Genomic DNA, 83541 nt, shown 5'->3' on the forward strand with positions numbered 1-83541 from the left:
GGCTCGATACCGTGCAGATGCAACGCGCGCTCGGCGCGGGTGACGGCGCGGCCCCTTCCGATGAATGACACCATGAACGACCCTACGCCGTCCCCTCTTCCCGCCGCGCACGACCCGCTGGCCGGTCAGCCGCACCAGATCGTCGAACGCGACGGCATCCGCTACACCCTGCTCGGCACCGCGCACGTCTCGCGCAGCAGCGTGGACGCCGTGCGCGCGGCGGTCGCCAGTGGCGCCTACGACAGCGTGGCGGTCGAACTCGACGCCGGCCGTCTGCAATCGCTCACGGATCCCGACGCGCTGGCAAAGCTGGATCTCATCAAGGTGCTGCGCGAAGGCAAGACCCACCTGTTTGCCGCCAACCTGGCCCTGGCCGCGTACCAGCGCCGGCTGGCGGAACAACTGGACGTGGAACCCGGCGCCGAACTCAAGGCCGGCGCGCTAGACGCGCGCGAACGCGGGCTGCCGGTGCACCTGATCGATCGCGAGGTCGGCCTGACCTTCAAGCGCGCCCTGCATCGCCTGAGCTGGTGGGGCCGCGCCAAGATCAGCGCCGGCATCCTGGCCGGCATGTTCGCCGACGAGGAAGTCGGCGATGCCGAAATCGAGAAGCTGAAACAGGGTGACATGCTCGAATCGAGCTTCGGCGAATTCGCCCAGGACAATCCGGCGCTGTACGAAACCGTCATCGCCGAGCGGGATCGCTACATGGCCACGCGCCTGCGCCAGGCCGGCGGCCAACAGACCAAGGGCGACAAGCCGCACGAAATGCTGGCGGTGGTCGGCGCGGGCCATCTGCACGGACTGGCCCGGCACCTGCGCGAGGACAACGATGAACCGGCCGCCACGCTCGCCGAGCTGGAGCACATTCCCGAAAAGAGCAGCATTCCCTGGTTCACCATTCTGCTGACCACGTTCGTGCTGGGTGGCTTCGCCTGGGGTTTCTATCGGGGTGGCGTCGACGTCGGTTCGGATCTCATCGTGCAATGGGTGCTCGCGACCGGTGCCCTCGGCGCATTGGGCTGCGCCATCGCCGGGGGGCATCCCCTGAGCATCGCCGCCGCGTTCGTCGCCTCCCCGCTCACCCCGCTGCATCCGGCGCTGGCGTCCGGCACCGTGAGCGCCCTGGTCGAGGCGAGCCTGCGCAAACCGACCTATGCGGATTTCATGGCGCTGCGCGACGATGTGCAGACCCTGCGCGGCTGGTGGCGCAACCGGGTGGCGCGGGTGCTGCTCAACTTCTTCCTGACCAGCCTGGGAACGGCCATCGGCGTGTGGACCGGCGGGCTGCGCATGCTGGGCAAGCTGTTCGGCTGATCCGGCTGCCGATTGTCCGCTCCGGATCCGCTCGATCGATTACGGCAACAGGTGCGGCACTGGACGGCCGACGCCGCCCTGCGCGCGCCGGATCAATGGCGTCGGCGTGGTGATGTGCTGGATCGCCTGGAAGCCTCCGGTTTCCAGGCAGAGGCTGGGCTGTCCCGACAGACAGGCGCGCTGCGCGAAGAACTGGAAGCAATCCATCGCGATTTCTGCGCGATGCTGCGTGGCGCCATCCGCCAGGGCCGGGGCGCGGAAGCGCTCACCGCGCTGACGGCAGGCCAAGGCGACGCACCCGATGGCGATGGCTATGACGCATTGGACGCGCTGTTGGCCGAGGTGCTCGCGCCGGATGCGCCCTCGACGGACATCGGCGGGCTGCTTCCGGACATGGTGTTCTACCAGCCCACGCCGGCGCGCCACTTGCTGGCGCTGCTGCGCCGGCTGGATTTGCGCGAATCCGATGTCCTGATCGATCTCGGTTCGGGCCTGGGCCATCTCCCGCTGCTGACCGCCATCCTCACGCCCGCGCAGGCCGTCGGCATCGAAATCGAGCCCGCCTACGTCGCCAGCGCGCGGCGCAGTGCCGACGCGCTGGCGCTTGAGCACGTCCGCTTCGTCGCCGGCGACGCCCGCACCATCGATCTATCCGCCGCGAGCGTGTATTACCTCTATTCGCCGTTCTCCGGCGCGATGCTGGCCGGGATGCTGGCGATCCTGGAACGCCAGGCGCGCATGCGGCCACTGCGCATCGCCACGCTCGGTCCCTGCACCATCGAAACCGCGACGGCGCCGTGGCTGCGCACCGGCGATGCCATAAGACCGGACGCTCCCGTACTGTTCCACAGTCGTTGACCGCGGTTTCTGGGGCGTCTATGTGATCCACGTTGCCCGCTCAAATGGTAATGACTATCATTTGCGATTATCGTGAGAACTGCCGACGACATGGATGGCTTCACCCGCGTTTTCGTCCGCGAGCGCCAGCGCATCGTTCATCTGGTGCGCCGCATCGTCGGCTGCGACAGCACGGCCGAGGACATCGTGCAGGACACCTACCTGCGGCTGAAGGATCGCCACCTGGGTGAAGCGGATCTCAGCCTGGTGTTCCGCACCGCGCAGAACCTGGCGCTGGATCATCTGCGATCCCGGCGCGTGCGCCACGAGCACGCACGCCAGGCCAGCCACGATACCGACGTTTCCTCCGCATCCCCGGAACAGATGGCGGACAGCCGCGCGCGTCTGGAAGGACTGCTGCAAACCCTGCGCGGACTGCCGCCGCGCACGCGCCGGGTGTTCCTCATGCAACGCATCGATGGCTGGACCTACCCGCAAATCGGCCAGGCGCTCGGCGTATCGACCAGCACGGTCGAAAAGGAGATGATGCTGGCCATGCATCGCTGCCGCGATTTCCTGCGCCGGCAGGCACAGGCCGAGTCAACCGCGGTCGCCGGTGAACGTTACAGGTTGACCTGATCCACATACTGGCCACCGCTCCCAGGCACCCATGTCGGCACCCCACGAGAGCCCAACTCCTTCCCCCTCCGACCAGGCCATTGCCTGGCACGTGCGCCTGCATTCGGGTGTGCCGATGGAGGAGGCCGAGCAGGAACGATTCCTGGCATGGCTGGGTGAACCCGCACACCAGACCGCGTGGGAAGAGACGCTGCAGTTGTCCGAGCAACTGGAACAGCCCGCGCACGTACTCGCGAGCGAGTTTAGTCATATTACTTCCACGCCCCCGTCCCGCGCCGGGCAACCCACGTGGATGGCGGTCGCGGCGTTGTTGCTGTGTTGCGTGGTGATCTACTGCCTGTTGCGTTGAGACGGCGTTCTGCCCGTTGAGTGATTCCCATTGCTGGCGCGTTGTACGTGCGTACCCCACCCGGGGCGAACACCACGCCATTTCAGGAATCACATCATGTCCCCCACCCCCGTTCCCACGCTTCCTTTCCGCCATCCCCTGGCACAGGCCATCACCCTGGCGTGCGCGCTGCTGCCTGGACTCGCCCGCGCGCAGGCCGCCTCGGACGGACCGACGACGCTGGAAGCGATCGAAGTCCACGGTGAAAAGGAAAACAAGAACTCCTATACGGTCCGCGAAACCGGCAGCGCGACCAAGTTGAATCTGTCCCTGCGCGAAACCCCGCAGTCGGTCACCGTCATCACCCGCCAGCGCCTGGACGACCTGGGACTGTTCAGCCTGTCCGGCGTGATGCAGCAGGTCACCGGCGTGTTCGTCCAGTACACCGACAGCGAGCGCGTCAGCTACAACGCGCGCGGCTACGCCATCAACAACATCCAGGTCGACGGCATGCTCAATACCGGCGGCTACGTCAAGGCCGACGGTGATTCGGCCGTGTACGAACGCATCGAAGTGGTTCGTGGCGCCACCGGCCTGACCACGGGCGCGGGAGATCCGTCCGGCACCATCAACCTGATCCGCAAGCGGCCGACCTCCGAATTCGCGATGACCACGGGGCTGACGATCGGGCGCTGGAGCAACCACCGCTTCGAGACCGACATCAGTGGCCCGCTGGGCTGGGATGGTCGGCTGCGTGGCCGCCTGGTCGCCGCCAAGCAGCAGAGCGACTCCTGGCGCGACTTCTACCGGCTCGACAAGAACGTGCTGTACGGCGTGATCGAAGCCGATCTGACGCCGCGCACGCTGCTGACCGCGGGCTACGACTACCAGTCGCCGAAAACCCAGGGCGCCACCTGGGGCACACTGCCCTACTGGATGGCCGACGGCAGTCTGGCGCGATTGCCGCGCAACACCAATCTGTCGGCCAAATGGAGTTCGTGGCCACGCGAGGATCGCCAGGCTTTCGCCCGCCTGGAACAGTCCTTCGCCAATGGCTGGCTGGCCAGACTGGCCTATACCCGTGCCGACAGCGACACCGACGGCTACATGTTCTACGGCGGCGAAGGCTTTCCGCGCGCCGACGGCAGCGGGATCCAGGTGTGGACTTCGCGCTTCCTGGGAAGCACCCGCAGCGATGCCTGGGAGTTCAACGCCGGCGGTCCGTTCCGCCTGTTCGGCCGCGAGCACACCCTGCTGGCTGGCTACAGCACCCTGAGCCAGCGCTCTTACGAACCCTATACGCAAACCCTGCCGCCGGCCGGCTATGCCAGCTGGGCCGACTACAGTCGGATTCCGGACTGGCGCAACTGGGACGGCAACGTGCCCCGGTTCGGCAGTATCCGCCATGGCCACAACGCCTACAGCTCCCGAACCCGGCAGAGCGCCGGTTTCATCGCCGCGCACCTGAATTTCACCGACGCCCTGAAGGCGGTGGTTGGTGCGCGCTACAGCACCTGGGAAACCGCCAACGAGGAACGCTACAACACGGCCGGCACGCTCGAGGCCCGGGGTGGCTACAAAGTCGAAGATGTATTCACCCCCTACGCCGGCGTGCTCTTCGATCTCAATGACAAGCTGACCGCCTATGCCAGCTATACGAGCATCTTCAAGCCACAGGAATATCGCGATCGCAACGACCGCTATCTGGATCCGATCGAGGGCAACAGCTACGAGCTGGGCCTGAAGGGCGAGTTCTTCGATGGCGGCCTCAACGCGAGCGCGGCGGTGTTCCGCAGCGAACAGGACAACCTGGCGGAAATCGATGATACGGTCCCTCCACGGATCATCAACGGCTCGCCGGCCTACGCCTACAAGTCCACCGGCAAGGGCAACCAGGTGCGGGGCTGGGAACTGGAAGTGCAAGGCCAGGTCACCGAGAACTGGAACATCGCCGGCGGCTTCACCCACGCCAAGGCCGAGAACGCGGCCGGCGTTCGCATCAACACCATGCAGCCGGTGGATCTGTTCCGCCTCAATACCTACTACCGCCTGCCTGGCCGCTGGAACCGTCTGAGCATCGGCGGCGGCGTCACCTGGCAAGGCAAGCTCACCGGTACCGGCAACCGGCCGACGGGCGCGTACGACCCGGCCACCGGCGCCCCGCTCACCCGGCGCGCACCGATGGAACAGGACGCCGTCCATCTGCTCAATCTGGCGGCCAGCTATCGCTTCAGCGACAACATCACTGCCAGCCTCAACATCAACAACCTGCTGGACAAGGACTATTACAGCCGGATGGGGTTCTACAACGGCGTGCATTGGGGAGAACCACGCAACGTCACCCTGAACCTGCGCATCCGTCTCTGACCCCGGCATCGGCCACCCGCGCCCGGCAATCCTTGAGGGATGCGGTGGCCTGGCACGTTATAGCGGAATGGACACCGCGCCCGATGGCGTCGGCCGCCGCCAGGGAAGGCGGCTCCCGGGCGGGTGGCGAAGCCGCCTGCCCATTCCTGTCGCAAGCCCGGATGCGTTCGTGAAAGTTCTTTTCTCCCCCCGTCCCCAACGCCTTGCCGGTGTGCTCCGGCATCCGCGCGCCGGCATCGCCTCGCGCAGCCTCGCGGCCATCCTCGGCGGCTATGCGCTGGCCGCCACTACCTCGTCCTTCCTCGCCCTGGCGCTGCCGATGGATCGCGCCCAGGCCGTGCTGACCGGCATGCTGGTCGCGATCGTCGTCTGCGCCTGCGCCGCGCTGTGGGCGTTCGCGGTACGCACCGCCCTGCGCGCCTGGATCGGCATCGCCCTGCCTGCGCTGCTGATGGGCGTGGGCACGGCCTGGCTGGGACCTGCGGCATGAAGCAGGGTTTCCGCCAGTCGATGGCCTGGCTGCACACCTGGACAGGCTTGCTGGTCGGCTGGCTGCTGCTGCTGATTTTCATGGCCGGTACCGCCAGCTATTACCGCGAGGAAATCAGCCGCTGGATGCGTCCGGAGGTACCCAGCACCCTCGCGCGGGGGCCGGAAGCCGCCGAGCGTGCGCTTCAATACCTTCAACGGTACGCGGCGCGGGCCGAAAGCTGGACCGTTACCCTGCCCGACGACCGTAACGGCACCCTGCGGATGTTCTGGCGCAATCCCGAATCCGCCACTTCGCCGGACGAGGGGAAGCGCCGTGGCCGGCGGGGCGGACGCTTCGGCGACGCCACCGTCAACCCCGATACCGGCGAGGCGATTGCCGCCCGCGAAACCCGCGGCGGCGATTTCTTCTACCGCCTGCATTTCGACCTGCACTACATCCCGGTGGTGTGGGCGCGCTACCTGGTCGGCTTCTGCGCGATGTTCATGCTGGTGGCGATCATCACCGGCGTGATCACCCACAAGAAGATCTTCAAGGACTTCTTCACGTTCCGCCCCGGCAAGGGCCAGCGCTCGTGGCTGGATTTCCACAACGTCAGCGCGGTGATGGCGCTGCCATACCACGCGATGATCACCTATACCGGCATCGTCACCCTGATGTTCATGTACCTGCCCTGGGGCGTGAAGGCGGCCTATCCGGCCGACGAGGATGCCTTCTTCAGCGCCGCGTTCGCCCGGTTCGGCGAACCGCGCGACGCCGCGGGGACATCCGCGCCAGGCACACCGGACATCCTGCGTGTGCTCGATGCCTCGCGCCGGTATTGGCAGGGCGGCGAGCCCGGCGGCTTCACCGTTCACCATCCCGGCGATGCGAATGCCGTGGTCGACGTGTTCCAGCGCACCGGCAAGCGCCTGTCGATCGACACGCCCTCGTTGCGTTTCGACGGCGCCACCGGCGCCCTGCTCGATGCCAGCCCCGGTCCGGGTGGTGCCACCCGCACCCGCGGCGTGATGTATGGCCTGCATCTGGCACGCTTCGCCGATCCCCTGCTGCGCCTGCTGTTCTTCCTGTCCGGCCTCGCCGGCTGCCTGATGGTCGCCAGCGGCGTGATCCTGTGGGCCATCAAGGAACGCCCCAAACACCTGAAGACAGGGCGCATCGGTTTCGGCCTGCGGCTGGTGGATGCGCTCAACATCGGCGCGGTCGCCGGCCTGCCGATCGCGTTCGCGGCCTATTTCTGGGGCAACCGGTTGCTGCCGTTGGCGATCGCCGAGCGCGCGTCCGCGGAGGCGAACGTGTTTTTCGCGGCATGGGCGGTCGCGCTGCTGGCCGCTTTCGCCTGGCCCAGGCGCGCCATGTGGGCCTGGCAGCTCTACGTCGCCGCACTGCTGTTCCTGCTGCTGCCGCTGGTCAACGCATTGACCACTTCGACGCACCTCGGTGTCTCGCTCATGCGGCATGACTGGGTGATGGCCGGTTTTGATCTCGCCATGCTTGCGCTGGGTGCCGGCCTGGCCTGTGCCGGCCGCCGCATGCAGCGCTGGCAACCGCCGGCAAGCGCGGCGGCGCGGCGACGGCAGGCCGCCAATGTCGCCAATACGGGGCCGGCGGGAGCGAACGCATGAGCGTGCTCGTGTTCCTGCTGCTGACGGCTCTGGCCTATGCGGGTTTCGCGGCGCTGTGCCTGTCGATGGAAAAACACCAGATGGATCTGCACGGCGCCGCACGGGCCGGTACCGGCCGGATGCGCCAGTGGCGCTGGCTCGGCGGGAGCCTGCTCGCGCTGGCCCTGCTGGTGGCCGGCCAGGCCGAGGACTGGGCGCGCGGTCCGGTGATCTGGTTGGGCGCGATGACCGCAGCCGGTCTCTTGCTTGCGCTGGGCGTCCTGCCTTACCGGCCGCGCTGGCTGGCGGGTCTTGCCTGGACGCTCGCCGGTCTGGTGGCGCTGGCCGCCCTGCACAGGTGGCTGGCGTGAGCGCGGCCGCTTCGTTTCTTCCCCCGCCGGAGTCGTTTGATGAGCCTGCACGCGATTGAGCGCGTCACCCATGTCCACCACTGGAACGACAGCCTGTTCTCGTTCCGCACCACGCGTGATCCGGGCCTGCGCTTCGAGAGCGGCCATTTCGTGATGATCGGGCTCGAAGTCGACGGCCGTCCGCTGATGCGGGCCTACAGCATCGCCAGCCCGCACTGGGAAGAACATCTCGAATTCTTCAGCATCAAGGTCCAGGACGGGCAGCTGACGTCCCGGCTCCAGCATCTTCAGGTCGGCGATCCGGTGCTGGTCAGCCGCAAGCCCACCGGCACGCTGGTCCTGCACGACCTGCATCCCGGACGGCATCTGTATTTGCTCGGCACCGGCACCGGCCTGGCCCCGTTCATGAGCATCATCCAGGATCCGGAAACCTACGAGCGCTACGAGAAGGTCATCGTCGCGCATGGCGTGCGGCACATCAGTGATCTGGCCTACTCGGCCTTCATCGAGCGGGATCTGCCGGCGCACCCGTTCCTCGGCGCGCAGATCCGGCAGAAGCTGCTCTACCACCCGACCGTGACCCGCGACGCCTTTCGCAACACCGGCCGGCTCACCGCGCAGCTCGCCGATGGCCGCCTGGCGGATGCAAGCGGATTGCCGCCGCTGCATCCGGCCCGCGATCGCTTCATGATCTGCGGCAGCCCGTCAATGCTCGCCGAGATCCGCGCCCTGCTGGACCAGCGGGGCTTCCAGGTTTCGCCCCGGACCGGCCATCCCGGGGACTACGTGTTCGAACGCGCCTTCGTGGAGAAGTAACACCCGTCGTTGCATGTCCTCCTGGCGGAAGGAGGATGAGGAAGGAAAAAAGAAGGCCGGCTTTGGGCCGGCCTTCCTGGTCAGGCACGCCTGTCCGCGTTACTCCGTATGCAATGCGGTGAGGCTGGCCGCCGCCGGCGCATCGCCCTTGCCACGCGCACGCCGGAGGGCCCGGACCGTACCGCTGCGCAGATCGTCGAGGATCGCGTAGATGGTCGGCAGGAACAGCAGGCTGACCACGGTGGAGAACGCCAGCCCGCCGGCGATGGCGCGCGCCATCGGGAAGTACGGCGGGCCATCACCCGCCAACTGGGTATTGCTGATCGCAATCGGCACCATTGCCAGGATCGCCGTGCCCATCGTCATCATGATCGGGCGCAGGCGTTCGCGGCTGCCTTCCACCAGCGCCTCGGTGCGGGACATGCCGCGCCGTCGCAGGTTGTTGATGTGCTCGATCATCACGATGCCGTTGTTCACCACCACGCCCATCAGCACCAGGATGCCGATGAAGGCCATGATGTTGAATTCGGTGCCGGTCAGCCAGAACAGCCAGAACACGCCCAGCACCGAGAACAGCACGCCACTCATGATCGCCGACGGGAACAGCAGCGACTCGAACACCGCCGCCATCACCACGTAGATCATGATCAGGGCAATCAGCAGGTTGAACATCATCTGCTGCATGGCTTCCTGATCCTCCTGGAAACCACCGCCATCGAAGCTGTAGCTGTAACCCGCCGGATACGCCAGCGGCTTGAGGGTATCCTCCATCGCCTTGCGCGCTTCCGGCATCGACACCTTGTCGGCCAGGTTGGCCTGGATGGTCAGCGTGGTCTGGCGATTGGAACGCTGGACCTCGTTGGCCGACGGCTTGATGGCCACGTCGACCATCGCCAGCAGCGGCACGGTGCGGCCATCCGGTGCGCGCACGGTGAACGATTCCAGATCCTCGGAACCATAATGTTCGGCGCCGGAGAAGCGAACCCACACCGGCACCTCGTTCTCGCCACGGCGGAATTCGCGCAGCGGCGCGCCGCGCAGGGCCAGTTCGACGAAGCGCCCCACTTCCTGGGCGCTGAAGCCGAACGCCAGCGCACGCTCGCGATCCACGCGCACCGCCAGTTCGCTGTTGCGGTCGCCGCTGTTCACGCGCACGTCGGTCAATTCCTTGCGCTTGGCCAGGATCGGCACGACTTCGTTGGCCAGCTCGGTCAGGGTCTGGGTGGAATCACCCACCAGTTGCACCGACACGCTCTGCGCCTGCTGGCCGCCACCGCCACCCGGTCCGCCCTGGTCGCCGATGCCGACGTTGGCACGCGCCGACTTCGGCAGGTCCTTGCGGATGGCATCGACCAGTTGCTTGCTCTCGGTGATGTCCTTGGTGTCCAGCTTGATGTTGGTGCCACCCCAGCCCTGTTCGCTGAAGAACGAATAGATCTGGGTGATCTTGAAGCGCTTGCGGTTGGCTTCCAGGTAGGCCTCGATCTTGCCGACTTCCTGCGACATCTGCTCCTTGGTGTAGGCGCCCTTCCACTGGTAGAAGATTCGCGTCTCGCCGGCATCCTCGCCGCCGAACATGTTGGTCTTCATCTGGGTCATCGGCAGCACGCTGGCCGCGATGATCAGCAGGATGCCCAGCACGCTCCAGCCGCGATGGGCCAGTGTCCAGCGCAGCAGGCCGGCGTAGCGGCGCTGCATGCGCGGAATCAGCCCGTCGGGCTTGCTCACCGCCGGCGGCGTCTTCAGCCGCGCGGAGATCATCGGGATCAGGCTCACCGCGACCAGCCAGGACGCCAGCAGCGACACCGAGATGGTGATGGCGATCTGGGACAGGAAGATGCTCAGCATGTTGCGTTCGCCGAACATCGTCGGCACGAACACGATGCAGTGGCACAACGTACCCGCCGACAGCGCGATGGCGACGTGGCGGGTGCCGACGATCGAGGCCAGCACCGGCTGGCCCGGCATCCGCTCGCGTTCCTGGTAGATGCTCTCCACCACCACCACCGCGTTGTCCACCAGCATGCCCACGGCCAGCAGCAGCCCCATCATGCTGAGGATGTTGAGGGTGACGCCGGCGAAGTACATGAAGCCCAGGGTCATCACGAAGCAGATCGGAATCGCCAGGGTCACCATCAGCGTCGACGGCCAATGGCGCAGGAAGAAGAACAGCACCGCGATAGAAAGCACCAGGCCGATGCCGCCGGCTTCGGCCAGGCTCAGCAGCGAGGAGGTGACGTTGTCGCCCTGGTTGTCCATCACCAGGACCTGCACGTCGTTCAGTGCCGGGCTTTCGCGAATCGCCTCCACTTCCTTCAGCGCCGCGCTGGAGACTTCCACCAGGTTGGCGTTGCGCTCCTTGAAGATGTCCAGGCCCACCGCCGCGCGCCCGTCCAGGCGGCGCCCGTAGTCCATCCGCGCCGGCTTCAGCCGCACCTCGGCGATGTCGCCCAGGCGCAGGCCGCTGTTGTTCAGCACCAGCGAGCGCAGTTGTTCGAGATCGGCCAGTTCGCCCACCGGCTGCACGCGCAGGCGGCGGCCTCCGTCGGTGATCTGCCCGGCCGAGACCGAGAAATTGACGGCTTGGAGGCGGGTGGTCAGCTCGTTGAGGCTCAGGTTGTGCGCGGTCAGGCGATCCGGCTCGATCGCGATTTCCACCTCGTTGGCCGGCGCGCCGGACACCTCGACCCGCGCCACGCCGGGAATCCGTTCCAGCCGGCGCTTGAATTCGCGGTCGATCATGTCGTACGCGCCGGTCAGGTCGGTGGCACTGGCCAGGCGCACCCGCAGGACCGGTTCGTCGGTGGTCGAGAACTTGAAAACGAAGTAGCGCTGCAGGTCGTCCGGCAAGTCGTCACGGATGGCGTCGATGCGCTCGCGCGCCTCCGAGGCGGCGATGGCCACGTCGCGGTTCCAGTCCGAGAACTGGATGAAGATGTTGGCCCCATCCGAGCGCGCGGAGCTGTCCATCCGCTTGATGCCGGTCATGGTCGAGAGCGTTTCCTCGACCGGCCGCAGCACCGTGCGCTCGACCTCTTCCGGGGTCGAGCCGGTGTACGGCAGCTGCACCATGATGAACGGCGGCGACACGTCCGGGAACGCTTCCAGCGGCAGCCGGATCGCCGCGATCATGCCGATCACGAACAACGACACGAAGAACATGATCGTCGTGACCGGCCGCTTGATGCTGAACTCGGCGACGCTCATGCGTGCTCCGCCGCGGCCGTGCCGCCCTCACCCGCACCATCAATGCCTTCGGCCGAGGCGCGATTGCGGCGCCCGCGCTCCAGGTAGTAGTCATCGGCGCGGCGGTCCAGCAGGTTGTAGACCACCGGGATGACCAGCAGGGTCAGCAGGGTCGACACCAGCAGGCCGCCGATCACGGTGATCGCCATCGGCGAACGCACTTCCGCGCCCGGACTGCCGAACAGCGGCGCGACGGCCAGGGGCAGGAAGCCGAACAGCGTGCACAGCGTGGTCATCACGATCGGGCGCAGGCGCGAGCGCGCACCCTCGATCAGGGCCTCGCGCTTGGCCACGCCGGCCTCGCGCAACTGATTCACCTTGTCGATCAGGATGATCGCGTTCTTCACCACCAGGCCGACCAGCAGGATCAAACCGATGAACACCACCACCGACACCGGCGAGCGCGTCATCAGCAGCGCCAGCACCGCGCCGACCAGGGCCAGCGGGATGGTGAACAGGATGACGAACGGATGCAGCAGCGACTCGAACTGCGAGGCCATCACCAGGTAGACCAGGAACACCGCCAGGGCGAACGCGAACAGCAGCGAGCGCACCGACTCGGCGAGTTCCTCGCCCTGTCCGCCGATGTGCATGCCGATGGCCGCGCCCAGCGGTTCCTTGGCGACCATGTCGCGCACCTCGGCGACGGCGCCGCCCAGGTCGATGTCGCGCAGGTTGGCCGAGACGATCGCCACCCGGATCTGGTCGGTGCGATGAATCTCGCTGGGACCGGTGGTGGACACCACGTCGGCGACCGCGTCCAGGGTCACCGGCCGGCTGCTGCCGGGATTGACGATCAGACGGCGGATGCTCTCCACGCTGGCGCGGTCGGTTTCCTGCGCGCGCACCAGCACGTCGATCTTGCGATCGCGGAAGCTGTAGCGCGTGGCCACTTCACCGCGGACCTTCTTCACCACCACGTCGGCAATCTGGCGGGTAGTCAGGCCCAGCGCACCGGCGCGCTCCTGATCGAAGCGGATCTGGATCTCCGGGAAGCCCTCCTCCACCGTCGACTTGACGTCGGCGTAGTGCGGATTGTTGCGCAGCATCGCCGCCAGCTTGCGGCCGGCCTGCTCGATCGAGGCCAGATCCTGTCCGCGCAGCTCCACCTCCAGCGGGGTGGAGAAACTGAACAGTTCGGGACGGGCGAAGTCCACCTGCACGCCGGCGTGCGACTGCATGGTCGCGCGCAGGCGCTCGGTCTCGGCGGCCTCGATCTTCTCGCTGCCGCCACCGGCCATCACCACCGTCAGCTTGCCGATGTTCTCGCCGCTCTCGGTCGGGCTGGCATCCAGCCGGGTACCGCTGCCGCTGACGCCATACAGCGATTGCACGCCGTCATCCTTGGAGTGCTTCTGCTGCAACTCGCGGACCAGCGCGTCGGTGTCCTTCAACGGCGTGCCAGGCGGCAGCTTGACCGTCATTTCGAAGCGATCCTGGGCCAGCTGCGGAATCAGGTCCGCGCCCAGCATCGGCACCGTCAGCAGGGTCAGGCCGAATGCCGCGCCGGCGAAGCCCAGCACCAGCCAGGGTCGTGCCAGCGAAGCCGGCAGCAGGCGCAGATAGGCACGCTCGGCGCCGTTGTACGGCATCATCACCAGGTCGCTGAGCTTGCGCATGATCGGACCGACCACCGCGGCCATGCCGCGCCACGCCTTCACCACGAACCAGGCGATGCCGAAGAACACGGAGCGGAACGCCAGCCCGATCAGATGGCCGACGAAGGCGAACGGACGCTGCCAGGCCGAGGTCGGCTGCCAGCGCGGATGCGGTGCTTCCTCCGGGAACGCCAACGGCGGGCGGCCCTTGAGCGAGCTCAGCATCGGAATCAGGGTCATCGCCACCACCAGCGAAATCGCGATGGCGATCGCCACGGTCAGTGCCTGATCGCGGAACAACTGGCCGGCGATGCCTTCCACGAACACCAGCGGCAGGAACACCGCCACCGTGGTCAGGGTCGACGCCACCACCGCCATGCTCACTTCGCGGGTGCCGGCGATCGCCGCCTGCAATATGCCCAGTCCGCGCTCGCGCGCCTTGGCGATGCTCTCCAGCACCACGATGGAATCGTCCACGACCAGGCCGGTCGCCAGCGCCAAACCGCCCAGCGACATCACATTCAGGCTCAAGCCTAGCTGGCCCATGAAGAAGAACGTGGTGATGATCGACACCGGCAGCGACAGGCTGATGACGAACGTGCTCCAGCCATCGCGCAGGAACATGAAGATGATCAGGATCGCCAGGATGCCGCCGATGACCGCGTCCTTCTTGACGTCGGCAATCGCTTGCTCGATGAACAGCGACTGGTCCTCGATGGTGGTCAGCTCGACGTCCGGTGGAATCTGGCTCTTGAGCTCTTCCAGCTTCTTCTTGACCGCGTCGGCGGTGGACACGGTGTTGGCGTCGCCTTCCTTGTAGATGGCCAGCTCCACCGCTTCCTTGCCGGCCAGGCGGATGATCGCCTCGCGCTCCTTGTAGCCCTGGCGGACATCCGCGACGTCCTTCAGCCGCACCGCCATACCGCCGGCGATGGCGCTTGTATCGCTCGAAGACGCGCTCTGCACCGAAGCCGCCGCGGCCATCGCCGCCGCCGAACCGGTGGACGCGGCGATCGCCGCCATCTGCGCGGCCGCCGATTGCGCGGCGCTGCTGCCGCCGTTGGTCTGCGCGGTGATCAGCATCTCGCGGATTTCGTTGACCGTGGCGAACTGGTTGACCGTGCGCACCAGGTAACGCTGCGAACCCTCTTCCAGGCGACCGCCGGAGATATTGATGTTCTCCTGTTGCAGGCGCTGGATGACGTTGTCGATGGGCAGGTTCAACTGGGCCAGCTTCTGCTGGTCGATGTCGACCTGGATTTCGTCTTCCAGGCCGCCGCCGACCTTGACCGCGGCCACACCCTCGACGGGCTCGAGCTTCTTCTTCAGATCGTCGTCGGCGTAGCGGCGCAGCTCGGTGAGCAGGCGCACCGCGTCGGCATCATTGGCCGGCGCGTTCTTGTTGGACAGCGCCAGGCGGACGATCGGCTCGGTGGAGGGATTGAAGCGCAGCAGCACCGGGGCCTTGGCCTCCAGCGGCAGTTGCAGTACTTCCATCTTGTCGCGGACTTCCAGGCTGGCCTGGTCCATGTCCGTGCCCCAGGCGAATTCCAGCACCACGTCGCTCTGACCGGTGCGCGAGACCGACTTGAGCTTGCGCAGGTTCTTGACCACGCCCAGCGCTTCCTCGACCGGCTCGGAAATCAGGGTCTCGATTTCCGACGGCGCCGCACCGGTGTATTCGGTGCGCACGGTCAGGGTCGGATAGCTTAGATCCGGCAGCAGGTTGACCTTCAGGCTGCCGAGGGCGATGACGCCGAACAGCAGCATGGTGACCGTGATCATCGCGATGGTCACCCGGCGGCGGGTGGAGAACTCCACCAGGCCGCTGCCCAGCCGCCCTTGCGGCTGGGAATCGTGGGGATCCGGATGGCCGCTCATTGCTTGCTACCAGCCTCGACGGCCTCATCCTTCGCCGCTACCGCCTTCGGAGCGGGATCACCGATCACCTGCACGGCACTGCCATCGCGCAGGGCCACCTTGCCTGCGGTGACCACGCGATCGCCCGGCTTCAGGCCTTCGCGCACTTCCAGCCATTCGCCATCGGCGTAGCCCAGCTTCACCGGCACCCGCGCGGCCTTGCCGTCACGGACCACGAACACCGCCGGGTCGCCATCGTCCAGCAGCGCGATGCGTGGCACCACCAGTGCGTCGGCGCGTTGGTCGTAATCGATGCGGATGCGGCTGAACATGCCCGGCTGCAGGGTCGCGTCGGCGAACGCGCAGACCACCCGGAAGGTGCCGCTGCCGGCATCCACCACATTGGCCACGCGATCGACCACGCCCTGGAAGGTCTTGCCCGGCAGCGCGTCGGCCTGCAGCAGAACCGGCAGGCCGGCCTTGAGCGTCGCCAGTTCGCGCTCGGGCACGTTGAGCGTGGCTTCCAGCTTCGAGTTGTCGACGATGCGGAAGATCGGCGTGTTGATCTGGACGAAGTTGCCGGTCTTGATCGAGCGCGAGGCGATCACGCCGGAAATCGGCGCCACTACCGTCGTATAGGACAGCTCCAGCTTGGCCAGGTTGTACTGCGCGCGCGCGTTCTCCAGATCGAACTTGATCTGGTCCACGTCGTTGGCGCTGATCATCTGCTGATCCACCAACTGGCGGGCGCGGTGGTAGTTGTTCTCCAGCTTGCGCATCTGCGCCTCGGCCTGGGCCACGGCCAGGCGCGCGCGATCCGGATCCAGCCGCACCAGCGCCTGCCCGGCCTTGATCTGCTGGCCTTCCTCGACCATCACCGCCAGCGCCACGCCGGAGGTCTTGGCGACCACCTGCGACTCGGCGCGCGGTTCCAGGGTGGTGGTGCCGGTGTAGCTGGCGGCCACGGCGCGGCGGCTGGCCGTCACCGCTTCCACCGGCACCGCGTCGGCGGCCTTGGCCTCGGCCCCGTTCTTGGCCTGGGCTTCGGGCGCGGGGCCGCCGCCCTTGCAGGCGGACAGGACCAGCATGCCGCACAGGACGGGCAGCAGGGCCAGGCGCAGGTGGGAGCGGCCGGATTGGGGGTGGGCTCGGGACATGGGGTGGACCGTGGTGGTGTTGTTTAGGTGTTGTATGAAGGTATATCACCCATTCAGCCGGAATCATGCGCCGAAGGTCATGGTGACCAGCATCCGTAATGGCCGCTTTTGCAGCGTCGATGCGTGCGGAGCGACCTGGATCCGGTTGCCGCCAAGGGTGCATCGACCATGCGGCACCGGCGTGACCGTCCGGCGGATGGCGGCATTCGTGACGTTAACGTTATACTTCGCGAAGCCAAGCGCTGCGGTTGGACGCGGCGCGCGCAAATGAGAGTCCCGGATTAACGACATGATGCGACCGCTTCCGCTCGCCGCTTGCCTTGCCTTGGCCGCCGCCCTGCCGATGGCCGCCCTGACCGCCCAGACCCCCACCAGCGAAGCCGCGCCCGCGCCGGCCCCTGCTGCTGCGGCTCCGGCGGCTGCTCCCGCCGCCCCTGCCGCCACGCCGATCACCGGCAACGCCGACAAGGGCCGCACCCTGACGTACACCTGCCAGGGCTGCCACGGCATCACCGGCTACAAGAATGCCTACCCGAACTACCACGTGCCGCGCATCGGCGGCCAGTCGGCGGAATATCTGGTCAATGCGCTGACCGAATACAAGAAGGGGGCCCGCAAGCACCCGACCATGCAGGCGCAGTCCGAAAGCTTCTCGGATCAGGACATCGCCGACATCGCCGCCTTCCTTTCCACCGTCAAGTAATCCGCCATGCCCAACGCCAAGCACGCCCAGCGTCTAGCCATCGCCCTGCTCGCCGCCCTCGCCCTGGCGGCATGCTCCAAGGTGGAAACCAACGAGACCGCCGCCGCCGATCCCGGCCACGCCAGTGGCGAGCACGGTTCCAGTTCCTCCGCCGGCCTGCCGGACGGCCGCATCGCCGCAGGCGAGCAATTGGCCAACGCCAAGGGCAAGGCCACCGGCCAGAGCTGCATCGACTGTCACGGCGCCGACGGCAATGCCCCGATCGACGGCACCTACCCGAAGCTGGGTGGCCAGTACGCCGACTACATCGCGCATGCGCTGCAGGCCTACCGCGCCGGCGATCGCCAGCACGCGCTGATGTCGCCGCAGGCCGCCGGCCTGAGCGACCAGGACATCTCGGATCTGGCCGCCTACTTCGGCTCGCGCGAGTCCAAGCTGCGCGACCTGCACGGCGTGCACTGAAACCGCGACAGGCAGACATCCTCGTCGGAGACGGAGCCGCAAGGCTCCGTTTCTTTTTGTGCCGATGACATCCGCAATGGCCGGGTCCACCCCCATCGACCCTGGATTCGAGCCGTATGCCGCATGCCATGCGGGCCTTGCATCATCGTGATGCCATTGCTGGACGGTTGGCCGGAAGACGCCAGCTGTTTTCCCCCAACTCTTGTATCGCGCCACCGAACGGCCACACCCGTGGCGCCCGGCGTCAGGAATCGGTGGGAATGGGCGTGCGCTTGGTCGGGATTTCCGGTGGCGGACGCGCCGAAGCCGGTTGTTCGTTGAGATTGGGGTCGAACAGGCCGCAGCCGCCGCCCAGTTGCAGCACGGACACCACGCAGCGGATTTTCTTGCGGGTTCCGGGAATCGGAATAACCGCTTCGCGGATGTTGCGCCGGACCCATTCGGCCAACAGCGACTCGTTCGGCACCCAGTACTTGTCGAAGCTTGTCGGTTCGTAGTCGTAGGGCGGACGTTGGAGCCAGGTGCCGGAGCTGTCGATCTTCTCGCGCGTCCACTGGTCATTGCCGCCGCCGGGCGCGCCGCGTTCGCTGGCGGTCGCCGGACCCTCGCCGGCACCGGCGCCGGTCGGCACCCGCACGCTGCCATCGGCGTTGAACAGGCCCGGCTTCTGTCCGGCATTGGCGCCGCTGTCGCCAGCGACGTTGCGCCGCGAAGCTCCCCAGTCGTCGCCGCGCTGCGGTGTGGCCCAGCCGCCGCTGCGATCGGCCTGCGCCGGTCCCGATCGCGTCGCCCCGGGCTGCAGGCCTTTCGACGCCGAAGGCGTGGCCGCCTGCGGACCTGTGCCGGTATCGCGGGCGGTGGCCGGGGCCGGCGTGCTCGCGGCACTGGCATTGCCCTGCGTCGTGGCCGGGCGCGGCGCCGGAATCTCGCGTTCGCGCACGCCCGGGGCCGGCTGTTGCAGATCGCGTACCGGCGCCACCCGCGTGGGTACCTGCGCCGTGCGCACCTGTGGCAACGGCGCGGCGATCTCGCGCTCCTGCACCTGCGGCACCGGTCGGTTGATTTGCGGTGCGGCGATGCCGCGCTGCGTGTCCACGCGCGGTACCGCCGGGGTTTCCAGCACGGTGACCTCGCGCTGCGGCACGCTCAGTTCGCGCGGGGTGATCGTGGGCGCGGTCACCGCATCGCGACGCAGATTGGGCGGCGGCAATACGTATTCGGTGGTCGGCGCCGGCACTTCGGTGACCTGCACCGGCTGCGGTGCCTGCGGTGCCGGCTCGGCGATTTCGCGTTCGCGCACCTGCGGTGTTTCGGTGGCCAGCGTCGGCGACGGCGGCACGAATTCGGGCATCCGCCGGGGCGTGGCCACGGTGCTGGCATCCTGGCTCGCGGCCTCGCCACCGGAAGCGGCCGGCGCCGGCGAAGAGGTCGCCTGCGGCGCGCCGCCACCGGTTTCCTCGGGCGTGCCGCGGCCGACGAATTCGACCTGCACGCGGCTGCTGTCGCCGGCTTCCGCCGGCGATGGTGGCAGGCGGACCACCGCGACCCAGACCAGCAGCAGCACGAACAACAGGTGCATCAGCAGGCTGGTGAAACCAGCCAGCCAGCGGATGCCGCGTTCCTCGCGCGGCGGCGGATCCCAGTCCTGGTAGAACAGCGAACGCAGACCGCCCCAGAAACCCAGCGCAGGCGCGATCGGACCCGGCGGTGGCGGCGGGCGCGTCATCAGATCCGTGACGATGGCTTCGGACCTTTCGCGGGTGATGATGCCGAGCCGTTCCGGCAGCGCGCGCAGCCAGAGTCCCCAGCCATACGGCAGGCCGGTGTGACGCTCCAGTATGGGAGCCGCCTTGCGCGGCAACAGCGCCTGGATGATGAGTTCGGCGGCTCGCGTCACCGGCGCGGGGCTATGTCAGGCCGCGTTGCCGCGGGGAATGTAGGGAGCCGCGCCGGTATCGTGATCGGTGGCATCGCGCACCGCCGTCACGCCGGGAACGCGCGCGACCAGGGTCTTCTCGATACCCTGTTTCAGGGTCACGTCGGCCATGCCGCAACCGTGGCAACCGCCGCCGAAGCGCAGGTACACGACACCGTCGCCGGTCACCTGCTCCACCGCCACCTTGCCCTTGTGCTGGGCCAGTTGCGGATTGATCTCGTTTTCCACCACCCAGCGCACGCGCTCGACCAGGGATGCGGACTCGGCGGGTACCTCGCCCTTGATCTTGGGCGCCTTGATGGTCAGCTGGGTGCTGGCGCCCTGGTAGACGTAGTCGATCTCGGCACCATCCAGCCAGGCCACGCTGTCGGCCTGCACGTACAGGGTGAACCCGTCGCAGTCCACCGCCCATTCGTCGCCGGCCAGATCGCGCGGTTCGGCGAACTCCAGGCGCGCATCGGCGCGCGGGGTACCTGCATGCACCGCGCTGAGCCGCACGCCGAGACCGGGCAGCGACTCGCGCTCGATCAGTTTGCGGAAATGGGCCTGTGCGCTGTCGGAAATCTGGATCATGCGGGGTATTCTAGCGTTCCGGCCGGGGCTTGCCCGTCCGGACCATCGTAACGTGTGCCGGCGTTCAGCGGACCGGCTTTCCCGGAGGACCCATGACCGACCTGATCCCCCTCGCCCAGGCCCATTGCGTGCCCCTGCGTGGCGGCGAGCACAAGCTGGGCCAGGCCCGCATCGCCGAACTGATGCCGGAACTGCCCGGCTGGGAACTGGCCGAGGACGGCCATGCGCTGTGCAAGACCTTCACGTTCGCCAACTACCACGAGACCATGGCGTTCGTGAATGCGCTGGCCTACATCGCCCACCGCGAGGACCATCACCCGGATTTGGGCGTACATTACAACCGCGCCGTGGTCCGCTATTCGACCCACGATGTCGGCGGACTCAGCGAAAACGACTTCATCTGCGCGGCCAAGGCCGAGGCGTTGGTCACCGGAGCTCCCTGATGAGAATTCTTCCCCTGTTGGCGACTTCCACCGTGCTGGCGGCAGCGCTGTCCGCCTGCGGCGGTTCCGGCACCCCGGCCGCGCCGGTGGCGGCGCCGACCGAACTGGCGGCGGTCGACACGCCCCCGCCCGAGTATCCGATTGAACTGGCCTGCGCCGGCATCGGCGGCGTGTCCACGCTGAAGGTCGTCGTCGGCATCGAAGGCGTTCCGACCGAAGTCGGCGTGTTCAAGAGCAGCGGCCAACCGGCGCTGGACGAAGCAGCGCAGAAGGCCGTGCACGGATGGCAGTTCAAGGCCGCCACCCGCAACGGCCAGACGATCAGCCAGACCATCCAGGTGCCGGTGACCTTCACCCCGCCCGCCGAACGGCCGAACCAGTGCTTCGCGCTGGATTCGCAACGCCAGGGATGAACCTGCGTTGCTGAACCTGTTGCTGGCGTGGTCCTTGGCGCAAGTCCAGCCCGCCAATCTGCCACCGCCTCCGCCGCAGCCCGCCGAGTTGCGCTACCTGCCCGTCCGCGTCGATGCGCATATCGCCGAGGCGGAATCGATTCCGGGTGACGGCCGTGCCGCCGACATGCTGGTGTCCGTCGTCGACGAACGAACCCTGCGAGTAAGCTTGACCGTTCGCCATGACGAACAGGAAAGCGTCAATGCGGCGGGTATCCGCGCCTGGCGCGCCGATGAAGATCTGCAGATCGTGATTCCGCTGGTTTCCAATGCGGCGACGCCATTCGAGCCACGCTGCTGTCTCGCCTATTCGCAGGCGGATCTGGTGCTGAGTTTTCCGGATGGATTACCCGGACATGTCACCGTGCGAACCGAGCAGCCGCAACTGCGCGTCATTGCGGAACAGCGCCTGGCGCCGCAGCTCTGAAAGCGGTTTTTGCCGGCTCAACCCAGCCGGTTCAGCACTTCCGCCAATTCCGGCGCCAGCGGCGCATTGAGCAGGTAGGGCGTCTTGCCGCCGTCAAGCGCGAATTCCAGCGAGGCGGCATGCAGGAACAGCCGCTTCAGGCCGGCCTGGTCGCGCAGGCGTTTGTTGACCGCCTGATCCCCGTACTTGTCATCCCCGGCCACCGGATGCCCGAGGTGCTGCGCATGCACGCGGATCTGGTGCGTGCGGCCGGTCTCGATGACGACTTCGCAATACGAATGACCACCGCGCCGCTCCAGTACCCGGAAATGGCTCAGTGACGCCTTGCCGGCGGGATTGACCTGCACATGCCGCTCGCCGCCCTGGCGCAGGCCGACATGCAATGGCGCATCCACGCTCATCACCCCGTCCGGCATCCGCCCCACCAGCAGGGTCAGGTAGCGCTTCTCGATGCCGCGCCCCTCGTCGCTGTCGTTCTCGCGCATCAGCGCCTGCAGTTCGGACAGCGCGGAACGCTTCTTGGCCATGATCAGCAAGCCGGACGTGTCGCGATCCAGGCGGTGCACCAGTTCCAGCGTCTGTCCCGGGCGCAGCACGCGCATGGTCTCGATGGCGCCGTGGCTGATGCCGCTGCCACCGTGACTGGCCACCCCGGAGGGTTTGTTGATGACCAGCAGGCGGGCGTCCTCGAACACGATTGCCGCCTCCATCCGTTGCAGGAAGCCGGTCGGGGGCGGTGCCTTGTCTCCAACTTCAGTGAGATTGACGGGGGGAATCCGGACCTCGTCGCCCGCCTCCAGCTTGCGCTCGGCCTTGGCGCGACCACCGTTGACCCGGACCTGGCCGCTCCGGACCAGCTTGTAGACCAGGCTGCGTGGCGCGCCCTTCAACTGGCCCAGCAGGAAGTTGTCCAGTCGCTGTCCGCCCCGGTCTTCCGGGACCCTGACCAGGCGAACGGTGGCTTTGGTCCCGGCCTGCGGCCGTGAAGCGGGGGGCGAAGCGGTCATGGTCACTATTATTCTGCTACACTCGGCGGGCGAGATAAGGGTTTGATTTCGCAGGGAGTTGCCGGCTTGGAAGCAAGCCGTGGGCCAGAAGCCCGGCTCCCCGCGATTCCGGCAGGCGCGCGGCCACCGCCCCAGGGGCGGCCATGTTAGCGGCTTGCCGGCGAACCCGGATACCGCCGGACGCGTGACGGCGCCCGTAGCTGAACATGTCCCGCGCGGCGCCACCACTGGTTGGGAAGCTGCCGCCGGCCCGTAACACACATTAAAAAAGCGCTCCCGCGGCCTGCCGTGGTGTCGTAGCGCTGGAAACCCAACCCGCCCCGCTGCGCCTGCGCAAGGGGCGGAGCACCGTTCCAGAGGCGAAACGCCATGGCGTTCCGCGCGGTAGTAGCGCGCGAGGAACGCAAACAATGAAACGCATGTTGATCAATGCGACGCAGGCTGAAGAACTGCGCGTCGCGATCGTGGATGGCCAGACGCTGTACGACATCGATATCGAGCAACCGTCGAAAGAGCAGAAGAAGTCCAACATCTACAAGGGCCGCATCACCCGGCTCGAACCTTCCCTCGAAGCCGCCTTCGTCGACTACGGTGCAGACCGGCACGGCTTCCTGCCGCTGAAGGAAATCTCCCGCGACTATTTCCAGGCCGGGGTCGACCACAACAAGGCCGGCCTGCGCGAACTGCTGCGCGAGGGCCAGGAAGTCGTCGTCCAGGTGGACAAGGATGAGCGCGGCAACAAGGGCGCCGCCCTGACCACGTTCATCTCCCTGGCCGGCCGCTACATGGTGCTGATGCCCAACTCGCCCACCGCCGGCGGCGTGTCGCGCCGCATCGAGGGCGATGACCGTGCCGAGCTGAAGCGGGCCATGGACTCGCTTGCCATCCCCGACGACATGGGCGTCATCATCCGCACCGCCGGCGTCGGCCGCGACGCCGAAGAGCTGCAGTGGGACCTGGATTACCTGCTGCAGGTCTGGAAGGCGATTGCCGAGGCCGCGCTGACCAAGCCGGCACCGTTCCTGATCTACCAGGAGTCGCGCCTGATCGTGCGCGCCCTGCGCGACTATCTGCGCGCTGACATCGGCGAAATCCTGGTCGACACAGAGGAACTGCACGAGACCGCGCGCGAGTTCATGCAGCAGGTCATGCCGCAGAGCCTGCGCAAGCTCAAGCACTACAAGGACGACATCCCGCTGTTCAACCGCTTCCAGATCGAATCCCAGATCGAAGGCGCGTATGAACGCAATGTCCGCCTGCCCTCCGGCGGCTCCATCGTGGTCGACCAGACCGAGGCGTTGACCGCCATCGACGTCAACTCGGCGCGCGCCACCAAGGGCGGCGACATCGAGGAGACCGCGTTCCACACCAACCTGGAGGCGGCCGAGGAAGTGGCCCGCCAGCTGCGCCTGCGCGATCTGGGCGGCCTGGTGGTGATCGACTTCATCGACATGTCGAGCAACAAGCACCAGCGCGAGGTCGAGAACCGCCTGCAGAACGCGCTGAAGTACGACCGCGCCCGCGTGCAGCTGGGCCGCATCTCGCGCTTCGGCCTGATGGAAATGAGCCGCCAGCGCCTGCGTCCGTCGCTGGGCGAATCCAGCCAGATCGTCTGCCCCCGCTGCGACGGCCACGGCCGCATGCGCAGCGTGGAGTCGCTGTCGCTGTCCATCATCCGCGTGGCCGAAGAGCACGCGATGAAGGAGAACACCGGACAAGTCCTGGTCCAGGCGCCGGTGGAAATCGCCAACTTCCTGCTCAACGAGAAGCGCGGCGCGCTGCGCGAGATCGAGACCCGCCACGACGCGCCGATCATCATCGTCGCCGACGAGGCGCTGCACACCCCGCACTACGAGGTCACCCGCATCCGCGAGAACGAGCTGGGCGAGGAAAGCACCAAGCCCAGCTACCAGCGCGGCACCCCGCGCAAGCTGCCCGTGCATGCGCTGACCAAGGCGCAGCTGAACATCCCGGCCGCCCCGGCGGTGACCCACGTGAAGCATTCGCAGCCCGCCCCGGTGCGCGAGGAACGCGAGGCCCCGGCGCCCGCGCCGGTCGCCCCCGCGCCTGCCCCGGCACCGGTCGCCGCGCCGGCTTCCGGTGGCCTGTTCGGCTGGCTCAAGCGCCTGGTCGGCGCCGAAAGCGCGCCGGCGCCCGCGCCGCAGCCGCGTCAGCAGGACAACCGCCTGCCGCGCAACGAACGCAATGATCGCGGCCAGCGCCGTGACAACCGCCAGCAGCAGAGCCAGGGACGCGGCGGCAACGGCCAGCAGCGCCGCGAGGAAGGCCGCGGCAAGGGGCAGCAGAACGCGCAGCAGAAGCCGCGCGGCGAGCAGCAGCCCAAGCAGCCGGGGCAGCAGCAACAGCCCAAGCAGAAGCAGCAACAGCAGCCGCAGGCTCCCCGTCAGGGACAGCAAGGCCAAGGCCAGCAGCAGGCACCGAAGCCGCGTGGCGAACAGGCCCAGCCGGCGCAGAAGCCGCAGGCCGCCCCGGCTTCGAAGCCGGAAACCGCTTCGCCGGTCGCCGTCGCGCCCGCCGAGACCGAAGTGGGCAAGATCGCTACCGTGGCCGCGGTTGCTGCAACGGAAGCACCGCGTCCGCAACCGCAGCCGCAGGTTCAGCCTGAAACCATCGCCGAACAGACCGCGGAGGCAGCCGCCGCGGACAGCGTGACTGCGTCCGAGGAAGGCGCAGCCGGTGATGCCGCGCAGGGCGAAGGCGGCGGACGTCGCCGCCGTGGTCGCCGTGGCGGCCGCCGTCGCCGTCGTGGCAATGCCGAGGGCGCAACGCTGGCCGACGATCAGGGCGGCGACGATCTTTCCGATCTGGGTCCGGACGAACAGGATGCGGTCGCCAGCCGTTCGCAGCCGGAGTTCGATTTCGACGACGAGGAACCGGCTCCCGCGCCGTCCCGTCCCGCCGGTGCCAACCGTCCGACGGCCGTCGCGCCGGTGACGCCTGCGGAAACGCCTGCTCCGGCCACGCCGGTGCAGGACAAGCCCGTGGCGGATGCCGTGGCACAGACCGCTCCCGTCGCCGTCCCGACGGCACCGGTCGAAGTCGTTGCCGAGGCACGGGCCGAAGTCGCCGCGGTCGCGGACAGTGGCGACGCGCGCGCCGTCATCGCCGAAACCGTGAAGGTCGAAGCCCGGGCCGGCAACGAGATTGTCCAGGCGGTCCAGCAGGACATCGCGACGGAGTCTCCCGCCGTTGCGTCCGCGACGGACGTGACCGAGACCCCGGCGAGAGCGCCCGCTCCGAACGAAGCGGCCTCCCCGCCGGTGGCGGCAAGCACTGAGGTCGTGGCCGAGCCGGCCAGTGAACCGGTGCGCGCCGAACTTGCCGAGCCGGCCCCGGCCGCCCAGCCGGCGACGCCTTCCGCGCCGCCGCGCGGCACCACCGGATCGCTGTTCTTCGCGCTGGATGCGGATACTCCGCCGTCGGTGACGCGTGGCCTGTTCGAACCGGTCGCCACGCCCAAGCCGACCGCACCGGAGACCTCGGCCGGCATCGCCCACAACGACGATGAAGATCAGCCGGTCGATCCGGATCATCCGGAGAACGAGCGCAGCGCCTGACATCAGGCGCAAGCGCGCAGGCACGACGAAAACCGGCTGGCGACAGCCGGTTTTCTTTTTGTCCGCTTGAAATGCGTGATGCGCGCTTGGCGCCAAATGGAAGCGCCTGGCAACCGGCCTGCTAGAGCGCCCGTGCCGGGTCGAGCAATCCGTACTGGGCGGCCAGTCGCGCCAGCGCGATGTTGTCGGTGACCCCCGCCTTCTCGAACAGGCGCGTCTTGTGCGTGTTGACGGTCTTGGCGCTCAGGCTCAGGCGCTTGGCGATTTCTTCCTGGCGCAGGCCCTGGATCAGCAGCATGGCGACTTCCAGTTCGCGCGGCGACAACGCATCGAAGGGAGAACCATCCCCGGACACGTTGAGCAGCGCCAGGTTCTGGGCCACGCTGCTGCCCAGATAGCGCTTGCCGCGGGCGACGTCACGCACCGCGCGGATCAGCTCCTGGGCGTCGCCGCCCTTGCCCAGATAGCCGGACGCGCCGGCTTCCAGCAGGCGCTTGGGCAACGGCCCGTCTTCCAGCACCGACACGATGATCACCCGCGTCTCCTGGTCACCGCGCACGATGCGCTCGGTCACTTCCAACCCGCTGTATCCGGGCAGGTGCAGATCGCACAGCACCACGTCTGGCTTCAGCTTGCGGATGACCGGCAAGGCCTCCTCGCCGCTCTCCGCCTCGCCCACCACCTCGAAATCGGTTTCCTGCGCGAGGATCATCCGCATGCCGGTCCGCACCAGCGCGTGATCGTCAATCAGGAATACTCGAATCGTCATGCCACATCCCCTTTCGAGCCTCGGCTCAACACCGAGCCTATTCCCGGAATGCGGCCATCGCAACTCACATTCTAGCCGTCCGTCCGCACCGCGATGACCTCCCACTGGTCATGCATCGTCCTGGTTCCCGGCTCATGCATACTCGCCGTTCACGCCTTCGGAAGGAGCCTTGAATGACATCGAAAACATCGGCACGCCCGTTCTGGGCCGGCCTGTTGCTACTGGTTGCCCTGCCCGTCTGCGCCGCCGACGGCGGCGATGCGGCGGAATGGAAAGGCCAGGTTGCCCGCATCAGCGCGGGCGCCGATACCGCCGCGCGCGGACAGGCCATCACCAATCGCCTCGACGCCATGGGCGTGACCTGGCGCGAAGAGGCCTTCGAACAGAAGGACAAGCATGGCCGCAATCTGCTCGCCGACCTGGGCGGAAAAGCCGATGCACCGCTGCTGCTGATCGGCGCGCACTACGATCGCGTCGCGGTGGGCCACGGCGCGACCGACAACGCATCCGGTTCCGCCGCGGTGCTGGAACTGGCCGCACGCCTGAAGGCACGGCCACTGGTCAACCATCGGGTCCAGATCGCGTTCTGGGATCTGGAGGAAGTCGGCTTGCTCGGCTCGCACGCCTACGTCACCACGCCGGGACGCGAGAAACCTGCGCTGTACGTCAACTTCGACGTGTTCGGCTGGGGCGATACCCTGTGGATGATGTCACCGCAAGCGGATACCCCGCTGATCGCCGCGCTGCGCAGCGCAAGCACGGCGCACAAGCTGGGCTTCCAGCCGGGTGAACATTATCCGCCCACCGATCATCTCGCGTTCCTCAAGCAGGAATGGCCGGCGGTTTCCTTCTCGCTGGTGGGAGGCGACGAAATCGATCCGATCCTGGCGGTCTTCGGCGGCAAGAAACCGGCCACCGCACCGAAGGTCATGCAGGTCATCCACAGTCCGCGTGACACGGTCGCCGAACTCGACGACGGGCGCGTGGACGATGCCCTGGATGTCATCGAGCAGGGACTGCGCGACTGGGATGCCGCCGCGCGATAAGAAACACGCGGAAAGAAGCACCTTGCCGGGGCGGCATGCGAGAACCGCCCCGGCTTTCCGGACGGCGACGGTGTCGGGCTCGCGACTGACCGCCGGGCATCCACGCCTGTGCGCGGACGTTGGGCTCTCTGGTGGCTCCCGGGTCATCGGCCGGTCCGGGAAGCGGGCCGGGGTGATCGGCGCCTGCCACTCTTTTGGTTTATACGTCGTCCGATGCGAAGAAGCCGTGTAGAGAAGCGCGTGCGACGTGCCGGCGCGTCATACCAAAGGCGAAGGCGTTTCTTTGCACGGAGATGACATCCCTGTCGCTAGCCTGTTGGCAACCGATGCTGCCCTGCCGCGCCATGATGACGCTCGATCTCCCCCATTCGCCCGGCCACGATGGCAGTTTCCTGCTGTCGATCAACGAATCCGAACCCCTGCATTTCCCGTCGCGCATCTCCGCGCTCGCCTACGCCAGCAAGCTCGCCTGGCAACGCGAGCAGCAGGGCCTGGATTACGCGATCAATGTCGAGGGAGGAGACGGCAAGTGGCGCCTGTTCCGCGGCGTTCGTCGGCTGCGTGCCTGACCCGGGTCCCGGAACATCGGATTTTTCCTACAGCAGGTCGGGCACTGCACCGACTGACTGGTCGCGTGCGCCGCGGCATTCTGGACGCGTTCCCGGAAGCACGCCCTGCGACGGTCAGGAAGACCGCTCTGCAAAGGAAAAGGGCGCCGCCTTGAGCAAGCGGAAGCGGCCCGGGAACCTCCCCCTTCAAGGTCCGGCCTGGATGGTGCCGGACCTTTCTTTTTTGCTGCGGCCTGATGATGGCCGAAAACGGTGAGTCCGCGCACGCGGGCTGTGGCAGCATCGCGGCATTCCCTCCTGGACCGCCAGCATGCCGACCACCGCCGAACGCACCGCCCTCTTCCGCCAGTTGCATGCCGATGGGCTGCTGCTGCTCGCCAACGCCTGGGACGCGGGCAGCGCGCGCCTGATCGAATCGCTGGGCGCGCGCGCCAGCGCCACCACCAGCGCCGGCCTGGCGTGGTCACAGGGCTATCCGGACGGCGACCATCTGCCGGTCGCGCGCTTGCTGGACAGCGTCGACAGCATCGTCCGTGTCCTGTCGACGCCGTTGACCGTCGATATCGAAGGCGGCTACTCGGATGATCCCGACACCGTCGCCGACACGGTGCTGCATCTGGTCCGGCGGGGCGTGTCGGGCATCAACCTCGAGGACGGCGGCGACGATCCCGCCGTGCTGTGCGCCAAGATTGCGCGCATCCGCGAACATTGCCGGAAGGCTGGCAGCGATGTGTTCGTCAACGTGCGCACCGATGTCTATCTGCGCCGGCTCGCTCCGGCGGGTGCGGCCAGCGTGCAGGAAACCCTGGCGCGCGCCGCGCGTTACCGCGAGGCCGGCGCCGATGGACTGTTCGTCCCGGGCGTGGTCGAGGAAACCGAGATCACCGCCATCGCCCAGGACGCGGGCCTGCCGCTGAATGTCCTGTGGCGCGCCGCGCTGCCGGATCGCGACCGGCTTCGCCGGTGTGGTGTACGCCGCCTCAGCGCCGGTTCGGATCTCGCCGAATCGGTCGCCGGCCACCTGCAACGCCGTGCGCAGTCGTTCCTCGCCGAGGGAGCCGGCATGCCGGCGGATCCGCAGGCACTGGGCTACGGGCAGCTCAACGCGCTGTTCGCGCCCGCCTGATCCGCCTCGTTCGGCGTCGCGCGCCGCTGCATTCACGATGCGGCGCGTCAGTCGTGGCCCAGGGATTCGATCAGGAAATCCACGACCGCGCGCACCCCGGGCAGTTGCCCGCGCCGGTGCGGCATCACCAGCGTGGTGGTCACCCGGCCGGCATGCCATCCCGGTAAGACACGCGACAGTCGGCCTTCGTCCAAATCCGGGCGGCACAAGGATTCCGGCAGGCAGGCGATCCCCAGCCCCGCGCCGGCCGCCGCCCGCAGCGCCTGCGATTCGTTGGCAATCATGCGCGGCCGTGGGGTGACCTCCACGGTCCGCGCGTCCGCGGCCTCCGCCATGAGTGTCCAGCGCGTTGCGCCGGCACCGCTCAACAAGCCGTCATGCCGTTCCAGCGCTTCCGGGTCCGCCGGCATTCCGTGGGCGTCCAGATAGCCGGGTGAAGCGACCAGCACGATGCTTTCCTGCCCGATTCGGCGCTGCACCAGTCCCGAATCGGGCAAGGGCGCGAAATGACTGCGCACGGCGATGTCATAGCCTTCCTGGACCACGTCCACGAACCGATCGGTCACGTCCAGTTGCAGGCACAGGCGCGGGAACCGTTGCGCCAGTCGCGGCAGGTGCGCGGCCAGTTGCTCCTGCGCCACCGGCACGGAAGCGGTGATGCGCACGGTGCCGCTGGGCTCGGCCACCCGCTGGCGCACGATGTCCTGCGCGGCCTCGGCCTCGATGATCGAGGCACGGGCATGCTCGTAGAAATCACGCCCGACGTCGGTCAGCGTGAAGCTGCGCGAGGTGCGATGGATCAACCGCACCTGCAGCGCCTCTTCCAGTTCGGCCACACGCTTGCTCAGGGTCGACTTGGGTAGCCCCAGCCGGCGCGAGGCCGGCGCGAAACCGCCGTGTTCGACCGCGGCGACGAAGAACACCAGGTCGTTGAGATTGAGCACTGAAAGTCCATGAATGTGGACGATAAGTCGCCATTTTGCCGACTACACGGTCAAAGTCCACAGTTCTATTGTTTCCCCACCGGCCGGATTCCCCTTCTCCCCAGGATCTTCATCCATGACCACCACTACCCTGCTGTACGGCGTGCCTTCGGGCTGCTCCTTCGGTTCCATCGTCGCGCTGGAATGGCTCGGCCTGCCCTATCGGCTCAGCCGGATTGCCATGCCCGAGGAAGTCACCGGCGACGACTATCGCCGCCTGAATCCGGTCGGCGAGACCCCCACCCTGATCACCACGGACGGCCGCGCCATCAGCGAAAGCATGGCCATCCTCAACCATCTCGGCGCGCGTGGCCTGGACACCGGGCTGGCATTCGCCCAGGGCACGCCGGGGTTCGACCGGCTCAATCAGATGCTGGCGTTCCTCAACACCGCCTTCTTCAACGCCTTCAGCCCGCTATGGCATGCGCTGGAGCACGGCAGCGAAGGCGTCGAGAACCAGGTGCTGGGCGAATACGGCCGCGGCAGGGTCGTGCGCGCGCACGCCCTGCTGGAACAGTTGCTGGGCGACCGTCCCTGGTTGCTCGGCGATCAGCGCACGCTGGCCGACGCCTACTTCATCGGCATTGCCCGCTGGACGCAATACCACGACGTGATCGATCGCCGCGATTACCCGAACCTGCAGCGCCTGTTCGACAAGCTGGAAGCCGACCCGGCGGTGATCTTCGCGCACGCGATCGAAGCCGGACGCCCGGCGGTGTCCGCGGGTGGATTCCAGGGCCACGTGCCGCTGCAAGGCGTGCTCGGCGAGTTCCACCAGGCGGCCTGATTCCCCGGGCAATGACCTGATTCCCCGGGCAATGAATGGCCTCCGGCGGCATCCCGTCGCCGGAGGCGCAAGAACCGGAGAGTCGCCGGAAGGCATCGCCGACACACTGGCGCCTCTTCTCCACGAGGGTTCTCCATGAAGGTTCTGCAAGGCAAGGTCGCCATCGTCACCGGCGCCAGTTCCGGTATCGGCGAGGCCAGTGCCCGGTTGTTCGCGCGCGAAGGCGCCCGCATCGTCGCGGTCGCACGCGGCGAGGAAGGTCTGCGCCGGCTGGTTTCCGCCATCGCCGACGAGGGCGGCGAAGCGGTCGCGGTTGCCGGCGACGTGCGTGACGAAAGCTGCGCGCAGGCCGCGGTACAGGCCGCGCTCGAACATTTCGGCGGGCTCGACATCGCGTTCAACAACGCCGGCACGCTTGGCGAGATGGGACCGACACCGGGCATATCCGCGCAAGGCTGGCGCGACACCCTGGACATCAACCTGACCAGCGCGTTCCTGGCCGCCAGGCACCAACTGCCGGCAATGCAGGCGCGCGGCGGCGGCTCGCTGATCTTCACCTCGACCTTCGTCGGCTATACGGTCGGCCTGCCAGGCGCAGCCGCCTACGCGGCGAGCAAGGCCGGCCTGCTCGGCCTGACCCGCGCGCTGGCGGCGGAGTTCGGCGCCGAAGGCATCCGCGTCAATGCCCTGCTTCCCGGCGGCACCGACACGCCGATGGCACGGGCGATGAACGGCACCGCGGAATCCTGGGCCTTCGTCGAGAACCTGCACGCGCTCAAGCGCACCGCCACGCCGGAGGAACAGGCGCGCTCGGCGTTGTACCTGGCTTCCGACGCCTCCTCCTTCACCACCGGCACCGCGCTGCTGGTCGATGGTGGCGTTTCGATCACCCGCATGTAGAGGCGGCGCGCCCGGCACTTTCCCGCTTTTCCTCCTCGCCTGTCCCCGCGCGCCACGCTAGAGTGACGGCGGGGAATCGGCTCAACGGCGGTCGCAGCGGCCGCCACGGGGGAACATCGATGAAGACGAACACCATGGGATGGGTCGGCGCGGCACTGTGCCTGGCAACGGCTACCGCATCGGCGCAGGAAGCGCCGTTGTCGGAGGAACAGCAGATCCTGCTGCGCGCGGCGCAGAACGTCACCACCCGCACCGAAACGGTCAGCAGGATTCTCGACTACTGCACCCGCCAGGACGCCGGCTTCGCCGCCACCGGGCTGGACAGCATCCGCGCCTGGCGGCAACGCAACCAGGCTTACGTGGATCTGGGCCCTGCCCTGCGCGAGGAGACCTACGCGATGGGCGTGCGCCAGTTCGGCGTCACCCGCGAAGAAGCCGAAGCCGCGCTCATGGCTGCGGTCGAAGAGGTCGCCGGCACCTTCGCCGAGGAGATGGAACAGGTCGATGAGCCCGCCCGCCGGCGCCACGCCTGCGACGCCTATGCGCGCAAGATCAGCGACGGCGAACTGGACATCGGCTTCGAACGTCCCGAGGTGAAAGCGATGCTCGACGCCCGCCTCGATGGAACGCGCAAACGCTAGCCGGCGATGGCGTCGGAGTTCCCGGCGAGCCAGGCCGCCAGTTTCTCCAATCCGACTTCGGTCCCCTCGCGGCGTTCGCCATGATCGGTATAGCCGTCCAGGAACACGACCTGTTCGGTGAACGACATCAGCGTGCCGCCGGCATCGGGCCGCAGCGACACCGTCACCAGCGATACCGAGATGCGCCGCTCGCCCAGCAGCAGGTCGTAGGCGTAGATGATGCGCCGCTCGGGCACGATGTCGAGGAAATGCGCACGGAACACGTGCGCGAGTCCATCGCTGTCATGGACCTGGTTGTATTCGCTGCCGCCGATGCGGAAATCCAGCGCGTAGCCGGCGTTGTTCCAGTCGTCGTGGCAGGAGAACCACGCCTGCTTGGCCTCGGCCTGCGACCACGCCGCGAACACCCGCGCCGGCGTTGCCGGCAGCTTGCGATCGATGCGGAAGTGGGTGTGCGCCTCGGACAGTTCAGAAAGGAGGGGCATGCGATGCTCCTTGGGCAGTTTCAGCGGGAGGAATCCGCGTCATCGGATCCGGTGCGGGCGAGGAAGGCTTCCAGCCGGTCGAAGCGACGCCGCCAGCTACGCTCGCGTTGGGCCGCCCACGCTTCGACCTGGGCCAGCGCGCCCGGTATCAACCGGAACGTGCGCACGCGCCCCTGCTTCTCCGAGGCCACCAGTCCGCCCCGCTCCAATACGGCCAGGTGCTTGACCACCGACGGCATCGCCAGGTCCAGTGGCCGCGCCAGCTCCGATACCGAAGCCGGTCCCTGGCTGAGTTGATCGACCATCCGCCGCCGGCTGTCGTCGGCCAGCGCATGGAACAGCGCGTCCAGGCGTTCGGAAGCCTGCGCCGCCATGGTCAGTCCGTCTCCAGCGGTTGCAGGAAGCGTGCGGGTATCCGCTCGCGATAGGGAAAAAGATCGAAGTAAGGCCGCGCCTCGTCATAGGTGCGGCGCACCGAGGGCCGCGCCATCAGGCGTTCGAAATAGGCCTCCAGCGCGCCGAGTCCGGGCGGAAACGGGTGCACGATGCCGGCATAGAACAGCGCCGGCGACGCGGAGCAGTCGGCCAGGCTGAAAGTGTCGCCGGCGATCCATTCGCGTCCGGCCAGTTGCTTTTCCAGCATGGCATAGGCGCTATCGAGCGTGGCCAGCGCTTCGGCTACGCCGCGTGCGTCGTGCTCGCCGTCGCCGCGGAGGCGGTCGATGACGACTTTCTGTACCGGCTGATGGACGTAGTGGTCGAAGAACCGATCCCATAGCCGCACCTGCAATGCGGCTTCCGGCTCCGTCGGCAACATGGGGCGCAGCCCGGGATAGTGCTGGTCCAGGTACTCCACCACGATGCTGGATTCCGGAATCACCGCTTCGCGGCGCACATCGCGCAGCACCGGCATCTTGCCCACCGGCCAGACCTCCAGGAACGCATCCAGCGAATCGGCGTTGTCGTGCCGGACGATGACGCCCTCGAAGGGCGTGCCGTGCTCGTACAGCGCGATGAGCACCTTGTGGCAGAACGAGGCGAGCGGGTGGTAGTAGAGCACCAGATCCATCGATGTCCTCCGGGGAATGCGCGCCGGGAATGGCTCGCCCAATAGTTTCCCTATTGGCTAAGTATTAGCCCGGCGCCGGACCGGGCGCAAGTGCCCGCGCCGGCTTCCGCTTGGTCACCCCGACCGTGCCCTTTGTCCCAGCCGCGTTGTCCGGCGATGCGGCGATGTCCATCGTGCCCCCTTCCCCGCGCCTGCCATCCGGAACATCGCCCATGCATTCCCTGTTCAACGGCTATCCCTGGATCCGCGCCGGGACCAGCCTGCAGCTCCTGCGCATCGTCACCGCGATCCTGTTCATGGCCCACGCCGCCGTCCGCATCTTCAACGGCACGATTCCCCGTTTCGCCGAATTCATGGAGGCGCAGGGATTCCCGCACGGCTCGGCCTGGGTCTGGGCAATCACTTTGTACGAACTCACCGCCGGCACGCTGCTCGTACTCAACCTCGGCGTGCGCTGGGCGGCGTCGGGCCTGGCGGTGATTGCCGGCGTCGGCATCCTGCTCATCCACTGGAAGAACGGTTGGTTCGTCGGCGAGCACGGCGTCGGCGGCAGCGAGTACAGCATCGCGCTGCTCGCCATGCTGCTGGTGATCGCCGCGCATGACGCCGATCGACACGCGCAGGCCGTCGCCGCCCTCACGCCGCAGGTGAAGGACAAGGCGCCACCACCGCTGGTGCGGTTGACCGGAACGGATTGATGCGGCCGCGGGGAGCGCTACGCCGGTGACGGCACCGGAATGCCGCGGCGGATCAAGCCGTGGATCTGATCGCGGTAGTTGCGGCCACTGACCAACCGGCGTCCGGTATGCAGGTCGATCCGGTAGCGGCCCGACCCCATCGGCATGATTTCCCGGATCGCGCCCGCGCGGACAATGGTCGAGCGGTGCACGCGCAGGAACGCCAGCGCGTCCAGTTCCGCCTCGAACGACGCCAGCGTGCGACGCAGGGTGTAGCGTCCCTGCTGGCAGTCGATGTCCAGGTAGTTGCCCTGCGCCTCGACGACGTTGATCTGGCTCTCCGGCACCAGTTGCACGCGCTGCCCGACCTGCAGCGGAATCCGGCGTACACCGTCGTCGACCGTCGCCACCTGCAGACCCTGCAAGGCCAGGCGCTCGCGCAGGCGCTCCACTGTCTGTTGCAGGCGTTCGGCGGACAGCGGCTTCAGCAGGTAGTCCACCGCGCGGGCATCGAAGGCGCGCGCGCCGTGTTCGTGATAGGCGGTGACGAACACCACCAGCGGCTGCGGTCCACGCCATTGCGTGAGCGCGGAAAATCCATCGCCGCCGGGCATCTCGATGTCCAGGAACAGCACGTCGATGGCGGTCCTGCGGGCCGCCTCCAGCAGTTCCTCCACGTCCACGCACTCGGCCACCACCGCGATGCTGCCGCCGGCGACCTTTTCCAGCAGCCGGCGCAGGCGCGCGCGCGACAGCGGTTCGTCATCGACGATGGCGGCTTTCAGGCTCATGCCACCCGCTCCAGCGGACGGGTGCCCAGCGTCGCCGCGTCGGCCGCGGGCAACGGGATTTCCAGCTCGACCAGATACCGGTCGGGGGAGGTATCCGGCCTCGACAGGCGCGCCCGATCGCCATACAGCAGTTGCAGGCGTCCGGCGACGCCGCGCAGGCCCACGCCGTTGCCGGCGACGGTAGCGGTGCCGGGTTCGGCGCTGTTCTCCACGGCAAGATGAAGGACGCGATGGATCACCCTCGCCCGGATCAGCAACCCGCCGGGAGACTTGCGCCGCGCGATGCCGTGGACGATGGCGTTCTCGACCAGCGGCTGCAGTATCAATACCGGCACCGGCACGTCCAGGCAGTCGGCATCGATTTCCCGGCGCACCTGCAAACGGCTGGTCAAGCGGATCTTTTCGATCATCAGGTAGTGATCCACCACCGCCAGTTCGTCGCGCAGCGGCCGCTCCTGCATTTCGTCCTGCTTGAGTCCGTCGCGCAGCAGCGCCGACAGCGAAACCAGCATGCGATCGGCCAGATCCCGGTCCACATGCACCATCTCCGCCACCGAATTCAGGGCATTGAACAGGAAGTGCGGATTGACCTGCGCGCGCAGCGCTTCGAGCCGGGTGGAAACCAGGCTCCTCTCGATGTCGGCGATGCGCTTTTCGCGCTCGCGCGAACGCTCGTAGTACACGAACGCGTGCGCCACTCCGATCACCGTCCATGCCGTCATCAGGTTGTTGCGGATGCTGGTGACCACGACCTCGCCAAAACCCGGCAGGACGTCATACCACTGGAAGATCGGATCGGTCAGGTAAACGTACGCGGCCTTCAGCACGATGATGGCCGCCACGCCAAGCGACTGCACGCCCAGGGCCCGCATGACGGACCCGCGCTCGACGGGAAAGCGCCGGACCAGCCAGAGGACGCCCAGGCTGAAGGGCACCCAGGTCATCCAGCCACCGAAGCTGAAGTGCAGCGCGCGCGACCAGGCGATCGGCTTGCCATCGGTGTCGCCCATGGCCACGACCTGGCTGGCGAACATCACCGAGTACGCGGTCCACCACAGCAGGACCATCCAGACGATCAGGGGAATCTTGAAAGGGCGCTTGTCCACGGGCGCCACCCTACCGCTCCGTCGCGACCTCGTACAGGTATCCGGCGGGCTTTTTTTCAGGATGTCGGGCGCGCGTGGCGTTCGTCACGCGCCCGGTGCCGTTCGTCACAGCCGGATGGCGGTCCTGTCCCGGCGGCGAGAAAGATGGCGCACTCCCGCCGGGCGGACAACGCCAGGAAGCCCAGGCTTCCGCGCAAGGACGACGGCTTCCACCACGAGAGGATCCCATGGCACACCGATTTCTTTTCCTGCTTCCCCTGGCCCTGGCGGGCGCGACCCCGGTCGCGTGGGCCGGCGAATGCGAGGACAACTTCAGCAAATCCGGCAGCGTGTTTTCCGGCGCCGACTTCTCCAGCAAGGTGACGGTGTCGGATCTGTCCGTGGCCGACGCGATGGGTCAGATCCGCGGCATCATGATCGCCGAGAAGATGGACGTGATCACCGAGGACGCGGGCACCGGCACGATGCTGGTGGAGCAGCGCTCGACCAATTTCACCCGCGCCGTCCCCACGCTGATCAATGTCAGCCAGGAGGGCAACGCGGCGGTGGTGGAGATGACGGTCAAGACCGAGAAGGGCCAGTTCGCCAAGGCCGATTCGATGCGTCCGTACATGTGCCAGCTGATGGCGAAGATCAAGGGCGGCAAGGAAGGCAGGACCGCCGGCGCGCAGGGCGCGCGCACCCAGAACGTGGCGGACACCACGTTCAAGGACGTATACGTGTTCTCCCGCGAGATCGCACGCGAGGCCAAGGGCAACGCGCTGGTGGTCAACGCCCGCCACAAGGGCCGCAAGTACAGCCTGAAGGGCCGCGTGGACTACATCCAGGAAGATGGCGCCGAGTACAACGTCTCCTTCGACATCCCCGACGAGAGCGAAGTCCTGATCAAGGTGCCCGGCGACGACCAACCGCGCGTTGGCGTGGCCTGCCTGTTCAACGCCAACCAGCTCGCCAACGTGCTGACTTTCCGCAAGGGCGACTACGCCACCTTCACCGGCAGCTTCCATCGCTACGACGATTTCAAGCGGATGCTGTGGCTGGAGAACTGCGTGCAGGCGAAGAAGAAGAAGTGACGCAAGCGGGCACTGCAACTTGCCTGCAAGTGCCGCCCCATCATCCAGACGGATACGCAAACGCCCCCGTAGGGGGCGTCCTGCGAAGGTTTGGCGGAGAGAGTGGGATTCGAACCCACGGAAGGTTTGACCCTTCGCCGGTTTTCAAGACCGGTGCCTTAAACCGCTCGGCCATCTCTCCGTTGTATCTGCTGCATCCCGCCGATGCGTTGCATCGGTTCGCCGGTTTGACCATCGACCTGCGGTGGCAGGCGCTGCAGGCCAGCCCTGTCGGGCCGGCGCATTTTCGCATGAAGGCCGTGCGCGTGCTTACGAGGCCTTCTTGACCTTGCCGGCCCGGGCGTTGTCCAGGGCCAGTTCCAGCGCCCTTTCCGCCGCCTCCGAGCACTTGCCACCGCAGTCCAGGCGCGAGGCTTCGATCTGCTGGGGCAGGTGTTCTGCCAGGAAGTCGATGAACACCCGCACCGCCGGCAGCAGGCCGCGACGGGAGGCAAACACCGCGTGGCAGATGCCCTGCGGCAGCGACCATTCCGGCAGCACCACTTCCAGTTCGCCCTTGCGCACGGCCTCGGCGCAGACGGTTTCCGGCAACAGGGTGATGCCGTAGCCGTCCTTTGCCATCGCCTGCAGCAGCGGGAAGTCGAATCCGGCCAGGCGCGGCTGCAGTTCGACCCGGCGCACCTCGCCGTCCGGACCATGCAGTTCCCAGCGCTGGCGCGCCTCGTCCTCGCTGATGCTCAGGGTGACGTGGTTGGTCAGATCTTCCGGCGCCTGCGGGCGTCCGGCGCGGTTGAGGTATTTCGGACTGGCGACCAGCAATTCCTGGATCTGGCCGAAGCTGCGCATCACCAGGCTGCCGTCATCGTCGAGCTTGGCGCGCACGCGCAGCGCCACGTCGTAGCCTTCGTTGATGATGTCCACGCGCCGGTTGTTGACGTGCAGCTGCAACCGCACCTTCGGGTACTTGTCGAGGAACTTGGGCAGGATCTTCGGCAACTGCATCTGCGCCACCGCCACCGGCACGCTGACCCGCACCACGCCGCGCGGCTCGGCGCTGAGGCGATCGACCACCTCGCGCGCGGCCTGGGCTTCGGCCAGCATCGTTTGCGCATGCCGGTGCACGCTCATGCCCACGTCGGTCACCGCGAAGCGGCGGGTGGAACGCTGCAGAAGGCGCACGCCCAGATCGGTTTCCAGCTGGCTGATGCGCCGGCTCAGCCGCGACTTGGGAATGCCCAGAGCGCGCTCGGCCGCGGCGAAGCCGCCGTGGTCGACCACCATGGCGAAGTAATAGAGGTCATTGAGGTCGTGCTGCATGACTATAGTTCCATTATCAGAACAATCAGTGATATTAGACCAGCTTTATCCTGTTTTCGCAACAACCCAAGATGGCATCCAACGCGGCACGGCCGCATCCACCCGACAAAGCCATCATGAAACTATTGCACATCGACAGCAGCGCGCTGGCCGACAACTCGGTCACCCGCCAACTCACCGCCGCCATCGTAGCCCGTTGGCAGGACCAGGTGCCTGGTCTGAAGGTCACCTATCGCGATCTGGATGCCGCTCCCCTGCCCCACCTGACCGGACCGGTACTGGCCAAGGCCGATCCGGCGGTGGCCGCCGCCGGCGAAGAAACGCTCCAGCAGTTCCTGGACGCGGACGTCGTGGTCATCGGGGCGCCGATGTACAACTTCGGCATTCCGTCGACCCTGAAAGCCTGGATTGACCGCGTCGCCGTGGCCGGACGCACCTTCCGCTACACCGAGAAGGGGCCGGAAGGCCTGGCCGGCAACAAGAAGGTGATCATCGCCAGCGGCCGCGGCGGCATCCACGGCGCCGCCAGCGACTTCCAGGAGTCCTACCTGAAGTTCGTGCTGGGATTCATGGGCATCACCGACGTGGAATTCGTGCGCGCCGAGGGCGTGAACTATTCGCCGCAGCACCGCGTCGATGCGCTCGCCAGCGCACTGGCGTCGATTCCGGTTCCGCAGCGCCTGGCGGCCTGATCGCCCGGCATCCCTGTTCCTGGCAGTTCCTCTCTCCGGGCCCGCGCAAGCGGGCCTTTTTTTGTCCGCCTCACCGGCGCGGGACATGAGCCACGCCGCGTGGCTATGCTTGCGCGCATCTGATCGCCGCCTTGCCCATGCCCGTCGCTAAGAAGCCCACGCGCACCGCTTTCCGCAAGGCCGCCACCATCGAGCCGGTGAGCGCCATTCAGGCGCTGGCGATGCTGAAGCAACAGGCAAGTGCCTCCCATCGGGAAGGACTCGCCCGTTTCGGCATTCCCGACGATCACGCCCTGGGCGTACCGATGGCGAAGATCCAGGCCATCGGCAAGCGCATCGGACGCCAGCCTGCGCTGGCGCCGGCCCTGTGGGATACCGGCGTGTACGAGGCGCGCCTGCTGGTCGCCTTCGTTGCCGATCCCGCGCAGCTGGGTACCGCGCAGATGGACCGCTGGTGCCGCGACTTCGACAACTGGGCCGTCTGCGACACCCTGTGCTTCCACCTGTTCGATCGCAGCCCGCATGCCTGGCGCAAGGTGGCGCAATGGAGCGGCCGGCGTGGCGAGTTCGAGAAGCGCGCTGCGTTCGCCCTGCTCGCCGGCCTGGCGGTGCACGACAAGACGGCGGCCGATGACGGATTCGCCGAAGGATTGCGATTGGTCGAGGCAGCCGCCACCGATCCGCGCAACTTCGTCAGGAAAGCGGTCAGCTGGGCGTTGCGGGCCATCGGCCAGCGTCGCGCCGGGTTGCATGCGACCGCAGTAGCGCTGGCGCGCCGGCTGGCCGCCTCGGAGGACGCCACCGAACGCTGGATAGGCAAGGACGCGCTGCGCGATCTGACCCGCCCGCAGGTTGCGCAGCGGTTGGCGCGGCGCTGAGCGGCCAAGCGAATATTCCCCTCGGTCCGTCCTCCTTCTCCGAAGGGGCAGGCGTGGAGCCGGGCTCGCTCGGCTACGGGATACGCGGTCGTTCGGGAAGAATCGGCGCGAATCGGACCAAGGAATCGTGTGGCATCGGGCAGCGGAGCGAGCTCCGCTCTACGGGAGCGTTCGCGGGTGCCGGTCAGGCGATGCGAGCGCGAATCCCCTCGGTCCCCCTCTTCTCCGAAGGGGGAGGCGTAGAGCCGAGCTTGCTCGGCTACGGGATGCGCGGTCGTTCGGTAAGAATCGGCGCGACTCGGACCAAGGAATCGCGCGGCATCGGGCAGCGGAGCAAGCTCCGCTCTACGGGAGGGTTCGCGGTGCCGGTCAGGCGATGCGAGCGCGAATCCCCTCGGTCCCCCTTCTCCGAAGGGGCGGCGTAGAGCCGAGCTTGCTCGGCTACGGGATGCGCGGTCGTTCGGTAAGAATCGGCACGACTCGGACCAAGGAATCGCGTGGCATCGGGCAGCGGAGCGAGCTCCGCTCTACGGGAGGGTTCGCGCGCGGATCAGGCGATGCGGTCGACGCCGCCCATGTAGGGGCGCAGTACTTCGGGCACGGTGATCGAACCATCGGCGTTCTGGTAGTTCTCCATCACCGCGATCAGCGCGCGGCCCACCGCGGTGCCTGAGCCGTTTAGGGTATGCACCGGCTCGGGCTTGCCGGTGGCCGGATTGCGCCAGCGCGCCTGCATGCGGCGGGCCTGGAAATCCTCGCAGTTGGAGCACGAGGAAATTTCGCGGTAGGTCTGCTGCGACGGCAGCCAGACTTCCAGGTCGTAGGTCTTGGTGGCGGAAAAACCCATGTCGCCCGAGCACAGCAGCATGCGGCGGTACGGCAGGCCCAGCTTTTCCAGCACCACTTCCGCGCTGCGGGTCATGCGTTCGTGCTCGTCGTAGCTTTCCGCGGGGCGAGCGATCGAGACCAGTTCCACCTTCTCGAACTGGTGCTGGCGGATGAAGCCGCGCACGTCGCGGCCGCTGCTGCCGGCCTCGGAGCGGAAGCATAGCGAATGCGCGGTCATGCGCAGCGGCAGGCGCGCGTCGTCGACGATTTCGTCGCGGACGATGTTGGTCAGCGAGATCTCGGAGGTGGAGATCAGGTAGCGTTTGTGCTCGCCCAGCTGGGTGCTGAACATGTCCTCTTCGAACTTGGGCAACTGGCCGGTGCCATACAGGCTTTCGGCGTTGACGATCAGCGGCACGTTGGTTTCCTCGTAGCCGTGTTCGCCGGTATGCAGGTCCAGCATGAACTGCGCCAGCGCGCGGTGCAGGCGGGCCAATTGGCCACGCAGCACGGTGAAGCGCGCGCCGGAAATCTTGGCGGCGGTATCGCCATCCAGCCAGCCGTGGCGGGCGCCGAGTTCCACATGGTCCTTGACCGGGAAGTCGAACGCCGGCGGGGCGCCCCAGCGATGCTGTTCGACGTTCTGGCTCTCGTCGCCGCCGTTCGGGACGCTGGCATGCGGCAGGTTGGGAATGCCCAGCGCGATCGCCTCGATCGCGCCGCGGATCTCCTCCAGCTTCACTTCCGAGGCCTTGAGCTCGTCGCCGAAACCGGCCACCTCGGCCATCAGCGCGGCCACGTCCTCGCCCTTGGCCTTGGCCTGGCCAATCGCCTTGGAACGGGTATTGCGGAGGTTCTGAAGTTCCTCGGTGCGCTTCTGGATCTGCTTGCGCGACGACTCCAGTTCGGCCAGCCGGGACACGTCAAGGTCGAAACCCCGGCTGTCCTTCAGGCGTTGGGCGAGTTCAGCGGTCTGGGTGCGAAGCAGGGCGGGATCGAGCATGGGATTCGGAACGGATATGCGGCAGGACGCCGATTATCGCCTTTTATGCGCCGTCATGCCTCGCAGCGTTCACCCCGGGCGTGTCAGAATCGGCGCAGCCACCACGGTGCCTTCCATGTCCGCTTCCCGCGAATCCCCGGATTCCGAACTCGTGTTCCGCCTGCCCCGCCGCACCCTGCGCATCGCCGGCATCGCCTTCGGCGCCGGGCTGCTGCTGTTCGTGATTGTCTGGCTGGCCGGCCGCGGCGACGACGGCTTCTACCAGCCCGAGGCCACGGTCGAGGGCAACAAGCCGGTGGTGGAGGCGCTGCCCGAACCCCTGCCCGCGCGCGGTGGCGCCAGCGGCCTGGAAGAACCCCGCCAAGACGGCAATGGGCGTCCGCAACTGGTCGAACAGGCACCGATGCCGGCACCGATCGAGGAAGCCCCGGCACCGGCCGCTCCCGCGGTACCGGATGCGCCCGCGGCACCGGCCGCCGGCGTGGCGCTGGCGCCCGGCGACCAGCCGGTACCAATGGCAGGCCAGACGCCCCCGCCCGACTATCCCGCCGCCGCGTTGCGCCGGGGCGATGCCGGCACGGTGATGGTGCGGGTGGAAGTCGGTGTCGACGGCGTGCCCACCGACGTGTCCGTCGAGGCCCGCAGCGGCTCGCGCGATCTGGATCGCGCCGCGCTCGACGCGGTCCGCCGCTGGCGCTTCAATCCGGCCCAGCGCGACGGCCAACCGGTGGCGTCCAGCGTGGTCGTTCCGATCGACTTCAATCTGCAGCAATGAGCCGGGAACTGGCGCGCAGCTGAACCGGCGGCGCGCCAGCTGAATCGTGACTTTCCCGATCCGGGCGACTTTACCGGCCGCTCACGCGATGCCAACAAACCTCCATGCAAGACTCGATGCCAACGCAGCAACGCGTGGACGAGGAGGTTTTTCCATGGCCCATACGCATCCCCAGCCCGAATGGAGTCCCGCCGAAACGGCTGATACGACGCCGCCACGGGAGAAGAACGCATCCCTGGTGTTGTTGTGGGTGATTGCCCTGCTTGCCGTCGTGGCGGCCGGAGTGGCGTGGTACAAGCAGCGCCAACCGGCATCGCTGCCACTGGAAAGCGCTGCTCCCCCGGTGACCGCGCCCGCCGTCGTGCCCGACGACGAGGCTACCGCTGCAGCTTCCCGCACCGACAAGCCGCGCGCCGAACAGCGCCGCAGCGTCGCTTCCGCCGAGCGTGCCCCTCGTTCGCAGGGGCCGCGGCTGATGACCGGCAATCCCTCGCCGCAATATCCGGCTGCCGCGCTTCGCGCCGGCATCGGCGGCACGGTGATGGTGCGCGCCGAACTCGACGCCAGCGGCCAGCCGGTCGATGTCGACGTGGTCCGCCGCAGCGGCAATCGCGATCTGGATCGCGCCGCGGTGCAGGCCGTGCGCAAGTGGCGCTTCGAACCGGCCTTGCGCAACGGCAAGGCGGTCGCCAGCACGGTGCAGGTGCCGGTCGACTTCAAGCCGATTTGAAGCCCGGACTGATGAAACCATAAATCGAAAAAGGGAAGCCGGTGATGGCTTCCCTTTTTTCTTCCGTCATTGTGGGAGCGACGTCAGTCGCGACCGTCGTCCGTCAGGCTCGGGATGATTTCAATCGCGACCGACGACGTCGCTCCCACAGGCCAGGAGTTCGCTCACGCAGGTCGCAAGGCGAAGCCGGCACCGGTCGCCAGGGTGTCGAAGCCGGGGAACGAGGTGGCGACGTTGGCGATGTCGCCGACCCGCACTTCGCCGCCGCTGCGCTGGCCGGCGACCGCGAACGACATCGCGATGCGGTGATCGCCGTGGCTGTCGATGTGGCCGCCCTGCAGGGTGCCCGGATGGATGGTGCCGCCATCGGGAGTTTCGTCCACCTGCAGGCCCAGCGTGCGCAGGCCCGCGGCCATCGTCGCAAGCCGATCGGATTCCTTGACCCGCAGTTCGGCGGCGCCACGCACCACGGTCGGGCCTTCGGCGCAAGCCGCGGCGACGAACAGCGCGGGGAACTCGTCGATCATGTCCGGCACCAGCGCCTCGGGCACTTCGATACCGCGCAGCGGCGCGTATCGCACGACCAGATCGGCGACCGGTTCACCGCCCTGCTCCGCCCGGTTTTCCTCGCGGATGTCCGCGCCCATCAGACGCAGCGCGGTCAACAGGCCGGTCCGGCGCGGATTGAGTCCGACCGCGCGCAGGCGCAGTTCCGAACCGGGCACGATGCTGGCGGCGACCAGGAAGAACGCCGAGGACGAAAAGTCCGCCGGCACCACCACATCGGTCGCGCGCAGGCGCTGGCCGCCGCGCAGGCGCGCGTGGCCGGGCGAGAATTCGATGTCGGCGCCGAACGCGGCCAGCATGCGCTCGGTGTAATCGCGGGTGGGGTGCGGTTCGTGGACGATGGTCTCGCCCTGCGCGTACAGGCCGGCCAGCAGCACCGCCGACTTCACCTGCGCGCTGGCGACTTCCAGGGTGTAGTCGATGCCCTGCAGCGGCTGGCCACCGTGGATGCGCAGCGGCGGCAGGCCGCCCTCTTCGGTGTCGATGCGCGCGCCCATGCGCGCCAGCGGTCCGGTGATGCGCCGCATCGGCCGGCGCGACAACGATTCGTCGCCGACCAGCACGCTGTCGAACGGCTGCGCCGCCAGCAGGCCGGCCAGCAGGCGCATGCCGGTGCCGGCATTGCCGCAATCGAGTTCGCCGGCCGCCGCCTTCAGCCCGTCCACGCCGACACCATGCACGATGCGGCGCGATGGCGAAGGGGTTTCGATGCGCACGCCGAGTTTCTGGAAAATCGCGGCGGTGGCGCGGGTGTCCTCGCCCTCCAGGAAGCCATCGATCTGCGAGACGCCATCGGCCAGCGCGGCGAACATCACCGCGCGATGCGACACCGACTTGTCGCCGGGAATGGTCAGCTCGCCGCGCAGCGGCTGTCCGGGGGATGCAATCCAGTCGTTCATTGGGGGATTCGTGATTCGGGATTGGGGATTCGGTGGGGAGCGGAGAGCCGGTCGGAGTTCGCTTTCAACGAATCCCGAATCCCGACTCCCGAATCCCGGCCCTCAAGGCACCGCCACCGGGTAGGAGCCGAGGATCTTGATCTGGGCGGAGTGCGCCTCGAGTTCGGCCAGGGCCTGCTTCATGCCTTCGTCGTCGACATGGCCGGCCAGATCGATGAAGAAGCCATATTCCCACTTGGCGTGGTGCGAGGGCCGCGATTCGATCCGGTTCATGCTGATGCCGTGGCGCGCGAACGGGCTGAGCACGTCGAACAGCGCGCCGGGCTTGTCATGGATGAAGACCAGCACCGAAGTGCGGTCGTGGCCCGACGGCGGGAAGATGCTGCGGCCGATGACCAGGAAGCGGGTGGTGTTGTCCTTGTCGTCCTGGATCGGGCTCATCACCACTTTCTTGAGGCCGTAGACATGGCCGGCGCTCTCGCCGGCGATACAGGCGGCGTCATCGGAGTTGCGCGCACGGCGCGCGCCCTCGGCGTTGCTGGACACCGGAATCTTCTCGACCTTGGGCAGGTTGGCGCGCAGCCAGCCGGCGGTCTGGGCGAAGGATTGCGGGTGGCCGTAGATGCGCTCGATGTCGTCGATGCGGCCGGTGCGCGAGAGCAGGAACTGGTGCACGCGCAGCTCGACTTCGCCGCAGATCTTCAGGTTGGAGGTAAGGAACATGTCCAGGGTGACCTGGATGGTGCCCTGCCCCGAGTTCTCCACCGGCACCACACCGAAATCGGCGTTGCCGCTTTCCACTTCCTGGAACACTTCCTCGATGCTCGCCAGCGGCAGGCCATGCGCCGAACGGCCGAAGTGCTTGAGCACGGCCTGCTGGCTGAAGGTGCCTTCCGGTCCGAGGAAGCCGATCTTCAACGGCTCCTGCTGGGCCAGGCAGGCGGACATGATTTCGCGGAACACGTGCACCAGCACTTCGTCGCTGAGCGGACCCTCGTTGCGGTCCACCACCATCCGCAACACCTGCGCCTCGCGCTCGGGGCGGTAGTAGTCCACCGCCGCGGCCAGCTTGCCCTTGGCCTTGCCGACCTGGTGGGCGAAGCGCGCGCGCTCGGCGATCAGTTCCTGGATCTCGCGGTCGATGCCGTCGATCTTGGCGCGCACGTCGGCCAGCACCGGTGCGGCGACAGCGGATACGGCGGCCTTGCCGCGAGCGGGCGGCTTGGTGGTCTTGCCGGCGGTTTTCCTGGGCTTTGCGGCCATGTGTCTGTTCTCTGATGCTTCTTGTGGGAGCGACGTCAGTCGCGACCGGAAACCGTGTAGTCGCGACTGACGTCGCTCCCACAGTGAAATCGTTCAACCATTGCGCTGCTGGAAGTCGCGCATGAAATCCGCCAGCGCCTGCGCGCCGGCCAGCGGCATGGCGTTGTACAGCGAAGCGCGGATGCCACCGACCGCCTTGTGGCCCTTCAGCGCCAGCAGGCCGGCCTGCTTCGACTCGCTGACGAAGCGCGCGGTCAGTTCCTCGTCCGGCAGGAAGAACGGGATGTTCATCCGCGAACGCACCGCGGTCGCCACCTCGTTGCGGTAGAAGCCGCCCGAGCCGTCGATGGCCTGGTAGATCAGCGCCGACTTGGCCGCGTTGCGGCGCGCGAACTCGGCGACACCGCCTTCGTCCAGCATCCACTTCACGGTCAGGCCCAGCAGGTACCAGTTCCAGGTAGGCGGCGTATTGAGCATCGAATCGCGCGCGGCGTGCGAGCGGTAGTCGAAGATGTCGGCGCGTGGCTGGCCGGCGCGTTCCAGCAGGTCGCGGCGGACGATGACCACCGAGATGCCGACCGGGCCGAGGTTCTTCTGCGCGCCGGCGTAGATCAGCCCGAACTTCGAAACGTCCAATGGTTCGGAGGCGATATTCGAGCTGAAGTCGGCGAACAGCGGCGCTGCGCCCACGTCCGGCACGTCGCGGAACTCGAGGCCGTGGATGGTTTCGTTGGCGGTGATATGCACGTAGGCCGCGTCGTCGCTCAACCGCCAGTCGGCGCGGGCCGGAATGTCGCGGAACCCGCCCGGCTCGCCGTCGGCGGCCACGTTGACGGCCACGTACGGCTTGGCCTGCTTGACCGCGGTCTTGCCCCAGTGGCCACTGACCACGTAGTCGACAGCCTGCCCCGGAGCGGCGAAGTTCAGCGGCAGCAGCGCCTGCTGGGTGGTGGCGCCGCCGGCCAGGAACAGCACGGCGTAATCGTCGGGGATGGACAGCAGGGTCCGCAGATCCGCTTCGGCCTGGGCGGCCACCGCGATGAAGTCCGCGCTGCGATGACTGATTTCGACGATGGAGGCGCCGACACCGTTCCATTCCAGCATTTCGGCCTGCGCCTGCCGCAATACCGGTTCGGGAAGGGTGGCGGGACCGGCACTGAAGTTGAACGCGCGCGTCATAAGGCACCTGAACGGGGAAGCCGTAGTATGCCGCAGTGCATCAGTTGCAGGGGCAACCTTTCCCGCCCGGCCCGGTCTTTTTTCGCGCGGCGCAGGCTGTCCGGCGTATAAACGGAATGCCGCCGGAGCGACGCGACGCGGATTCCGGCGAAACCTTCCGGGCGATTGGCGCCTCTGTTTTCCTGTCCACGACTGTCGTTTGGAGTTTCCCATGTCCCTCCGGGATGCCCTCAGGATTCCCGCTTCCGAAATCACCGATGAAGCGGTCTACCGCCAGCGCCGCGATCTGCTGCGCGCGATGGCGTTCGCCCCCGCCCTGGCGCTGGCCGGCTGCGCCGACGCCGAACCGCCGCCGCCGCCCCGGACCGCGCTGACGCCCGAACAGGTCCGCTCGGGCTTCCGGACCGACGAGGCGCTGACCCGCTACGAGGACGTCACCACCTACAACAACTTCTATGAGTTCGGCACCGGCAAGGCCGACCCGTCCACCGCCCGCAAGACCCTGCGCACCTCGCCGTGGTCGGTGGTGGTCGGCGGCGAATGCGAGCGTCCGGGCAAGCTGGCGCTGGAGGATCTGGTCAAGGGCCTGAGCCCGGAGGAGCGGGTCTACCGGCTGCGCTGCGTGGAAGGCTGGTCGATGGTGATTCCCTGGCTGGGCGTGCCGCTGGGCGCGGTGTTGAAGAAGTTCGCGCCGACCTCCAAGGCCCGCTACGTCGCCTTCACCACCCTGGCCGATCCGGTGCAGATGCCGGGCATCCGCTACCGCTCGATCGAGTGGCCCTACAAGGAGGGCCTGCGCATCGACGAGGCGATGCACCCGCTGACCCTGCTCGCCACCGGCTTGTACGGCAAGCCACTGCCGCAGCAGAACGGCGCGCCGCTGCGGCTGGTGGTGCCGTGGAAATACGGCTTCAAGAGCATCAAGTCGATCGTGGCGATCACCTTCGTGGAGAAGATGCCCGAGACCGCCTGGCACGAACTGCAGCCGTCGGAGTACGGGTTCTTCTCCAACGTCAATCCGGCCGTCGATCACCCGCGCTGGAGCCAGAAGACCGAACGCCGCATCGCCGGCACCACCAACCGGGTGTTCGCCGAGCGCATCCCGACCCGCCTGTTCAACGGTTACGGCCCGCAGGTCGCCTCGATGTACGCGGGGCTGGATCTGAAGAAGTGGTATTGAAGTGATATGCGATTGACCAGGAACGCCAGGCGGACTGGCGACGGCGCCGCGGCATGAACCGGGCCAGGCCATCTTCCCGTCTGTGGCTGGTCAAGACGCTGGTGCACGCGCTGGCGCTGACGCCGCTGGCGATCCTGGCGTGGCAGTTCTGGTCGGTGCTGAGCACCGGCAGCGACGCGCTCGGCGCCGATCCTGTCGCCGAAGTCGAACATCGCACCGGACTGTGGGCGCTGCGGATGCTGATGATCGCGCTGGCCATCACGCCGCTGCGGCAACTCACCGGCCAGGCCGTGCTGATCCGGTTCCGGCGCATGCTGGGCCTGTACGCGTTCTTCTACGCCACCCTGCACCTGACCTGCTACCTGGTCCTGGACCTGCAGGGCTACTGGACGCAGATTTTCGAGGAAATCGCCAAGCGGCCCTACATCACCGTGGGCTTCACCGCCTGGCTGCTGCTGGTCCCGCTGGCGATCACGTCCACCCAGGGCTGGATCCGGCGGCTGGGTCGCCGCTGGGGCCAGTTGCACAAGGTCGTCTACGCGGTCGGCGTGCTGGCCGTGCTGCACTTCTGGTGGCTGGTGAAATCGGACATCCGCGAGCCCCTGCTCTACGCCGCCATCCTGGCGCTGCTGCTGGGCTGGCGGCTGGGCAAGCGCCTCAGCCGGAGCCGAACAGCAGCAGCGCGCTGAGCGCGGCGGCCAGCAGCAACGCCGCCAGCAGCAGCCAGGGCCAGCGCCGCACGGTACCGGCGCGCCGGAGCGGTGGTGCTTCGGTTTCCGCCGGCCCGATCGGCTCGCGTTCGGTTTCGCCCAAGGGCGCGTCGGCGCGGGTCCATGGCACTTCCACCACGAATCGGTGCTGGGGATCGAACACCAGTTGATCGCCGGCCACCAGCAGCGCCTCGCGCGTCGCCACCCCGTTCACCAGGCTGCCGTCGGCCGATCCCAGATCCCGCAGCAGCACCCGGTCACCCTGCACTTCCAGGTGCGCGTGGCGCTCGGCGAACACCGGATCGTCCACCCGAATGGCCGCCTCGCGGGCGCGGCCGACCAGCACCTGGCGCAGCAGCGGGATGCTGCGGCCGTGGTACTTGCCACCCACGCCACGCAGGATGATGCGGGGATCCGGCGCGGCGGGCATCGGCTCGGACGCGGGTTCCGGCGGCAGGTGCGATGCCTGCAACAGCAGTTCGACGCTGTCCACGTAGATGGTGTCGCCGGCGCGCAGCAGCGCCATCTGCTGGACCGGGCGTCCGTTCACGTGCACCCCCCGCATGCCGGTGGGGACCTGCAGCCACAGGCCGCGGCGATCCACGCAGATGCGCACCAGCAGGGCGCCCTGGAGGTGATCGCCGACACCGACGTGACCGGAGGCTTCGCGCACGATCCGGTGCACGCCCATCGACAGCGGGCGATCCGGTTGCGCGCGGTTGGAGAAATGAAGTCGCAGTTGTTCCACCGGCGGCAGACTAGCGCACGCGAGGCATCGCATCCACCCTGCTTGCGAATGTGAACGGCTTGCGGACAATAGGCGGCCAATCCGGAGAGAACGCCATGGCTACCATCGACATCGTCCACGAGCACAGCAAGACCCCGACGCAGGCGAGGAAGGCAGTGGAAGACGTGGCGCGCAAACTCGCCGAGCGCTTCGACATGGATTACGGCTGGGACGGCGATACCCTGAATTTCCGCCGCTCCGGCGTCGATGGCCACATCGCGCTGCTGCCGAGCCAACTTCACGTCACCGCCGATCTGGGCTTCCTGCTGTCGGCGATGAAGGGCCCGATCGAATCGGAGATCCGCCGCGTGCTGGGCGAGAAGTTCGCCTGAGTCGGGCAAGCCCTGCCCCTGTGGGAGCGACGTGAGTCGCGAGCTTGGGTCGTTTCGCGCGGTCGTGAATCGCGCTTTCGCGACTTACGTCGCTCCCACACTTGGAGGGTATTACCCGAACGGCGCCGGATCGCCGGCGAACAGCCGCCGCGAGACTTCGCGTTCGGCCTGTTCGATGTCGCGGACGAACGACTTGCCGTCTCCCAACGCCGAGAACGCGGCGAAGCCGCGTTCCAGGAAACCCTGCAGGTCGCCCAGCCCGGTCGCCTTGGCCGGGCCACGCGATAGCTTGAGCAGGGTCAGCACCCCGGGCATCTTCACCGCCTTCGCCAGGCCCACGCCCAATCGCGCGATCAGGTCGATCTGGCGGGCGCGCAGGCGCGGCCGGCCGACCTGGCGGTAGGCCTGCGCGTACAGCGCCTCGTCCAGCCGCTTGCGGCGCGGGGCGAGCGTCTCCAGCGCCGCGGCCATGCGCAGGTCCAGGGCGTGGGTCAGCGCCCCAAGTTCGATCGCGTCGGCAACCGTCTCCAGCACCGCCGCCGGCAACAACCGCTGCATCATCGGCACGATCTTGGCGACGCTGGCGTCGCGGCGGCTGAAGTCCTGGTCGCCGTAGACATCGGTGAGGAAGAACATCGCCGCCCCCCGCCGGCGCGGGTCGGCGAGGAAATGGCGGAAACTGCGCTCCAGCCGCGCGGCCTGCCAGCGCCGGAGCTCGGGCAGCCAGGCCAGCCGATTGCGCGGCTCGCGGCGGGGATCATGCAGGGCCTGGTGGCAGGCCAGGCGGCGGCCGAGCCGCTCGCCGACGGAAGAAGGACGGGCCATGAACGGATGATCCGGGCCCATCCCGCCGCCCGCAAGCGGTCGCGCCGGTCGGCTACACTCGCCGCATCCTCCTGTGCGGGACCCGCATGCTCTCCATCCACAGTGCCCGTAAGCGCGGCGACGGCGGCCGGATCGGCCTGGCCATCGCCGGCGGCGGTCCCATCGGCGGCATGTACGAACTGGGCGCCCTGCGCGCGATGGACGAAGCCCTCGACGGCCTGGACCTGACCCGGCTGGACTGCTACGTCGGGGTGAGTTCCGGCGCCTTCCTCGCCGCCGGCCTGGCCAACCGGATGAGCACCGCCGAGATCTGCCGGATCTTCATCACCGGCACCAGCGATGACGCCGAATTCCGGCCCGAGACGTTCCTGCGCCCCAACGTCAACGAGTACCTGCGCCGGCTGGCCAGCCTGCCTGGCCTGTACGCGCAGTGGGCGCAGCGGCTGCTGCGCAACCCGGGCAAGGCGGTGCGCTGGTCGGATCTGATCCTGCGCTTCGGCGGATTGGTGCCCACCGGCCTGTTCGACAACGCCGGGGTGGAGGATTTCCTCCGCGACGTGTTCAGCCGGCGGGGCCGCAGCAACAACTTCCGTACCCTCGGCGCGGACCTGTTCGTGGTGGCGGTGGATCTGGATACCGGCGAGGCGGTCCGGTTCGGCGAACGCGGCTGGGACGACGTGCCGATCTCGCAGGCGGTGCAGGCCAGCGCGGCCCTGCCCGGCCTGTATCCGCCGGTGGAAATCCGCGGCCGCCATTTCCTGGACGGCGCGCTGCGCCGGACCATGCATGCCTCCACCGTGCTGGATCGCGACATCGACCTGATGATCGGCATCAACCCGCTGGTGCCGTTCGACGCCACCCGCGCGGCCCCGCAGGCCGACGAGGCCGAGCAGGTCGGGCTGGCCAGCGGCGGCCTGCCGGCGGTGCTCTCGCAGACGCTGCGCACGCTGCTGCAGTCGCGCATGCAGATCGGCCTGGAAAAGTACCCGCTGCGATATCCGGACATCGATCAGCTGGTGTTCGAGCCCAACGCCGGCGACAGCGAGCTGTTCTTCACCAATCTGTTCAGTTTTTCCTCGCGCCACCGGGTCTGCCAGTTGGCCTACCGCAATACCCTGGCCGATCTGCGCCGGCGCGCGCCGGTGCTGCAACCGATGCTGGCCGCGCACGGCATCCGCCTGCGCCGCGACATCATCGACGACCCGCACCGGTCCATCCTCGACGGCCTCGACATCGCGCCGCGCATGACCGACGCCACCGCGCGGCTGCGGCGTGCGCTGGACGACGTGGATCAATGGATCGCCGAGCACCGCGCCGCGCGCGCTTGAGAAACGGTCGCGCGCTGGTGTGAAAACTCTAGACCGGCCGCCGATTCTGGCGGACGTTCCCACCTCCATCGACGGAATCCCATGGCCACCCTGAAGAAATCCGCCCGCAAGAAGTCCGCCTCCGGTGCCCAGCAGGACAACCTGCAGACGCAGGCGCAACGCCTTTCCAAGAACCTCAGCGAATCGGCGCAGCAGGTGTGGCTGGCCGGCGTCGGCGCGTTCGGCCGCGCCCAGGCCGAAGGCAGCAAGCTGTTCGAAACCCTGGTCAAGGAAGGGTTGTCGCTGGAACAGACCACCCGCAAGCTCGCGGGCGGACGGGTCGATGCGGTCCGCGATGCGGTCGAAAGCACGGTCGGCCAGGCCCGCGAGCGCGCTTCCGACACCTGGGATCGGCTGGAGAAGGTGTTCGAGGACCGCGTGCAGCGCGCCCTGCGCCGCCTGGAAGTACCCAGCCGCGAGGATCTCGGCGCGTTGATCGATCGCGTCGATGCGCTCAATGCGGAACTGCGTCGGCTCGGTGGCGTTCCGTCCGCGCGCAAGCCGGCCCGCAAGGCCGCGCCCGCCGTGAAGAAGGCTGCCGCGACGAAGAAGGCGACGGCCGCCAAGCGCGCCACCGCCGGCGCAAAACGCACCAGCGCGAAGCGCGCGACGAAGAAAAACGCGGACTGAACGCACCCTGCCGGTGCAACCTGAAATCGGTCGAATTTCTTGTTGCAAGGCAACATGGATCGCGCAACAATCAGTCCCGGGCCCGCCAGTCCCCACGAAGTACGTATGCTCCCCTCCCCTTACGGCTTCGGACTGGCGGGCCTTCTTGTTTCCGGCGTCAGCCCGGCTTCCTGAACCCCGCCACCGCCCACGCGCTTCGCGCGGCCCGGGCCGTGTACTGGTTTTCCTGACAGCGGTTTGCCCACCGCTTGGTTAGAATCCGCCGACTCTTCGAACAACCCCCGCGGTATTCATGCTCTTCTGGCTGTCTGGACTGGCCGTTGCCCTGCTGACCGGTGTGGCCGTCAGCGTTTATCTGTGGTGGGTACGCCGCCGCAAGGATGAAATCGCGGCGGGCCTGCATGCGCTTTCCGGCCTGCGCTGGCGCGAATTCTCCCGATTGGTGCTGACCGCGCTGGAACGGCGCGGCATGGCCGTGGTCGCCGCGGGTCCGGACGAGACCCGCGACCCGCGCGGGATCTTTCCGCTCACCCTGCGCGGACAGCGCTGGCTGCTGTCGTGCAAGCACGGCTCGGCCTATCGCATCGGCGCCGCTTCGGTCGAGGAACTGGCTTCCAGCGTCCGCCTGGGCAATGCGGCCGGCGGCATCCTCGCCACCGAGGGACAACTCGAGCAGGAAGGCCGCGTCGCCGCCCAGAGCCACAACATCGAAGTACTGGACGGCCCGCGCCTGTGGGACGAACTGGCGCCACTGGTCGAACCCGACCTGCGCCAGCAGATCGTCGGCCACGCCGCCGCGCGCGCCAAACGCCACATCGCCATCGGCTGGTTGGGCAGCGTGGCGGTGGGCGCGCTGGTGGCGACGGCGCTGGCCAATTCGGGACTCGGGGTCGAAGACCCCGCCGCGCCCGCGACGCCGGTGCCCGCGCCCGCATCCAGCGCGGCGCCCGCCGCGAACCCGGTGGCGGTTTACCGTGAACCGACCGAGGCGGAACTCGAGGAGCAACGGATGGCGGTGTCTCGCGCCCTGTCGGGGACGCCCGGCGTGGTTCGCGGCGTGTGGCAGACCCGGCTGACGCTGGTGGTGGACTACCAGGGCGACGAGACCGGGATCTGGTCCCGGATCTGCCAGCAGGTGGAGCTCTACCCGGCGCTGCGCACGGTCCGCGTGCAGCTCAATCCCCCTGCCGGCAGCAAGGAGCCGGTACGCTGGCGCCAATGCAAGACGATCTGACGCCTTACCAGCGCATCGGCGGCGAAGCCGGTGTGCGCAAGCTGACCCGGCGCATGTACGCCCTGATGGACGCGCTGCCCGAAGCGGCCGCGGTCCGTGCGATCCATCCGCCGGAACTGGCGGACAGCGAGCAGAAGCTGTTCGAGTTCCTGAGTGGCTGGCTGGGCGGTCCGCCCTTGTTCACCGAACGCCGGGGCGCGCCGATGCTGCGCGCCCGCCATCTGCCGTTCGCGATCGGCATGGACGAGGCCAGCGGCTGGCTCGCGTGTTTCCACCAGGCCATGGAGGAAACCGTGGCGGATGCGGATCTGCGCGAGTTCCTGTGGAGCCGGATCGAACCCCTGGCGCTGCACATGCGCAACCAGCAGGCGCTGCCCGCGGGCTGGACGGGCGCCTGACCACGGCGCGTAGAGCGGAGCTCGCTCCGCTGCCCTGGCTTTTTCCCCGCGCCCGTTCCCGCTTGATGCACGGGCGGTCCTGATCCGCCGGGATCCCAGGAGAGTCCCGGCGCGGCGGAGCAAGCGCCGCTCTACCAGTGGACGCCGCGCATCAGGGCCGCGAAGGCGATCTGTTCCTGGCTGGGCGCGGCTTCCTTCAACGCCTGCCGATCGCCCTTGGCCGCCGCCGAATCCGGGAACAGTTCGAACGCCGTGCTCATGATCACCTCGTAGGCCTTCGGCGCCACCGCGTTGACCAGCGCGGCGAAGATGCCCAGGCGGGTGGCGATGCGGCTGGGCTTCTCAATGATGCCCTTCACCACCAGATCCGCCGCTTCCTCCGGGGTCAGCGTCGGCACGCTGTCGTACATCTTGGTCGGGGCGATCATCGGGGTCTTCACCAGCGGCATGTTGATGGTGGTGAAGCTGATGCCCTTGCCCGACAACTCGCCCTGCGCGCAGCGGCTGAACGCGTCCAGCGCCGCCTTCGAGGCGACATAGGCCGAGAAGCGCGGCGAATTGGCCAGCACGCCGATCGAACTGATGTTGATGATGTGGCCCTTGCGGCGGTGGGTCATGCTCGGCAGGAAGCCCATGATCAGGCGCAGGCTGCCGAAGTAGTTCAACTGCATGGTCCGCTCGAAATCGTGGAAGCGGTCGTAGCTGAGCTCGATCGAGCGGCGGATGGAGCGGCCGGCGTTGTTGATCAGCACGTCGACGTGGCCATGTTCGTCCAGCACCTGGCGGATCAGGCGATCGCAGTCGGCCATGTCCGCCAGGTCCGCGGTATAGGCGAACACCTTGCCGCCCTTGGCCTTCATCTCGTCACGGGCCTTGAACAGTTCCTCCTCGCCGCGCGCCACGATCACCGTCACCGCACCGGCCTCGGCCACCCGCTGCGCGGTGGACAGGCCGATGCCGGAAGAACCGCCGGTGATGACCACGACCTTGTTGCGCACCTTGCCCTTGAGCGAGCGATCCACGAACAGGTCCGGATCCAGGTGCCGTTCCCAGTAGTCCCACAGGCGCCAGGCGTACCCGTCCAGGCGCGGCACCGCGATGTTCGTGCCCTTGAGCGCGCGCTCGGTCTCGCGGCTGTCGAAACGGGTCGGATAGGTGATGAACTTGAGGACTTCCTTCGGGATCTTGAAGTCGCGCAGCAGCATGCCGATGAAACGGCGCACCGGCGGCAGGTTGCCGACCGCCGCGCGGATGCCGCTGGGCACGAACGCGAACATGCGCGCGTCCAACCGCATGGTCATTTCCGGCGCGTGGCCGGCGCGGCAGAAGGTATTGAGCACCTCGCCGACCCGCATCGGCTCCGGGTCGGTCAGGTGGAAGGTGTGGCCATCCAGCTTGGGCTTGTGGGCGATGTGATCCATCGCGTCGGCGACGAAATCCACCGGCACGATGTTGATGCGTCCACCCTCGATGCCCAGCACCGGCACCCATTGCGGCAGCAGCTCGCGCAGTTTCTTGATCAGGGTGAAGAAGTAGTACGGGCCGTCGATCTTGTCGATCTCGCCGGTCTTCGAATGCCCGACCACCATGCCGGGGCGGTAGATGCGCCACTTGAAGCGGGTTTCCCTGCGCACCATCGCCTCGGAATCGTGCTTGGTGCGCAGGTAGGGATCGTCCAGGCCCTCGGCTTCCTCGAACATGTCCTCGCGGAAGATGCCCGGGTAGAGGCCGGCGGCGGCGATCGAACTGGTGTGGTGGAACAGCGGCACCTTCAGCGCCGCGGCCAGGTCCAGCGCATGGCGGGTGCCGTCGATGTTGGCGGCCTGCTGCGCCTCCACGCTGGCGGTCAGATCGTAGACCGCGGCCAGGTGGAAGAAATGCTTGATCTTGCCGTTCAGATTGCGCAGCTGGGTGGGTGTGAGTCCGCAGCGCGGTTTGGTCATGTCGCCCGCCACCGCCACCACCCGCTTCGGATCCCAGCCGGACTTCCTGGCGATGGCGTCGAATTTCTTCTGCGAATCCTTGCGTACCAGCACGTACACCGTGCCACTGCGCTTGAGCAGGTTGGAAACCAGGTAGCGGCCGATGAATCCGGTGGCGCCGGTGACGAAGTAGCTCATGAGTACCGTCCCGTGTAGGCGGGCGGGCCCTCCGCCCGCCCTGCGGCCTAACTTGCCAGAGCCTCCCGGCTTCCACAATCCCGCCCCGATTGACCCGTCATGTCCCGCGTGGTGTGATGCCGCCACTATTGGGAGGTAGTCATCCATGTCCGACCTGAAATCCGCTTTCGAACAGGCTTCCCGCGACATCCAGGGCCTGGCCGAGCGACCCGACAACGAAACCCTGCTGCGCCTGTACGCGCTCTACAAGCAGGGCGCGGAAGGCGACGTCAAGGGCGACAAGCCCGGTTTCTTCGACTTCGTCGGCACCGCAAAGTACGAGGCCTGGGCCAAGCTCAAGGGCACCGCGTCGGAGGATGCGCAGAAGAAGTACGTGGATCTGGTGAAGAAGCTGCTCGCCTGAGACCGTGGCGCGCGACACCCGCCAGCGCATCCTCGACGCCTCGCTCGCGATGTTCAATGCGCAGGGCGAGCCGCACGTCACCACCAACCATATCGCCGACGAGCTGGAGATCAGTCCCGGCAACCTGTACTACCACTTCCGCAACAAGGACGACATCATCGAACAACTGTTCGCCCGCTACGAGGAGCGGATGGATGTCGCCCTCACCGCGCCGGTGGACCGCCTGCCGGGGCTGGAGGACATCTGGCTGCAATTGCACCTGGTGTTCGAGTGCATCTGGGACTACCGCTTCCTGTACCGGGATCTGGTCGAGATCCTCAGCCGCAACCGTCGCCTGCGGATCCGCTTCGCCCGCCTGCTCAAGCGCGCCGATGACAGCGCGCATGCAGTGATGCGTGGACTCGGCCAGGCCGGGGTGATGCGCGCCTCGGCCGCGGAACTGGCGGCCACCGCGACCAATATCCTGGTGGTGGCCACGTTCTGGTTGAACTACGCGGCCGCGCGCGGGGACAAGGACGAGCAGATCGCCATCCGCCACGGCATCGTGCAGGTGATGATGCTGGTGGCGCCGTTCCTGCGCGATGCCGAGCGGGTGCATCTGAATACGCTGACGTCCGCCTACGTCGACTGACGTGCAGCGGAGCTCGCTCCGCTGCCTGTGCCTGTCCGTTGAACGGCGGATGCGCCATCGACCGCGAAGGCGCAGGCCCGCGAAGGCAAACGCCATCGCAGCGGAGCAAGCTCCGCTCTACCCTGCAATCAGGCCCGGGCGCGCTTGCGGGTCGTGGCCTTGCCCGCGCCCGTGCGCTTGCGCGCCGCCGGCCGCGCCGGCTTGCCGGTGGCACTCTTGCGGCGGGTCTTCGCGGCTGGACGCGCGGACGCCAGGCCCAGCTTTTCCAGCACCGGCGCCAGGCGCGCCTCGACATCGGCGCTGAACTTCTCCACGCCCGCCTCGCCCTGCGCCCGCACTTCGCGCAGCGTGGCCTGTGCCTGCCGCGCGATGCGTTCAATGTCCTGCTTCGCCGCCGTCAGGCGCTGGGCTCCGCGGCGGCGCGCGATCGCGACCGCGCCGAGGCCGGCAAGCCAGACATGGCGGAGATTCGGTTCCGGGGCCTTGGCCCGCGGGGTGGTCCTGTTCCTGGCAGTCATGGGGGACTCCTCGACGCCGGCCACGGTGGCAGGCTTCCGGATTCGATGCTGAAGCCGCCGCATCGAGCAAACACACTAGCGGCGCGGGGCTTGTCAGCGGCAGGGGCTGCGGCCATGCTCATTCGAACCATCAAGGGAGGGAGTCGGCATGGCGGGCAAGCAGGCGAAATGGGCACCGTTTCCATTGGACGCCAAGGCGTTCAGCTACGCGGGCGACGCCTTGAAGAAGGCTTGGCCGGCGCTGCACGCCGGCGATGCCGAGCCCTACCCCGACAGCAAGCGTGCGCAGGCGTTGATCGACGCGGCCGGCAAGGCCGCCAAGGGCCAGGATGCCGCCGCGCTGGCGAGCGCGCTGCAGGAAGCCTGGCGGGCCTTCCATCGGGGCGATTTCCAGGCCGCCTTCGAGGCCGGCCAGGCACTCGGCCCGCTCGGCGCCTCGGTCGCGGTCAAGGCGCTGGGCATCCATGCGACCTATCTGGTCGATGACGAGGACGAGAAGCTCAAGCGCTTCGAACAGGCCGCCAGGCTGGCCGAGGCCGCGGTCAAGGCATTGCCGGACGAGGCCAACAGCCACTACCGCCATGCCTTCGCGCTGGGGCGATACAGCCAGGGTTTGAGCATCGTCAAGGCGCTCAAGCAGGGCATCGCCGGCAAGGTGCGCGAAGCGCTGGACGCCACCCTCGAACTGGCCCCCAAGCATGCCGAAGCGCATACCGCGCTGGCGCTGTACCACGCCGAGATCATCGACAAGATCGGCGCCATGATCGGCGGCCTGACCTATGGCGCCAAGGCCGCCGAGGCCGAATCGCACATCAAGACCGCGCTGAAGCTGACCCCGGACTCGCCCATCGCCCACGTCGAGCACGCCAACGTGCTGCTGCTGTTGTACGGCGACAAGAAGGAGGACGCGGCGGCGGCGGCTTTCGAGAAGGCCGGCAAGCTGAAGCCGCGCGACGCCATGGAGGCCCTCGATGCCCGGCATGCGAACGAGCAGCTCGAATAAACGCTGCGCGGTGGCGTTGCTGCTGGCGTGCATCGGAACCGCGCAGGCTCAGCAGCGTCCGGTCCCGCCGATAGCGCCTTCGTCCGTGTCGGTCGCCCCGGCATCGACGAACGCGCCCGCGCAGGATTCGGTCGACGGAACCGGCGATCCGCTGTTCGATGCCCTCACCTGCCGCAGCGGTCCGGATATTGGCCGCCTGCTGCCACGCCTGCGCCGGGAACGTCCCGACGATTTCGTGCAGACCGAGCGGCAGTATTCGGACCCACCGATGGATCTGTACCGGCTGGAGACGCCGGTGCGGGCCTGGGGCCATGAAAGCGATGCGGTGGTCATCACCGCCAACCGGGTATTGATGGTGGTTGGCGGCAGCGCCGATGACGTCGCCCGCGTCCTGGAAGCCAGTCTTGCCGACAGCGAGACACCATTGTCCGGTCCGCTGGACGACCTGCATGCCCTGGTCCTGTACACGGAGGAGCGCCCGGGCCTGCAACAGCGCGTGCTGATCGGTTGCGAGTACCGCTTCCCGGATCTCTCGCTGCTTGAGGATCCGGACGACGCCTGGCGCAAGGCACCTGCGCCTTGAGTTCGAGCAGCGGAGCGAGCTCCGCTCTACGCCGGCCTTGTAGAGCCGAGCTTGCTCGGCTGCGGGCCCTGCGACGGGCGTAGTTGTGAAAAGAGCAGCGGAGCAAGCTCCGCTCTACGCCTGCCTTGTAGAGCCGAGCTTGCTCGGCTGCGGGGCCTTGCAACGGGTGACGTCGTGAAAGAGCAGCGGAGCGAGCTCCGCTCTACGCCGGCCTTGTAGAGCCGAGCTTGCTCGGCTGCGGGGCCCTGCAACGGGCGACGTCGCGAAAGAGCAGCGGAGCGGGCTCCGCTCTACGCCGGCCTTGTAGAGCCGAGCTTGCTCGGCAGCGGGACTCCTGACCGGCGACGTCGCGAAAGAGCAGCGGAGCGAGCTCCGCTCTACGGTTTTTCGGGGGCCTAAAGTTCCGCCGCACCCTGCCGAATAAGGCGCGCGCCGCGTACCGCACCGGCGCATTTTCCGCACGAAATCGTCATCCCTGGCCTAAAGGTTTTCCGGGCAGCGCCGTTATCCCTTTCGCAAGCAGAGGGCGACTAGCCAACAAACCAACAAACCGGCAGCACCCTCTTTCCATCAACGCCGGGACCTAAATAAGAGGAGACGACCCATGGCACAGGTAATCAACACCAATACGATGTCGTTGAACGCTCAGCGCAACCTGAGCACCAGCGGCGCTTCACTGGCCACCACCATCCAGCGGCTGTCCTCCGGCCTGCGCATCAACAGCGCCAAGGACGACGCCGCCGGACTGGCCATTTCCGAACGCTTCAGCACCCAGATCCGCGGTCTGGACGTGGCCGTGCGCAATGCCAACGACGGCATCTCGCTGGCCCAGGTCGCCGAGGGTTCGCTGAGCGAAATCGGCAACAACCTGCAGCGCATCCGCGAACTGGCCGTGCAGTCGGCCAACGCCAGCAACTCGTCGTCCGACCGCGCCGCGCTGAACGCCGAAGTCAAGCAGCTGACCGCCGAAATCGACCGCGTCGCCAAGCAGGCCGACTTCAACGGCACCAAGCTGCTGGACGGTTCGTTCACCAGCCAGTTGTTCCAGGTCGGCGCCAACGCCGGCCAGGCGATTGCCATCGACAAGGTCGTGGACGCGCGTTCGCAGACCCTGGGCGGCGCGCAGTTCGCCAATGTCTACAAGGGCACCGCGCTGGACAACGCCGGCACTGCGGCGGTCAACGAAGACCTGGCCACCGCCGACACCACCTACTCGCAATTGCAGATCTCGGTGACACCCTCGGGCGGCACCGCCACCACGGTCGACATCGGCGCCTTCCAGGTGAAGGCCGGCCAGTCGATCACCCAGGCCACCGCCGCGGCGATCAACGCCAAGCTGGGCGAAACCGGCGTCTACGCCGAAGTGAAGGCCGGCGTGCTGAACCTGACCTCGACCCAGGACGGGCAGACCTTCGCCCTCGCCTACGCGGGTCCGGCGGTGACCGGTGCCACCGTGGCGACCGCCGGCAACCTGGGCCTGACCGAGACCAGCACCAACGGCGGCACGATGACCGCCGCTGCCAACAGCTTCGTCAAGGATCTGGACATCACCACCTTCGCCGGCGCCCAGCAGGCGCTGGAAATCGTCGACAAGGCGCTGACCGCGGTGAACGGCGCGCGCGCCGACCTCGGCGCCATCCAGAACCGCTTCACCTCGGTGGTGGCCAACCTGCAGACCAGCTCGGAAAACCTGGCCGCTTCGCGCAGCCGTATCCGCGACACGGACTTCGCCAAGGAAACCGCCGAACTGACCCGCACCCAGATCCTGCAGCAGGCCGGCACGGCCATGCTGGCCCAGGCCAACCAGGTGCCGCAGAACGTACTGAGCCTGTTGCAACGCTAACCCTCGCGTCCCCGATGGCACGGCGGGGAATCGTTGAAAACTCGTTCCCCGTGCAGAGAACGCCTAAGGAGTCGAACTCATGGCACAAGTGATCAACACCAACACGATCTCGCTGAATGCCCAGCGCAACCTGGGCACCAGCGGTGCATCGCTGGCCACCACCATCCAGCGGCTGTCTTCCGGCCTGCGCATCAACAGCGCCAAGGACGACGCCGCCGGCCTGGCCATCTCCGAACGCTTCAGCACCCAGATCCGCGGTCTGGACGTGGCCGTGCGCAATGCCAACGACGGCATCTCGCTGGCCCAGGTGGCGGAAGGTTCGCTGACCGAAATCGGCAACAACCTGCAGCGCATCCGTGAGCTGTCGGTGCAGTCGGCCAACGCGACCAACTCGTCGTCCGACCGCGCCGCGCTGAACGCCGAAGTCAAGCAGCTGACCGCCGAAATCGACCGCGTCGCCAAGCAGGCCGATTTCAACGGCACCAAGCTGCTGGACGGCTCGTTCACCAGCCAGCTGTTCCAGGTCGGCGCCAATGCCTCGCAGGCCATCGCCATCGACAAGGTGGTGGACGCCAAGGCCAACGCGCTGGGCGGCGCCAAGTTCGACAAGAACGCGCTGGCCGCCGCGGATCCGGGCACCAACGGCGACGTCAAGGTCACCGGCCTGGTCATCAACGGCGTCGCCATCGATACCGTCGACGTCAAGCAGGGCGCCGACGCGGCCACCACCGGCAAGGCCGCGCGCGCGGCGCTGGTGACCGCCATCAACGCCAAGATGGGCGAAAGCGGCGTGTACGCCGAAGTCAACGCCGCCGGCACCGGCATCGATCTGACCTCGGTCAAGGACAGCGTCAACGCCGACGGCAGCTTCAAGGCCATCACCGCCACGGTCGGCACCTGGACCGGCATCGCCGCGCCGACCTTCACCGCCACGGCGGCGGCGGCGGCCCCGGCCAACCAGTACGCCAGCAACCTGGACATCTCCACCTTCAAGGGTGCCCAGCAGGCGCTGGAAATCGTCGACAAGGCGCTGACCGCGGTGAACAGCGCGCGCGCCGACCTGGGTGCGGTGCAGAACCGCTTCACCTCGGTGGTCGCCAACCTGCAGACCAGCTCGGAAAACCTGGCCGCTTCGCGCAGCCGCATCCGCGATACGGACTTCGCCAAGGAAACCGCCGAACTGACCCGCACCCAGATCCTGCAGCAGGCCGGCACGGCCATGCTGGCCCAGGCCAACCAGGTGCCGCAGAACGTTCTCAGCCTGCTCCGCTAATCACGGAGACAAAGCCGGGGCGGACTCTTTCCCCGTCCGCCCCGGCCAGGCACCACCCCGGTCGCAACACTGAAGGAAATCTTTCATGGCACAAGTCATCAACACCAACACGATTTCGCTGAACGCACAGCGCAATCTCGGCACCAGCGGCGCATCGCTGGCCACCACCATCCAGCGGCTGTCTTCCGGCCTGCGCATCAACAGCGCCAAGGACGACGCCGCCGGCCTGGCCATCTCCGAACGCTTCAGCACCCAGATCCGCGGTCTGGACGTGGCCGTGCGCAATGCCAACGACGGCATCTCGCTGGCCCAGGTCGCCGAAGGCTCGCTGACCGAAATCGGCAACAACCTGCAGCGCATCCGCGAGCTGTCGGTGCAGTCGGCCAACGCCAGCAACTCGTCGTCCGACCGCGCCGCGCTGAACGCCGAAGTCAAGCAGCTGACCTCGGAAATCGACCGCGTCGCCAAGCAGGCCGATTTCAACGGCACCAAGCTGCTGGACGGCTCGTTCACCAGCCAGCTGTTCCAGGTCGGTGCCAACGCCTCGCAGGCCATCGCCATCGACAAGGTGGTCGACGCCCGCGCCAACGCGCTGGGCAACGTCAAGTTCGCCGCCAAGCAGACGGCCACCACCGCGGCCGCCGCGGCCACCGCCGACGGCAAACTGGCGGGCATGCAGGTCAACGGCGTGACCATCGCCGACGTGGAGTGGAAGAACGGCGCGGCCGGCGCGGACATCGCCCAGGCGATCGCCACGGCCGTGAACGCCAAGCTGGGCGAGACCGGCGTGGCCGCCTCGGTCGGCACCGGCGCCGACGCCGGCAAGGTGATCATGACCTCGGTCAAGGCGGGCAAGGACTTCGACATCACCGCCGGCACCATCACCGGTGGCGCCACCGAAATCGGCCTGACCGGCATCGCCGATGCCACCGCCGCGGCCACCACCACCGCCAGCTTCGCCAAGGACCTGGACATCACCACGTTCGAAGGCGCGCAGAAGGCGCTGGAAATCGTCGATGCCGCCCTGACCTCGGTCAACAGCGCGCGCGCCGACCTGGGTGCGGTGCAGAACCGCTTCACCTCGGTGGTCGCCAACCTGCAGACCAGCTCGGAAAACCTGGCCGCCTCGCGCAGCCGCATCCGCGACACGGACTTCGCCAAGGAAACCGCCGAACTGACCCGCACCCAGATCCTGCAGCAGGCCGGCACGGCCATGCTGGCCCAGGCCAACCAGGTGCCGCAGAACGTGCTCAGCCTGCTGCGCTGATCGGTTTCGTCCGCTCCACTGTTTCAGCTTCCTGTCGCATACGGACGGATTCGTCTCCCTCCGTCTTGGCAGTACCCAAACCCCTTCCGGAAACGGGAGGGGTTTCTTTTTTTGGGGATTCGGGATTGGGGATTCGGGATTGGCAAAAGCACTGATCCCCAATCCCGAATCCCCAATCCCGGCTTCACTGGCACAAATCCTGCATCACGCCGGTCGTCCCGCATTTCTCGCCGACCGGGGCTCAAGCCACGGCGGCGGGAGACGGAGAAATGCGGGCTAAAGATCGGCCTCCGGAGGCCGTTACCACTACACGGGCGACGCCGCCATCCATCAAGGATGCCAGGTTCGTCCCGACGCCCGTTCCGGAACGGGCACGACAGGAGATCCTCGATGGCAGACTACTCGCTCGGTTACGGTGGTGTCGGCTCCGGCCTGGACATCACCGGCATGGTGGAGAAACTGGTGGCAGCGGACCGCAAGCCCGCCGACGCCCGCCTCAACCGCATCGAGTCGAGCGCCAAGTTCAAGGTCTCCGCGCTGGGCACGGTCAGCTCGGCCTTCAGCACCCTGGAAACCGCGCTGAAGGCGCTCAAGGCCGCCGATGCCTTCGACAGTCGCACCAGCAAGGTCGGCACCGACACCGTGCTGGGCGCGACCGCCGGCAAGGGCACGCCCAGCGGCGACTACACCATCCAGGTGCTCGACCTGGCCAGCGCCAACAAGTGGACCGCCGACCTGCCCGTCACCGCCGAACAGACCTTCGGCGCCGGCAAACTGACGCTGACGGTGGGCGGCGAGACGCTCGACATCACCATCGCCGAAGGCGCCAAGCTGGTCGACGTGCGCAGCGCGATCAACGACGCCGCGCGCAGCAAGGGCGTGCAGGCCAGCGTGATCACGTCCAACGACGGCCTGTTCCTGTCGGTGGCCTCGGACAAGACCGGCGCCGCCAACGGCATCTCGCTGGCCTTCAGCGAGGGCGGCGCGGATCTGCAGAACCTGGTCAACAGCATGGTCGAACGGGTCCCGGCCGCCGACGCCCGGGTGTCGATCGACGGCCTGACCGTGACCGCCAGCAGCAACAGGATCACCGACGCGGTGCCGGGCCTGACCCTGGACCTGAAGGCCAAGGGCACCAGCACCGTGACCGTGTCCGCCGACGTGGCCGCCAGCCGCAAGCTGGTGCAGGACTTCGTCACCGCGTACAACGGCGCGATCACCGCGATCAACAGTTCCACCCAGTACGACGCCGGCACCGACACCCCGTCCGCGCTCACCGGCGACGCGCAGATGCGCGGCATCGCCGGCCAGATGCGCGGCGTGCTGGGCGACCTGCTCGGCGAACTCGCCAAGCAGGGCCTGGACGCCAAGACCCTGGGCCTGCAGACCAAGGGCTATCCGTCCTCGGACGGCACCCTGACCCTGGACACGGCCAAGTTCGATGCGCTGATGACGTCCAATCCGGAAAAGGTGCGCGTCGCCTTCACCGGCGACAGCGGTTTCGCGGCCAAGCTGCAGACGACCGTGGGCACCTACATCGGCAAGGAAGGCTCGCTCACCCGGCGCACCGACGGCCTCAACGCCCAGCTCAAGGACATCGGCAACCAGCGCAAGGCGCTGGATACGCGCATGGAATCGGTCGGCAATCGCTACAAGGCGCAGTTCGTGGCGCTGGACAACATGATGTCGCGGATGAACAGCACCAGTTCGTACCTTTCGCAGCAGCTTGCTGCACTGGCCTCCCAGTAAGGCCACCTCCGCGGGGAGTCCGCGGGAGACAGGAGATAGAAGGAATGTCAGCCCATTCTTACGCCGCGCAGTACCGCAACACGGGCATCAGCAGCGCCGTGATGGAAGCCGATCCGCACCGCCTGGTCGCGTTGTTGCTGGCCGGCGCCTGCGATCGCATCCGGCTGGCGGAGGCCTGCGTGGAGCACGGCGATCTGGCCCGCAAGGGCAAGGCGATCGGCGAGGTCTGCGCGATCATCGGCCATCTCAACGGTTCGCTGGACCACGAGGCCGGCGGCGAGATCGCCGGCAGCCTGTCGGCGCTGTACGACTACCTGCAGGGCCGGTTGATCGAGGCCAACCTGCACAACGACGCGGCCGCGCTGCGCGAATCGCTGGAACTGCTGGGCGAGATCGAGTCGGCCTGGAACGCCATCCCCGCCGAACAGCGACAGCGTCCGGCCGCGGTCCAGGGAGCCTGAGATGACCGCGGTGTCGATGGACGCCCTGTTCGCGCAATTGCAGGCCATGCACGATAGCCTGCAGAACGGCGATCTGGACACCGTGCAGGGCCTGCTGGACCAGCATGATCGCGATGTCCGCGATTTCATGCAGGCCCCGCAGGGCCGCGATACCGGCACCGACACGCTGTCCAACCTGCTGTACGCGCAGTTGCAGTTGCAGGACCGCCTGCGCGACGCCCGCGACGCGGCCGCGCGCAAGCTGCGCGAATCGCAACAGGCCGAGCGCGCCGCGCGCGCCTATCTGTCGACACCGGGAGCCTGAGCCATGCCCACGCGCGTGCCCCTGCTGAACCATCCGGCGGAAACCGAACTGTTCGGCGATGCCCTGACCTGCGAAGCCTGGCTGCCGGCGGGATTCCGCGTCGGCGAGGCGCGCCAGCCGCCGGCCGCGGCCGAATCGCTGCTGCATGCGCTGGCGGTCGCCGAGGATGCGCGCGGCGACGACACCGACGATCGCAAGGGCGAGCCGTCGATCTCGTTCCAGCGCCTGGAAGCCAAGGTCGATCTGCTGATGAACCTGGTCGGCAAGCTGGCGCGCCAGCGCGACGACGCCCCGCCCCTGCGCGGATTGCGCTGGTCGCACCTGGGCCTGCGCCTGGATGCCACGCAGCCGTTCGGCCTCGCCCAGGGCGATGCCGGGGTGGCCTTGATTGAGCCGGCGAACTGGCTCAGCGATCACATCGAACTGCCGGCACGGGTACTGGCGACGTCCGCCACCGCCGATGGCCTGCATCACCTGTGGCTGCGCTTCGCACCGCTCGGCGCCGGCCTGGCCGACGCGCTGGAGCGCCACCTGTTCCGGCTGCACCGTCGCCAGATCGCCGAAGCGCGGCTGATGGCGCGCCAGGCCGACTGAGGTTCATCACCGTCGCTCTCGTCCGCGAACGCGGCGCCGACCGAACGGGCACCGGGCACCTCGACGGAAACCCGTCACCGGGGACAAGCTTGTGTGACGAACTTCAAGCTTTGACGGCTTCGACACTTAAGTAACATTGGCGGGATCCCGACGGGCCGCTATCGTGGCGCGACCTCCCCACGAGCCCTGCCCCTTCCAGTGCGTGTCCTGATCGTTGATGACCATACCCTGGTGCGTGCCGGCATCGGCCGCTTGCTCCAGTCGATCGCGGACGTGGATGTGGTGGCGGAGGCTTCGGACGCGCAACAGGCGCTGGACATGGCCGCCATCCACCGGCCCGACGTCATCCTGCTTGACCTGTCGCTGCCCGATCGCAGCGGGCTGGATCTGCTCAAGCCGCTGAAGGAATCGCTGCCGCAGACCAAGGTCGTGATCATGTCGATGCACAACGATCCCGGCCAGGTGCGCAGCGCGCTGGATCGCGGCTGCGCCGGCTTCGTGGTCAAGGAGGCCGCGCCGATGGAACTGGAACTGGCCCTGCGCGCGGCCGCCGCCGGCCAGGTGTTCCTGAGTCCGCAGGTGTCGTCGAAGATGCTGGCGCCGATGCTGGGCCAGGCGCGGCCGACCGGCATCGACGCGCTGTCGCCGCGCCAGCGCCAGATCCTGCGCAAGCTGGGCGGTGGCATGAGCAGCAAGGAAATCGCCGCGCACCTGGGCATCAGCGTCAAGACGGTGGAAACCCATCGCGCGCGGATGATGGAATCACTGGGCTGCCGGCGCGCCAACGACCTGCTGCTGCTGGCCGCGCGCCACCAGAACGATCTGGCCTGAGGTTTCTGGCCCGGGCCTTGCAAGACAAGGGGGCGTCCGCCGTTCCCGCGGCGGCGCACCGTCGCCAGGTCCTCTCCAGGCCCCCCGACGGCGCTCTCCCCGCCATTCCCCCGACACCCCATCGCGTCCAAAGTCCGGCGATGTCAGGAAATCCCTGACAGCGCCCTCGGGCATGCCCCCACCACGACCAGAAACGCCCTGATTCTTTTTCCGCCGCGCGCGGCGCAAAGTTTCCCCACGACGTGAAATCCACGTGAACGTCGAATCGGGGCAACGATGCAAACGCGGCGAATGGGGATTTGGGGATGAAGACGGGACTCACCACGCAGCTCGGCCAGCAACTGCACCTCACGCCGCAGCTGCTGCAATCGATCCGGCTGCTGCAACTGGACGGCCTGCAACTGGAAATGGAAGTCCGCCGCGCGCTGGACGCCAATCCGCTGCTGGAACTGGAAGAGGAGCCCGTCGCCGTCGGCGAGCAGGGCGATGCCGCCAGCGCCCCGCTGGAAACCGCCGCCTTCGACGAACTGCCCGAAACCTCGATGTGGGACGTGCATGGCGGCGGCTGGCAGGAAGGCGACGACGACCGCCTGCAGCGCCTGGAAGACGCCGGCAGCACCGACCCGCAGGTGCGCGCGCTGCAGTCGCTGGCGCTGGAACTGGACGCGCCCGCGCTGGCCGTGGCCGCGTTCTGGCTCGAACACACCGACGAGGCCGGTTACCTGGGTGCCGACGCGGATGCGCTGGCCGCCCAGGCCGCCGAACGCTTCGCCATCACCGCCGCGGCCGCCGAAACGATCCGCCAGCGCATCCTGCACGGCGAATGCGCCGGCCTGGCCGCGCGCGACCTGCGCGAATGCCTGCGGGCGCAGCTGGCCGCCCTGCCCGGCCGCGTGCCGGCCCGCCACATCGCCGCCCGCATCCTCGACGAAGCGCTGGACCTGCTGGCCGCGCACGACGAAAACGCACTGGCCGCGCGCCTGCACCTGGATCCGGAACAGATCCGCGAAGGCATCCGCCTGATCCTGTCGCTGCAGCCGCGCCCGGCCGAAACCCTGCTGCCCGCCCCCACCGGCCACATCGTGCCGGACGTGGTCGCCTGGCATGCCGACTGCGCGTGGCGGGTCGCGCTGAATCCGGCCACCACTCCGCGCCTGTCGGTCTCGCCGCTGCACGAGCGCGCGCTGGACCAGTTGGATTCGAAGGCCGAACAAGGCGACGGCGCCCGCCGCCTGCGCGAGCTGCTGCAGGAAGCGCGCTGGCTGACCCGCGGCCTGTCGATGCGCTATGAAACCCTGCTGCGCACCGCCCGCGCGATCGTCGAGCGCCAGGCCGGCTTCCTCGCCCATGGCGACGAGGCGATGGCGCCGCTGACCCTGAAGGAAATCGCCGATGAAATCGGCATGCACGAGTCCACCGTCTCGCGCATCACCACCGGCAAGTACATGCAGACCCCGCGCGGCACCTTCGAGCTGAAGCATTTCTTCGCCGTCCGCCTGGAGGGCGCCAGCGTGTCCGGCCCGGCGGTGCGCGCGATGGTCCGCCGCCTGATCGAGAACGAACCGGCGCACAAGCCGCTGGCCGACGAGGCGATCGCCGGCCTGCTGGCCCGCCAGGGCATCCACATCGCCCGCCGCACGGTCGCCAAGTATCGGGAACAGCTGGACATCGCCTCCGCACGCGACCGCCGGCGCGGTAACGTGTCGGCCTTGGCCAGGGCCGGATAAGGAAGCACGCGCATGAACAAGATCACCGTACTGCTGGTGGACGACCACGAGGGTTTCATCAACGCGGCCATCCGCCACCTGCGCAAGCTGGACTGGCTGGACATCGTCGGCCGGGCCAGCAACGGCCTGGAGGCGATCGAGCGTTCGGAGTCGCTGCGCCCGGACGTGGTGCTGATGGACCTGGCGATGCCCGAGATGGGCGGCCTGCAGGCCACCCGCCTGATCAAGACCCAGGACCAGCCGCCGTTCGTGGTCATCGCCAGCCACTTCGACGACGCCGAACACCGCGAGCACGCCAGCCGCGCCGGCGCCGACGAATTCGTCAGCAAGCTTTCCTACATCCAGGAAGTCCTCCCCATCCTGGAAAAGTTCCGAGACAACCGCCATGAGTGAATCCCGAATCCTTGTCCTCGACGCCGATGCCGCCCGCGCGGTGCGGGTGACCGACCTGCTGGAGTTCATGGACCTGACCCCGCGCTGGGCCGCCGAGGCCGGCGACGTCGACATCCGCCGGCACCGCCCGCACGACTTCATGGCGGTGATCGTCGGCCGGATCGAGGACGGCCCGTCCACCCGCGCGCTGTTCGCCTGGCTGGGCGATGCGCCGTTGCCGCCGCCGGTGCTGCTGCTGGAGGCCGAACCGGCCGCGTTCGCCACCGCCCACGGCCTGCACGAGGCCGGGGTGTGGCCGCTGGATACCCCGATCCGCCACAGCCAGCTGGAAAGCTGCCTACGCCGGGCCAGCCTCAAGCGGCTGGACACCGAGCACCAGGCGCAGACCGCGCAGGGCAACGGTCCGACCGGCAACAGCCCGGCGGTGGTGCGCCTGCGCCGGCTGATCGACCAGGTCGCCGCGTTCGACACCACCGTGCTGGTGCTGGGCGAATCCGGCACCGGCAAGGAAGTGGTGGCGCGCGCCATCCACGAGCATTCGCCGCGCCGCGACGGTCCGTTCGTGGCCATCAACTGCGGCGCGATTCCGCCGGACCTGCTGGAAAGCGAATTGTTCGGCCACGAGAAGGGTGCCTTCACCGGCGCGCTGAGCGCGCGCAAGGGCCGCTTCGAGATGGCCGAGGGCGGCACCCTGCTGCTGGACGAAATCGGCGACATGAGCCTGCCGATGCAGGTCAAGCTGCTGCGCGTGCTGCAGGAGCGCAGCTTCGAGCGCGTCGGCGGCAACCAGACCATCCGCTGCAACGTGCGGGTGATCGCCGCGACCCACCGCAACCTGGAGGATCGCATCGCCGAAGGCCACTTCCGCGAGGATCTGTTCTATCGGCTCAACGTGTTCCCGATCGAGATGCCCGCGCTGCGCGAGCGCCTCGACGATCTGCCGGCGCTGGTCACCACCCTGGCGATGCAATTGGCCCGCACCGGCCGCGGTGAAGTGCGCTTCGCCGACGAGACCCTGCAGGCGCTGCGCTTCTATCCCTGGCCGGGCAACGTGCGCGAACTGACCAACCTGGTCGAGCGCATGGCGGTGCTGCACCCCGGCGGGCTGGTGCGGGTGCAGGACCTGCCGCGCCGCTACCTGCCGGAGGACGGCGTGCTGCCGGTGCCGGCGGACGCTGCGCAGGCCACGCTGGCGCCCCGCGCGGAAAGCAGCGGTACGGCGCCCATGGAAATCACGACCGTCGCCGCGTCCGATCGCCTGCCCGAAGACGGCATCGACCTGCGCGAGCACATCGCCCGCATCGAACTGAACCTGATTCGCGACGCGCTGGATCGCGCCGGCGGCGTGGTCGCCCACGCGGCCCAGTTGCTCGGCCTGCGCCGCACCACCCTGGTGGAAAAGCTGCGCAAGTACGGCGTCGAACGCGAGGACGCGCTGGCGACGGAAAACTGACAGGCCCGGCGCGGCGGTTGCGGCACGCATCTTGCAACGATGAGCCCAGACACTCCGCCGAACCGCGCCCATGTCCGATTCCGTCGCCTCCATCCTCTCGCAGATCCGCAGCTACCAGCACCAGCTGGGCGCGCGCGCGCTGGAGCCGGTGCAGAACCCGAACGCGGTCCAGTTCGGCCAGCCCGCGGTCAAGGCGCCCAGCTTCGGCGAGACCCTGCAGAACGCGCTGCAAGGCGTCAACGACGCGCAGAAGACCGCCGGCGCGCTGTCGCAGGCGTTCGAACTCGGTGACCCGCGCGCCGATCTGGCGCGGGTGATGGTCGCCGCCCAGCAGTCGCAGGTCGCCTTCCGCGCCACCGTCGAAGTCCGCAACCGTCTCGTCCAGGCCTACCAGGACGTGATGAACATGCCGCTGTAACCCACCGCACCGCCTGAGCCCGAACGCACCGGAACCGCACGCCCATGGCCCTGACCCTGTCCAAGGAATCACTGAAGGAATCGCTGAGCGCCGAGAAGGCCGGCGCCGCGCTGACCAAGATCCAGGACTTCCCGGTGTTCCGCCAGCTCGGCACGCTGCTGATGATCGCCGGTGCGGTCGCGGTCGGCCTGATGGTGTTCTTCTGGTCGCAGAAGCCCGACTTCACCCCGCTCTACACCGGCCTGGACCCCAAGGCCACCGCCGAGGCCGCCGACCTGCTGCGCGCCGCGCAGATTCCGTTCCAGCTGGATCAGGCCAGCGGCGCGATTTCGGTGCCCGCCGAGAACCTGCACGACGCCCGCCTGAAACTGGCCGGTTCGGGCCTGGCCGAGAACGGCCGGCTCGGCTTCGAGTTGATGGAACGCGATCCCGGTTTCGGCGTCAGCCAGTTCGTCGAGAACGCCCGCTACCAGCACGCGCTGGAAACCGAGCTGGTGCGCACCATCACCACCCTGCGCCCGGTCCGTGACGCGCGGGTGCACCTGGCCATTCCCAAGCCCAGCGCGTTCACCCGCCAGCGCGAGGTCGCCAGCGCCTCGGTGGTGCTGGAACTGCGTTCGGGCGCGATGCTGGAACGCAACCAGGTCGATGCCATCGTGCACCTGGTGTCCTCGAGCATTCCGGACCTGGCGCCGGAACGCGTCACCGTGGTCGACCAGAGCGGCCGCATGCTGACCATCAGCGATCCCAACAGCGAGGCCGCGCTCAACGCCGCCCAGTTCGAGCGTGTGCGCAAGCTGGAAACCTCGCTCAACCAGCGCATCAAGGAATTGCTGGAACCGCTGACCGGCCCCGGCCGGATCAACGCCGAGGTCGCGGTGGACATGGACTTCTCGGTGGTCGAGGAAGCGCGCGAGACCTTCGCCAACGATCCGGCCAAGGTGCGCAGCGAGCAGGTCAGCCAGAACACGCTCGCCAAGCCGGGACCGGAGGGCGTGCCCGGCGCGATCAGCAATACCCCGCCCGGTCCCAACGCCGCCGCCGCGCCCAATCCCGAGGCGCCGGTGGAGACCGCCAGCAGCGCGACCCGCAACTTCGAGATGGATCGCACCCTGCAACACACCCGCCAGCCCGCCGGCCGGGTACGCCGGGTCACCGCCGCGGTGCTGGTCGATCACGTGCCGCGCGCCGGCGCCAACGGCAAGACCACGATGGTGCCGCTGGACGCGGCCACCCTCACCCGGGTCGAGGCGCTGGTGAAGGAAGCGGTGGGCTTCGACGCCGCGCGCGGCGACTCGGTGTCGGTGATGAACGCGCCGTTCGTGCGCGAGCCGGTGCCGGTGGAGGACGTGCCGTTCTGGGAAAGCCCGTGGCTGCAGAACCCGATGGTGCGCGACGTCGCCCGCTATGGCCTGGGCGCGATCGTGGTGCTGGCGCTGCTGTTCGGCGTGCTGCGCCCGGCGATGCGCCAGATCATCCAGCCCCGCGCGAAAAAGGCCGCCCCCGACGCGGTGGACGTGAGCCTGGTCGACGAAGGCGACGAGGATGCCCGCATCGTCGCCGCGCTGCGCCAGGACCATGCCGAGATCAGCGTGCCGCGCGCGCTGGCCTCCGATGCCTACGAGGACCGCCTGCGCCACGCCCGCGAGGCGGTCAAGAACGATTCCAAGCAGGTCGCGCAGGTGGTGAAGGACTGGGTGGCCAGCGATGATTAATCCCAACGACACCGAACTGACCGGCGTGCAGCGCGCCGCCGTCCTGCTGCTCTCGCTGGGCGAGCAGGACGCCGCCGAAGTGCTCAAGCACATGAACGCCAAGGAAGTGCAGAAGCTCGGCATCGCCATGGCCACCATCAGCGGCATCAGCCGCGAACAGGTGCTGCAGGTGATGGACAGCTTCAACCACTCGCTGGAGAAGCAGACCTCGCTGGGCATGGGCGCCGACGACTACGTGCGCAAGGTGCTGGTGCAGGCGCTGGGCGAGGACAAGGCCGGCAGCCTGATCGATCGCATCCTGCTGGGGCGCAACACCACCGGCCTGGACACCCTGAAGTGGATGGACCCGCGCGCGATTGCGGATCTGGTGCGCAACGAGCACCCGCAGATCATCGCCATCGTGCTCTCGCACCTGGACAGCGACCAGGCCGCCGAGACCCTGAAGATGCTGCCCGAACGCGCCCGCTCGGACGTGCTGCTGCGCATCGCCACCCTCGACGGCATCCCGCCGAACGCGCTCAACGAACTCAACGAGATCATGGAGCGCCAGTTCTCCGGCAACCAGAACCTGAAGTCCTCCAGCATCGGCGGCATCAAGGTGGCCGCGAACATCCTCAATTTCATGGACAGTGGCCAGGACCAGACCATCCTGGGCGCGATCAACCACATCGACGCCGACCTGGGCGCGCGCATCCAGGACCTGATGTTCGTGTTCGACAACCTGATCGACCTGGACGATCGCGAACTGCAGGCGATGCTGCGCGAAGTGCCCAACGACCGCCTGGGCCTGGCCCTGCGCGGCGCCGACGCCAAGGTGCGCGAGAAGATCACCCGCAACATGTCCCAGCGCGCCGCGCAGATCCTGATGGAAGACATGGAGGCGCGCGGTCCAGTGCGGCTGTCGGACGTGGAAGGCGCGCAGAAGGAAATCCTCGCCATCGTCCGCCGCCTGGCCGACCAGGGCGTCATCTCGCTCAACGCCAGCAGTGAGGAGATGGTATGAACGATCCGGTGCGCTGGATGGCCCCGCCGCTGGATTTCGTGGCCCGCCGCGCGCCGGAGGCCGAGCCGCCGCCGGTGCTGCGTCCGCCGAGCCTGGAGGAAATCCAGGCGATCGAGGAAGCCGCCTACCGCGAGGGGCTGGAGCGCGGCCGTACCGAGGGCCACGCCGAGGGTTTCGCCCAGGGCCAGGCCGAGGTGCGCCGGTTGACCGCGCAGATCGAAGGCATCCTGGACAATTTCTCGCGCCCGCTGGATCGGCTGGAGAACGAAGTGATGGGCGCGCTGTCGGAACTGGCGGTGCGCATCGCCGGCAGCCTGGTCGGACGCGCCTACCAGGCCGACCCGATGCTGCTGTCGGAACTGGCCAGCGCCGCGCTCGACGCGGTGGGCGGCACCAGCCGCGAAGTCGAATTGCGCCTGCATCCGGACGACATCGCCGCGTTGACGCCGGTGCTGTCGATGATGCCGACCACCCGGCTGACCGCCGACACCTCGCTCAGCCGCGGCGACCTGCGCGTGCACGCCGAGAGCGTGCGCATCGACGGCACCCTGGAAGCGCGCCTGCGCGGTGCGCTGGAAAACGTATTGCAGCGCGGAGGCGCCCTCGGATGAGCGCGCAACCGCTGGAATGGCTGAATGCCCGCGACCTGCGGCTGGCCGCGCGGCTGTCGCAGATCCGCCCCACCCTCGGCAGCCACGGCCTGATCCGCGAGGGCATCCTGCGCCGCGCGGTCGGCCTGACCCTGGAGGCGATCGGCTGCGAGGCGCCGCTGGGCGCCACCTGCAAGGTCGAAGTGGTCGATGGCGGCTGGGTCGACGCGGAAGTGGTCGGCTTCTCCGGCGAACGCACCTACCTGATGCCCAGCGCCGAACTGCACGGCCTGCTGCCGAACGCGCGGGTGGTGCCGCTGCGCCGGCGCGGCGGCGTGGAAGTCGGCGAAGGCCTGCTCGGCCGGGTCATCGACTCGGACGGCGTGCCGCTGGACGGGCGCGGCCCGATCCGCGCCGAGTCCACCGTCAGCCTGTCCGGCGTGGCGATCAATCCGCTCTCGCGCGAACCCATCACCCAGCCGCTGGACGTGGGCGTGCGCGCGATCAACGCGCTGCTGCCCATCGGCCGCGGCCAGCGCGTGGGCCTGTTCGCCGGCTCCGGCGTCGGCAAGTCGACCCTGCTGGGCATGATGACCCGCTACACCGCCGCCGACGTGATCGTGGTCGGCCTGATCGGCGAACGCGGGCGCGAAGTGCGCGACTTCGTCGAAAGCACGCTCGGCCCGGCGGGCCTGGCGCGCGCAGTGGTGGTGGCCAGTCCGGCCGATCGTCCGCCGCTGGCGCGCCTGCAGGGCGCCTATCGCGCCACCGCGATCGCCGAGTGGTTCCGCGACCAGGGTTTGAACGTCCTGCTGCTGATGGATTCGCTGACCCGTTTCGCCCAGGCCCAGCGCGAGATCGGCCTGTCGGTGGGCGAACCGCCGACCACCCGCGGCTATCCGCCGTCAGTGTTCGCGCGCCTGCCCGCGCTGGTCGAACGCGCCGGCAACGGCTCGGCCGGACGCGGCTCGATCACCGCCTTCTACACCGTGCTGACCGAAGGCGACGATCCGCAGGATCCGATCGCCGACGCCGCCCGCGCCATCCTCGACGGCCACATCCTGCTCTCGCGCCGGGTCGCCGACAGCGGCCTGTATCCGGCCATCGACGTGGAATCCTCGGTCAGCCGCGTGGTCACCGAAATCGCCGACGAGACCTGGCGCGATCGCATCCGCAAACTGAAGCGGCTGCTGTCGGCCTACACCAGCAACCGCGACCTGATCGCCATCGGCGCCTACCAGCGCGGCAGCGATCCGACCGTCGACGAGGCCTTGGAACGATGGCCGGAGATCGTCGAATTCCTCGGCCAGGACGTGGCCCGCTCGGCGGATCTGCGGGACAGCCGCGATGCGCTGGAGCAACTGGTCGAACGCAATGCGCAAGCCCGCAAGGAACCCTAAGCCATGATGCAATCCCGTCGAATCGACCCGCTGCTGCGCCGCGCCCAGGAGAAGGAAGACGCGGTCGCCCGCGATCTGGCCGAGCGCCAGCGCACGCTGGCGATGCACGAATCGCGGCTGGAGGAACTGCGTCGCTACGCCGACGAATACGCCGGCAGCCAGATGGCCGCGACCAGCCCGGCGCAGTTGGCCAACCGGCGGGCCTTCCTGGATCGCCTGGACAGCGCGGTGCAGCAGCAGGTGCAGACCGTGGATCGCAGCCGCGCCAGCGTGGACATCGAGCGCGACCGGCTGCTGCTGGCCAGCCGCGACAAGCAGGTGCTGGAACAACTGGCCGCCAGCTACCGGGTGCAGGAGCACCAGGTGGTCGAGCGCCGCAACCAGCGCGAGATGGATGATCTGGGCGCGCGCCGCGCGCGCCTGGCGGCGACCGCCGCCGAGGAAACCGAGGAGAGCAAGTGAAGGCGGATGCTTCCAGTTGGCTGGGCGGCGTGGGCGCGAACGCGGGTGCCGGCAGCGCCGGCGCGAACGGTCCGCGCACGGCCGAACCCTCGGCGAAGAAACCCGCCTTCGAGCAGTTGCTGCGCCGCGATGCGCCCGGTGCCCGCGCGGAATCCGCCGCACCGGCCGGCAAGCGCCAGCGCGACGCCGCTCCGGCGTGCGAGCCCGTGCGGGATGCGCGCACAGACGACCCCGCCCGCGCGCAGGCGGATGAGGCGAACGCTTCCGCCGACGACGCCGCATCCGCATCCGCGTCCGCCGCGCAGGCGGAACGCGACACGCGAAAGGACCGCCACGAAAGCGCCGACGAGGACGCCGCCTGGCCTCCCGCCGGACTGATCCTGGCGGTGTTCCCGCCTCCCCTGGACAGCCTTGCCGGCACGCCGGAAAGCGTCCCGCCGGGAATCCCGGGGCACGGCACGTCCGCGTTGTCGACCGGTTTCCCGGCCGGACTGCGCCTGGCCGCGAACGCGATGCCGATGGCAGGCACCATGCTCACCGAAGGTGGACTGGCTACGCCGACCACCAGTGCGGAGGCCGCGCCAGCGGATCCGCTCGCCTTCGCCAGCGCGATGGCGAACCCCGCCCGGCCTGCCGACGCTCGTCCGGCATCCGTATCCACCGGCACCGCCCCGTCCACGATTCCGATCGGCGACCTCGCCGCCGGCGAAACCACGCCCTTGCCCGCCACGCTCGCCGCCGGACTGGCCGCGCTCAAGGACATGGCCGGTGATGCCGGCGGCGCCGATACGGACGCGCCCGCGCCGATCGCCGCTCCCCTGGCCGGCATGCCCGCGCCCGCCTCCGATTACGGCCTTGCCCGCACCGCCACCGTCAATCCGCTGGCGTCGATGACGCCGGACCTGCGCGGTGACCGTTTCGGCGACACCCTCGGCACCCAGATGACCTGGATGGCCGAACAGAAAATCGGCCATGCCCACATCCGGGTCAGCCCCGGCGATCTGGGCGCGATTGAAGTCAGCCTGCGCCTGGACGGCGATCGCGTGCACGCCGATTTCAGCAGCGCGCAGCCGGAAGTCCGGCAGGCGTTGCAGGACAGCCTGCCGCGCCTGCGCGAAATGCTGGGCCAACAGGGTTTCCTGCTGGCGCAGGCCGACGTCGGCCACCGCCAGCAGCCGCAGTCCTCGCCGGCCCAGGCCAATGCCACACGTGGCGGCGACGGCACCGGCTCGGGCACGGACACCGCACCCCGCAGCGCGCCGGTTCGCATCGCCCGCGGATTGCTGGACGCCTACGCCTGACCCGCAACGCCCGTAGAGCGGAGCTCGCTCCGCTGCTTGGGCATTTGCTTTGGCCTGAATGGTTCGTTCGTCATCGGTATCGCGCGCCAGCACCCGGTAACCCTTCCGGATGAAGGCCGGACGGAATGGCAAAGCTGGAGCAGCGGAGCAAGCTCCGCTCTACGTCGGTGCCCCGGCCGGGCTGTCGGCGGCTCCGCACGGCGGCGTGTGCCTCCGCCGGATTTCCGGCACCGCCCCGCCGGGTCCACGGCACGCCACTTGCATCTTCTCCCGCGTCCATCCAGGAGAACGCCCGCGTGCCCCCCGCCGAGAAACCCGACCCCAAGCTGCTCAAACCAACGCCCAAGGCGGGCAAGCCCTGGCTGATCATCGGCCTGGTCGCGCTGGTTGCCGCCGGTGCGGCCGGCGGCGGCGCCTGGTTCTTCGCATCGCGCAACGCCGCGTCCGCCAAGGCGGCCGAAGCCAAGCCCGCGCCCGACGCCAGCAAGGTCCCCGCGCCGGCGCAGTACTTCGCCCTGGAGCCGCCCTTCGTGGTCAACCTGATCGGTTCGGCCGGCGGCGCGCGCTACCTGCAGGTCGAAGTGCAGCTGATGACCCGCGATCCGGAGTCGCTCAAGGCCATCGAACTGCACGCCCCGGCCCTGCGTGCCAAATTGCTGATGCTGTTCGCCCAGCAGAACGCCGAGGAGCTGATCACCCGCGCCGGCAAGGAAAAGCTGCAGGCGCAGGCGCTGGCCGAGGTGCGCAAGCTGATGAAGGCGGAGACCGGCAAGCCGGGGGCCGAGCAATTGCTGTTCACCAGTTTCGTGATGCAGTAAGGGGAAGCCCGCGATGATGAGCGACCTGCTTTCGCAAGACGAAATCGACGCCCTGCTCCACGGCGTCGATTCCGGTGCGATCGAGACCGACGAGCCGCCGCCGGACCCCGGCGTCGCCCGCCTGTACGACTTCGCCAGCCAGGACCGCATCGTCCGCGGCCGCCTGCCCACGCTGGAGATGATCAACGAGCGCTTCACCCGCACCTGGCGCATCGGCCTGTTCAACCTGCTGCGCCGCTCGGCCGACCTGTCGGTGCGTGGCATCGAGATGATCAAGTTCGGCGAGTACCTGCACTCGCTGTACGTGCCGACCAACCTCAACCTGATCCGACTCAAGCCGCTGCGCGGCGTCGGCCTGATGGTGTTCGAGCCCAAGCTGGTCTACACGGTGGTGGACAACTTCTTCGGCGGCGACGGCCGCTATCCGGCCAAGATCGAGGGCCGCGAGTTCACCGCCACCGAGATGCGGGTGATCCACCTGTTGCTCAAGCAGACCTTCACCGATCTGGTCGACGCCTGGGCGCCGGTGATGCCGGTGGAATTCGAGTACATCAACTCGGAAGTCAATCCGCACTTCGCCAACATCGTCAGTCCGCGCGAGTACGTGGTGGTCAGCCGCTTCCATGTCGAACTGGACGGCGGCGGCGGCGATCTGCACATCACCCTGCCTTATTCGATGCTGGAGCCGATCCGCGAACTGCTCGACGCCGGCATCCAGTCCGACCGCGTGCACGACGACGACAGCTTCCGCGACAGCGTCAACGATCTGCTGCGCGGCGCCGAGGTCACCCTGTCCAGCGTGCTCGCCGAGAAGCGCATCAGCCTGCGCGATCTCACCCGTTTGAAGGTGGGCGACATCCTGCCCATCGACCTGCCGCGCACGGTGCCGGTGTGCGTCGAGCAGGTGCCGGTGTTCACCGGCGAGTTCGGCACCTCCAACGGCAACAACGCGGTGAAGATCATCGCCCATCGTCCGCCCGGCGCGCTGGTCACGCCGCCGCCCGCGGCGCCCTCGCTCGCCCCGACCGCTACCGACATCGCCACCCAGGATTCCCTGCCATGAACCAACCCCTCACCGAAGAAGCCGCCGCCGCGCAATTCGAGGCCCTGCAGGCCGACGCCGGACGCAGCCTCAGCGACATGAGCCTGGACGTCATCCTGGACGTGCCGGTGGTGCTGTCGCTGGAAGTCGGCCGCACCCGCATCCCGATCCGCAACCTGCTGCAGCTCAACCAGGGCTCGGTGGTGGAACTGGAGCGCGGCGCGGGCGAGCCGCTGGACGTGTTCGTCAACGGCACCCTGATCGCACACGGCGAAGTAGTGGTCGTCAACGAACGCTTCGGCGTGCGCCTGACCGACGTGGTCAGCCCGAGCGAACGCATCCGCCGCCTGCGCTGAGCCACGGTCCATGTCGTTTCCGCTTCCCCTGATCGCCGCCGCCGCCACGGCCGCCGCACCCGCGCAGAAGGTTGGCCACGCCGCGCCGGCCACGCCCGGCATCGGCGGCGCGCTGGTCGGCCTGATCCTGGTATTGGGCCTGATCCTCGGCCTGGCCTGGCTGCTCAAGCGCCTGCCCGGTGCCGGCCTGGGCCTGCGCCCGAACGATCAGCTGCGGATCGTCACCAGCCTGTCGGTCGGCACCAAGGAACGCCTGCTGGTGGTCGAGGTGGGCGGCGAACAACTGCTGCTGGGCGTGAGCCCGGGCGGCATCGCCCACCTGCATCGCCTGCCCGAACCGCTGCCGCCGGTGCCGGTGCAACCCCTGCCCAACTTCGCCGAACTGCTGGCCAAGCGCCTGCGCAAAGAGAAATGATGATGCGTCGCCTGTTGCCCTTCCTGCTGTGCCTGTGGCTGCTGGCCGCGCCCGTGCTGGCGTTCGCGCAGAACGCGCAGGCCGCCGCTCCCGCCCCCGCCACGGCCGCCACCGCGCCAGCGGCGCCCACGCCGCCGGGCAAGCCGACCCTGCCCACGCTGCCGGACGTCAACGTCGGCCAGATTGGCGATCGCAACGTCAGCCTGCCGTTGCAGACGCTGCTGCTGATGACGGCGATCACCCTGATCCCGTCGATTCTGCTGGCGATGACCGCGTTCACCCGCATCATCATCGTGCTGGGCCTGCTGCGGCAGGCCTTGGGCACCGGCCAGACCCCGTCCAACCAGGTGCTGGTGGGGCTGGCGCTGTTCCTGACCATGCTGGTGATGATGCCGGTCGGCGAGAAAGCCTGGGCGCAGGGCATGGCGCCGTATCTCGACGGCCAGATCGACTTCGCCACCGCCTGGACCCTGACCACTGGTCCGCTGCGCGACTTCATGCTGGCGCAGGTGCGCGAAACCGACCTGATGACCTTCGCCGGCATGGCTGGCCATGCCAGCTACGCGAGTCCGGCCGACGTGCCGTTCCCGATCGTGGTCGCCTCCTTCATGACCAGCGAACTGAAGACCGCGTTCGAAATCGGCTTCCTGATCTTCATCCCCTTCGTGATCATCGACCTGGTCGTGGCCAGCGTGCTGATGTCGATGGGCATGATGATGCTCTCGCCGATGCTGGTCTCTGCCCCCTTCAAGATCCTGCTGTTCGTGCTGGTCGACGGCTGGGTCTTGATCGTCGGCTCGCTGGCGGCGAGCTTCAACTGAGTGGGATTCGGGATTCGGGATTGGGGATTCGCAAGAGCCGAAGCGCCTTTCCCAATCCCCAATCTCCAATCCCCAATCTCCAATCCCCAATCTCCAATCCCCAATCCCCAATCCCCAATCCCCAATCCCCAATCCCCAATCCCCAATCCCCAATCTCCAATCCCCAATCCCCAATCCCCAATCCCCAATCCCCAATCCCCAATCCCCAATCCCCAATCCC

The 83541-nt window shown here is 67.9% G+C and carries 84 protein-coding genes, 1 tRNA gene and 1 pseudogene (1 of these 86 only partly in view); 62 read left to right on the top strand and 24 right to left on the bottom strand.

What is annotated here, in order from left to right:
* The 10 genes from IB228_RS12335 to IB228_RS12380 all read left to right on the top strand — a co-directional run.
* A protein-coding gene (locus IB228_RS12335; protein WP_183636774.1) for a GNAT family N-acetyltransferase crosses the window boundary here: on the top strand, positions 1-68 show its 3' portion. It extends 463 nt beyond the left edge of the window; the window shows 68 of its 531 coding nt (coding positions 464-531); its start codon lies off the left edge, out of view; the stop codon is at positions 66-68.
* Complete coding sequence (locus IB228_RS12340) at positions 61-1317, top strand: TraB/GumN family protein (protein ID WP_192198729.1); 1257 nt, start codon at positions 61-63, stop codon at positions 1315-1317. Before IB228_RS12335 ends, IB228_RS12340 begins: the two co-directional genes overlap by 8 nt.
* 51 nt (positions 1318-1368) lie before the next feature.
* A complete protein-coding gene (locus IB228_RS20075; protein WP_192198730.1) occupies positions 1369-2175 on the top strand; it encodes a methyltransferase domain-containing protein in 807 nt (268 codons plus the stop codon).
* A 72-nt stretch (positions 2176-2247) separates the two neighbouring features.
* On the top strand, positions 2248-2793 hold the full coding sequence (locus IB228_RS12350) for an RNA polymerase sigma factor (protein ID WP_183636780.1): 546 nt from the start codon (positions 2248-2250) through the stop codon (positions 2791-2793).
* Between the two features lie 31 nt (positions 2794-2824).
* Positions 2825-3142: a DUF4880 domain-containing protein gene (locus IB228_RS12355; protein WP_183636782.1), complete on the top strand. Its 318-nt coding sequence runs from the start codon at positions 2825-2827 to the stop codon at positions 3140-3142.
* A 96-nt stretch (positions 3143-3238) separates the two neighbouring features.
* Entirely contained in the window at positions 3239-5488 is a 2250-nt protein-coding gene (locus IB228_RS12360) for a TonB-dependent siderophore receptor (protein ID WP_192198731.1), read from the top strand.
* Positions 5489-5699: 211 nt separating this feature from the next.
* Entirely contained in the window at positions 5700-5978 is a 279-nt protein-coding gene (locus IB228_RS19820) for a DUF3649 domain-containing protein (protein WP_328805132.1), read from the top strand.
* Entirely contained in the window at positions 5975-7603 is a 1629-nt protein-coding gene (locus IB228_RS12370) for a PepSY-associated TM helix domain-containing protein (protein WP_192198732.1), read from the top strand. Before IB228_RS19820 ends, IB228_RS12370 begins: the two co-directional genes overlap by 4 nt.
* Positions 7600-7953, top strand: a complete 354-nt coding sequence (locus IB228_RS12375; protein ID WP_192198733.1) for a DUF3325 domain-containing protein — start codon at positions 7600-7602, stop codon at positions 7951-7953. The genes IB228_RS12370 and IB228_RS12375 overlap by 4 nt, the downstream gene beginning before the upstream one ends.
* 39 nt (positions 7954-7992) lie before the next feature.
* Positions 7993-8769, top strand: a complete 777-nt coding sequence (locus IB228_RS12380; protein ID WP_192198734.1) for a ferredoxin--NADP reductase — start codon at positions 7993-7995, stop codon at positions 8767-8769.
* Between the two features lie 99 nt (positions 8770-8868).
* On the opposite strand, the gene IB228_RS12385 is transcribed toward IB228_RS12380, so the two are convergent.
* From IB228_RS12385 to IB228_RS12400, 4 genes and pseudogenes are all read right to left on the bottom strand, one after another.
* On the bottom strand, positions 8869-11976 hold the full coding sequence (locus IB228_RS12385) for an efflux RND transporter permease subunit (protein WP_183636794.1): 3108 nt from the start codon (positions 11974-11976) through the stop codon (positions 8869-8871).
* Positions 11973-15440 (bottom strand): annotated as a pseudogene (locus IB228_RS12390) (efflux RND transporter permease subunit); the annotation flags it as partial. The gene IB228_RS12385 and the pseudogene IB228_RS12390, both read right to left, overlap by 4 nt.
* Before the next feature lie 50 nt (positions 15441-15490).
* On the bottom strand, positions 15491-16561 hold the full coding sequence (locus tag IB228_RS12395; protein ID WP_192198791.1) for an efflux RND transporter periplasmic adaptor subunit: 1071 nt from the start codon (positions 16559-16561) through the stop codon (positions 15491-15493).
* A gap of 132 nt (positions 16562-16693) precedes the next feature.
* Positions 16694-16921 (bottom strand): hypothetical protein, encoded by a 228-nt coding sequence (locus IB228_RS12400; RefSeq protein ID WP_192198736.1) that lies wholly within the window; start codon positions 16919-16921, stop codon positions 16694-16696.
* A gap of 1 nt (position 16922) precedes the next feature.
* Between IB228_RS12400 and IB228_RS12405 the strand changes: the two genes are divergently transcribed.
* Together IB228_RS12405 and IB228_RS12410 are read left to right on the top strand one after the other, a co-directional pair.
* Positions 16923-17333 (top strand): cytochrome c, encoded by a 411-nt coding sequence (locus IB228_RS12405; protein WP_192198792.1) that lies wholly within the window; start codon positions 16923-16925, stop codon positions 17331-17333.
* Positions 17334-17339: 6 nt separating this feature from the next.
* The gene (locus tag IB228_RS12410) at positions 17340-17795 is read left to right on the top strand and encodes a cytochrome c (RefSeq protein WP_183636798.1); all 456 of its coding nucleotides are present in this window, start codon (positions 17340-17342) and stop codon (positions 17793-17795) included.
* Positions 17796-18039: 244 nt separating this feature from the next.
* On the opposite strand, the gene IB228_RS12415 is transcribed toward IB228_RS12410, so the two are convergent.
* Both IB228_RS12415 and IB228_RS12420 read right to left on the bottom strand, forming a co-directional pair.
* A complete protein-coding gene (locus IB228_RS12415) occupies positions 18040-19692 on the bottom strand; it encodes a hypothetical protein (RefSeq protein WP_183636800.1) in 1653 nt (550 codons plus the stop codon).
* Positions 19693-19707: 15 nt separating this feature from the next.
* Entirely contained in the window at positions 19708-20304 is a 597-nt protein-coding gene (locus IB228_RS12420; RefSeq protein WP_183636803.1) for an NfuA family Fe-S biogenesis protein, read from the bottom strand.
* A gap of 92 nt (positions 20305-20396) precedes the next feature.
* Between IB228_RS12420 and IB228_RS12425 the strand changes: the two genes are divergently transcribed.
* Genes IB228_RS12425 through IB228_RS12435 form a run of 3 tightly spaced genes read left to right on the top strand, consistent with a single transcriptional unit; the run spans position 20397 to position 21626 of the window.
* Positions 20397-20747, top strand: a complete 351-nt coding sequence (locus tag IB228_RS12425) for a 4a-hydroxytetrahydrobiopterin dehydratase (protein WP_183636806.1) — start codon at positions 20397-20399, stop codon at positions 20745-20747.
* Entirely contained in the window at positions 20747-21160 is a 414-nt protein-coding gene (locus IB228_RS12430) for an energy transducer TonB (RefSeq protein ID WP_192198737.1), read from the top strand. Before IB228_RS12425 ends, IB228_RS12430 begins: the two co-directional genes overlap by 1 nt.
* A 7-nt stretch (positions 21161-21167) precedes the next feature.
* The gene (locus tag IB228_RS12435) at positions 21168-21626 is read left to right on the top strand and encodes a hypothetical protein (protein ID WP_192198738.1); all 459 of its coding nucleotides are present in this window, start codon (positions 21168-21170) and stop codon (positions 21624-21626) included.
* 17 nt (positions 21627-21643) lie between these two features.
* Here IB228_RS12435 and IB228_RS12440 read toward each other — a convergent pair whose 3' ends face one another.
* On the bottom strand, positions 21644-22633 hold the full coding sequence (locus tag IB228_RS12440) for an RluA family pseudouridine synthase (protein ID WP_192198739.1): 990 nt from the start codon (positions 22631-22633) through the stop codon (positions 21644-21646).
* 410 nt (positions 22634-23043) lie between these two features.
* Between IB228_RS12440 and IB228_RS12445 the strand changes: the two genes are divergently transcribed.
* Entirely contained in the window at positions 23044-26211 is a 3168-nt protein-coding gene (locus IB228_RS12445; protein ID WP_192198740.1) for an Rne/Rng family ribonuclease, read from the top strand.
* Positions 26212-26332: 121 nt separating this feature from the next.
* On the opposite strand, the gene IB228_RS12450 is transcribed toward IB228_RS12445, so the two are convergent.
* On the bottom strand, positions 26333-26980 hold the full coding sequence (locus tag IB228_RS12450; protein ID WP_183636819.1) for a response regulator: 648 nt from the start codon (positions 26978-26980) through the stop codon (positions 26333-26335).
* 173 nt (positions 26981-27153) lie between these two features.
* On the opposite strand from IB228_RS12450, the gene IB228_RS12455 reads away from it, so the two are divergent.
* The 3 genes from IB228_RS12455 (at position 27154) to IB228_RS12465 (ending at position 29721) form a co-directional block, all read left to right on the top strand.
* A complete protein-coding gene (locus IB228_RS12455) occupies positions 27154-28026 on the top strand; it encodes a M28 family metallopeptidase (RefSeq protein WP_192198741.1) in 873 nt (290 codons plus the stop codon).
* A 347-nt stretch (positions 28027-28373) separates the two neighbouring features.
* Positions 28374-28595 carry a hypothetical protein gene (locus IB228_RS12460; RefSeq protein WP_141452642.1) on the top strand — a complete coding sequence of 74 codons (222 nt, stop codon included), beginning with the start codon at positions 28374-28376 and terminating at the stop codon, positions 28593-28595.
* Positions 28596-28905: 310 nt separating this feature from the next.
* Complete coding sequence (locus tag IB228_RS12465; RefSeq protein ID WP_192198742.1) at positions 28906-29721, top strand: isocitrate lyase/phosphoenolpyruvate mutase family protein; 816 nt, start codon at positions 28906-28908, stop codon at positions 29719-29721.
* Positions 29722-29768: 47 nt separating this feature from the next.
* Here IB228_RS12465 and IB228_RS12470 read toward each other — a convergent pair whose 3' ends face one another.
* Entirely contained in the window at positions 29769-30665 is an 897-nt protein-coding gene (locus IB228_RS12470) for a LysR substrate-binding domain-containing protein (protein ID WP_192198743.1), read from the bottom strand.
* Positions 30666-30780: 115 nt separating this feature from the next.
* On the opposite strand from IB228_RS12470, the gene IB228_RS12475 reads away from it, so the two are divergent.
* From IB228_RS12475 to IB228_RS12485, 3 genes are all read left to right on the top strand, one after another.
* The gene (locus IB228_RS12475) at positions 30781-31491 is read left to right on the top strand and encodes a glutathione S-transferase family protein (RefSeq protein ID WP_192198744.1); all 711 of its coding nucleotides are present in this window, start codon (positions 30781-30783) and stop codon (positions 31489-31491) included.
* Between the two features lie 135 nt (positions 31492-31626).
* On the top strand, positions 31627-32391 hold the full coding sequence (locus IB228_RS12480; protein WP_192198745.1) for an SDR family oxidoreductase: 765 nt from the start codon (positions 31627-31629) through the stop codon (positions 32389-32391).
* Between the two features lie 119 nt (positions 32392-32510).
* The gene (locus tag IB228_RS12485; RefSeq protein WP_141452637.1) at positions 32511-33032 is read left to right on the top strand and encodes a hypothetical protein; all 522 of its coding nucleotides are present in this window, start codon (positions 32511-32513) and stop codon (positions 33030-33032) included.
* Here the strand turns inward: IB228_RS12485 and IB228_RS12490 are convergent.
* From IB228_RS12490 to IB228_RS12500, 3 genes are read right to left on the bottom strand one after another with little or no spacing between them, the layout of a single operon-like run.
* Entirely contained in the window at positions 33029-33517 is a 489-nt protein-coding gene (locus IB228_RS12490; protein WP_192198746.1) for an SRPBCC family protein, read from the bottom strand. The two genes, IB228_RS12485 and IB228_RS12490, sit on opposite strands and share 4 nt — an antisense overlap.
* Positions 33518-33537: 20 nt before the next feature.
* Positions 33538-33891 (bottom strand): metalloregulator ArsR/SmtB family transcription factor, encoded by a 354-nt coding sequence (locus IB228_RS12495; RefSeq protein WP_141452635.1) that lies wholly within the window; start codon positions 33889-33891, stop codon positions 33538-33540.
* 2 nt (positions 33892-33893) lie between these two features.
* Positions 33894-34586 (bottom strand): glutathione S-transferase family protein, encoded by a 693-nt coding sequence (locus IB228_RS12500; RefSeq protein ID WP_192198747.1) that lies wholly within the window; start codon positions 34584-34586, stop codon positions 33894-33896.
* A 212-nt stretch (positions 34587-34798) separates the two neighbouring features.
* On the opposite strand from IB228_RS12500, the gene IB228_RS12505 reads away from it, so the two are divergent.
* Positions 34799-35284, top strand: a complete 486-nt coding sequence (locus IB228_RS12505; RefSeq protein WP_192198748.1) for a DoxX family protein — start codon at positions 34799-34801, stop codon at positions 35282-35284.
* Positions 35285-35301: 17 nt separating this feature from the next.
* Here IB228_RS12505 and IB228_RS12510 read toward each other — a convergent pair whose 3' ends face one another.
* Both IB228_RS12510 and IB228_RS12515 read right to left on the bottom strand, forming a co-directional pair.
* Positions 35302-36054 carry a LytTR family DNA-binding domain-containing protein gene (locus IB228_RS12510; RefSeq protein ID WP_141452632.1) on the bottom strand — a complete coding sequence of 251 codons (753 nt, stop codon included), beginning with the start codon at positions 36052-36054 and terminating at the stop codon, positions 35302-35304.
* Positions 36051-37160 carry a histidine kinase gene (locus IB228_RS12515; RefSeq protein ID WP_192198749.1) on the bottom strand — a complete coding sequence of 370 codons (1110 nt, stop codon included), beginning with the start codon at positions 37158-37160 and terminating at the stop codon, positions 36051-36053. Before IB228_RS12515 ends, IB228_RS12510 begins: the two co-directional genes overlap by 4 nt.
* A gap of 227 nt (positions 37161-37387) precedes the next feature.
* Here IB228_RS12515 and IB228_RS12520 point away from each other — a divergent pair, with 227 nt between their 5' ends.
* The gene (locus tag IB228_RS12520) at positions 37388-38233 is read left to right on the top strand and encodes a hypothetical protein (protein WP_183636844.1); all 846 of its coding nucleotides are present in this window, start codon (positions 37388-37390) and stop codon (positions 38231-38233) included.
* A 91-nt stretch (positions 38234-38324) separates the two neighbouring features.
* Here IB228_RS12520 and IB228_RS12525 read toward each other — a convergent pair.
* Positions 38325-38414, bottom strand: a tRNA-Ser gene (locus tag IB228_RS12525).
* 128 nt (positions 38415-38542) lie between these two features.
* The gene (locus IB228_RS12530) at positions 38543-39550 is read right to left on the bottom strand and encodes a LysR family transcriptional regulator (RefSeq protein ID WP_183636847.1); all 1008 of its coding nucleotides are present in this window, start codon (positions 39548-39550) and stop codon (positions 38543-38545) included.
* 116 nt (positions 39551-39666) lie between these two features.
* Here IB228_RS12530 and IB228_RS12535 point away from each other — a divergent pair, with 116 nt between their 5' ends.
* Both IB228_RS12535 and IB228_RS12540 read left to right on the top strand, forming a co-directional pair.
* The gene (locus tag IB228_RS12535) at positions 39667-40242 is read left to right on the top strand and encodes an NAD(P)H-dependent oxidoreductase (RefSeq protein WP_192198750.1); all 576 of its coding nucleotides are present in this window, start codon (positions 39667-39669) and stop codon (positions 40240-40242) included.
* 137 nt (positions 40243-40379) lie between these two features.
* Positions 40380-41120, top strand: a complete 741-nt coding sequence (locus IB228_RS12540; RefSeq protein WP_183641064.1) for a DNA alkylation repair protein — start codon at positions 40380-40382, stop codon at positions 41118-41120.
* 550 nt (positions 41121-41670) lie between these two features.
* On the opposite strand, the gene serS is transcribed toward IB228_RS12540, so the two are convergent.
* Complete coding sequence (gene serS, locus IB228_RS12545; RefSeq protein ID WP_183636853.1) at positions 41671-42951, bottom strand: serine--tRNA ligase; 1281 nt, start codon at positions 42949-42951, stop codon at positions 41671-41673.
* Positions 42952-43066: 115 nt separating this feature from the next.
* Between serS and IB228_RS12550 the strand changes: the two genes are divergently transcribed.
* Together IB228_RS12550 and IB228_RS12555 are read left to right on the top strand one after the other, a co-directional pair.
* Positions 43067-43726 (top strand): energy transducer TonB, encoded by a 660-nt coding sequence (locus IB228_RS12550; protein WP_192198751.1) that lies wholly within the window; start codon positions 43067-43069, stop codon positions 43724-43726.
* 154 nt (positions 43727-43880) lie between these two features.
* A complete protein-coding gene (locus IB228_RS12555) occupies positions 43881-44456 on the top strand; it encodes an energy transducer TonB (protein ID WP_225562416.1) in 576 nt (191 codons plus the stop codon).
* 164 nt (positions 44457-44620) lie between these two features.
* On the opposite strand, the gene aroA is transcribed toward IB228_RS12555, so the two are convergent.
* The 3 genes from aroA to serC form a co-directional block, all read right to left on the bottom strand.
* A complete protein-coding gene (gene aroA, locus IB228_RS12560; RefSeq protein WP_183636862.1) occupies positions 44621-45922 on the bottom strand; it encodes a 3-phosphoshikimate 1-carboxyvinyltransferase in 1302 nt (433 codons plus the stop codon).
* Between the two features lie 102 nt (positions 45923-46024).
* A complete protein-coding gene (gene pheA / locus IB228_RS12565; RefSeq protein WP_192198752.1) occupies positions 46025-47185 on the bottom strand; it encodes a prephenate dehydratase in 1161 nt (386 codons plus the stop codon).
* A gap of 93 nt (positions 47186-47278) precedes the next feature.
* Complete coding sequence (gene serC, locus IB228_RS12570) at positions 47279-48364, bottom strand: phosphoserine transaminase (protein ID WP_192198753.1); 1086 nt, start codon at positions 48362-48364, stop codon at positions 47279-47281.
* 211 nt (positions 48365-48575) lie between these two features.
* Here serC and msrP point away from each other — a divergent pair, with 211 nt between their 5' ends.
* A complete protein-coding gene (msrP, locus tag IB228_RS12575; RefSeq protein WP_192198754.1) occupies positions 48576-49544 on the top strand; it encodes a protein-methionine-sulfoxide reductase catalytic subunit MsrP in 969 nt (322 codons plus the stop codon).
* Positions 49545-49597: 53 nt separating this feature from the next.
* The gene (msrQ, locus tag IB228_RS12580) at positions 49598-50233 is read left to right on the top strand and encodes a protein-methionine-sulfoxide reductase heme-binding subunit MsrQ (protein WP_192198755.1); all 636 of its coding nucleotides are present in this window, start codon (positions 49598-49600) and stop codon (positions 50231-50233) included.
* Here msrQ and IB228_RS12585 read toward each other — a convergent pair.
* The gene (locus IB228_RS12585; RefSeq protein WP_192198793.1) at positions 50202-51002 is read right to left on the bottom strand and encodes an FHA domain-containing protein; all 801 of its coding nucleotides are present in this window, start codon (positions 51000-51002) and stop codon (positions 50202-50204) included. The two genes, msrQ and IB228_RS12585, sit on opposite strands and share 32 nt — an antisense overlap.
* A 95-nt stretch (positions 51003-51097) precedes the next feature.
* Here IB228_RS12585 and IB228_RS12590 point away from each other — a divergent pair, with 95 nt between their 5' ends.
* Positions 51098-51373 carry a polyhydroxyalkanoic acid system family protein gene (locus IB228_RS12590; protein ID WP_183636873.1) on the top strand — a complete coding sequence of 92 codons (276 nt, stop codon included), beginning with the start codon at positions 51098-51100 and terminating at the stop codon, positions 51371-51373.
* A 111-nt stretch (positions 51374-51484) separates the two neighbouring features.
* On the opposite strand, the gene IB228_RS12595 is transcribed toward IB228_RS12590, so the two are convergent.
* Positions 51485-52198, bottom strand: a complete 714-nt coding sequence (locus IB228_RS12595) for a hypothetical protein (protein ID WP_183636875.1) — start codon at positions 52196-52198, stop codon at positions 51485-51487.
* An 86-nt stretch (positions 52199-52284) separates the two neighbouring features.
* Between IB228_RS12595 and IB228_RS12600 the strand changes: the two genes are divergently transcribed.
* From IB228_RS12600 to IB228_RS12615, 4 genes are all read left to right on the top strand, one after another.
* Positions 52285-53526, top strand: a complete 1242-nt coding sequence (locus IB228_RS12600; protein WP_192198756.1) for a patatin-like phospholipase family protein — start codon at positions 52285-52287, stop codon at positions 53524-53526.
* 81 nt (positions 53527-53607) lie between these two features.
* Positions 53608-54195, top strand: a complete 588-nt coding sequence (locus tag IB228_RS12605; protein WP_192198757.1) for a phasin family protein — start codon at positions 53608-53610, stop codon at positions 54193-54195.
* 292 nt (positions 54196-54487) lie between these two features.
* Positions 54488-55429: a restriction endonuclease gene (locus tag IB228_RS12610; protein ID WP_192198758.1), complete on the top strand. Its 942-nt coding sequence runs from the start codon at positions 54488-54490 to the stop codon at positions 55427-55429.
* Positions 55414-55827 (top strand): group II truncated hemoglobin, encoded by a 414-nt coding sequence (locus IB228_RS12615; protein WP_183636885.1) that lies wholly within the window; start codon positions 55414-55416, stop codon positions 55825-55827. Before IB228_RS12610 ends, IB228_RS12615 begins: the two co-directional genes overlap by 16 nt.
* 131 nt (positions 55828-55958) lie before the next feature.
* Here the strand turns inward: IB228_RS12615 and IB228_RS12620 are convergent, their stop codons facing one another.
* Positions 55959-57947, bottom strand: a complete 1989-nt coding sequence (locus IB228_RS12620) for an SDR family oxidoreductase (RefSeq protein WP_192198759.1) — start codon at positions 57945-57947, stop codon at positions 55959-55961.
* Between the two features lie 145 nt (positions 57948-58092).
* On the opposite strand from IB228_RS12620, the gene IB228_RS12625 reads away from it, so the two are divergent.
* Positions 58093-58350, top strand: a complete 258-nt coding sequence (locus IB228_RS12625; protein ID WP_183636889.1) for an acyl-CoA-binding protein — start codon at positions 58093-58095, stop codon at positions 58348-58350.
* A gap of 4 nt (positions 58351-58354) precedes the next feature.
* A complete protein-coding gene (locus IB228_RS12630) occupies positions 58355-58981 on the top strand; it encodes a TetR/AcrR family transcriptional regulator (RefSeq protein ID WP_183636892.1) in 627 nt (208 codons plus the stop codon).
* Between the two features lie 128 nt (positions 58982-59109).
* Here IB228_RS12630 and IB228_RS12635 read toward each other — a convergent pair whose 3' ends face one another.
* Positions 59110-59499, bottom strand: a complete 390-nt coding sequence (locus tag IB228_RS12635) for a hypothetical protein (protein ID WP_192198760.1) — start codon at positions 59497-59499, stop codon at positions 59110-59112.
* Positions 59500-59647: 148 nt separating this feature from the next.
* Between IB228_RS12635 and IB228_RS12640 the strand changes: the two genes are divergently transcribed.
* The 25 genes from IB228_RS12640 (at position 59648) to fliP (ending at position 83321) form a co-directional block, all read left to right on the top strand.
* The gene (locus IB228_RS12640; RefSeq protein ID WP_192198761.1) at positions 59648-60502 is read left to right on the top strand and encodes a hypothetical protein; all 855 of its coding nucleotides are present in this window, start codon (positions 59648-59650) and stop codon (positions 60500-60502) included.
* On the top strand, positions 60480-61085 hold the full coding sequence (locus tag IB228_RS12645; RefSeq protein WP_192198762.1) for a hypothetical protein: 606 nt from the start codon (positions 60480-60482) through the stop codon (positions 61083-61085). The genes IB228_RS12640 and IB228_RS12645 overlap by 23 nt, the downstream gene beginning before the upstream one ends.
* Before the next feature lie 604 nt (positions 61086-61689).
* Entirely contained in the window at positions 61690-62928 is a 1239-nt protein-coding gene (locus IB228_RS12650; RefSeq protein WP_192198763.1) for a flagellin, read from the top strand.
* Between the two features lie 79 nt (positions 62929-63007).
* Positions 63008-64201, top strand: coding sequence for a flagellin (locus IB228_RS12655; protein ID WP_183636907.1), 1194 nt, complete (start codon positions 63008-63010; stop codon positions 64199-64201).
* Between the two features lie 85 nt (positions 64202-64286).
* Entirely contained in the window at positions 64287-65468 is a 1182-nt protein-coding gene (locus IB228_RS12660) for a flagellin (protein ID WP_183636910.1), read from the top strand.
* Between the two features lie 390 nt (positions 65469-65858).
* On the top strand, positions 65859-67217 hold the full coding sequence (gene fliD / locus IB228_RS12665) for a flagellar filament capping protein FliD (protein ID WP_192198764.1): 1359 nt from the start codon (positions 65859-65861) through the stop codon (positions 67215-67217).
* Positions 67218-67261: 44 nt separating this feature from the next.
* A complete protein-coding gene (gene fliS / locus IB228_RS12670; protein WP_183636916.1) occupies positions 67262-67678 on the top strand; it encodes a flagellar export chaperone FliS in 417 nt (138 codons plus the stop codon).
* A 1-nt stretch (position 67679) separates the two neighbouring features.
* Positions 67680-67982, top strand: a complete 303-nt coding sequence (locus IB228_RS12675) for a hypothetical protein (protein ID WP_183636919.1) — start codon at positions 67680-67682, stop codon at positions 67980-67982.
* A gap of 3 nt (positions 67983-67985) precedes the next feature.
* Positions 67986-68576 (top strand): PilZ domain-containing protein, encoded by a 591-nt coding sequence (locus IB228_RS12680; RefSeq protein WP_183636921.1) that lies wholly within the window; start codon positions 67986-67988, stop codon positions 68574-68576.
* Between the two features lie 198 nt (positions 68577-68774).
* On the top strand, positions 68775-69407 hold the full coding sequence (locus IB228_RS12685; protein ID WP_141452599.1) for a response regulator transcription factor: 633 nt from the start codon (positions 68775-68777) through the stop codon (positions 69405-69407).
* A gap of 305 nt (positions 69408-69712) precedes the next feature.
* Positions 69713-71134: an RNA polymerase factor sigma-54 gene (gene rpoN / locus IB228_RS12690; protein ID WP_183636924.1), complete on the top strand. Its 1422-nt coding sequence runs from the start codon at positions 69713-69715 to the stop codon at positions 71132-71134.
* A gap of 12 nt (positions 71135-71146) precedes the next feature.
* Positions 71147-71527 carry a response regulator transcription factor gene (locus IB228_RS12695; RefSeq protein WP_141452597.1) on the top strand — a complete coding sequence of 127 codons (381 nt, stop codon included), beginning with the start codon at positions 71147-71149 and terminating at the stop codon, positions 71525-71527.
* Positions 71520-72980 carry a sigma-54 dependent transcriptional regulator gene (locus IB228_RS12700; protein WP_192198765.1) on the top strand — a complete coding sequence of 487 codons (1461 nt, stop codon included), beginning with the start codon at positions 71520-71522 and terminating at the stop codon, positions 72978-72980. The genes IB228_RS12695 and IB228_RS12700 overlap by 8 nt, the downstream gene beginning before the upstream one ends.
* Positions 72981-73050: 70 nt before the next feature.
* Positions 73051-73398: a flagellar hook-basal body complex protein FliE gene (gene fliE / locus IB228_RS12705; protein ID WP_183636930.1), complete on the top strand. Its 348-nt coding sequence runs from the start codon at positions 73051-73053 to the stop codon at positions 73396-73398.
* A gap of 44 nt (positions 73399-73442) precedes the next feature.
* Positions 73443-75113 carry a flagellar basal-body MS-ring/collar protein FliF gene (gene fliF, locus IB228_RS12710; protein ID WP_192198766.1) on the top strand — a complete coding sequence of 557 codons (1671 nt, stop codon included), beginning with the start codon at positions 73443-73445 and terminating at the stop codon, positions 75111-75113.
* Positions 75114-75129: 16 nt separating this feature from the next.
* Positions 75130-76116: a flagellar motor switch protein FliG gene (gene fliG / locus IB228_RS12715; RefSeq protein ID WP_183641068.1), complete on the top strand. Its 987-nt coding sequence runs from the start codon at positions 75130-75132 to the stop codon at positions 76114-76116.
* Complete coding sequence (locus tag IB228_RS12720; protein WP_183636936.1) at positions 76113-76727, top strand: FliH/SctL family protein; 615 nt, start codon at positions 76113-76115, stop codon at positions 76725-76727. Before fliG ends, IB228_RS12720 begins: the two co-directional genes overlap by 4 nt.
* The gene (gene fliI, locus IB228_RS12725; protein ID WP_183636938.1) at positions 76724-78106 is read left to right on the top strand and encodes a flagellar protein export ATPase FliI; all 1383 of its coding nucleotides are present in this window, start codon (positions 76724-76726) and stop codon (positions 78104-78106) included. Before IB228_RS12720 ends, fliI begins: the two co-directional genes overlap by 4 nt.
* A 3-nt stretch (positions 78107-78109) precedes the next feature.
* Positions 78110-78568: a flagellar export protein FliJ gene (gene fliJ / locus IB228_RS12730; RefSeq protein ID WP_183636940.1), complete on the top strand. Its 459-nt coding sequence runs from the start codon at positions 78110-78112 to the stop codon at positions 78566-78568.
* Positions 78565-79869 (top strand): flagellar hook-length control protein FliK, encoded by a 1305-nt coding sequence (locus tag IB228_RS20080; RefSeq protein WP_192198767.1) that lies wholly within the window; start codon positions 78565-78567, stop codon positions 79867-79869. The genes fliJ and IB228_RS20080 overlap by 4 nt, the downstream gene beginning before the upstream one ends.
* A gap of 296 nt (positions 79870-80165) precedes the next feature.
* Positions 80166-80687 carry a flagellar basal body-associated FliL family protein gene (locus IB228_RS12740; protein ID WP_318289227.1) on the top strand — a complete coding sequence of 174 codons (522 nt, stop codon included), beginning with the start codon at positions 80166-80168 and terminating at the stop codon, positions 80685-80687.
* Between the two features lie 16 nt (positions 80688-80703).
* Positions 80704-81750, top strand: coding sequence for a flagellar motor switch protein FliM (gene fliM / locus IB228_RS12745; RefSeq protein ID WP_183636946.1), 1047 nt, complete (start codon positions 80704-80706; stop codon positions 81748-81750).
* Positions 81747-82085 carry a flagellar motor switch protein FliN gene (gene fliN / locus IB228_RS12750; RefSeq protein ID WP_141452588.1) on the top strand — a complete coding sequence of 113 codons (339 nt, stop codon included), beginning with the start codon at positions 81747-81749 and terminating at the stop codon, positions 82083-82085. The genes fliM and fliN overlap by 4 nt, the downstream gene beginning before the upstream one ends.
* 10 nt (positions 82086-82095) lie before the next feature.
* Entirely contained in the window at positions 82096-82500 is a 405-nt protein-coding gene (gene fliO / locus IB228_RS12755) for a flagellar biosynthetic protein FliO (RefSeq protein ID WP_192198768.1), read from the top strand.
* 2 nt (positions 82501-82502) lie between these two features.
* A complete protein-coding gene (fliP, locus tag IB228_RS12760) occupies positions 82503-83321 on the top strand; it encodes a flagellar type III secretion system pore protein FliP (protein ID WP_225562418.1) in 819 nt (272 codons plus the stop codon).
* Positions 83322-83541: the final 220 nt, after the last annotated feature.

The sequence above is a fragment of the Pseudoxanthomonas sp. PXM04 genome, assembly GCF_014851695.1.
Taxonomy (GTDB): Bacteria; Pseudomonadota; Gammaproteobacteria; order Xanthomonadales; family Xanthomonadaceae; genus Pseudoxanthomonas_A; species Pseudoxanthomonas_A beigongshangi.

Excerpts from the sequence above, each read along its gene's own strand:
- IB228_RS12590 (WP_183636873.1), top strand. The coding sequence starts at position 51,098 with ATGGCTACCATCGACATCGTCCACGAGCACAGCAAGACCCCGACGCAG.
- IB228_RS12385 (WP_183636794.1), bottom strand. The coding sequence starts at position 11,976 with ATGAGCGTCGCCGAGTTCAGCATCAAGCGGCCGGTCACGACGATCATG.
- rpoN (WP_183636924.1), top strand. The coding sequence starts at position 69,713 with ATGAAGACGGGACTCACCACGCAGCTCGGCCAGCAACTGCACCTCACG.
- fliE (WP_183636930.1), top strand. The coding sequence starts at position 73,051 with ATGTCCGATTCCGTCGCCTCCATCCTCTCGCAGATCCGCAGCTACCAG.
- IB228_RS12620 (WP_192198759.1), bottom strand. The coding sequence starts at position 57,947 with ATGAGCTACTTCGTCACCGGCGCCACCGGATTCATCGGCCGCTACCTG.
- IB228_RS12500 (WP_192198747.1), bottom strand. The coding sequence starts at position 34,586 with ATGGATCTGGTGCTCTACTACCACCCGCTCGCCTCGTTCTGCCACAAG.
- IB228_RS12440 (WP_192198739.1), bottom strand. The coding sequence starts at position 22,633 with ATGACCGCTTCGCCCCCCGCTTCACGGCCGCAGGCCGGGACCAAAGCC.
- IB228_RS12430 (WP_192198737.1), top strand. The coding sequence starts at position 20,747 with ATGAGAATTCTTCCCCTGTTGGCGACTTCCACCGTGCTGGCGGCAGCG.
- IB228_RS12400 (WP_192198736.1), bottom strand. The coding sequence starts at position 16,921 with ATGTCGTTAATCCGGGACTCTCATTTGCGCGCGCCGCGTCCAACCGCA.
- IB228_RS12395 (WP_192198791.1), bottom strand. The coding sequence starts at position 16,561 with ATGCTGGTCCTGTCCGCCTGCAAGGGCGGCGGCCCCGCGCCCGAAGCC.
- IB228_RS12420 (WP_183636803.1), bottom strand. The coding sequence starts at position 20,304 with ATGATCCAGATTTCCGACAGCGCACAGGCCCATTTCCGCAAACTGATC.
- IB228_RS12410 (WP_183636798.1), top strand. The coding sequence starts at position 17,340 with ATGCCCAACGCCAAGCACGCCCAGCGTCTAGCCATCGCCCTGCTCGCC.
- IB228_RS12595 (WP_183636875.1), bottom strand. The coding sequence starts at position 52,198 with ATGGCCCGTCCTTCTTCCGTCGGCGAGCGGCTCGGCCGCCGCCTGGCC.
- IB228_RS12650 (WP_192198763.1), top strand. The coding sequence starts at position 61,690 with ATGGCACAGGTAATCAACACCAATACGATGTCGTTGAACGCTCAGCGC.
- IB228_RS12680 (WP_183636921.1), top strand. The coding sequence starts at position 67,986 with ATGCCCACGCGCGTGCCCCTGCTGAACCATCCGGCGGAAACCGAACTG.
- IB228_RS12460 (WP_141452642.1), top strand. The coding sequence starts at position 28,374 with ATGACGCTCGATCTCCCCCATTCGCCCGGCCACGATGGCAGTTTCCTG.
- IB228_RS12535 (WP_192198750.1), top strand. The coding sequence starts at position 39,667 with ATGAAACTATTGCACATCGACAGCAGCGCGCTGGCCGACAACTCGGTC.
- IB228_RS12700 (WP_192198765.1), top strand. The coding sequence starts at position 71,520 with ATGAGTGAATCCCGAATCCTTGTCCTCGACGCCGATGCCGCCCGCGCG.
- IB228_RS12675 (WP_183636919.1), top strand. The coding sequence starts at position 67,680 with ATGACCGCGGTGTCGATGGACGCCCTGTTCGCGCAATTGCAGGCCATG.
- fliN (WP_141452588.1), top strand. The coding sequence starts at position 81,747 with ATGAACCAACCCCTCACCGAAGAAGCCGCCGCCGCGCAATTCGAGGCC.
- IB228_RS12695 (WP_141452597.1), top strand. The coding sequence starts at position 71,147 with ATGAACAAGATCACCGTACTGCTGGTGGACGACCACGAGGGTTTCATC.
- IB228_RS12615 (WP_183636885.1), top strand. The coding sequence starts at position 55,414 with ATGCAAGACGATCTGACGCCTTACCAGCGCATCGGCGGCGAAGCCGGT.
- pheA (WP_192198752.1), bottom strand. The coding sequence starts at position 47,185 with ATGGCCGCAAAGCCCAGGAAAACCGCCGGCAAGACCACCAAGCCGCCC.
- IB228_RS12340 (WP_192198729.1), top strand. The coding sequence starts at position 61 with ATGAATGACACCATGAACGACCCTACGCCGTCCCCTCTTCCCGCCGCG.
- IB228_RS12425 (WP_183636806.1), top strand. The coding sequence starts at position 20,397 with ATGACCGACCTGATCCCCCTCGCCCAGGCCCATTGCGTGCCCCTGCGT.
- IB228_RS12660 (WP_183636910.1), top strand. The coding sequence starts at position 64,287 with ATGGCACAAGTCATCAACACCAACACGATTTCGCTGAACGCACAGCGC.
- fliM (WP_183636946.1), top strand. The coding sequence starts at position 80,704 with ATGAGCGACCTGCTTTCGCAAGACGAAATCGACGCCCTGCTCCACGGC.
- IB228_RS12355 (WP_183636782.1), top strand. The coding sequence starts at position 2,825 with ATGTCGGCACCCCACGAGAGCCCAACTCCTTCCCCCTCCGACCAGGCC.
- IB228_RS12480 (WP_192198745.1), top strand. The coding sequence starts at position 31,627 with ATGAAGGTTCTGCAAGGCAAGGTCGCCATCGTCACCGGCGCCAGTTCC.
- IB228_RS12455 (WP_192198741.1), top strand. The coding sequence starts at position 27,154 with ATGACATCGAAAACATCGGCACGCCCGTTCTGGGCCGGCCTGTTGCTA.
- IB228_RS12625 (WP_183636889.1), top strand. The coding sequence starts at position 58,093 with ATGTCCGACCTGAAATCCGCTTTCGAACAGGCTTCCCGCGACATCCAG.
- fliS (WP_183636916.1), top strand. The coding sequence starts at position 67,262 with ATGTCAGCCCATTCTTACGCCGCGCAGTACCGCAACACGGGCATCAGC.
- IB228_RS12370 (WP_192198732.1), top strand. The coding sequence starts at position 5,975 with ATGAAGCAGGGTTTCCGCCAGTCGATGGCCTGGCTGCACACCTGGACA.
- IB228_RS12555 (WP_225562416.1), top strand. The coding sequence starts at position 43,881 with ATGGCCCATACGCATCCCCAGCCCGAATGGAGTCCCGCCGAAACGGCT.
- IB228_RS12505 (WP_192198748.1), top strand. The coding sequence starts at position 34,799 with ATGCATTCCCTGTTCAACGGCTATCCCTGGATCCGCGCCGGGACCAGC.
- IB228_RS12475 (WP_192198744.1), top strand. The coding sequence starts at position 30,781 with ATGACCACCACTACCCTGCTGTACGGCGTGCCTTCGGGCTGCTCCTTC.
- IB228_RS12375 (WP_192198733.1), top strand. The coding sequence starts at position 7,600 with ATGAGCGTGCTCGTGTTCCTGCTGCTGACGGCTCTGGCCTATGCGGGT.
- IB228_RS12605 (WP_192198757.1), top strand. The coding sequence starts at position 53,608 with ATGGCCACCCTGAAGAAATCCGCCCGCAAGAAGTCCGCCTCCGGTGCC.
- IB228_RS12600 (WP_192198756.1), top strand. The coding sequence starts at position 52,285 with ATGCTCTCCATCCACAGTGCCCGTAAGCGCGGCGACGGCGGCCGGATC.
- IB228_RS12640 (WP_192198761.1), top strand. The coding sequence starts at position 59,648 with ATGGCGGGCAAGCAGGCGAAATGGGCACCGTTTCCATTGGACGCCAAG.
- IB228_RS12445 (WP_192198740.1), top strand. The coding sequence starts at position 23,044 with ATGAAACGCATGTTGATCAATGCGACGCAGGCTGAAGAACTGCGCGTC.
- IB228_RS12610 (WP_192198758.1), top strand. The coding sequence starts at position 54,488 with ATGCTCTTCTGGCTGTCTGGACTGGCCGTTGCCCTGCTGACCGGTGTG.
- aroA (WP_183636862.1), bottom strand. The coding sequence starts at position 45,922 with ATGAACGACTGGATTGCATCCCCCGGACAGCCGCTGCGCGGCGAGCTG.
- IB228_RS12360 (WP_192198731.1), top strand. The coding sequence starts at position 3,239 with ATGTCCCCCACCCCCGTTCCCACGCTTCCTTTCCGCCATCCCCTGGCA.
- serS (WP_183636853.1), bottom strand. The coding sequence starts at position 42,951 with ATGCTCGATCCCGCCCTGCTTCGCACCCAGACCGCTGAACTCGCCCAA.
- IB228_RS12720 (WP_183636936.1), top strand. The coding sequence starts at position 76,113 with ATGAACGATCCGGTGCGCTGGATGGCCCCGCCGCTGGATTTCGTGGCC.
- fliO (WP_192198768.1), top strand. The coding sequence starts at position 82,096 with ATGTCGTTTCCGCTTCCCCTGATCGCCGCCGCCGCCACGGCCGCCGCA.
- IB228_RS12405 (WP_192198792.1), top strand. The coding sequence starts at position 16,923 with ATGCGACCGCTTCCGCTCGCCGCTTGCCTTGCCTTGGCCGCCGCCCTG.
- IB228_RS12380 (WP_192198734.1), top strand. The coding sequence starts at position 7,993 with ATGAGCCTGCACGCGATTGAGCGCGTCACCCATGTCCACCACTGGAAC.
- IB228_RS12450 (WP_183636819.1), bottom strand. The coding sequence starts at position 26,980 with ATGACGATTCGAGTATTCCTGATTGACGATCACGCGCTGGTGCGGACC.
- IB228_RS12645 (WP_192198762.1), top strand. The coding sequence starts at position 60,480 with ATGCGAACGAGCAGCTCGAATAAACGCTGCGCGGTGGCGTTGCTGCTG.
- IB228_RS12485 (WP_141452637.1), top strand. The coding sequence starts at position 32,511 with ATGAAGACGAACACCATGGGATGGGTCGGCGCGGCACTGTGCCTGGCA.
- IB228_RS12495 (WP_141452635.1), bottom strand. The coding sequence starts at position 33,891 with ATGGCGGCGCAGGCTTCCGAACGCCTGGACGCGCTGTTCCATGCGCTG.
- IB228_RS12510 (WP_141452632.1), bottom strand. The coding sequence starts at position 36,054 with ATGAGCCTGAAAGCCGCCATCGTCGATGACGAACCGCTGTCGCGCGCG.
- IB228_RS12520 (WP_183636844.1), top strand. The coding sequence starts at position 37,388 with ATGGCACACCGATTTCTTTTCCTGCTTCCCCTGGCCCTGGCGGGCGCG.
- msrP (WP_192198754.1), top strand. The coding sequence starts at position 48,576 with ATGTCCCTCCGGGATGCCCTCAGGATTCCCGCTTCCGAAATCACCGAT.
- IB228_RS12655 (WP_183636907.1), top strand. The coding sequence starts at position 63,008 with ATGGCACAAGTGATCAACACCAACACGATCTCGCTGAATGCCCAGCGC.
- IB228_RS12540 (WP_183641064.1), top strand. The coding sequence starts at position 40,380 with ATGCCCGTCGCTAAGAAGCCCACGCGCACCGCTTTCCGCAAGGCCGCC.
- fliJ (WP_183636940.1), top strand. The coding sequence starts at position 78,110 with ATGATGCAATCCCGTCGAATCGACCCGCTGCTGCGCCGCGCCCAGGAG.
- fliF (WP_192198766.1), top strand. The coding sequence starts at position 73,443 with ATGGCCCTGACCCTGTCCAAGGAATCACTGAAGGAATCGCTGAGCGCC.
- fliD (WP_192198764.1), top strand. The coding sequence starts at position 65,859 with ATGGCAGACTACTCGCTCGGTTACGGTGGTGTCGGCTCCGGCCTGGAC.
- fliP (WP_225562418.1), top strand. The coding sequence starts at position 82,503 with ATGCGTCGCCTGTTGCCCTTCCTGCTGTGCCTGTGGCTGCTGGCCGCG.
- fliI (WP_183636938.1), top strand. The coding sequence starts at position 76,724 with ATGAGCGCGCAACCGCTGGAATGGCTGAATGCCCGCGACCTGCGGCTG.
- IB228_RS12530 (WP_183636847.1), bottom strand. The coding sequence starts at position 39,550 with ATGCAGCACGACCTCAATGACCTCTATTACTTCGCCATGGTGGTCGAC.
- IB228_RS12635 (WP_192198760.1), bottom strand. The coding sequence starts at position 59,499 with ATGACTGCCAGGAACAGGACCACCCCGCGGGCCAAGGCCCCGGAACCG.
- IB228_RS12465 (WP_192198742.1), top strand. The coding sequence starts at position 28,906 with ATGCCGACCACCGCCGAACGCACCGCCCTCTTCCGCCAGTTGCATGCC.
- serC (WP_192198753.1), bottom strand. The coding sequence starts at position 48,364 with ATGACGCGCGCGTTCAACTTCAGTGCCGGTCCCGCCACCCTTCCCGAA.
- msrQ (WP_192198755.1), top strand. The coding sequence starts at position 49,598 with ATGAACCGGGCCAGGCCATCTTCCCGTCTGTGGCTGGTCAAGACGCTG.
- IB228_RS12490 (WP_192198746.1), bottom strand. The coding sequence starts at position 33,517 with ATGCCCCTCCTTTCTGAACTGTCCGAGGCGCACACCCACTTCCGCATC.
- IB228_RS12550 (WP_192198751.1), top strand. The coding sequence starts at position 43,067 with ATGTCCGCTTCCCGCGAATCCCCGGATTCCGAACTCGTGTTCCGCCTG.